96 protein-coding genes and 1 tRNA gene (1 of these 97 running past the window's edge) are annotated in these 115,343 nt (G+C 71.6%); 36 read left to right on the forward strand and 61 right to left on the reverse strand.

The window, feature by feature from the left end:
• Positions 1-624 precede the first annotated feature (624 nt).
• Positions 625-1,650, forward strand: a complete 1,026-nt coding sequence (gene trpS / locus ACIGYR_RS32425) for a tryptophan--tRNA ligase (RefSeq protein ID WP_399606739.1) — start codon at positions 625-627, stop codon at positions 1,648-1,650.
• A gap of 72 nt (positions 1,651-1,722) precedes the next feature.
• Here trpS and proC read toward each other — a convergent pair whose 3' ends face one another.
• The 6 genes from proC to ACIGYR_RS32455 all read right to left on the reverse strand — a co-directional run bounded on the left by proC (position 1,723) and on the right by ACIGYR_RS32455 (position 6,058).
• Complete coding sequence (proC, locus tag ACIGYR_RS32430; protein ID WP_391847764.1) at positions 1,723-2,535, reverse strand: pyrroline-5-carboxylate reductase; 813 nt, start codon at positions 2,533-2,535, stop codon at positions 1,723-1,725.
• A gap of 91 nt (positions 2,536-2,626) precedes the next feature.
• Complete coding sequence (locus ACIGYR_RS32435) at positions 2,627-3,415, reverse strand: ABC transporter permease (RefSeq protein ID WP_399606754.1); 789 nt, start codon at positions 3,413-3,415, stop codon at positions 2,627-2,629.
• 41 nt (positions 3,416-3,456) lie between these two features.
• On the reverse strand, positions 3,457-4,284 hold the full coding sequence (locus tag ACIGYR_RS32440; protein ID WP_399606737.1) for an ABC transporter ATP-binding protein: 828 nt from the start codon (positions 4,282-4,284) through the stop codon (positions 3,457-3,459).
• Between the two features lie 62 nt (positions 4,285-4,346).
• The gene (locus ACIGYR_RS32445; RefSeq protein ID WP_399606735.1) at positions 4,347-4,706 is read right to left on the reverse strand and encodes a hypothetical protein; all 360 of its coding nucleotides are present in this window, start codon (positions 4,704-4,706) and stop codon (positions 4,347-4,349) included.
• Positions 4,707-4,796: 90 nt separating this feature from the next.
• Positions 4,797-5,339 (reverse strand): EamA/RhaT family transporter, encoded by a 543-nt coding sequence (locus ACIGYR_RS32450; RefSeq protein ID WP_391847762.1) that lies wholly within the window; start codon positions 5,337-5,339, stop codon positions 4,797-4,799.
• Positions 5,340-5,725: 386 nt separating this feature from the next.
• A complete protein-coding gene (locus ACIGYR_RS32455; protein WP_391847761.1) occupies positions 5,726-6,058 on the reverse strand; it encodes an SH3 domain-containing protein in 333 nt (110 codons plus the stop codon).
• Between the two features lie 163 nt (positions 6,059-6,221).
• On the opposite strand from ACIGYR_RS32455, the gene ACIGYR_RS32460 reads away from it, so the two are divergent.
• A complete protein-coding gene (locus ACIGYR_RS32460) occupies positions 6,222-8,363 on the forward strand; it encodes a serine/threonine-protein kinase (RefSeq protein WP_399606731.1) in 2,142 nt (713 codons plus the stop codon).
• A gap of 64 nt (positions 8,364-8,427) precedes the next feature.
• Here ACIGYR_RS32460 and ilvD read toward each other — a convergent pair whose 3' ends face one another.
• The 4 genes from ilvD to ACIGYR_RS32480 form a co-directional block, all read right to left on the reverse strand.
• The gene (gene ilvD / locus ACIGYR_RS32465) at positions 8,428-10,281 is read right to left on the reverse strand and encodes a dihydroxy-acid dehydratase (protein ID WP_391847759.1); all 1,854 of its coding nucleotides are present in this window, start codon (positions 10,279-10,281) and stop codon (positions 8,428-8,430) included.
• A gap of 183 nt (positions 10,282-10,464) precedes the next feature.
• On the reverse strand, positions 10,465-11,070 hold the full coding sequence (locus tag ACIGYR_RS32470; RefSeq protein WP_391847758.1) for a TetR family transcriptional regulator: 606 nt from the start codon (positions 11,068-11,070) through the stop codon (positions 10,465-10,467).
• Positions 11,067-11,888 (reverse strand): sugar phosphate isomerase/epimerase family protein, encoded by an 822-nt coding sequence (locus ACIGYR_RS32475; RefSeq protein WP_391847757.1) that lies wholly within the window; start codon positions 11,886-11,888, stop codon positions 11,067-11,069. The genes ACIGYR_RS32470 and ACIGYR_RS32475 overlap by 4 nt, the downstream gene beginning before the upstream one ends.
• A gap of 120 nt (positions 11,889-12,008) precedes the next feature.
• Positions 12,009-12,941, reverse strand: a complete 933-nt coding sequence (locus ACIGYR_RS32480) for a Ppx/GppA family phosphatase (RefSeq protein WP_391847756.1) — start codon at positions 12,939-12,941, stop codon at positions 12,009-12,011.
• A 71-nt stretch (positions 12,942-13,012) separates the two neighbouring features.
• Between ACIGYR_RS32480 and ACIGYR_RS32485 the strand changes: the two genes are divergently transcribed.
• Complete coding sequence (locus ACIGYR_RS32485) at positions 13,013-13,843, forward strand: hypothetical protein (protein ID WP_391847755.1); 831 nt, start codon at positions 13,013-13,015, stop codon at positions 13,841-13,843.
• A 157-nt stretch (positions 13,844-14,000) separates the two neighbouring features.
• On the opposite strand, the gene ACIGYR_RS32490 is transcribed toward ACIGYR_RS32485, so the two are convergent.
• Entirely contained in the window at positions 14,001-15,848 is a 1,848-nt protein-coding gene (locus tag ACIGYR_RS32490) for a hypothetical protein (protein WP_399606727.1), read from the reverse strand.
• Between the two features lie 218 nt (positions 15,849-16,066).
• Here ACIGYR_RS32490 and radA point away from each other — a divergent pair, with 218 nt between their 5' ends.
• Both radA and disA read left to right on the forward strand, forming a co-directional pair.
• Positions 16,067-17,476 carry a DNA repair protein RadA gene (gene radA / locus ACIGYR_RS32495; RefSeq protein WP_399606724.1) on the forward strand — a complete coding sequence of 470 codons (1,410 nt, stop codon included), beginning with the start codon at positions 16,067-16,069 and terminating at the stop codon, positions 17,474-17,476.
• A gap of 80 nt (positions 17,477-17,556) precedes the next feature.
• Positions 17,557-18,681, forward strand: a complete 1,125-nt coding sequence (gene disA, locus ACIGYR_RS32500; RefSeq protein WP_391847752.1) for a DNA integrity scanning diadenylate cyclase DisA — start codon at positions 17,557-17,559, stop codon at positions 18,679-18,681.
• Positions 18,682-19,005: 324 nt separating this feature from the next.
• Here the strand turns inward: disA and ACIGYR_RS32505 are convergent, their stop codons facing one another.
• Entirely contained in the window at positions 19,006-19,851 is an 846-nt protein-coding gene (locus ACIGYR_RS32505; protein WP_399606721.1) for a hypothetical protein, read from the reverse strand.
• A gap of 181 nt (positions 19,852-20,032) precedes the next feature.
• On the opposite strand from ACIGYR_RS32505, the gene ACIGYR_RS32510 reads away from it, so the two are divergent.
• The 5 genes from ACIGYR_RS32510 (at position 20,033) to cseC (ending at position 24,472) form a co-directional block, all read left to right on the forward strand.
• On the forward strand, positions 20,033-20,908 hold the full coding sequence (locus tag ACIGYR_RS32510; protein ID WP_399606718.1) for an A/G-specific adenine glycosylase: 876 nt from the start codon (positions 20,033-20,035) through the stop codon (positions 20,906-20,908).
• Between the two features lie 274 nt (positions 20,909-21,182).
• The gene (locus ACIGYR_RS32515) at positions 21,183-21,722 is read left to right on the forward strand and encodes a SigE family RNA polymerase sigma factor (protein WP_055703482.1); all 540 of its coding nucleotides are present in this window, start codon (positions 21,183-21,185) and stop codon (positions 21,720-21,722) included.
• Between the two features lie 41 nt (positions 21,723-21,763).
• Positions 21,764-22,369, forward strand: coding sequence for a hypothetical protein (locus ACIGYR_RS32520; protein ID WP_391847749.1), 606 nt, complete (start codon positions 21,764-21,766; stop codon positions 22,367-22,369).
• Between the two features lie 35 nt (positions 22,370-22,404).
• The gene (gene cseB, locus ACIGYR_RS32525) at positions 22,405-23,106 is read left to right on the forward strand and encodes a two-component system response regulator CseB (protein WP_391847748.1); all 702 of its coding nucleotides are present in this window, start codon (positions 22,405-22,407) and stop codon (positions 23,104-23,106) included.
• Between the two features lie 13 nt (positions 23,107-23,119).
• Positions 23,120-24,472: a two-component system sensor histidine kinase CseC gene (gene cseC / locus ACIGYR_RS32530; RefSeq protein ID WP_399606715.1), complete on the forward strand. Its 1,353-nt coding sequence runs from the start codon at positions 23,120-23,122 to the stop codon at positions 24,470-24,472.
• 142 nt (positions 24,473-24,614) lie between these two features.
• On the opposite strand, the gene ACIGYR_RS32535 is transcribed toward cseC, so the two are convergent.
• The 3 genes from ACIGYR_RS32535 to ACIGYR_RS32545 all read right to left on the reverse strand — a co-directional run bounded on the left by ACIGYR_RS32535 (position 24,615) and on the right by ACIGYR_RS32545 (position 27,290).
• Complete coding sequence (locus ACIGYR_RS32535; RefSeq protein WP_399606713.1) at positions 24,615-25,049, reverse strand: VOC family protein; 435 nt, start codon at positions 25,047-25,049, stop codon at positions 24,615-24,617.
• On the reverse strand, positions 25,046-25,522 hold the full coding sequence (locus tag ACIGYR_RS32540) for a helix-turn-helix transcriptional regulator (protein ID WP_399606710.1): 477 nt from the start codon (positions 25,520-25,522) through the stop codon (positions 25,046-25,048). The genes ACIGYR_RS32535 and ACIGYR_RS32540 overlap by 4 nt, the downstream gene beginning before the upstream one ends.
• A gap of 196 nt (positions 25,523-25,718) precedes the next feature.
• Positions 25,719-27,290: an MDR family MFS transporter gene (locus ACIGYR_RS32545; RefSeq protein ID WP_399606708.1), complete on the reverse strand. Its 1,572-nt coding sequence runs from the start codon at positions 27,288-27,290 to the stop codon at positions 25,719-25,721.
• Between the two features lie 126 nt (positions 27,291-27,416).
• Here ACIGYR_RS32545 and ACIGYR_RS32550 point away from each other — a divergent pair, with 126 nt between their 5' ends.
• Entirely contained in the window at positions 27,417-28,016 is a 600-nt protein-coding gene (locus tag ACIGYR_RS32550) for a TetR/AcrR family transcriptional regulator (protein ID WP_399606706.1), read from the forward strand.
• A gap of 1 nt (position 28,017) precedes the next feature.
• Here the strand turns inward: ACIGYR_RS32550 and ACIGYR_RS32555 are convergent, their stop codons facing one another.
• Positions 28,018-28,569: a M23 family metallopeptidase gene (locus tag ACIGYR_RS32555; protein ID WP_391847742.1), complete on the reverse strand. Its 552-nt coding sequence runs from the start codon at positions 28,567-28,569 to the stop codon at positions 28,018-28,020.
• 467 nt (positions 28,570-29,036) lie between these two features.
• Between ACIGYR_RS32555 and ACIGYR_RS32560 the strand changes: the two genes are divergently transcribed.
• Positions 29,037-29,669, forward strand: coding sequence for an HAD family acid phosphatase (locus ACIGYR_RS32560; protein WP_399606704.1), 633 nt, complete (start codon positions 29,037-29,039; stop codon positions 29,667-29,669).
• Positions 29,670-29,972: 303 nt separating this feature from the next.
• Here ACIGYR_RS32560 and ACIGYR_RS32565 read toward each other — a convergent pair whose 3' ends face one another.
• A complete protein-coding gene (locus ACIGYR_RS32565) occupies positions 29,973-32,498 on the reverse strand; it encodes an ATP-dependent Clp protease ATP-binding subunit (protein ID WP_391847740.1) in 2,526 nt (841 codons plus the stop codon).
• A gap of 448 nt (positions 32,499-32,946) precedes the next feature.
• Between ACIGYR_RS32565 and ACIGYR_RS32570 the strand changes: the two genes are divergently transcribed.
• Entirely contained in the window at positions 32,947-33,735 is a 789-nt protein-coding gene (locus ACIGYR_RS32570) for an SCO3374 family protein (RefSeq protein WP_399606700.1), read from the forward strand.
• Here ACIGYR_RS32570 and ACIGYR_RS32575 read toward each other — a convergent pair.
• The 10 genes from ACIGYR_RS32575 to ACIGYR_RS32620 all read right to left on the reverse strand — a co-directional run bounded on the left by ACIGYR_RS32575 (position 33,666) and on the right by ACIGYR_RS32620 (position 42,159).
• Positions 33,666-34,001, reverse strand: coding sequence for an Lsr2 family protein (locus ACIGYR_RS32575; RefSeq protein ID WP_201840919.1), 336 nt, complete (start codon positions 33,999-34,001; stop codon positions 33,666-33,668). The genes ACIGYR_RS32570 and ACIGYR_RS32575 overlap by 70 nt on opposite strands.
• A 203-nt stretch (positions 34,002-34,204) precedes the next feature.
• A complete protein-coding gene (locus ACIGYR_RS32580) occupies positions 34,205-34,738 on the reverse strand; it encodes an amino-acid N-acetyltransferase (RefSeq protein ID WP_061929704.1) in 534 nt (177 codons plus the stop codon).
• Between the two features lie 9 nt (positions 34,739-34,747).
• Positions 34,748-35,194, reverse strand: coding sequence for a BlaI/MecI/CopY family transcriptional regulator (locus ACIGYR_RS32585; protein WP_391847738.1), 447 nt, complete (start codon positions 35,192-35,194; stop codon positions 34,748-34,750).
• A 218-nt stretch (positions 35,195-35,412) separates the two neighbouring features.
• Positions 35,413-35,589: a hypothetical protein gene (locus ACIGYR_RS32590; protein ID WP_391847737.1), complete on the reverse strand. Its 177-nt coding sequence runs from the start codon at positions 35,587-35,589 to the stop codon at positions 35,413-35,415.
• A 134-nt stretch (positions 35,590-35,723) separates the two neighbouring features.
• Complete coding sequence (locus ACIGYR_RS32595) at positions 35,724-36,395, reverse strand: hypothetical protein (RefSeq protein ID WP_399606751.1); 672 nt, start codon at positions 36,393-36,395, stop codon at positions 35,724-35,726.
• Between the two features lie 272 nt (positions 36,396-36,667).
• Complete coding sequence (locus ACIGYR_RS32600; protein ID WP_391847736.1) at positions 36,668-37,465, reverse strand: type III pantothenate kinase; 798 nt, start codon at positions 37,463-37,465, stop codon at positions 36,668-36,670.
• Positions 37,466-37,470: 5 nt separating this feature from the next.
• Positions 37,471-38,448 (reverse strand): carboxylating nicotinate-nucleotide diphosphorylase, encoded by a 978-nt coding sequence (nadC, locus tag ACIGYR_RS32605; protein ID WP_391847735.1) that lies wholly within the window; start codon positions 38,446-38,448, stop codon positions 37,471-37,473.
• A gap of 5 nt (positions 38,449-38,453) precedes the next feature.
• Positions 38,454-40,199 carry an L-aspartate oxidase gene (locus ACIGYR_RS32610; protein ID WP_391847734.1) on the reverse strand — a complete coding sequence of 582 codons (1,746 nt, stop codon included), beginning with the start codon at positions 40,197-40,199 and terminating at the stop codon, positions 38,454-38,456.
• Positions 40,196-41,188, reverse strand: coding sequence for a pantoate--beta-alanine ligase (panC, locus tag ACIGYR_RS32615; RefSeq protein ID WP_391847733.1), 993 nt, complete (start codon positions 41,186-41,188; stop codon positions 40,196-40,198). The genes ACIGYR_RS32610 and panC overlap by 4 nt, the downstream gene beginning before the upstream one ends.
• Complete coding sequence (locus tag ACIGYR_RS32620) at positions 41,185-42,159, reverse strand: Rossmann-like and DUF2520 domain-containing protein (protein WP_399606693.1); 975 nt, start codon at positions 42,157-42,159, stop codon at positions 41,185-41,187. Before ACIGYR_RS32620 ends, panC begins: the two co-directional genes overlap by 4 nt.
• Positions 42,160-42,353: 194 nt before the next feature.
• Here ACIGYR_RS32620 and ACIGYR_RS32625 point away from each other — a divergent pair, with 194 nt between their 5' ends.
• Positions 42,354-43,538: a threonine aldolase family protein gene (locus tag ACIGYR_RS32625; protein ID WP_399606691.1), complete on the forward strand. Its 1,185-nt coding sequence runs from the start codon at positions 42,354-42,356 to the stop codon at positions 43,536-43,538.
• A 23-nt stretch (positions 43,539-43,561) separates the two neighbouring features.
• Here the strand turns inward: ACIGYR_RS32625 and ACIGYR_RS32630 are convergent, their stop codons facing one another.
• Complete coding sequence (locus ACIGYR_RS32630; protein ID WP_391847730.1) at positions 43,562-43,771, reverse strand: hypothetical protein; 210 nt, start codon at positions 43,769-43,771, stop codon at positions 43,562-43,564.
• A gap of 216 nt (positions 43,772-43,987) precedes the next feature.
• Between ACIGYR_RS32630 and ACIGYR_RS32635 the strand changes: the two genes are divergently transcribed.
• Positions 43,988-45,094, forward strand: coding sequence for a DUF5937 family protein (locus ACIGYR_RS32635; protein ID WP_399606688.1), 1,107 nt, complete (start codon positions 43,988-43,990; stop codon positions 45,092-45,094).
• Between the two features lie 19 nt (positions 45,095-45,113).
• Here the strand turns inward: ACIGYR_RS32635 and ACIGYR_RS32640 are convergent, their stop codons facing one another.
• Together ACIGYR_RS32640 and ACIGYR_RS32645 are read right to left on the reverse strand one after the other, a co-directional pair.
• Complete coding sequence (locus ACIGYR_RS32640; protein ID WP_391847728.1) at positions 45,114-45,785, reverse strand: response regulator; 672 nt, start codon at positions 45,783-45,785, stop codon at positions 45,114-45,116.
• Between the two features lie 105 nt (positions 45,786-45,890).
• Complete coding sequence (locus ACIGYR_RS32645) at positions 45,891-47,096, reverse strand: sensor histidine kinase (RefSeq protein WP_399606685.1); 1,206 nt, start codon at positions 47,094-47,096, stop codon at positions 45,891-45,893.
• Positions 47,097-47,214: 118 nt separating this feature from the next.
• Between ACIGYR_RS32645 and ACIGYR_RS32650 the strand changes: the two genes are divergently transcribed.
• Entirely contained in the window at positions 47,215-48,291 is a 1,077-nt protein-coding gene (locus ACIGYR_RS32650) for an SAM-dependent methyltransferase (protein WP_399606682.1), read from the forward strand.
• Between the two features lie 208 nt (positions 48,292-48,499).
• Here ACIGYR_RS32650 and ACIGYR_RS32655 read toward each other — a convergent pair whose 3' ends face one another.
• Positions 48,500-49,651 (reverse strand): NADH-quinone oxidoreductase subunit D, encoded by a 1,152-nt coding sequence (locus tag ACIGYR_RS32655; RefSeq protein WP_391847725.1) that lies wholly within the window; start codon positions 49,649-49,651, stop codon positions 48,500-48,502.
• Between the two features lie 31 nt (positions 49,652-49,682).
• Between ACIGYR_RS32655 and ACIGYR_RS32660 the strand changes: the two genes are divergently transcribed.
• A complete protein-coding gene (locus ACIGYR_RS32660) occupies positions 49,683-50,186 on the forward strand; it encodes a PH domain-containing protein (protein WP_391847724.1) in 504 nt (167 codons plus the stop codon).
• A 248-nt stretch (positions 50,187-50,434) separates the two neighbouring features.
• A complete protein-coding gene (locus ACIGYR_RS32665) occupies positions 50,435-51,709 on the forward strand; it encodes a PH domain-containing protein (protein WP_399606749.1) in 1,275 nt (424 codons plus the stop codon).
• A gap of 397 nt (positions 51,710-52,106) precedes the next feature.
• On the opposite strand, the gene ACIGYR_RS32670 is transcribed toward ACIGYR_RS32665, so the two are convergent.
• The gene (locus ACIGYR_RS32670) at positions 52,107-53,648 is read right to left on the reverse strand and encodes a coiled-coil domain-containing protein (RefSeq protein ID WP_399606678.1); all 1,542 of its coding nucleotides are present in this window, start codon (positions 53,646-53,648) and stop codon (positions 52,107-52,109) included.
• A 97-nt stretch (positions 53,649-53,745) separates the two neighbouring features.
• Positions 53,746-54,873 (reverse strand): alpha/beta hydrolase, encoded by a 1,128-nt coding sequence (locus ACIGYR_RS32675; protein ID WP_391847722.1) that lies wholly within the window; start codon positions 54,871-54,873, stop codon positions 53,746-53,748.
• Between the two features lie 228 nt (positions 54,874-55,101).
• Here ACIGYR_RS32675 and ACIGYR_RS32680 point away from each other — a divergent pair, with 228 nt between their 5' ends.
• From ACIGYR_RS32680 to ACIGYR_RS32705, 6 genes are all read left to right on the forward strand, one after another.
• Positions 55,102-56,916 carry a phosphatidylglycerol lysyltransferase domain-containing protein gene (locus tag ACIGYR_RS32680; RefSeq protein WP_399606675.1) on the forward strand — a complete coding sequence of 605 codons (1,815 nt, stop codon included), beginning with the start codon at positions 55,102-55,104 and terminating at the stop codon, positions 56,914-56,916.
• A gap of 123 nt (positions 56,917-57,039) precedes the next feature.
• Entirely contained in the window at positions 57,040-57,954 is a 915-nt protein-coding gene (folP, locus tag ACIGYR_RS32685; RefSeq protein ID WP_399606673.1) for a dihydropteroate synthase, read from the forward strand.
• Positions 57,951-58,487, forward strand: a complete 537-nt coding sequence (locus ACIGYR_RS32690; RefSeq protein WP_399606671.1) for a nuclear transport factor 2 family protein — start codon at positions 57,951-57,953, stop codon at positions 58,485-58,487. Before folP ends, ACIGYR_RS32690 begins: the two co-directional genes overlap by 4 nt.
• A 313-nt stretch (positions 58,488-58,800) precedes the next feature.
• The gene (gene folB / locus ACIGYR_RS32695; RefSeq protein ID WP_391847718.1) at positions 58,801-59,160 is read left to right on the forward strand and encodes a dihydroneopterin aldolase; all 360 of its coding nucleotides are present in this window, start codon (positions 58,801-58,803) and stop codon (positions 59,158-59,160) included.
• On the forward strand, positions 59,157-59,768 hold the full coding sequence (folK, locus tag ACIGYR_RS32700) for a 2-amino-4-hydroxy-6-hydroxymethyldihydropteridine diphosphokinase (RefSeq protein ID WP_399606668.1): 612 nt from the start codon (positions 59,157-59,159) through the stop codon (positions 59,766-59,768). Before folB ends, folK begins: the two co-directional genes overlap by 4 nt.
• 105 nt (positions 59,769-59,873) lie before the next feature.
• Positions 59,874-60,362, forward strand: coding sequence for a DUF3180 domain-containing protein (locus ACIGYR_RS32705; RefSeq protein ID WP_399606665.1), 489 nt, complete (start codon positions 59,874-59,876; stop codon positions 60,360-60,362).
• A gap of 108 nt (positions 60,363-60,470) precedes the next feature.
• Here the strand turns inward: ACIGYR_RS32705 and folE are convergent, their stop codons facing one another.
• The 6 genes from folE to dacB all read right to left on the reverse strand — a co-directional run bounded on the left by folE (position 60,471) and on the right by dacB (position 68,089).
• On the reverse strand, positions 60,471-61,076 hold the full coding sequence (gene folE / locus ACIGYR_RS32710; RefSeq protein WP_391847715.1) for a GTP cyclohydrolase I FolE: 606 nt from the start codon (positions 61,074-61,076) through the stop codon (positions 60,471-60,473).
• Positions 61,077-61,188: 112 nt separating this feature from the next.
• Positions 61,189-63,228: an ATP-dependent zinc metalloprotease FtsH gene (ftsH, locus tag ACIGYR_RS32715; RefSeq protein WP_391847771.1), complete on the reverse strand. Its 2,040-nt coding sequence runs from the start codon at positions 63,226-63,228 to the stop codon at positions 61,189-61,191.
• A 195-nt stretch (positions 63,229-63,423) separates the two neighbouring features.
• Complete coding sequence (gene hpt / locus ACIGYR_RS32720) at positions 63,424-63,984, reverse strand: hypoxanthine phosphoribosyltransferase (protein ID WP_399606661.1); 561 nt, start codon at positions 63,982-63,984, stop codon at positions 63,424-63,426.
• 87 nt (positions 63,985-64,071) lie between these two features.
• Positions 64,072-65,115 (reverse strand): tRNA lysidine(34) synthetase TilS, encoded by a 1,044-nt coding sequence (tilS, locus tag ACIGYR_RS32725; protein ID WP_399606658.1) that lies wholly within the window; start codon positions 65,113-65,115, stop codon positions 64,072-64,074.
• Positions 65,116-65,307: 192 nt separating this feature from the next.
• Positions 65,308-66,441 carry a zinc-dependent metalloprotease gene (locus ACIGYR_RS32730; RefSeq protein ID WP_399606657.1) on the reverse strand — a complete coding sequence of 378 codons (1,134 nt, stop codon included), beginning with the start codon at positions 66,439-66,441 and terminating at the stop codon, positions 65,308-65,310.
• Positions 66,442-66,532: 91 nt separating this feature from the next.
• Positions 66,533-68,089, reverse strand: coding sequence for a D-alanyl-D-alanine carboxypeptidase/D-alanyl-D-alanine-endopeptidase (gene dacB / locus ACIGYR_RS32735; RefSeq protein ID WP_399606654.1), 1,557 nt, complete (start codon positions 68,087-68,089; stop codon positions 66,533-66,535).
• Between the two features lie 133 nt (positions 68,090-68,222).
• Here dacB and ACIGYR_RS32740 point away from each other — a divergent pair, with 133 nt between their 5' ends.
• Entirely contained in the window at positions 68,223-68,714 is a 492-nt protein-coding gene (locus tag ACIGYR_RS32740; RefSeq protein ID WP_046730908.1) for an inorganic diphosphatase, read from the forward strand.
• Between the two features lie 145 nt (positions 68,715-68,859).
• Entirely contained in the window at positions 68,860-70,515 is a 1,656-nt protein-coding gene (locus ACIGYR_RS32745; protein WP_391847710.1) for a threonine/serine exporter ThrE family protein, read from the forward strand.
• 24 nt (positions 70,516-70,539) lie between these two features.
• Here the strand turns inward: ACIGYR_RS32745 and ACIGYR_RS32750 are convergent, their stop codons facing one another.
• The gene (locus ACIGYR_RS32750) at positions 70,540-71,550 is read right to left on the reverse strand and encodes a DedA family protein (RefSeq protein WP_399606650.1); all 1,011 of its coding nucleotides are present in this window, start codon (positions 71,548-71,550) and stop codon (positions 70,540-70,542) included.
• A gap of 184 nt (positions 71,551-71,734) precedes the next feature.
• Positions 71,735-72,499: a MerR family transcriptional regulator gene (locus ACIGYR_RS32755; protein WP_399606648.1), complete on the reverse strand. Its 765-nt coding sequence runs from the start codon at positions 72,497-72,499 to the stop codon at positions 71,735-71,737.
• Between the two features lie 112 nt (positions 72,500-72,611).
• Here ACIGYR_RS32755 and ACIGYR_RS32760 point away from each other — a divergent pair, with 112 nt between their 5' ends.
• Together ACIGYR_RS32760 and ACIGYR_RS32765 are read left to right on the forward strand one after the other, a co-directional pair.
• On the forward strand, positions 72,612-73,898 hold the full coding sequence (locus ACIGYR_RS32760; protein ID WP_399606645.1) for an ion channel protein: 1,287 nt from the start codon (positions 72,612-72,614) through the stop codon (positions 73,896-73,898).
• Positions 73,899-73,923: 25 nt separating this feature from the next.
• On the forward strand, positions 73,924-75,330 hold the full coding sequence (locus ACIGYR_RS32765) for a glutamate decarboxylase (RefSeq protein ID WP_399606643.1): 1,407 nt from the start codon (positions 73,924-73,926) through the stop codon (positions 75,328-75,330).
• Between the two features lie 74 nt (positions 75,331-75,404).
• On the opposite strand, the gene ACIGYR_RS32770 is transcribed toward ACIGYR_RS32765, so the two are convergent.
• The 4 genes from ACIGYR_RS32770 to ACIGYR_RS32785 form a co-directional block, all read right to left on the reverse strand.
• The gene (locus ACIGYR_RS32770; protein WP_391847706.1) at positions 75,405-76,046 is read right to left on the reverse strand and encodes a PadR family transcriptional regulator; all 642 of its coding nucleotides are present in this window, start codon (positions 76,044-76,046) and stop codon (positions 75,405-75,407) included.
• A 24-nt stretch (positions 76,047-76,070) separates the two neighbouring features.
• A complete protein-coding gene (locus ACIGYR_RS32775; protein ID WP_399606641.1) occupies positions 76,071-76,619 on the reverse strand; it encodes a DinB family protein in 549 nt (182 codons plus the stop codon).
• Positions 76,620-76,845: 226 nt separating this feature from the next.
• Positions 76,846-78,306, reverse strand: coding sequence for an aldehyde dehydrogenase family protein (locus ACIGYR_RS32780; protein ID WP_391847704.1), 1,461 nt, complete (start codon positions 78,304-78,306; stop codon positions 76,846-76,848).
• A gap of 95 nt (positions 78,307-78,401) precedes the next feature.
• Positions 78,402-79,226 (reverse strand): helix-turn-helix domain-containing protein, encoded by an 825-nt coding sequence (locus ACIGYR_RS32785; protein ID WP_399606745.1) that lies wholly within the window; start codon positions 79,224-79,226, stop codon positions 78,402-78,404.
• 365 nt (positions 79,227-79,591) lie between these two features.
• Between ACIGYR_RS32785 and ACIGYR_RS32790 the strand changes: the two genes are divergently transcribed.
• Positions 79,592-80,068, forward strand: coding sequence for an ATP-binding protein (locus ACIGYR_RS32790; RefSeq protein WP_391847703.1), 477 nt, complete (start codon positions 79,592-79,594; stop codon positions 80,066-80,068).
• Between the two features lie 119 nt (positions 80,069-80,187).
• Here ACIGYR_RS32790 and ACIGYR_RS32795 read toward each other — a convergent pair whose 3' ends face one another.
• Positions 80,188-80,457 carry a DUF397 domain-containing protein gene (locus tag ACIGYR_RS32795; protein ID WP_030651389.1) on the reverse strand — a complete coding sequence of 90 codons (270 nt, stop codon included), beginning with the start codon at positions 80,455-80,457 and terminating at the stop codon, positions 80,188-80,190.
• Between the two features lie 534 nt (positions 80,458-80,991).
• Here ACIGYR_RS32795 and ACIGYR_RS32800 point away from each other — a divergent pair.
• Together ACIGYR_RS32800 and ACIGYR_RS32805 are read left to right on the forward strand one after the other, a co-directional pair.
• A complete protein-coding gene (locus ACIGYR_RS32800) occupies positions 80,992-81,483 on the forward strand; it encodes a hypothetical protein (protein ID WP_399606638.1) in 492 nt (163 codons plus the stop codon).
• A 277-nt stretch (positions 81,484-81,760) separates the two neighbouring features.
• Positions 81,761-82,276, forward strand: a complete 516-nt coding sequence (locus ACIGYR_RS32805; protein WP_399606636.1) for a DUF4232 domain-containing protein — start codon at positions 81,761-81,763, stop codon at positions 82,274-82,276.
• A 3-nt stretch (positions 82,277-82,279) separates the two neighbouring features.
• On the opposite strand, the gene ACIGYR_RS32810 is transcribed toward ACIGYR_RS32805, so the two are convergent.
• The gene (locus tag ACIGYR_RS32810; protein WP_399606633.1) at positions 82,280-83,389 is read right to left on the reverse strand and encodes a DUF2786 domain-containing protein; all 1,110 of its coding nucleotides are present in this window, start codon (positions 83,387-83,389) and stop codon (positions 82,280-82,282) included.
• A 202-nt stretch (positions 83,390-83,591) separates the two neighbouring features.
• On the opposite strand from ACIGYR_RS32810, the gene ACIGYR_RS32815 reads away from it, so the two are divergent.
• The 3 genes from ACIGYR_RS32815 (at position 83,592) to ACIGYR_RS32825 (ending at position 86,775) form a co-directional block, all read left to right on the forward strand.
• Positions 83,592-84,218, forward strand: coding sequence for a LysE family translocator (locus ACIGYR_RS32815; RefSeq protein WP_399606631.1), 627 nt, complete (start codon positions 83,592-83,594; stop codon positions 84,216-84,218).
• A gap of 73 nt (positions 84,219-84,291) precedes the next feature.
• Positions 84,292-85,038 carry a Clp protease N-terminal domain-containing protein gene (locus ACIGYR_RS32820; RefSeq protein ID WP_399606629.1) on the forward strand — a complete coding sequence of 249 codons (747 nt, stop codon included), beginning with the start codon at positions 84,292-84,294 and terminating at the stop codon, positions 85,036-85,038.
• Positions 85,039-85,086: 48 nt separating this feature from the next.
• On the forward strand, positions 85,087-86,775 hold the full coding sequence (locus ACIGYR_RS32825; protein WP_399606625.1) for a bifunctional 3'-5' exonuclease/DNA polymerase: 1,689 nt from the start codon (positions 85,087-85,089) through the stop codon (positions 86,773-86,775).
• Positions 86,776-86,918: 143 nt separating this feature from the next.
• On the opposite strand, the gene ACIGYR_RS32830 is transcribed toward ACIGYR_RS32825, so the two are convergent.
• The 3 genes from ACIGYR_RS32830 to ACIGYR_RS32840 all read right to left on the reverse strand — a co-directional run bounded on the left by ACIGYR_RS32830 (position 86,919) and on the right by ACIGYR_RS32840 (position 92,382).
• On the reverse strand, positions 86,919-90,521 hold the full coding sequence (locus ACIGYR_RS32830) for a BTAD domain-containing putative transcriptional regulator (protein WP_399606743.1): 3,603 nt from the start codon (positions 90,519-90,521) through the stop codon (positions 86,919-86,921).
• A 543-nt stretch (positions 90,522-91,064) separates the two neighbouring features.
• A complete protein-coding gene (locus ACIGYR_RS32835; RefSeq protein ID WP_399606622.1) occupies positions 91,065-91,958 on the reverse strand; it encodes a glycosyltransferase family 2 protein in 894 nt (297 codons plus the stop codon).
• A 301-nt stretch (positions 91,959-92,259) separates the two neighbouring features.
• Positions 92,260-92,382 (reverse strand): hypothetical protein, encoded by a 123-nt coding sequence (locus ACIGYR_RS32840; RefSeq protein WP_399606619.1) that lies wholly within the window; start codon positions 92,380-92,382, stop codon positions 92,260-92,262.
• A 194-nt stretch (positions 92,383-92,576) separates the two neighbouring features.
• On the opposite strand from ACIGYR_RS32840, the gene ACIGYR_RS32845 reads away from it, so the two are divergent.
• Positions 92,577-95,414: an NACHT domain-containing protein gene (locus ACIGYR_RS32845; protein ID WP_399606617.1), complete on the forward strand. Its 2,838-nt coding sequence runs from the start codon at positions 92,577-92,579 to the stop codon at positions 95,412-95,414.
• A 206-nt stretch (positions 95,415-95,620) separates the two neighbouring features.
• Here ACIGYR_RS32845 and ACIGYR_RS32850 read toward each other — a convergent pair.
• The 11 genes from ACIGYR_RS32850 to bldG form a co-directional block, all read right to left on the reverse strand.
• Positions 95,621-95,694: transfer RNA gene (locus ACIGYR_RS32850), tRNA-Thr, on the reverse strand.
• A 107-nt stretch (positions 95,695-95,801) separates the two neighbouring features.
• Entirely contained in the window at positions 95,802-97,412 is a 1,611-nt protein-coding gene (locus ACIGYR_RS32855) for an alpha/beta hydrolase (protein ID WP_391847692.1), read from the reverse strand.
• Between the two features lie 357 nt (positions 97,413-97,769).
• Positions 97,770-98,975, reverse strand: a complete 1,206-nt coding sequence (locus ACIGYR_RS32860) for a DNA polymerase III subunit delta' (protein WP_399606614.1) — start codon at positions 98,973-98,975, stop codon at positions 97,770-97,772.
• Between the two features lie 322 nt (positions 98,976-99,297).
• Positions 99,298-102,777, reverse strand: a complete 3,480-nt coding sequence (gene tmk / locus ACIGYR_RS32865; RefSeq protein ID WP_399606611.1) for a dTMP kinase — start codon at positions 102,775-102,777, stop codon at positions 99,298-99,300.
• Between the two features lie 124 nt (positions 102,778-102,901).
• Entirely contained in the window at positions 102,902-105,757 is a 2,856-nt protein-coding gene (gene topA / locus ACIGYR_RS32870; protein WP_391847689.1) for a type I DNA topoisomerase, read from the reverse strand.
• Between the two features lie 257 nt (positions 105,758-106,014).
• Positions 106,015-106,212, reverse strand: coding sequence for a hypothetical protein (locus ACIGYR_RS32875; RefSeq protein ID WP_399606608.1), 198 nt, complete (start codon positions 106,210-106,212; stop codon positions 106,015-106,017).
• Positions 106,213-106,540: 328 nt separating this feature from the next.
• Positions 106,541-108,070 carry a methyltransferase gene (locus ACIGYR_RS32880; RefSeq protein WP_399606606.1) on the reverse strand — a complete coding sequence of 510 codons (1,530 nt, stop codon included), beginning with the start codon at positions 108,068-108,070 and terminating at the stop codon, positions 106,541-106,543.
• A gap of 53 nt (positions 108,071-108,123) precedes the next feature.
• Entirely contained in the window at positions 108,124-108,753 is a 630-nt protein-coding gene (locus ACIGYR_RS32885) for a small secreted protein (RefSeq protein ID WP_399606603.1), read from the reverse strand.
• A gap of 195 nt (positions 108,754-108,948) precedes the next feature.
• Complete coding sequence (locus ACIGYR_RS32890; protein ID WP_391847685.1) at positions 108,949-111,354, reverse strand: sodium-translocating pyrophosphatase; 2,406 nt, start codon at positions 111,352-111,354, stop codon at positions 108,949-108,951.
• 321 nt (positions 111,355-111,675) lie between these two features.
• On the reverse strand, positions 111,676-112,110 hold the full coding sequence (locus ACIGYR_RS32895; protein ID WP_399606600.1) for an ATP-binding protein: 435 nt from the start codon (positions 112,108-112,110) through the stop codon (positions 111,676-111,678).
• A 349-nt stretch (positions 112,111-112,459) separates the two neighbouring features.
• Positions 112,460-112,801 (reverse strand): anti-sigma factor antagonist BldG, encoded by a 342-nt coding sequence (gene bldG, locus ACIGYR_RS32900; RefSeq protein WP_009189842.1) that lies wholly within the window; start codon positions 112,799-112,801, stop codon positions 112,460-112,462.
• An 80-nt stretch (positions 112,802-112,881) separates the two neighbouring features.
• Here bldG and ACIGYR_RS32905 point away from each other — a divergent pair, with 80 nt between their 5' ends.
• Positions 112,882-115,343, forward strand: partial view of a DEAD/DEAH box helicase gene (locus ACIGYR_RS32905; protein ID WP_399606597.1) — the 5' portion only. The gene runs 202 nt beyond the window's last position; 2,462 of the gene's 2,664 nt are visible here — the first part of the coding sequence; it begins with the start codon at positions 112,882-112,884; the stop codon falls past the right edge of the window.

Raw genomic sequence — 115,343 nt, forward strand, 5'->3', positions numbered from 1 at the left:
CTCACCCTCTCGGGCTTTCCTCCGGGCTTCCCTTCGGTGTTTCCGACTCTATCAGATCTTTTCTCGATCCGATTTCCTCGGTGCTTTCCAGGTTCTCGCTCTCGCGTTTCCCTTTCCGGCGGTTCCGACTCTATCAGATCCTTTCGGCGTCTGACTCCCAGTCAGGGGGCTTGTCTTCCCGGCCCTTGGGCCGTTCCGACGAGTGAGACTTTAGCGGATTCCTGACTCCCGAGCTAATCGGGGGCCTGCGTCCTTTCGAACGCGGATTCCACATTTCGCAAATACGCGCGCCAATGCAGTCGGCGCCGAGGCGTCGAAAGAGTGGGTGGTGCTTGCGGAATGGCTGTCCGGGGACCGACCGAGGTCGGCGCTCACGTCGGACAACTCGGAGAACAGTACGGATCGGCGCGGGGCGTGTCAACTCACCCCCCAGGGGCACTCCGGAGGCGTACTGTGGAGGACGTGATGACGCGTACGTGCACCCAGTTCTGGTGGGCCGCCTGACGGCGGCCGACTCACGTATGCACCCAACGGCCGCCGCTTCGGCGGCCGTTCTTGTATCTCCCTCCGACTGAAGGGGGCCGGCCGCAGGGGCGGCGGTCCCGATCAGAAGGTGGAGTGGGGATGACTCGGGTCTTCAGTGGGATCCAGCCGACCGGGCACCTGACCCTGGGCAACTACCTGGGAGCCATGCGGCGCTGGGCCGAGGTGGACCAGCACCGGGCGGATGCGCTGTTCTGTGTGGTGGACCTGCACGCGCTGACCGTGGACCACGATCCGGCGCGGGTGCGCAGGCTCAGTCGGCAGACGGCGACGTTGTTGCTGGCGGCCGGGCTCGACCCGGAGGTGTGCACCGTGTTCCTCCAGAGCCATGTCGACGAGCACTCGCGTCTGTCGTACCTGCTGGAGTGCGTGGCGACCGACGGCGAGATGCGGCGGATGATCCAGTACAAGGAGAAAGCCGCCAAGGAGCGGGAGCGCGGTGGGAGCGTGCGGCTGTCGCTGCTGACGTACCCGGTCCTGATGGCGGCCGACATCCTGGCGTACGGCACGGACGAGGTGCCGGTCGGGGAGGACCAGGCGCAGCACGTGGAGCTGACCCGTGATCTGGCGGTGCGGTTCAACCAGCGGTACGGGCACACGTTCGTGGTGCCCAGGACCACGCTTCCGCGGGTGGCGGCGCGGGTCATGAACCTGCAGGACCCGACGCGGAAGATGGGGAAGTCGGACGACTCGGGGGCGGGGGTCGTCTATCTGCTGGACGAGCCGGACGCGGTGCGCAAGAAGGTGATGCGGGCGATCACCGACAGCGGCCGGGATGTCGTGTACGACCGGGAGGGCCGGCCCGGGGTGACGAACCTGCTGGACATTCTCGCTGCGTGCACGGGCGGGAACCCTGAGTCACTGGCGGACGTTTACGACTCGTACGGCTCTTTGAAGAAGGACACCGCGGAGGCGGTGGTTGAGGTGCTGCGACCGCTCCAGGCCAGGCACCGGGAGCTGTGCGCTGACCCGGCGTATGTGGAGGGGGTGCTGCGGGATGGGGCGCAGAAGGCGCGGGGACTGGCCCGGCCGACGGTGGATACGGCCTACAGGGCGATCGGGCTGCTGCCGCCCGTGGCGGAGCCTTCGCTGAGCGCCGCTCGGTAGTCGGCCGGTAGAGCTCCGCGGGCGGCGCGGCGGGTGGGCCGTCGCCCGCAGGGTGGTGTGGGTCGGCCGGGATCAGTCCTTCTTGCCGGAGGCGAGTTCGCGGCTGCGGTCGCGGGCGGCTTCGAGGGCGGCGATGAGGGCGGCCCGTACGCCGTGGTTCTCCAGTTCGCGGATGGCGTTGATGGTGGTGCCGGCCGGGGAGGTCACGTTCTCCCGGAGCTTCACGGGGTGCTCGCCGCTGTCGCGGAGCATCACGGCGGCGCCGATCGCGGACTGGACGATGAGGTCGTGGGCCTTGTCGCGGGGCAGGCCGAGCAGGATGCCGGCGTCGGTCATGGCTTCGACCAGGTAGAAGAAGTACGCCGGGCCGGAGCCGGACAGCGCGGTGCAGGCGTCCTGCTGGCTCTCGGGGACGCGGAGGGTCTTGCCGACGCCACCGAAGATCTCCTCGGCGTGCGCGAGGTGCTGCTCGGTGGCGTGGCTGCCGGCGGAGATGACCGACATGGCCTCGTCGACGAGGGCCGGCGTGTTGGTCATGACTCGGACGACGGGGGTGCCTGCGGCCAGGCGCTCCTCGAAGAAGGAGGTGGGGATACCGGCCGCTCCGCTGATGACCAGGCGGTCGGCGGGAACGTGCGGGGCGAGTTCGTCCAGGAGGGTGCCCATGTCCTGCGGCTTGACCGTGAGGATCAGGATGTCGGCGGTCTTGGCGGCCTCGGTGTTGGGCACCGGCGTGACTCCGTAGCGGCTGCGGAGCTCTTCGGCGCGTTCGGGGCGGCGGGCGGTGACCAGGAGGTCGGCGGGGGCCCAGCCGGCCCGGATCATTCCGCTGAGCAGGGCTTCGCCGATCTTGCCGGTGCCGAGGACTGCGACTTTCTGGCTCATGTGGATCAGTTTCGCACCGGGGTGGGGTGTGCGGAGTGGTTGTCCGGTGGGCGGAACGGGGCTGGGCGGCTGGATTCCGCCGGGCCCCGGGCTAGGCGGTGCGCCGCCGTAGCGTCACTGCCCCGAGGCCCAGCACCAGGAGCGCGCACCCCGCCACGATCAGGACGTCCCGGACGAAGGTCGCCGTCATGTCCGTGTGGTGGAGGACCTCGTTCATGCCGTCGACGGCGTACGACATGGGCAGGGCGTCGGAGATGCCCTTCAGGACGGGGTGCATGTCGGAGCGCGGGGTGAACAGGCCGCAGAGGAGGAGCTGGGGAAAGATCACCGCGGGCATGAACTGGACCGCCTGGAACTCCGAGGCCGCGAAGGCCGAGACGAAGAGGCCGAGGGCCGTGCCGAGCAGGGCGTCGAGGAGGGCGACGAGGAGGAGCAGCCAGGGGGAGCCGGTGACGTCCAGGCCGAGGAGCCAGACCGCGAGTCCGGTGGCGAGGGCGGACTGGACGATGGCGAGGCTGCCGAAGGCGAGGGCGTAGCCGGCGATGAGGTCGGCCTTGCCGAGGGGCATGGAGAGGAGGCGTTCGAGGGTCCCGGAGGTGCGTTCGCGCAGGGTGGCGATGGAGGTGACCAGGAACATCGTGATCAGCGGGAAGACGCCGAGCAGCGAGGCGCCGATGTTGTCGAAGGTGCGGGGGCTGGCGTCGAAGACATAGCGCAGCAGGATCAGCATCACGCACGGGATGAGGATCAGCAGCGCGATGGTGCGCGGGTCGTGGCGCAGCTGGCGCAAAACCCGGGCGGCGGTGGCGGCGGTGCGGTAGGCGTTGAGCGCGCTGGGGTCCGAGGGGGTGGGCGGGGTCGTCGCGGTCACCGGGCTCATGGGGTCCGGGCTCGTCGGGTTCGGGCTCATGGGGTTCGGGCTCATCGGGTGCTCTCCTTCGTGCGGTCCGCGTCGGCCGCCTCGTCGACCAGGCGCAGGAAGGCGGCTTCGACGGTGTCGGTGCCGGTGCGGGTGCGCAGGGCGTCCGGGGTGTCTCCGCCGGCCTCGGGCCGGGAGGTGCCCCCGGCGAGGAACTCGCCCTCGCGCATGAGGAGGAGGCGGTCGCAGCGCTCGGCCTCGTCCATGACGTGGGAGGAGACGAGGAGGGTGGTGCCGCGGGTGGCGGCGAGGTCGTGGAAGAGGTTCCACAGGTCCCGGCGGAGGACGGGGTCGAGGCCGACGGTCGGTTCGTCCAGGACCAGGAGTTCGGGGGTGCCGAGGAGGGCGACGGCGAGGGAGACGCGGCCCCGCTGGCCGCCGGAGAGGTTGCCGGCGAGGGTGTCGGCGTGGCTGGTGAGGTCGACGTCGGCGATGGCCTGGGTGACGTACTGGTGGCGGCGTTCGGCGGTGGCGCGGCCGGGGTCGAGGATCGCGGCGAAGTAGTCGAGGTTCTGCCGGACGGTGAGGTCGTCGTAGACGGAGGGGGCCTGGGTGACGTAGCCGATGCGGCTGCGCAGGGTGGGGTGGCCGGCTGGTCGGCCGAGGACGTTCAGGGTGCCGGTGACCTTGGCCTGGGTGCCGACGATCGAGCGCATGAGAGTGGATTTGCCGCAGCCGGAGGGACCGAGCAGGCCGGTGATCCGGCCGCGGGGGACGGTGAAGCGGAGGTGGCGCAGGACCGTGCGGGGTCCGCGGACGACGGTGAGGTCGTCGGCGTCGACGGCGGGGGTGAGGGGCTGGGACGGAGGGCCCGGCAGATTATTCATCACGTGATGAATAATCTGCCGGGAGGGATCGGGACGTCAAGGGGTCGGAAGGCGGAAGCGTCGGATCAGGGCTTGCGGGCGACGCTCAGGAGGACGTCGTACCTCTCCTGCACGAGGCCGTCCGGGAAGACCGGCAGGAGGCGTGCGCGCTCCTCTTGCAGGAAGGCGGTCCTGCGCTGGTCCGGGGTGATGAGGAAGGCCGAGTGGCTGCCGATGCCGGCGAGGTGGGTGTCGGCGGTTCGCGGCGTACTGGGCGGCGGAGTTGCAGGACCCGGCTCGGGCGGCGTGGGAGGACCCGGCTCGGGCGGCGTGGGAGGACCCGGCTCGGGCGGCGTGGAAGGACCCGGCTCGGGCGGCGTGAAAGGACCCGGCTCGGGCGGCGTGAAGGCGCGCGGGTCGGGCGGCGACGGCTGGGAGGCGGTCATGGGCTCACGCCTACGGCACGCCGCGCTCGCAGGGCGGGCCGCTTCCGCTCCGGTGCGGGCCGCTGGATCCCGTGGCCCCCTGTCGGCGTCCTAGCGGCGGCGCTTCTTCTTCGAAGGATTGCCGGTGCGGCGGGTGGCCCGGCGTTCGTGGGCCTCGCGCGCCTTCTCGTGCTCCGCGCGGTGCAGCTTCTCGCCCGGCGCCTCGGTGAGGGAGCGGAAGAAGTAGGCGAGGAGGGAGCCGACGAAGCCGATGGCGAGCAGGCCGCGCAGGGATGCCTGGCGCTGCGGGTCGTGGCGCTTGCCGAAACCCTCCCAGGTGTTGCGGAAGGCGAGCGCGCTGCAGATCGCGAACATGGCGACGATGAGCACGGTCACGAAGGAGCCGGTGCCGGCGATCCGGATGCCGTCGAAGGCGAAGCGGAGCACCAGGCAGGAGCCGGCGGCAGCGGCGAGGGAGCCGACAGCGACACCGGCGCGGCGGGCCGCGTAGCCGTTGTCGTGGTGCACCCAGGACGTGCCGAAGAAGCGCAGGGGCTCGGGGCGGGGGCCGCCGCCCGGGACCGCGCCGTCGCCTTCGGCCGCGCCGTCGGTGGAACCCGCCGAGGTGTCCGGGGTGCCGGTTTCGTCGCTCACGGGACGATTATGGCTCCGGGTGCGAGCGTGCTCCCGAGCGGGGCGGATCCCCGGGCCCGGCACCCCGGCGGGAACAGGCGCCCCACGGCCGGGGAGCGGCCGGCCCGGGAACGCCTCCCCCGCGGACAGCTCCAGCCGCGTTCCGGACAGTTGCGTTCCGGACGGTTCCGGGCCCAAACCGCCACCCGATCCCTGTGGAACCCGAGGCCGGACGGGCTCCCGACCCAGACGGACGCCCGGCCCAGGCGGACGCCGCCCAGACGAACGCCCGACCCAGACGGACACCCGACCCAGACGGACACCCGACCCAGACGGACACCCGTTCCAGTCAGCCCCCTGCCCCGGTCAGCCCCCCGACCGGTCGGTTCTCCGCGTGGTGGGGTCGGTCAGCCGCAGCGGGCCGCGATGTAGCCGTCGCTGCCCGTGTGGACGAACGCGTCCGAGACGTACTCGCCGTTGTCGACGAGGTCCCAGATGTTCGTCGTGCCGTAGGGGCCGGACACCGTCGTGCCGGGCGTCTGGCAGTAGATCGGAACCCGGACGCCCTCCGGCAGGACGCGGACCAGGTTGTACCCGGTACCGGGGCCGCTGCGGACGTTCAGCCGGACGCCTGGGGCGACGGCATAGGTGCGTACGGCGGCAGCCTGCGCCGTCACGCCGTCGGCGCTGTCGGCGCCGTTGTCGATGGCCTCGGCCTCTTGTGCACGGTCAACGGACATGAACGTGGTCCTCCCCCGTCGGTTCCCTGGAACTGGTCGCAATGCGGCGCGAAACGCGTCCGCGCGACTCGACGCAGACGCTAGCAAGCCGCCTCTGTCTCGTACGAGTCATCGACTAGGCTCCGTGCGTCGCGCGCACGGACGAACAGCACGGGGGTGGTCCATGGCGCCACAGCGCAAGACCGGAGCGGGCGCGGAAGCGGAACTTCCTGAACATGCCGGTCACTACCGGCTGGAGTCCTGTCTGGGATCCGGCGGCATGGGGGTCGTACACCTCGCCCGGAGCACCTCGGGGATGAAGGTCGCGGTGAAGGTCGTGCACGCCGAGTTCGCCCGGGATCCCGAGTTCAGGGGCCGCTTCCGGCAGGAGGTGGCCGCTGCGCGGAGGGTCAGCGGCGCCTTCACGGCGTCCGTCGTGGACGCCGACCCGGAAGCCGAACGACCCTGGATGGCCACTCTGTTCATCCCCGGGCCGACCCTCTCCGAGCAGGTGAAGCGGAAGGGCCCCATGGCTCCCGAGCAGCTGCGCCGGCTGATGGCCGGGCTCGCCGAGGCGCTGCGTGACATCCACCGGGTCGGTGTGGTGCACCGGGATCTGAAGCCCAGCAACGTGCTGCTCGCCGAGGACGGGCCGAAGGTCATCGACTTCGGCATCTCCCGGCCGAAAGACAGCGAACTGCGCACCGAGACGGGCAAGTTGATCGGTACGCCGCCGTTCATGGCGCCCGAGCAGTTCCGGCGGCCCCGTGAGGTGGGTCCGGCCGCCGACGTCTTCGCGCTGGGCTCGGTCATGGTGCACGCGGCCACCGGGCGCGGGCCGTTCGACTCCGACAGCCCGTATGTCGTCGCCTACCAGGTGGTCCATGACGAGCCGGACCTGACCGGCGTGCCGGAGGGGATCGCGCCGCTGGTGCGGCGGTGCCTCGCCAAGGAGCCCGCGGACCGGCCCACCCCGGACGAGCTGATGCGGGACCTGCGCTCGGTGGCGGCCTCGTACGACACCCAGGCGTTCATACCGGCGCAGCGCAGGAGCGAGGAGGGGCCCGCGCCGGCGGTTCCGGGCGGTGCCGAGCGGGCCGGGCGGGCCTGGCGGTGGCCCGGGCGGATCCCGCGCCGCGGACGGGTGGGGCCGGCAGCCGCGGCTGTCGGGCTGGCGCTGACCGGCGCCCTCGTCTCGGCCGCGCTGGGCGGGCTGCCGGGGCTGTCCGGGTGGTTCGGTGAGGACGCCCCCGAGAAGGAGAGCGCGCCGGCCCTGACGGCGGCTTCCGGCAGCTGGACGGCCCACCCTGCGGTCGGCGGCTCGGGCATGCCGCAATGCGCGTACGACGCCGGGAAGTTGCTCTGCGCGCGGCCGGGAGTCGTCTTCGCGCTGTCCGCGCCCGATGGCAGGCTGCTGTGGCGGCGCTCGGTCGGCACCCGGTCCACGAGCGGGCCGCCGGTCGTCTCCGGCGGACTGGTGCAGCCGTACACGGACGGTGGCCCGCGGCTCGCGGGGCTCGACCCGGCCACGGGCGAGGACGTGTGGCAGCGCCGGCTGCCGACGGGCACGACGGTGCGGTACGCCGGCGGTACGGCCCTGCTCGCGCGTGCCGACGGCACGGTCACCGGCGTGGACGGAGCGACGGGTGCCACGCGGTGGCGGCGGGCGTTGCCCGGCCAGGGCATGCCGTCGTTCGTGACGTTCCCGGGTGCGGCGGAGGGGACCGTGTACGCGACGCGTACGTCGGCCGACGGGGCGAGCACCCAGGTGAGCGCGGTGGATCCGCGGACCGGTCGGGTGCGGTGGGACGTCCGGCTGCGGGGCTGGCTCAAGCCGTTCGCCGCCCAGGGCGACGGTTCGGTGTTCTTCCTGGCCGTCGACAGCGGCTACGGCGCGGAGGAGATCGTCCGCTACACCCCGGGGCCGGGGGCCACGCGGCGCGTCGCGCTGCCCGCCGTACTGGACGGCGCGCACGCCACCGTGCGGGGGGACGTCGTCTATGTGCTGGCCACCGGTGGTTCCTTGGACGCCGTGGACGTGGCGTCGGGCAGGCGTCTGTGGCATCTGGAGACGTCGGTGAGCCGCGGTTCGCTGCCCGTCGTGCGGGGCGAGCGGGTGTACTTCACCGCGAGCGACGGCCGGCTGCTCGCGGTCGACGCCCGCGGGGGGCGGCTGATCGGGCAGACTCCCGCGCGCCTGGGCGCCAATTCGGCCCAGGTCATGAGCACACCGCCCGCCCCGGTGCCGGTGGGCGACCGCGTCTGCGCCACCGCGCCGGACGGCACCGTCTTCGCCGTGGACGGCCGCTCGCCGGCGGCCTGGTGAGCCACGGGCCCGCGGGACGGCGCAGGGGCCGCCTCCACCGGGAGGCGGCCCCAGCTACGACCGGTCAGCCCAGCCGGGACACGTCACGCACGGCGCCCTTGTCCGCGCTCGTCGCCATCGCCGCGTAGGCGCGGAGGGCGGCCGAGACCTTGCGCTCGCGGTCCTTGGGGGCGTAGACGCCGTTCAGGGCCTGCTTGCGGCGGGCCAGCTCGGCGTCGTCGACCAGCAGCTCGATCGAGCGGCCCGGGATGTCGATGCGGATGCGGTCGCCGTCCTGGACCAGGGCGATCGTGCCGCCGGAGGCCGCCTCGGGGGAGGCGTGGCCGATGGACAGACCCGAAGTGCCGCCGGAGAAGCGTCCGTCGGTGATCAGGGCGCAGGTCTTGCCGAGGCCGCGGCCCTTCAGGTACGAGGTCGGGTACAGCATCTCCTGCATGCCGGGGCCGCCCTTGGGGCCCTCGTAGCGGATGACGACGACGTCGCCGTCCTTGACCTCCTGGGTGAGGATGCGCCGGACGGCCTCCTCCTGGGACTCGCAGACGACCGCCGGGCCCTCGAAGGTCCAGATCGACTCGTCCACGCCGGCCGTCTTCACCACGCAGCCGTCGACGGCGAGGTTGCCCCGCAGGACCGCCAGACCGCCGTCCTTGGAGTACGCGTGCTCGGCGGAGCGGATGCAGCCACCCTCGGCGTCCTCGTCCAGGGCCTCCCAGCGCTCGGACTGGGAGAACGCCTCGGCGGAGCGGACGCAGCCGGGTCCCGCGTGCCACAGCTCGACGGCCTCCGGGGAGGGGGAGCCGCCGCGGACGTCCCAGGTCTTCAGCCAGTCCGCCAGCGAGGGGCTGTGCACGGCGTGCACGTCCTCGTTGAGCAGGCCGGCCCGGTGCAGCTCGCCGAGCAGGGCCGGGATGCCGCCGGCGCGGTGCACGTCCTCCATGTAGTACGTGCGGTCCTTGGCGACGTTCGGGGCCACCTTGGCCAGGCAGGGCACGCGTCGCGAGACGGCGTCGATCTGGTCCAGGCCGAACGGGACGCCCGCCTCCTGGGCGGCGGCCAGCAGGTGCAGGATCGTGTTGGTGGAGCCGCCCATCGCGATGTCCAGGGCCATGGCGTTCTCGAACGCCTGGAAGGTGGCGACGTTGAGCGGCAGGACCGTGTCGTCGTCCTGCTCGTAGTAGCGGCGGGTGATGTCCATGACCGTGCGGGCCGCGTCCACGTAGAGCTGCTTGCGCGCGGTGTGGGTGGCGAGGACCGAGCCGTTGCCGGGCAGGGACAGGCCGATGGCCTCGGTCAGGCAGTTCATCGAGTTGGCGGTGAACATGCCGGAACAGCTGCCGCAGGTCGGGCAGGCGTTCTCCTCGATACGGAGGATGTCCTCGTCGGAGATCTTGTCGTTCACGGCGTCGGAGATCGCGTCGACCAGGTCGAGCGTGCGGACCGTGCCGTCGACCAGGGTGGCGCGGCCGGCCTCCATGGGTCCGCCGGAGACGAACACCGTCGGGATGTTCAGGCGCAGGGCCGCCATCAGCATGCCCGGGGTGATCTTGTCGCAGTTGGAGATGCAGACCAGGGCGTCGGCGCAGTGGGCCTCGACCATGTACTCGACCGAGTCCGCGATCAGGTCACGGGAGGGCAGGGAGTACAGCATGCCGCCGTGACCCATGGCGATGCCGTCGTCGACCGCGATGGTGTTGAACTCGCGCGGGATGCCGCCGGCCTCCTTGATCGCCTCGCTGACGATCCGGCCGACCGGCTGGAGGTGGGTGTGGCCCGGCACGAACTCGGTGAAGGAGTTCGCGACGGCGATGATCGGCTTCCGGCCGATGTCCGCACCGGGTACACCGGAGGCGCGCATAAGGGCGCGGGCGCCCGCCATGTTGCGGCCGTGGGTGACTGTGCGGGACCTCAGCTCGGGCATCGTCGCTCGCTCCTTCTAGACCAGCTGCCAGAGAGTTCTGACTGTACGGTCGAGCGTACGCCGGTGCTCCAAGGGCTGGACAGAGTTGTCCGAAATGCGGGACAAGCGTTTCACGAATCGGCGCTGTCAGGGCCGCGCCAGGCCGGCAGGGCCGCGTCAGACCGCCAAGGCCGTGTCAGGCGGTCAGGGCTGCGTCAGATGGGCCTGCACCACCGGCGACACCCGCGCGATGATCTGCTCCAGGTCCGCCGAGGCCAGCGGCTCCAGCTTGATCACGTAGCGCATCATCGCCGTACCCACGATCTGCGCGGCCGCCAGCTCGGCGCGCAGCTCCGCGTCCGGCAGGTCCAGCTGGGCGGCGACACGGCGCAGCAGCTGGGAGGCGACCAGCCGGCGGAAGACGGCGGCGGCCGTCTCGTTGTTCACGGCGGACCGGAGGATCGCCAGGAGGGGCGCACGGGTCGTGGGGTTGTCCCAGACGCCGAGGACGAATCGGGTGAGCCGCTCCCCCACGCCGTCGACCGGGCCGTCGGCCACCGCGTTCGGGGCGTTCAGGGCCGGGGCGAAGGCGACCTCGATGGCCGCCGCGAAGACCTGCTCCTTGGTGCCGAAGTAGTGGTGGACGAGCGCGGAGTCCACGCCGGCGGACTTGGCGATGCCGCGTACGGACGTCTTCTCGTACCCGCGCGCGGAGAACTCCTCGCGGGCGGCGGTGAGGATGCGGTCGCGGGTGTCGCCGGACTCGGTGCGCGGGGGACGGCCGCGGCGGCGGGGGGCGGTCTCGCTCATCGCCGGGGCACCCGTACCGCCGAGGCCAGGTGCTTGCGCGTGAACGCCAGCGCCTCGGCGAGATCGGCCTCACGCTCGGCGCCGGACATCGCCCGCCGGGTGTTGACCTCGATCACGACATGGCCGTCGAAGCCCGTGTGCCCCAGGCGCTCCAGCAGCTCGGCACAGGGCTGGGTGCCGCGGCCGGGCACCAGGTGCTCGTCCTTGGCCGAGCCCCGGCCGTCGGCGAGGTGCACGTGCCCGAGCCGGTCCCCCATGCGGTCGACCATGTCCAGGGCCTCGGCACGGGCCGTCGCCGTATGGCTGAGATCGATCGTGAAGTGCCGGTAGTCGTCGTTGGTGACGTCCCAGTCGGGGGCGTAGGCCAGCATCTCGCGGTCGCGGTAGCGCCAGGGGTACATGTTCTCGACGGCGAACCGCACGTCCGTCTCGTTCGCCATCCGCCAGATGCCGTCGACGAAGTCCCGGGCGTACTGCCGCTGCCAGCGGAACGGCGGGTGCACGACGACGGTGGAGGCCCCGAGCTTCTCCGCCGCCGCCTGGGCCCGCTGGAGCTTCGTCCAGGGGTCGGTGGACCAGACCCGCTGAGTGATCAGCAGGCAGGGGGCGTGGACGGCCAGGATCGGAATGCCGTGGTAGTCCGAGAGGCGGCGCAGCGCCTCGATGTCCTGACTGACCGGGTCGGTCCACACCATGACCTCGACGCCGTCGTAACCGAGGCGCGCGGCGATCTCGAAGGCCGTCGCCGTCGACTCCGGGTACACGGAGGCGGTCGACAGCGCGATGCGCACGTCAGTTGGTTCAGCCACGTCCGTCACCTTACGGCGTTGGGTGGTGCCGGTGTTGGGTGCCTGTTCGCCGTTGTGAGCTTTGCCATGCGCGCGGCTGCCGGTGCGTCGCGGTGGGTCGCGCCGTCGCCCACGCCCCTGTCGGGGGGGCTAATCGCTTCCCATGTGATCGAGACGCCGGAGGATCACGCCCTCCCGCAGGGCCCACGGGCAGACCTCCAGGCTCTCGACGCGGAAGAGGTCCATCGCGCCCTCGGCCACCAGCGCCCCCGCCAGCAACTGACCGGCCCTGCCCTCGGAGACTCCGGGGAGTTCCGCGCACTGGTCCGCCGTCATGCCCGCCAGCCGCGGCACCCATGCCTCCAGGGACGCGCGCTTGAGTTCACGCTGGACGTAGAGGCCCTCGGCGCTGCGGGCGGCGCCGGCGATGCGGGCGAGCTGCTTGAAGGTCTTGGAGGTGGCGACCACGTGGTCGGGGGTGCCGGAGCGGCTGAATTCAAGGACCGTGCGGGCGATCTCCGTGCGGACGTGCCGGCGCAGGGCGCGGACGTCCTCCGGGGCGGGCGGGTCGCCGGGCAGCCAGCCGGCGGTGAGGCGGCCGGCGCCCAGGGGCAGGGACACGGCGGTGTCCGGCTCCTCGTCCATGCCGTAGGCGATCTCCAGGGAGCCCCCGCCGATGTCCAGGACCAGCAGCTTGCCGGCGGACCAGCCGAACCAGCGGCGCACGGCGAGGAAGGTGAGCCGGGCCTCCTCCGCGCCGCTGAGGACCTGGAGGCGTACCCCGGTCTCGTCGGCCACGCGGGTGAGGACGTCGTCGGCGTTGGTGGCCTCGCGGACCGCCGAGGTCGCGAACGGCAGCAGGTCCTCGACGCCCTTGTCCTCGGCGGCCTGGAGCGCGTCCCGTACGACGGCGATCAGCTTGTCGATGCCGTCGTCGCCGATGGCACCACTGTCGTCGAGGAGTTGGGCGAGCCGAAGATCGGCCTTGTGCGAATGCGCGGGCAGCGGGCGCGCGCCGGGGTGAGCGTCCACCACCAGCAGATGCACCGTGTTCGAACCCACGTCCAGGACACCGAGTCTCATGTACGAAACGCTACTGCCAGAACGTTCGTCCTCGGTCCCCGGAGCGGCGCTGGGCCACTTACCCTGGACGAGTGCCAAAGACGAAAAAGGCGAAGGTCGACAAGGCGGACAAAGCTCACAAGGCCGCCAAACCATCCAAGAAGGCGAAGATGAGCGACGAGAAGGGGCTCGACTTCGCCCGCGCCTGGGTGGAGTTCCCTGATCCGGCGGACGACGAGCAGGTCTTCCGTTGCGATCTGACATGGCTGACCTCTCGCTGGAACTGCATCTTCGGCAGTGGCTGCCAGGGCATTCAGGCGGGCCGCGCGGACGACGGCTGCTGTTCGCTGGGCGCGCACTTCTCGGACGAGGACGACGAGAAGCGGGTCGCCGAGCATGTGGCCCGGCTCACGCCGGAGATCTGGCAGCACCACGACGAGGGCACGGCCGGCGGGTGGGTCTCCGAGGACGAGGACGGGTCCCGGCAGACCCGGCCCTTCCAGGGCTCGTGCATCTTCCAGAACCGGCCCGGGTTCGCGGGTGGGGCGGGTTGCTCGCTGCACATCCTGGCGCTGCGGGAGGGCCGGGAGCCGCTGGAGACCAAGCCGGACGTGTGCTGGCAGCTGCCGATCCGGCGGACGTACGACTGGATCGACCGGCCGGACGACACCCGCGTGCTACAGGTGTCCATCGGTGAGTACGACCGCCGGGGCTGGGGGCCGGGCGGCCACGACCTGCACTGGTGGTGCACCTCGGCGACGTCGGCGCACGGAGCCGGTGAACCGGTGTACGTCTCCTACCGCCCCGAGCTGATCGAACTGATGGGCAAGGCCGGCTACGACCGCCTGGTCGAGCTGTGCGAACAGCGACTGGCGTCACAGCTGCCGATGCTGGCCCCCCACCCGGCCGACCCGACGCCGTAACCACCCCTCGGCCTCTCGGCCTCTCGGCCTCTCGGCCCCTCGGCCTCCGGGCCTCCTGGGGCCCCGCTCCCTGCTCCCTTCGCACCCTGCTTCCCTCGGCCTCCCGGCCTTGGGGGGTTCCACTCCGACGGCCCCGCCACCTCCCGGCCCCGGCCCCCTAGCCGCCCGACGGGCCAGGAGTGTCGGTGTCCGTCGGGGCCGGCGTCGGGGTCGGCGTCGGGGGTGGGGTGTCGGAGGGTGGTGGGGTCGTCGGGGTGGGTGTCGGGTCCGTGGGCGGCGGGGACTGGGTGACGGGCGGCTCGGTGGGGGGTGTGCCGGGCGGGGTCGGAGTGCTGGGGTCGGCGGACGGGGGGCGGGTCGGCGGGCGGCTCGGTGCCGTGCCGTACCCGTCGATGGAGACCACCGCGCCCGCCGGAGCCACCGCCACCCGCGCCTGCCAGTGGCCGGACGGCTCGCGCAGATGGTCGACGTACACCTTGATCGTCAACGTCTGGCCGGGGCCGAGCGTTCCCGAGGACTGGCTGAAGTAGAGCCAGGCCGCCGACGTGGACACCGACCAGCGGACCTCGGACGCACCGGAGGCCGTGAGGGTGATCAGGGTCGTGTCACCGTCGTTGGCCGCGCCGACGGCCAGCTGTCCCGGGCCCTTCTCGCCCGCTCCGCCGACGCTGACGACCTCCACGGAGACGTCCGCCTTGCCGTCCTTGCCGACGCGGGGGCCCGGCTTCACGCTGGCGTTCCCCGCGTTCTCGTAGCCTCCGGCCGTGTCGCCGCCGAGTGCGTCGGGACCCTGCGCCTCACGCGCGGTCGCGGAGGGGCCCTCGCCCTCCCCGGCCGGCCCGCCCCGGTAGGCGGCCCAGAGGGCGAGCACGGGTGCCGCGACGACCGTGGCGACGACCGTCGTCGTGACGGCACGCGCGCGCAGGCGGTCTCGGCGGGCCGCGCGGTCCTTGGGGTCCATCGGGAAGCCGCGCCGGTCGAAGCGGGGGACGGCCGCGCCCCGCACGCGCGTGTGGTGCGCCAGCGTCATGTGCAGAGCCCCGCGCGGGGCCTCCAGGACGGGCAGTTCGGCAGGGGTGACCGTGGCGCCGGGCCAGCGGCCGGCGACGGCGCGCTCGGCGGTGCGGCGGCAGCGCGGGCAGTCGTCGACGTGCCGGACCAGTTCGCGGCGCAGGGCCGTGCTGAGGACCATCCGGCTGTCGCCGGTGAGATGGGCCACGCTCGGGCAGCCGCCCGTCTCGACGACGGCGAGGGCCGCGCGGGTGCGCTCGACCTCACAGGCGGCGGATGCGAGCAGCTCGCGCGCGGCGGCGGGCTCCATGCCGAGGACGGCGGCGACCTCGTGGGGGGCGAGGTGGTGGCGGACGGCCAGTTCCAGGGCCTCGCGCTGTTCGGGGGTGGTGCCGGCGGCCTCGGGCCAGGCCAGCAGGGCGAGTTCACGGCGCCGCCGCTCCTGGACGTCCTGGGCGAGGGGCGCGTCCGCGATCCCGTCCCCTCCGCCCGCGCCTCCACCCGGGCTCCCGCCCGAGGCACCGACCGCGCCTCCACCCAGGTCCCCGCCCGCGCCTGCGGACGCCCTCCCGGTGCCCGCCCGTGTGCCTTTCGCGGTGTCCCGGCCGGCCGGGGTACGGCCCGCCGCGTGGGTGGCCTGACGTTTCTGCTTGGCCTCGGCCAGCTTGCGCAGGCATGCCCAGCGGGCCAGTGCGTACAGCCAGGCCCTGCGGTCGCCGGCGGCCTCGGGGCCCCGTTGGCCGCGTCGCTCGGCCAGGGCCAGGACGTCGCCGAGGGCGGCGGTGGCCGCGTCGTGGTCGCACAGCACCGACATGCAGTAGGTGAAGAGGCCGTCCAGGTACGGCTCGTAGCGCGCCGGCGTGCGCTGGGCGAGGGTGCGTGCGGCGGCGCGGTCGCGTGCCTCTCGCGACTCGCGTCGTGCGTCCCGCGGCTCGCGGTGCGCCCGGTGCGCTCCGTTCGTGCGGGGGGTCGTCTCCGGACTGCTGCTCATCACCCGTGCGACCGTAGGCGGCTGCGGAGTGCCCCTTCTGGAACCTTGAGCACTTTTAATCCGTACGGGTGAAACGATCCCTCATAAGGGGACAGGAACCCTTTATTCCGCGGCCGGATCACGGTGGGTGGTGGCCGATAACGGGCCACTCGTACGTGCTCCCCGGCCGGTCGAGCACGGTCCCCGGCCCCGTTGTCAGTGCCGCGGGCTACGGTTTCCGCATGGCTGCCCGTACCAAGACCACCAAGGACCGACCGTCCTACCGCTGCACCGAGTGCGGCTGGCAGACGGCCAAGTGGCTCGGCCGCTGCCCCGAGTGCCAGGCGTGGGGAACGGTCGAGGAGTACGGCGCGCCCGCGGTCCGGACGACGGCACCGGGTCGTGTGTCCGCCGCCGCGCTGCCCATCGGCCAGGTCGACGGCCGGCAGGCCACCGCCCGCTCGACCGGCGTGCCCGAGCTGGACCGGGTGCTCGGCGGTGGCCTCGTACCGGGCGCGGTCGTCCTGCTCGCGGGCGAGCCGGGCGTCGGCAAGTCGACGCTGCTGCTGGACGTGGCCGCCAAGTCGGCGAGCGCGGAGCACCGCACCCTCTATGTGACCGGTGAGGAGTCGGCGAGCCAGGTGCGGCTGCGCGCCGACCGCATCGGCGCTCTCGACGACCACCTGTACCTGGCCGCCGAGACCGACCTGTCCGCCGTCCTCGGACACCTGGACGAGGTCAAGCCGTCCCTGCTGATCCTCGACTCGGTGCAGACGGTCGCCTCCCCGGAGATCGACGGCGCGCCCGGCGGCATGGCCCAGGTCCGGGAGGTCGCCGGCGCTCTGATCCGCGTCTCCAAGGAACGCGGCATGTCCACGCTGCTGGTGGGCCATGTCACCAAGGACGGCGCCATCGCCGGCCCCCGTCTCCTCGAACACCTGGTGGACGTCGTCCTGAGCTTCGAGGGCGACCGGCACGCGCGCCTGCGCCTGGTGCGCGGCGTGAAGAACCGCTACGGGGCGACGGACGAGGTCGGCTGCTTCGAGCTGCACGACGAGGGCATCACGGGTCTCGCCGATCCCAGCGGCCTGTTCCTGACCCGTCGGGCCGAGCCGGTCCCGGGCACCTGCCTGACCGTCACCCTGGAGGGCCGCCGCCCGCTGGTGGCCGAGGTGCAGGCGCTGACCGTCGACTCCCAGATCCCCTCCCCGCGGCGCACGACGTCGGGTCTGGAGACGTCGCGTGTCTCGATGATGCTGGCGGTGCTGGAGCAGCGCGGCCGGATCAGCGCGCTCGGCAAGCGGGACATCTACTCCGCGACGGTCGGTGGCGTGAAGCTGTCGGAGCCGGCCGCCGACCTCGCCGTCGCGCTCGCGCTGGCCTCCGCCGCGAGCGACACCCCGCTGCCGAAGAACCTGGTGGCGATCGGCGAGGTGGGGCTCGCGGGCGAGGTGAGACGGGTCACGGGCGTGCAGCGCAGGCTCGCCGAGGCGCACCGGCTGGGCTTCACGCACGCGCTCGTACCGACCGATCCGGGCAAGGTGCCGGCCGGCATGAAGGTCCTGGAAGTCGCCGACATGGGGGAGGCGCTCCGGGTTCTGCCACGCTCCCGTCGCCGAGAGGCCCCACGGGAGGCGGAGGAGCGCCGGTAGACTTTGCCCAGGTCTCGCCCGTCCGTACGAACCGAGTGCGGGAACGGGAGCGCGGCAGAACCTGCGACCGGAGGAGTGCAGTGGCAGCCAACGACCGGGCAGCAGCTCCCGGAAAGTCCGGTGGGAGTGCCGGTTCCGATGGCCTGATGCGCGCCTCGCTCAGCGCCGTGGCACCCGGCACGGCCTTGCGTGACGGTCTGGAACGCGTCCTACGCGGCAACACCGGCGGGCTCATCGTCCTCGGCTCCGACAAGACGGTCGAGGTGATGTGCACGGGCGGCTTCGTGCTGGACGTGGAGTTCACCGCGACCCGGTTGCGGGAGCTGTGCAAGCTGGACGGCGGCATCGTGCTCTCGTCGGACCTGTCGAAGATCCTGCGCGCGGGCGTCCAGCTGGTCCCGGACCCGACGATCCCCACGGAGGAGACCGGGACCCGGCACCGTACAGCGGACCGTGTGAGCAAGCAGGTCGGCTTCCCGGTCGTCTCGGTCTCCCAGTCGATGCGCCTGATCGCCCTGTACGTGGACGGTCAGCGCCGCGTCCTGGAGGACTCCGCGGCGATCCTCTCCCGCGCGAACCAGGCGCTGGCGACCCTGGAGCGTTACAAGCTGCGGCTGGACGAGGTCGCGGGCACGCTGTCGGCGCTGGAGATCGAGGACCTGGTGACGGTCCGGGACGTGTCGGCGGTCGCGCAGCGGCTGGAGATGGTCCGCCGTATCGCCACCGAAATCGCCGAATACGTGGTCGAACTGGGCACGGACGGCCGGCTTCTCGCGCTCCAGCTGGAGGAGTTGATCGCCGGGGTCGAGCCCGACCGCGAGCTGGTCGTCCGGGACTACGTCCCCGAGCCGACGGCGAAGCGTTCACGCACGGTCGAGGAGGCACTGTCCGAGCTGGACGCGCTCTCCCACGCCGAGCTGCTCGAAATGGGCACGGTGGCGCGTGCGCTGGGCTACACCGGTTCCCCCGAGACGCTGGACTCCGCGGTGTCCCCGCGGGGCTTCCGGCTGCTGGCCAAGGTTCCGCGCCTTCCGGGCGCCATCATCGACCGGCTGGTGGAGCATTTCGGTGGTCTGCAGAAGTTGCTGGCCGCGAGTGTGGACGACCTGCAGACCGTCGACGGCGTGGGCGAGGCCCGGGCGCGGAGCGTACGGGAGGGGCTGTCGCGCCTGGCCGAGTCCTCCATCCTGGAGCGGTACGTCTGAGTGAGGGCCGGGCGCCTGATGACCCGGGACGCGTCGCGGGTTCGCGGCTGCGGGTCCGTGGGGCCTGGTCGCGCAGTTCAGACTCGGGAGGCGTCGCGGGTTCGCGGCTGCGAGTCCGTGGGGCCTCGTCGCGCAGTTCCCCGCGCCCCTCGGGGCGCGTCGTACGCGCCCAGCCGCAGGTGGTTGTGCCTCGTCCAGCGCAGGTGGTTGTGCCGCCAGGGGCAGCAGGTGGTTGTGCCGCCAGAGGCGGCGCGGGTGGACGCGGCGGCACCCCGTCGGCGCGGGCAAGTGGTCCAACCCCTGCCCGGGCCCAGCCGTCGGTATTCAGTCGGCCGACAGCACGAACGAAGCCTGCTGCTTCCCGTACCCCGGCGCCTTGGCCTCCAGCAGGTACGTGCCTGGCTTGGCCGAACCCCCGGGGGGCGTCGCACACTGCGGGGCGCTCGGCTTGCGGTCCCACTTCACGGTGTACGTGATGCTCTCGCCCGCGGGCACCCGGAACACCAGGCTTCCCGCGCTCCTGGGGCAGTCGGCGGACGACCAGTACGCGTCGTCCCCGTCCGCCGGCGTGATCGTCAACACCGTGCTCTTCGGCCCGAGATCGACCCCGCAGTCGGCCGACGAGCTGTTCTTCGCGGTCAGTTCGAAGGTCGGCGTCTGGTCCGGCGAGTAGGAGTTGTGCTCGCTGCGCAGGCTCAACGCCACCGCTCCCGAAGTGCAGTCGGGCAGCGTGGAGGACGCGGGGAGCGCATCGCCCGCACCGACGTCGCCGCCACCGGCGGCCGTACCCGAGCCGCCACCGGAGCCGGAAGAGCCACCGGAGCCGGAAGAACCGGCGGAGCCGTCGGTGGCGCCCTCCGCGTCGCCGCCGGAGCCGGAACCGCTGCCGCCGGAGCCGGACCCGCCGCCGGTGTCCCCGCCGCCCGACTCGTCGCGCCCGCCGGGATGTTGGCTGATCGCGGAGCCGGACGGGGTCGGTCCCGGCGTGATGGTGTGCGTGGGATTCTTGCCGTCGGAGCCGTCGGCGTTCTTCTTTCCGCCCCCGCCGCCGGCGGTGACGATCCATGTGATCACCAGTGCCAACAGGGCGAACACGGACAGCAGTACGACCCTCCGACGCCAGTAGATGGTGGAGGGAAGCGGCCCGACCGGATTGCGCAGAGATCCCACGGCGCAAACTGTACGAGAGATCTGAGCGCTTGCTCGCGCCACCCGCCGCGCCGGCGTCAACTTTTCCGGATCATCATCCCGGCAACTTCCGCAGGCGGCACGGTTCTTCACGCTTCGCCACCCTCGGTGACCGCGCCGTCACCCATTCTGCCCGCCAACCCATGGCAGGATCGGAAAGGCCATGACTGAGATGCTCCACGCCCCCGTGATCGCCTGGTTCGACGCCCACGCCCGCGACCTCCCCTGGCGCCGCCCGGAGGCGGGCCCGTGGGGCGTGATGGTCAGCGAGTTCATGCTCCAGCAGACCCCCGTGAACCGGGTGCTGCCCGTCTATGAGGAGTGGCTGTCCCGCTGGCCGCGCCCCGCCGACCTCGCGAAGGAGCCACCGGGCGAGGCGGTGCGCGCCTGGGGCCGGCTGGGCTACCCGCGTCGCGCCCTGCGCCTGCACGGCGCCGCGGTCGCCATAACGGAACGGCACGGCGGGGACGTGCCGACGGATCACGGGCAACTGCTGGCACTGCCCGGCATCGGCGAGTACACGGCCGCCGCGGTGGCCTCGTTCGCCTACGGGCAACGGCACGCCGTGCTGGACACCAATGTCCGCCGGGTTCTCGCCCGGGCCGTGACGGGTGTGCAGTACCCCCCGAACGCGACCACGGCCGCCGAGCGGCGCCTGGCGCGGGAGCTGCTGCCGCAGGACGAGGGGACCGCCGCGCGGTGGGCCGCCGCCTCCATGGAACTGGGCGCGCTGGTGTGCACGGCGAGGAACGAGGGGTGCCAGCGGTGCCCGATCGCCGCGCAGTGCGCCTGGCGGCTCGCGGGCAAGCCGGAGCACGCGGGACCCCCGCGGCGCGGGCAGACGTACGCCGGTACGGACCGGCAGGTGCGCGGCAAGCTGCTGGCCGTGTTGCGGGAGGCACGCACCCCGGTGTCGCAGGGAATGCTGGACCGGGTGTGGCACGAGCCGGTGCAGCGGGCCCGCGCGCTGGACGGGTTGGTGGCGGACGGTCTGGTGGAGCCGCTGTCCGGCGGCCTGTACCGGCTGCCGCTGGGCTGACACACAGCCAGGTCACAGTCCCCAGGCGTCCGTTACGAAGGACTCGGCGGGGCACATCATCCCGAACCGGGGCATAAATCCTCTCCGCCTTACCCCTTTCCCGCTTCTGTTACACAACCGACGGATAGCCGACTGCCAGCCGCAGGCTGGTCCGCACAGCCCCGTGACAACCACTCCGTAGCTTCTTCTTCGTGCCCGGCGGACCACCGGGCGCGGAAGCAGCGGGACTTCCGGCAGGCGCCGGAGGGACAACGGGGAACGGAGGCGGTTGATCATGGCCCAGGGCGAGGTGCTCGAATTCGAGGAGTACGTCCGGACTCGGCAGGACGCGCTGCTGCGCAGCGCCCGCCGGCTGGTGCCCGACCCGGTCGACGCCCAGGACCTGCTGCAGACCGCGCTGGTACGGACGTACGGCCGCTGGGAGGGCATCGCCGACAAGCGGCTCGCCGACGCCTATCTGCGCCGAGTCATGATCAACACGCGGACCGAGTGGTGGCGGGCACGCAAGCTGGAGGAGGTGCCGACCGAGCAGCTGCCGGACGCCTCCGTGGAGGACTCCACCGAGCAGCACGCCGACCGGGCCCTGCTGATGGACGTCATGAAGGTGCTGGCACCGAAGCAGCGCAGTGTCGTGGTGCTGCGACACTGGGAGCAGATGTCCACAGAGGAGACGGCCGCGGCCCTCGGCATGTCGGCCGGTACGGTCAAGAGCACGCTGCACCGGGCGCTCGCCCGGCTCCGTGAGGAGCTGGAAGCCCGCGATCTGGACGCACGCGCGCTGGAGCGTGAGGAGCGGGAGCGTTGCGCGGCCTGACCGGGGCCGGACCCGACCGGGTCCGAGGGAGTACACAGGCGGTGATCGCGGTGGGGGCCGCGCTCGCCGCCCTCGCCCTTTTCGTCGCCGCGTGCGGCAGCGGGGGCACGGGCGCCCGGGACGAGGGCCCGGCGCACGGCTCGGCGGTGGCGGGATCCGTCACCTCCCCCTCCCCCTCCCCCAGTGCCTCCCAGAGGTACCGCCGGGTGGACGCCGTGGCGCTGCTCAAGAGCGACCCCCAGGTGTCCGGGGCGGTCAAGCGGGAGCTGAAGCCGTGCGACGGCGACAAGTACCAGGTCGACGTCTCCTACGGCGACCTGACCGACGCCCCGGTGGACGACGTCGTCATCAACGTGATGACCTGTGCCGACTGGGTCGGCATCGCCTCGTACGTGTACCGGGACGAGGGCGGCGCGTTCAAGAACGTCTTCAAGAGCGAGGAGTCCCCGGTCTACGCCGAGATCGACCGAGGCACGCTGTCGGTGTTCCGGCAGTACTACGAGCAGGGCGACCCGATCTCCAGCCCGTCCGGTGACGTCGTGACCCCCTACACATGGAAGGCGGGACGGTTCGCCCCGGGGAAGCCCACCCGCAACGAGTACAGCAACGCCGCCGACGGGGGCGCGCAGCCCGCACCGGACAACTGACCCACACGCACACCATGAGGACTGAGAGCACCGGGATGGCAGACCAGACCCACGTCCTGTTCGTCGAGGACGACGACGTCATCCGCGAGGCCACCCAGCTCGCCCTGGAGCGGGACGGCTTCGCGGTCACCGCGATGCCCGACGGCCTGTCGGGCCTGGAGGCGTTCCGGGCGAACCGCCCCGACATCGCGCTGCTGGACGTCATGGTGCCGGGTCTGGACGGGGTCAGCCTGTGCCGTCGGATCCGGGACGAGTCGACCGTGCCGGTGATCATGCTGTCGGCGCGCGCCGACTCCATCGACGTCGTCCTCGGCCTGGAGGCGGGCGCGGACGACTATGTGACCAAGCCGTTCGACGGTGCCGTGCTGGTCGCCCGGATCCGCGCGGTGCTGCGCCGTTTCGGGCACGCCGGCGGTGCCGCGCAGACGGAGGCGCCCGCGTCCGCGGTCGCCGGCACGCTGACCTTCGGAGAGCTGGAGATCGACACCGACGGTATGGAGGTGCGCCGGGGCGGGCAGCCGGTGGCGCTCACCCCGACCGAGATGCGGCTGCTGCTGGAGTTCTCGTCCGCGCCCGGCACCGTCCTCTCCCGTGACAAGTTGCTGGAGCGTGTGTGGGACTACGGCTGGGGCGGTGACACGCGGGTCGTGGACGTGCATGTGCAGCGGCTGCGGCAGAAGATCGGCCAGGACCGGATCGAGACGGTCCGCGGCTTCGGCTACAAGCTGAAGGCCTGAGCGGAGCGGCGGCATGCGGGGGATTCTTCGGCACCCGGTCCGGCGCGTGGAGCGGGTGGGCCTGCGCACCGGGCTGAGGTGGAAGCTCAGTGCGGCGATCGCGCTGGTGGCCGGTCTGGTGGCGATCGTGCTGAGCCTGGTCGTGCACAACGCGGCCCGGGTCTCGATGCTGGACAACGCACGCGAGCTGGCCAACGACCGCCTGCTGCTGGCCCAGCGCAACTACGAGCTGAACCGGGGGCCCGTCTTCCCGTACGTCAAGGTCGACGATCCGCAGTTGCCGGACGGGCTGCGCGAGAGCGTCGAGCGGGGCCGCCGGGTCAGTGACGTCTCCCAGCACGGCCGGCAGCCGGACATCTGGGCGGCCGTACCGGTGAAGGACGGGCGCGTGTTGTCCGTGCACATCCATCTGCCGGACCGCAGCGTCGACATGCTGAAGGACCTGGACCAGGCCCTGGTCATCGGTTCGGTCGCGGTGGTGCTCGGCGGCAGCGCGCTGGGCGTGCTGATCGGCGGCCAGCTGTCCCGCCGGCTGCGCAAGGCGGCAGCCGCCGCGAACCAGGTGGCCAAGGGCGAGACCGACGTCCGGGTGCGGGCGGCCATCGGCGGGGTCGTACGGGACGAGACCGACGATCTCGCGCGGGCGGTGGACGCCATGGCGGACGCGCTGCGGCAGCGCCTGGAGGCCGAGCGGCGGGTCACCGCCGACATCGCGCACGAGCTGCGCACCCCGGTGACGGGTCTGCTGACGGCCGCCGAGCTGCTGCCGCCCGGCCGGCTCACGGAACTGGTCCTGGACCGGGCGAAGGCGATGCGCACGCTGGTCGAGGACGTCCTGGAGGTGGCCCGGCTCGACAGCGCCTCGGAGCGGGCGGAGTTGCAGGACATCATGCTCGGCGAGTTCGTCGCGCGCCGGGCGGCGGCCAAGGATCCGGACATCGCCGTACGGGTGGTGCACGAGTCGGAGGTGACCACCGATCCGCGGCGGCTGGAGCGGGTGCTGTTCAACCTGCTGGCCAACGCCGCGCGGCACGGCAGGCCGCCGATCGAGGTCACCGTGGAGGGCCGGGTCATCCGGGTCCGCGACCACGGTCCCGGCTTCCCCGAGGAGCTGCTCGCCGAGGGGCCGAGCAGGTTCCGCACCGGCAGCAAGGACCGCGCCGGGAAGGGCCACGGGCTGGGGCTGACCATCGCGGCCGGCCAGGCCCGCGTACTCGGCGCCCGGCTGACGTTCCGCAACGTACGGCCCGCGGGGGCGCCGGCCCACATTCCCGCGGAGGGCGCGGTGGCCGTCCTGTGGCTGCCGGAGCACGCCCCGACCAGCACCGGCAGCTATCCGATGCTGCCGCCGTCGGGCGGCAACTAGAGCCGGTGGTCCGGCGGCACGACAGGCTCCCCTTGGTCCCGCAGTACGACGGGCTCCGCTTGGTCGGGCGGTAGCCCGGGGCCCACTTGGACCCGCGGTACCACCGGCTCCCCTTGGTCCCGCAGTACGACGGGCTCCGCGGTCACCCGAAGTCCTTGGAGAAGTCCAGTTCCGCGCTGCGCTCGGTCAGCGAGTACCAGTTGCCGTTGTCGTCCCGGAAGATCGCCTCGATGCCGTAGGGCCGCTCCTTCGGCTCCTGGAGGAACTCCACCCCGCGCGCCCGGAACGTCTCGTAGTCGCCCCGGCAGTCGTCCGTGTGGAACGCGCCGGCCCCCAGCACCCCTTTGGCGACGAGCTTCTTCAGCGCCTCGGCGGACTCGGGGTCCAGGCCGGGGCCGTCCAGGCTCATCAGCGCCAGTTCCACGCCGGGCTGGTCCTTGGCGCCGACGGTGACCCAGCGCATGTCGCCCATGGCGAGGTCGCTGCGCACCTCGAAGTCCAGCTTCTCGGTGAAGAACGCCTTCGTCCGCTGCTGGTCGTTGGTCCATACGGTGGTGATGCCCAGGCCCTTGATCATGGCTGCGTGCTCCTGTCGTGCGGCTGCTGTTCCTGCTCGTCACCGTAGGCAGGGCCGGGCTCGGCGCGCTTCTTCGATGTTGCGGTGTTGAAACCGCCGGCCCAGAGCATGGCGTAGCAGCCGGGTATGAGGGCGGCGCCGTGGCCCACGTGCTCGGTGCGGTACGCGCTCGGGGTGAGGCCGGTCCGGGCCTTGAAACGGGCGGAGAAGGTGCCGAGGCTGCTGAAGCCGACCAGGGTGCAGATCTCGGTCACCGTGAGATTGGCGCTGCGCAGCATCTCCTCGGCGCGCTCGATCCGCCGGTGGGTCAGATACTGGCCGGGCGTCTCGCCGTACGCCTCCTTGAAGGCGCGCAGGAAGTGATAGCGCGAGTACCCGGCATGTGCCGCCACCGCGTCCAGGTCGAGTCCCGGGTCGGCCCAGTCCCGGTCCATGGCGTCCTTGGCCAGACGCAGGCGCCGGATCTTGTCCATGGGCCGATGGTGCCACGGGCCTGTGACATCGACTCGGGCACCGACTTCGGCATCGCCCCTGAAACGGCTCCGGCATCGGCGCCGACCGGCGCGAACGGCTCAGTGCCGGGTGTTCGACCGGCGTCCTCGGGGCGGGGAAAAGGCCGAAGGCCCCGGGGCGGACACCTACCGGGGCCTTCGCGAGCTCGGGGAAGGATCAGACGGCCTCGACCACAGCCGTCGGCGCCGTGTCGGAGCCGTCGGCCGAGGGCTTCTGCGGCCCGCCCTTCAGCGGCACCTCCTTGACGAACAGCGCCGCGATCAGGACCGGCACCGCGATCACGGCGCCGAGCAGGAACGCGGAGTGCGTGCCCGCGGACACCGCGTGCTGGTACGCCTCCCGGGCCGCGGCCGGCAGCTTCGCCAGGCTCGCCGCGTCCAGCTGCGCCGACTTCTCGGTGACGCCCTTGCCCAGCGCGCCGGCCCGCTCGGCCATGACGTCCTGGACCCGGTGGTTGAACAGGGCGCCCATGATGGCCACGCCGAAGGAGGAGCCGAGCGTGCGGAACAGGGTGGTGGACGAGGAGGCCACGCCCATGTCCTTCATCTGCACGCTGTTCTGCGCGACCAGCATGGTGATCTGCATCAGGCAGCCCATGCCGGCACCGACCACGACCATGTAGAGGCCGGAGGTGAGGCGGGTGGTGTCCGTGTCCATGAGGGACAGCAGGTACAGCCCGATCACCATCAGCACGCCGCCCACGATGGGGAAGATCTTGTACCGCCCGCTGCTGGTGGTGATCCGCCCGGCGATGATGGAGGTCACGAGCATCGCGCCGAGCATCGGCAGGAGCAGCAGACCGGAGTTGGTCGCGGAGGCGCCCTGCACCGCCTGCTGGTACAGCGGCAGGAACAGCGTGGCGCCGAACATCACGAAGCCGGTGATGAAGCCGATGAGCGACATCAGGGTGAAGTTGCGGCTCTTGAAGATGTGCAGCGGCAGGACCGGCTCGGAGACCCGGGTCTGCCAGAAGACGAACCCGATCAGCGCGGCCACACCGATGCCGATCAGCTCCATGATCCGCGCGGAGGTCCAGGCGTACTCGGTACCGCCCCAGGTGGTGACCAGCACGATCGAGGTGATGCCGACGGTCAGCAGTACGACACCGAGGTAGTCGATGCCCGCCTTGGACCGCTTCCTCGGCAGGTGCAGCACGGCCGTGACCAGCGCGAGGGCGACCGCGCCGAGCGGCAGGTTGATGTAGAAGGCCCAGCGCCAGCCCCAGTTGTCGGTGATGGTGCCGCCGACCAGCGGGCCGCCGATCATGGCGAGTGCCATGACACCGGCCATCAAGCCCTGGTACTTGCCCCGCTCCCGGGGCGGGATCAGGTCACCGATGATCGCCATGACGCCGACCATCAGACCGCCGGCACCAAGACCCTGCACGGCCCGGAACCCGATCAGCTGGCCCATGTCCTGGGCCATGCCGCTCAGTGCCGAACCGATCAGGAAGATCACGATAGAGCTGAGGAAGGCACCCTTACGCCCGAACATGTCACCGAGCTTGCCCCACACGGGGGTGGAGGCCGCGGTGGCCAGGGTGTAGCCGGTGACGACCCAGGAGAGGTGCTCCAGACCGCCCAGTTCGCCCACGATCGTCGGCATCGCCGTGCCCACGATCATGTTGTCGAGCATCGCGAGCATCATCGCGATCATGAGTGCGAGCAGCACCACTCGCACACTCCTGGGCTGTTTGCCCTGCTTGCCTTCTTCGACCGTGTCCGCCATCGTCTTCCCATTTCCCCCTGCGACATACTTACTTGCCGCCCGGCTAGTGCTCACTAGACTAGGAAAGTAGACGCGCTACTAGCCGGGCGTCAAGTAAGTTTCCGCCGGAGCGCGAGGAGTACGAGGATGGGCGTCACCATGGACGGCACCAAGCAGCAGCGCCGCGGCAACACGCGCCAGCGCATCCAGGACGTCGCGCTCGAACTCTTCGCGGAGCAGGGCTACGAGAAGACCTCCCTGCGGGAGATCGCCGAGCGACTCGACGTCACCAAAGCAGCCCTGTACTACCACTTCAAGACGAAGGAAGAGATCATCGTCAGCCTCTTCGAGGACCTGACGAAGCCGATCGAGGAACTGATCGAGTGGGGCAGGCAGCAGCCGCACACCCTGGAGACGAAGCAGGAGATCCTCCGCCGTTACAGCGTGGCGCTCGCGGGCGCGGAACCGCTCTTCCGCTTCATGCAGGAGAACCAGGCGACGGTGCGTGAACTGCGCATCGGCGACACCTTCAAGGACCGGATGCGCGGCCTGCGGGACATCCTCATCAATCCCGAGGCGCAGCTCGTGGACCAGGTGCGCTCGGTCAGCGCGATGTTCACGCTGCACGCCGGAATGTTCGTGATGCAGGACCTGGAAGGCGACCCCGAGAAGAAGCGCGCAGCCGTTCTCGAGGTCGCCTTGGACCTGGTCAAGCAGGCGCACGAGCACGCCCGCGACACGGCCTAGGTCAGACCGTCACGCCCTTGGCGCGCAGGAACGCGACCGGGTTGACGGCGGAGCCGTAGTTCGGGGTGGTACGGATCTCGAAGTGCAGGTGCGGCCCGGTGGAGTTGCCGGTGGAGCCGGACAGGGCTATGTGCTGGCCGGTCCGCACGATCTGACCGATCCTGACGTCGATCCGGGACAGGTGCGCGTACTGCGAGTAGGTGCCGTTGCCGTGCTTGATGACGATGGCGTTGCCGTACGCCGGGCCGTCACCCGCACCGTTCGGGCCGGCCTTGACGACGGTGCCGCCGTGCGCGGCGATGACCTCGGTGCCGGTCGGCACGGCGAAGTCCTGACCGCTGTGCTTGGCGACCCAGTGGCTGCCGGCCTGCATGAAGCTGGCGGACAGCGTGTACTTCTTCACCGGGTCGACCCAGGAGGCGGCGGACGGCGCCGCGGCGCTCGCGACCCCGGTCCCCAGCACGGCCGTGGCGCCGATTCCGGCAGCCAGGACGGCCACGCGGTTGCGCTGCGAGGACGTACGGGTGGAGCGGGACGTGAAGCGTCGGAACATCGTGACCTCGTGAACTCGGAGACAAGTCGGCCACCCGGCGCACAGACCTTCGTCCGGAGCGGCCATCCCTTGGTAACCGAGCACGGCATCAAGCCCAAAACGGCCCAACTACGGCACCAAGTAGTAGATGACCGCGAAACCAACGGCATTCTTGACAGTCGCGCCCCGCACCCGACAAGCCTCTGACGACGTCATTCTCCCCCATGACCCTCCAGGCCCTAGGTCCACATTTCGCCCGATTTGCCCGCCTGACTGATCCCACTATCAGGGCTAGTACCGGACATTTCGCCTGTGCCGCTTATCACCGGCGGGTCGAACCGGCGGCCAAAGAAATGTGACGCAGCCCTCTAGGCGCCTACCCTCCAGTAACCCTACGGTTCCCCTCGCGCCACTCTCGCCACAGATCATGCCCCTGACATTCAGGCCGCGTACGGACATGACGTACGGACGTGAGAGGACCCTCACCGATGACCACACGCCCCTGGGCGCGCCGCATCTCCGCGAGCGCCGTATCCGTGGCCGCCCTGGCCGCGCTGGCCGCCCCCGCCCAGGCGGCGGAGGCGGCAGGTAGCACGACCACCGCGGTGGCCGCCGGCACGGCCGCGAAGGTCGACCACGCCACCTGGCAGAAGGACTGCCAGGCGGTCATGGACCAGGCCCTGCCGTACCTGAAGAACCGCATCGCCGCCGCCGGGCCCGGCGAGAAGCAGGCGATCGTCTTCGACATCGACAACACCACGCTGGAGACCGACTTCGGCTTCAGCTACCCGCAACCGGCCAACAGGCCCGTACAGGACGTCGCCCGCTACGCCCAGGACCACGGCGTCTCCCTCTTCTTCGTCACCGCCCGCCCCGGCATCCTGTACTGGCCCACCGAGTACAACCTCGAGCACGACGGCTACGAGGTCTCCGGCCTCCACGTCCGCGGCCTGTTCGACCTCTTCAAGGACGTCGCCGCCTACAAGACCGCCCAGCGCGTCGACATCGAGAACGACGGCTACACGATCATCGCGAACATCGGCAACAGCGCCACCGACCTGTCGGGCGGTCACGCCGAGAAGACGTACAAACTCCCGGACTACGACGGACAGTTGTCGTAACGCTCCCGGCGCCGACGGGTTCTCTCACCGCGGTCGGCCGCCCGCTCGGGGCAGCCCGGCCGGACGGCTGGGAGTACCGGGCCTCGCGCAGCGGGTGCGCGGCGACCAGGGCTGCGAGCTGGGGTACGAGGACGGCCCTGACGGTGGGCCTCGTGGCCGGGCGCGGCCGTGTACGGGGCGACGGACACCGAGGTACGCGCCCCGTGCACCCGCCCTGCGCCTTCCGAGACGGCACCCGGGGACAACGGAAGGGGCCGGTGCCCCAAAGGCACCGGCCCCTTCCTTCGGCCGTCGGCAGGGCGCTTACGCGTCCTTGCTCAGGTTCGGCCCGGCACCGCCGGCCGCCTGCTCGATCGGCGGGACGTCCGGCAGCGCCGACTTCTCCTCACCCCGGAAGGTGAAGGTCTGGGCGTCGCCCTCGCCCTCGGTGTCCACGACCACGATGTGACCGGGACGCAGCTCGCCGAAGAGGATCTTCTCCGAGAGCGTGTCCTCGACCTCGCGCTGGATCGTGCGGCGCAGCGGACGCGCGCCCAGCACCGGGTCGTAACCCTTCTTGGCCAGCAGCTCCTTGGCGGACTGGGAGAGCTCGATGCCCATGTCCCGGTCCTTCAGGCGCTCGTCCACCTTGCCGACCATCAGGTCGACGATCCGCAGGATGTCCGCCTGCGTCAGCTGCGGGAAGACGACGACGTCGTCGACGCGGTTGAGGAACTCGGGGCGGAAGTGCTGCTTGAGCTCGTCCGACACCTTGTTCTTCATGCGCTCGTAGTTGGTCTTCGTGTCACCCGCGGCGGCGAAGCCGAGGTTGAAGCCCTTCGAGATGTCCCGCGTGCCGAGGTTGGTCGTCATGATGATGACCGTGTTCTTGAAGTCCACGACCCGGCCCTGGGAGTCGGTCAGGCGACCGTCCTCCAGGATCTGCAGCAGCGAGTTGAAGATGTCCGGGTGGGCCTTCTCCACCTCGTCGAAGAGGACGACGGAGAACGGCTTGCGGCGGACCTTCTCGGTCAGCTGGCCGCCCTCTTCGTAGCCCACGTAGCCGGGGGGCGAACCGAAGAGACGCGACACCGTGTGCTTCTCGCTGAACTCCGACATGTCGAGGGAGATCAGCGCGTCCTCGTCACCGAAGAGGAACTCGGCGAGCGCCTTGGACAGCTCGGTCTTACCGACACCGGACGGGCCGGCGAAGATGAACGAGCCACCGGGACGCTTCGGGTCCTTCAGACCGGCACGCGTACGACGGATCGCCTTCGACAGCGCCTTGACGGCGTCGACCTGGCCGATGACCCGCTTGTGGAGCTCGTCCTCCATGCGGAGCAGGCGGCTGGACTCCTCCTCGGTCAGCTTGAAGACCGGGATGCCGGTGGCCGTGGCGAGGACCTCGGCGATCAGCTCGCCGTCGACCTCGGCGACGACGTCCATGTCGCCGGCCTTCCACTCCTTCTCCCGCTTGGCCTTGGCGGCCAGGAGCTGCTTCTCCTTGTCGCGCAGGGAGGCGGCCTTCTCGAAGTCCTGCGAGTCGATCGCGGACTCCTTGTCCCGGCGGACGCCGGCGATCTTCTCGTCGAACTCGCGCAGGTCCGGCGGCGCGGTCATCCGGCGGATACGCATCCGGGAGCCGGCCTCGTCGATCAGGTCGATCGCCTTGTCGGGCAGGAAGCGGTCGGAGATGTAACGGTCGGCCAGGGTGGCGGCCTGGACCAGTGCCTCGTCCGTGATGGAGACCCGGTGGTGCGCCTCGTACCGGTCGCGCAGGCCCTTGAGGATCTCGATCGTGTGCGGCAGGGACGGCTCGGCGACCTGGATGGGCTGGAAGCGGCGCTCGAGGGCCGCGTCCTTCTCCAGGTGCTTGCGGTACTCGTCCAGCGTGGTCGCACCGATGGTCTGCAGCTCACCGCGGGCCAGCATCGGCTTCAGGATGGAAGCGGCGTCGATGGCGCCCTCGGCGGCACCCGCACCGACCAGCGTGTGCAGCTCGTCGATGAACAGGATGATGTCGCCGCGGGTGCGGATCTCCTTGAGCACCTTCTTCAGGCGCTCCTCGAAGTCACCGCGGTAGCGGGAGCCGGCGACCAGGGCGCCGAGGTCCAGCGTGTAGAGGTGCTTGTCCTTCAGCGTCTCGGGCACCTCGCCCTTGACGATGGCCTGGGCGAGACCCTCGACGACGGCGGTCTTGCCGACGCCGGGCTCACCGATCAGCACCGGGTTGTTCTTCGTACGGCGGGACAGCACCTGCATGACCCGCTCGATCTCCTTCTCGCGCCCGATGACCGGGTCGAGCTTGGACTCACGAGCGGCCTGGGTGAGGTTCCGGCCGAACTGGTCCAGGACGAGAGAGGTCGAGGGGGTGCCCTCGGCCGGGCCGCCGGCGGTGGCGGTCTCCTTGCCCTGGTAACCCGAGAGCAGCTGGATGACCTGCTGCCGCACCCGGTTGAGGTCTGCGCCCAGCTTGACCAGGACCTGGGCGGCGACGCCCTCGCCCTCACGGATCAGGCCGAGCAGGATGTGCTCCGTGCCGATGTAGTTGTGGCCCAGCTGAAGGGCCTCGCGGAGCGACAGCTCCAGGACCTTCTTGGCACGGGGTGTGAAGGGGATGTGCCCGGACGGGGCCTGCTGACCCTGCCCGATGATCTCCTCCACCTGCTGGCGGACCGCCTCAAGCGAAATGCCGAGGCTCTCCAGGGCCTTAGCGGCGACACCTTCGCCCTCGTGGATGAGACCCAGGAGGATGTGCTCGGTGCCGATGTAGTTGTGGTTGAGCATCCGGGCTTCTTCCTGAGCCAGGACGACAACCCGCCGCGCGCGGTCGGTGAACCTCTCGAACATCGTTAATCGCTCCTCAGAGCGGTCAGGCAGTGGGGGGAACTTCCCCTCCCTGTCCTTCCGCAGCTTAGTCCCGCAAGCGGGGACCGCTCATTCCAACTGCCGACACCGTCGATGGCCTCCTGACCCCGAACGCCGACATATGCTCCAACCCGATGGTGCGAGACGATGTTCCCGCAGGCCAGGCAGTTACCCCACTCGCCAGTACGCCGATGGCGAACGTGAGACGGCCCGTACTGCGTGTCGCCCCCTCCCACTAGGCATGTCTTACCCGCGGGGACGGAGACTCCATGCCGCGCGCACCGGTTCGCTCCGCTACGGGCGAACAACCTTGCGCCTCCCCGGACCCCCACGCGCCCCCTCTTCCGGCACTCTGCGCAGCTGATGGCGCACCCAGCGTAACCCGAACGCCACTGCGGCGGTTGGACTCGGCATGGTCGGCTCAGTCCCCATGACCTCCACGGTCCCCCTCCCCCGTCGTCCCATCGACCCGGACGCCCGGGCCCGGCACTGGTACGAGAACGGTCTGGGCTGGCCGACAGTGCCCGGCCGGCCGCTGCGGCTGCTCACGGGAGTGCGGTTCGACGTGCTCGACGTACCGGCCGAGGCGGGCGCGAAAGCGCTCCGGCATCTCGCACCGGGCTCTCCGGTCATCCTTCGGGGTGACCGGATGGAGCTGCTGGTGGCCCCGGGGAGCGCGGAGGAGCTGCCCGGACTGCTCGACTGGCTGGAGTGGGGAACGGTGCCCCTGGACCTGCGGGTCCTCGGGCAGAACGGCACGCTGGAGGCGCCGCCACCGCCCGCAGGGACCACTACCGCACGGCTCACATCCGTACAGCACGCACCCGCACGGCTCGCACCCGCACAGATCGAATCCGTACGGCTCGAATCCGTACGGTCTGATTCCCCGGGGGCCCGCTCAGCGCGCGTCGAACCCGCGCGGGCCGCTTCCGTTCAGGGGGCCGTGGCCGGTGTGTGGCTGCGGCCCCCCGGGCCGGGAGGCGAGGTCGTGAATTCGCTGCCGGCCGTACCGGCCATGCCGGCCGGGTCGGGCGTGGGGCGCGAGGGGACCGCCCCCGATCTCGTACGACTGGTGGACACGGTGGCAGCGCAGTGCCACCGGGCCCGGCTGTGGAGCAACCGCGCCGGCAATCCCGCCGACCGGCGGAATCAGCCGTTGGCCTTCTCGTATGCCTCACGAATCGACGCGGGAACACGGCCGCGGTCATTGACCTCGTAACCGTTCTCCTTCGCCCAGGCGCGGATCGCCGCGGTGTCCTGGTTGCCGCCGGAAGCGGCACGCGCCTTTCCACGCCCACCCGAGGCACGGCCGCCGGTACGACGCCCGCCCTTCACATAGGGATCAAGAAGGCTGCGCAGCTTGTCCGCATTGACGGTCGTGAGATCGATCTCGTACGTCTTGCCGTCCAGCGCGAACGTCACGGTCTCGTCCGCCTCGCCGCCGTCGAGGTCGTCGACAAGAAGGACCTGAACCTTCTGTGCCACCGTATTTCCTTTCATCGATAACGTTGAGGGCCAGGGGTGTGCGGCGTCCGCCGTTTCGCCGCCCCTGTTATATGCAGTACTGCAGTACGTCGGAAAGCAAACCGCTTTTGCCGGAAAAACACAAACCCTCGGGAGTGACTCAGCGGACCGCCCGCGTCCGGAAACATGCGCGTTTCGGACATAGGGAACCTGGGCAATGACGATCACAGATGCAGAAGCATCCGACTGTTGCCCAAGGTGTTCGGCTTCACTCGTTCGAGACCGAGGAACTCGGCGACGCCCTCGTCATAGGAACGCAACAGCTCCGCGTACACATCGGTGTCGACCGGCGTCTCCCCGATCTCCACGAAGCCGTGCTTCCCGAAGAAGTCCACTTCGAAGGTCAGGCAGAAAACGCGTCGAACGCCGAGCCAGCGTGCGGTCTCGAGCAACTTCTCCAGCAACTGATGACCGACGCCGGCGCCCTTGAGGCCGGGCTTCACCGCCAGAGTGCGGACTTCCGCCAGGTCCTCCCACATGACGTGCAGCGCGCCGCAGCCGACCACCTCGGCGTTGTCGTCGCGTTCCGCGACCCAGAACTCCTGGATGTCCTCGTAAAGCGTGACCGTGGCTTTGTCGAGCAGGATGCGGTCGCGGACGTAGGCGTCGAGGAGGTGGCGCACGGCCGGGACATCGCTGGTCCGGGCCCGCCGGACGGTGATGGCTTTTGCGGAGACTTCGGGACGCTCTGCTGACATGAGCGGACGCTATCGCCCGTCCGCGCCCCGCGCCGAGCCGGGGTTCTCCTCTTGCCGGGCTTCGGGAGCTTCTGGTTGCCGCGCCACGGGGGCTTCCTGTTGCCGGGCCACAGGAGCTTCCCGGGTTTCTTCCGGACCCTGGACGATGCGTACGGCGTCCCTGAGGGCCTGGCGCTGTTCGTCGCTCATCATGCCGAAGAAGGCGACGAGAGCGGCGGCCGGGTTGTCGCTCTGTGACCAGGCGTCGTTCATCAGGGCGGCGGCGTACGCGGCTCGTGTCGACACGGCCTCATATCGATAGGCCCGGCCTTCCGCCTCACGGCGCACCCAGCCCTTCTGATGGAGATTGTCCAAAACGGTCATCACGGTGGTGTACGCGATGGAGCGTTCCTGCTGGAGGTCTTCCAGGACTTCTCGAACGGTCACCGGGCGGTTCCACTTCCACACCCGCGTCATGACCGCGTCTTCGAGTTCTCCCAATGGGCGAGGCACAGCTCAGAACAATAGTGGGAGATCCCGGCAATGGCGTGCCGGACGTGCGCTAGAGCTGCAAACGCGAACAAAAAGGGCGTACGACTCGGAAAGCGGCGGGCTGCGGTGAGTCGTACCGCCGGGCCGGTCCTGGGCTCGGGGGCCCGACGGCCGGGGCTCGCCGGGACGGGGAGCGGGTCGGCTCAGGCGTCGACGGCGGGGGCCTGGCGCGTGCCCTCCACGCGCGCGAGTGCGGCGTCGACGGCCGCGTCCTCCTTGGCCTTGGCGGCCCCGCCCTGGGTCTTCACGATCACCCTGACCAGACCGATGAAGAACACGGCCATGACGACCGGGGGCACGAGCGCGGAGACGTAGTCCATGTCTCCAGAGTATCCACGGAGGAAGGGGCGAAAGGGTCGGGGTACACGAACCACCCACACCAGCCACCGTCACGCGGACGGCGAGTCCCCCCACCGGAGCCCCCGGTGGGGAGGTCAGGCCGGCTGGAGGGGGGTCAGCCCGCGGCCAGTTGCCGCGACTCCGTCGGACCCGTCGGCGGCGTCGGCTTGCGGCGCGGAAAGACCTCACCCGGCGTCGGAATGGGCCGCTTCGGCGAGACCGGCTCCGACTCCGCCGGCCTCGGCGTGGGCCGCTCCACCGGGCCCGGCGCGGGCTTCGGCGCGGGCTTCGGCGGCTCCTCGGCCTGTCCGTCGCCCTGCCGGACCCCGGGCTCCCCCGCACCGCCCGCACCGCCCGCAAGGGCCGACAGACGCGTCCGCGCGGGCGGCACGGCGGGCGCGGGCACCTTGCGCGCCCCCTGTGCGAATCGTGCCCGCACGTCCTGCTCGGCCAGCGCCTGACAGCGGTCCAGCAGCGCCGCCGCAGCGGGATTCCCGCGCAGTGCCCGCAGCGCGGCGAGATCGTCCGGCGTCGGCCGGTGCCCGGTTCCGAGCGCCTCCTCCAGAACGGCGAGGTAACCGGCGGTGGTGCCCGGCAGGGCGGCCCGGTACCTGCCCAGGTCGGCCACCAGGAAGGCGCGCAGTCTGGCCCCCTCGTGCATCGCCTCGTCGAGCGACTCGGAGAGCCGGAAGCAGTCCTGCACGTCCTCGGCGGAAGCGTGGCCGGGGTGGAGGGCGAGGGCGAGGGCGCGGCGGAGCACACGCAGCTCCTCCGCGCCGAACGCCATGCCGCCGCGGGATCCGTATGGCGTGGGCATGCGGGCGACGCTATCGCTAATCGGACAAAAGTGACGGATCAGAATGTTTGTGTCGCTGCGTGTCGCTCCGGGGTTCCCTCATCAGGGGGCACCGGTGAGGGGGCTGGGGGTCCCCCATCAGGCGTTACCGGTAAGGCGGCCAGGGCTTCCCCATCGGGCGTCACCGGTAAGGCGGCCAGGGGGCCGGCCCCTCGTCAAGGGGCACCGGTGAGGCCGGCGCCCGGGCGGGCGCCGGCCGTCCCTCACAGCCGGGACACGTTCCGCTCGTACACCAGGCGCAGCCCGATCAGCGTCAGCCACGGCTGGTGCTCGTCGATCACCGCGGACTCGCCCAGCACCACCGGAGCGAGGCCGCCCGTGGCGATCACCGTGACGTCGTCCGGGTCGTCGGCCAGCTCCCGGGCCATCCGGCTCACCACTCCGTCGACCTGCCCGGCGAAGCCGTACACGACGCCCGACTGCATGGCCTCGACCGTGTTCTTGCCGATCACGTTCCTGGGCCTGGCGACCTCGATCTTCCGCAGCTGCGCGGCCCTGATCCCGAGGGCCTCCACCGAGATCTCGATACCCGGGGCGATGACCCCGCCGACGTACTCCCCGCGCGCGGAGACCGCGTCGAAGGTGGTCGCCGTGCCGAAGTCGACGACGATCGCCGGACCGCCGTACAGCTCGTTCGCCGCGACCGCGTTGATGATGCGGTCGGCGCCGACCTCCTTGGGGTTGTCGAACTGGATCGGCACGCCCGTCTTCACGCCCGGCTCCACCAGCACCGCCGGCACGTCGCCGTAGTAGCGCCGGGTGACCTCGCGCAGCTCGTGCAGCACCGACGGCACGGTCGCGCAGATGGCGATGCCGTCGATGCCGTCGCCCAGTTCGTCGCCGAGCAGCGGGTGCATGCCCATCAGGCCGTGGAGCAGCACCGCCAGCTCGTCCGCCGTGCGGCGCGGGTCTGTGGAGATGCGCCAGTGCTCGACGATGTCCTCGCCGTCGAACAGGCCGAGGACGGTGTGCGTGTTGCCGACGTCGATCGTGAGGAGCATGGCCGTTACTCCGCCTCGCGCAGGTCCAGGCCGATGTCCAGGATCGGCGAGGAGTGGGTGAGCGCGCCGACGGCCAGGAAGTCCACGCCGGTGTCGGCGTACGCGCGCGCGTTGGCCAGCGTCAGCCGCCCGGACGCCTCCAGCAGGGCGCGACCGCCGACGATGCCGACGGCCTCCTCGCAGTCGCCGGGCGTGAAGTTGTCCAGCAGGATCAGGTCGGCGCCCGCGTCCACGACCTCGCGCAGCTGGTGCAGGGTGTCGACCTCGACCTCGATCGGCACGTCCGGGAACGCCTCCCGTACGGCCTTGAACGCCTGCGCGACACCGCCGGCGGCCACCACGTGGTTGTCCTTCACCAGAGCCGCGTCGGACAGCGACATGCGGTGGTTGACGCCCCCGCCGGCGCGGACCGCGAACTTCTCCAGCGAGCGCAGGCCGGGAGTCGTCTTGCGGGTGTCGCGGACCTTCGCCTTGGTGCCGTCCAGCGCGTCCGCCCACGCGCGCGTGGCGGTCGCGATGCCGGACAGCCGGCACAGGATGTTCAGCGCGCTGCGCTCGGCGGTGAGCAGGTCGCGCGTGCGCGTGGTGACCGACAGCAGTTTCTGCCCGGCCTCGATCCGGTCGCCGTCCTCGACGTGCCGCTCGACCTCGAACTCGTCGGTGCAGACGACGGAGAGCACGGCCTCGGCGACCCGCAGGCCGGCCACGACGCCGGCCTCGCGCGCGGTGAAGTCGCCGGTCGCGACGGCGTCCTCCGGGATGGTCGCGACGGTCGTCACGTCCACGCCACCGTCCAGGTCCTCCTGGATGGCGACGTTGGCGATGTCCTCGACCTCGACGGGGTCGAGTCCGGCGGCGGCCAGCAGCTCGGCGAGCGCGGGGTCGAGCCCGCACTCCAGGTACTCCTCGTCACCCTCCGCGCCGCAGGCGCAGCCGTCGCCACAGCCGCCGGTGGGGGCGAGAGGAAGGTCGTCGGTGCTCACGTTCGTCACTGCTCCTGGGCGCTGGGGTGGTACCGGGTAGGGGGGAAGTCTGCGGTGTCCGTGGTGCGTACGGCCAGCGACCGGTCCGGATTGAGCCGTACGACGATGTGGCGCCGCCAGGTGTCGTCGTCGCGCTCGGCGCGGTCCTCGCGCCAGTGGCAGCCGCGGGTCTCCTCGCGCAGCCGGGCGGCGGCGACCAGGACGCGGGCCACGCACAGGAGGTTGGTGGCCTCCCAGGTGTCGACACCGGGCTCGGCGGTCTTGCCGTTCTCGTCCAGGGCGTCACGGGCGTCGGTGTGCAGCCGCTGGAGCTGTGCGGCGGCCCTGGCGAGGGACTCCTCCGAGCGCAGCACGCCGGCGCCCTCGGTCATGATCCGCTGGATGGCGAAGCGGGTCTCGGGGGCCAGCAGCGGGTGCGCGGGCGTCTCGGGGTACGGGGCCGGTGCGGGCACGCGCGCGGGGAGGCCGTCCTCGGCGTGGGCCGCGACGATGTCGGCGGCGATCCGCTCGGCGTAGACGAGGCCCTCCAGGAGGGAGTTGGAGGCGAGCCGGTTGGCGCCGTGCACACCGGTGCAGGCGACCTCGCCGCACGCGTACAGGCCCGGGACCGTCGTACGTCCCCGCGCGTCGGTGCGCACGCCGCCGGAGGCGTAGTGCGCGGCCGGAGCGACCGGGATGGGCTCGGTGACCGGGTCGATGCCGTTGGCGCGGCAGGCGGCCAGGATGGTCGGGAAGCGGTGCTCCCACATGTCGGCGCCGAAGTGCCGGGCGTCGAGGTACATGTGCTCGGCGCCCTGCTCCAGCATCCGCCGCAGGATGCCCTTGGCGACGATGTCGCGGGGCGCCAGCTCGGCCAGTTCGTGCTGGCCCACCATGAAGCGCACGCCGTCCCCGTCGACCAGGTACGCGCCCTCACCGCGCACCGCCTCGGAGACGAGCGGCTGCTGGCCCTCGACGTCCGTGCCGAGGAACAGCACGGTCGGGTGGAACTGCACGAACTCCAGATCGCTGACCTCGGCGCCCGCGCGCAGCGCCAGCGCCACGCCGTCGCCGGTCGACACGGAGGGGTTGGTGGTCGCCGAGTACACCTGGCCCATGCCGCCGGTCGCGAGCACCACGGCGGGGGCGTGCACGGCGCCCACGCCGTCGTGCTGGCCCTCGCCCATCACGTGCAGTGTGACACCGGCCGTACGGCCGTCGGCGTCGGTCAGCAGGTCCAGCACGAGCGCGTTCTCGATGGTGCGCAGCCCGCGCGCGCGGGTGCCGGACGGCATCGCTTCGCTGACCGCCTCCACGAGCGCCCGGGAGACCTCCGCGCCGGTCGCGTCGCCGCCCGCGTGCGCGATCCGGCGCCGGTGGTGGCCGCCCTCGCGGGTGAGGTGGATGTCGCCCTCGTCGTCGGTGTCGAAGTGGGCGCCGGTGGAGATCAGCCGTCGTACGGCGTCGGGGCCTTCGGTGACGAGGATCCGCACGGCCTCCTCGTCACACAGGCCCGCGCCGGCCACCAGGGTGTCCGCGAGGTGCTGGTCGGGCGTGTCGCCCTCGCCGAGGGCCGCGGCGATGCCGCCCTGCGCCCAGCGCGTGGAGCCGTCGTCCAGGCGGGCCTTGGTGACGACCACCGTCGTCAGCCCCGCGGCCTCGCAGCGCAGTGCCGCGGTCAGGCCGGCCACTCCGGAGCCGACGACGACCACGTCCGCCGAGATGTTCCACCCGGGCGCGGGTGCGTGCAGTCGTATGCCTGTGCTGGTCACGAGGCGGCTCCGAAGGTGAGAGGAAGATTGTCGATCAGCCGGGTCGAGCCGACCCGGGCGGCGACGGCGAGGACGGCCTCGCCGGTGAAGTCGGCGCCGATCTCGGTGAAGTCGGCGGGGTCGACCAGCGCGAGGTAGTCCAGGCGGAGCGGTGGGTCGTAGCGGCCGGCCTCGTCCAGGGCCTGGCGTGCCGCGGCGCGCACGGCCGCCGGGCCGCCGGGCGCGGCGGTGGCGACCGCGTGGGCGTCGGCCGCCGCGCGGGACTCCCCTATGGCGCTCAGGGCCTCGGCACGCGCGTGCGTGGAGGGCACTTCCCGGGCCCGCGCGCGCAGCGCCTCCTGCGCCGCGTGCCGGTCCCGGCCGGCGAACAGCGCGCGGGACAGCGCGAGCGCGGTCCGCCGCTCGTCCGCGGAGAGGTAGCGGTTGCGGCTGGACAGGGCGAGCCCGTCCTCCTCGCGCACGGTGGGTACGGCGACGATCTCGACGCCGAAGTTCAGGTCCCGCACCATGCGCCGGATGAGGGCCAGCTGCTGGGCGTCCTTCTGCCCGAACAGGGCGGCGTCGGGGCGGGTGAGGTGCAGCAGCTTGGCGACGACGGTGAGCATGCCGTCGAAGTGGCCGGGCCGCGAGGCACCCTCCAGGCGCTCGCCCATGGGTCCCGCGGAGATGCGCACCTGAGGCCGGCCGCCCGGGTACACCTCGTCCACGGAGGGCGCGAAGACGGCGTCCGCGCCCGCCTGCTCGGCGAGCTTCAGATCGGCGTCCAGGGTGCGCGGGTAGCGGTCGAGGTCCTCCCCCGCGCCGAACTGGAGCGGGTTGACGAAGACGGTGACGACGACCTCGCCGTCCGGGCCGGCGATCTCGCGCGCGGAGCGGATGAGGGTCGCGTGGCCCTCGTGCAGCGCGCCCATGGTCATCACGACGGCGCGGCGGCCTTCGCGCACGCGCGCGTGCAGCTCTTCGGCGGTGCTCAGCAGGGCGGTGGTCATCGGTCGTTCCCCTCGGTGCCGTTCGTGCCCTCGGTGCCGTTCGTGCCCCCGGTTCCGTCGCCTGCGTGGCCTCCGTCGGCGAGTACCCCGAGGAGGTCCTCGGCGAGTTCCGGCTTCAGCAGGCCGTGGGCGAGCGCGCGGTCGGCGGTCGCGCGGGCCATCGCCAGATAGCCCGCCACGGTCTGCGGGGCGTGCTCGCGCAACTCGGCGACGTGCGCGGCGACCGTGCCCGCGTCCCCGCGCGCGACCGGCCCGGTCAGGGCGGCGTCCCCGGAGCGCAGCGCGTTGTCCAGGGCGGCGCCGAGCAGGGGGCCGAGCATCCGGTCGGGCGCCCCCACGCCCGCCGTGCGCAGCAGTTCCATGGACTGGGCGACCAGGGTCACCAGGTGGTTGGCGCCGAGGGCGAGGGCCGCGTGGTACAGCGGGCGGTTCCGCTCGCTGATCCACTCCGGCTCGCCGCCCATCTCGATCACCAGGGCCTCGGCGGCCAGCCGGAGCTCCTCCGGCGCGGTGACGCCGAAGGAGCAGCCCGCGAGGCGCTGGACGTCCACGGGTGTGCCGGTGAAGGTCATCGCCGGGTGCAGGGCCAGCGGCAGCGCGCCCGCGCGCAGGGCGGGGTCGAGCACCCGCGCGCCGTACCGGCCGGAGGTGTGCACGAGCAGCTGTCCGGGCCGTACCGCGCCGGTCTCGGCGAGGCCGGCGACCAGGCCGGGCAGGGCGTCGTCGGGGACCGTGAGCAGTACCAGGTCGGCGCGCTGGAGGACCTCGGCGGGCGGCACCAGCGGGACGCCCGGGAGCATGGTTTCGGCGCGCCTGCGGGAGGCGTCGGAGACGCCGGAGACGGCCACCGGGCGGTGCCCGGCGAGCTGGAGGGACGCGGCGAGCGCGGGGCCCACCCGACCGGCGCCGACGACGCCGACGGTGAGCCGCGCGGGGCGGTCCTTGAGGTCTGGCTGGTGGACTGTACTCACGCGACAGTGGCCTTCCCGTTCCAGTCCGCTCTGGGTACCGGACGATTTCTCGTCATGTTAACGCTATCTCGGTCCGGCGCCGACCGGTTGTCCACAGGCTGTGGGTTTCGCCACGCCGCACAACGCCTTCCGCGGCGGGCCGTCGCGCCGAAATCCCGGTGCCCGCGACGGCCCGTCACGGCATGATCCACGGCATGACCGACACAGCCGGACAAGGCACGGAGCAGAGCACCGGGCAACCGACACCGGAACAGGCGCGGGAGCGGCGCGCCGCCGCACACCGTCGGGCGCGGCGCACGCTGTCCCGCGCGGGCTGGGGAAGCTCGATCCGCGATCGCCTCGCGCACCTGGTGGACGCGGCGCCCGAGGTCTACGACCTGGACGAGCCGGCCGACGTCTACGGCAACCGGATCGTGGCCGCTCTGGAGGAGCGGGTCGCCTCGCTGCTCGGCACGGAGGCCGCCGCGTTCTTCCCGACCGGCACCATGGCCCAGCAGGTGGCCCTGCGCTGCTGGGCGGCCCGGACCGGCGACCCGACGGTGGCCCTGCACCCGCTGTCCCATCCGGAGGTGCACGAGCGGCACGCGTTCAGCCAGGTCAGTGGCCTGCGTCCGGTCAGGGTCGGCCACGGGACCCGGCTGCCCACGGCGGCCGAGATACGCGACTTCGACGAGCCTTTCGGGGCGCTGATGCTGGAACTGCCCCTCCGGGACGCCGGTTTCGTGCTGCCCACCTGGGAGGAGCTGACCGAGGTCGTCGACGCGGCGCGGGAGCGCGACGCGGTGGTGCACTTCGACGGCGCGCGCCTGTGGGAGTGCACCGAGCACTTCGAGCGCTCCCTGGCGGAGATCGCGGGCCTGGCCGACAGCGTCTACGTGTCGCTCTACAAGTCGGTCGGCGGCTTCGGCGGCGCCGCGCTGGCCGGCCCGAAGACGCTGGTGGAGGAGGCGAAGACCTGGCGGCACCGGTACGGCGGCATGATCTTCCAGCAGTTCCCGACCGCCCTGTCCGCGCTCATCGGCCTGGACCGTGAGCTGCCCCGGCTGCCGGAGTACGTGCGGCACGCGCGCGTGGTGGCCGAGGCGCTGCGCGAGGGCTTCGCGGCGGCCGGGGTGCCCTGGGCCCGCGTCCACCCCGAGGTGCCCCACACCCACGAGTTCCAGGTCTGGCTGCCGTACGCGCCCGAAGTGGTGGCCGACGCGGCCGTACGCCAGGCCGAGGAGACCTCGGTGATGCTCTTCGCGGACGCCTGGGACGCCAAAGGCCCCGGACTGGCGTGCACGGAGGTCGTCGTCCGTTCCGCCGGCCTGGAGTGGACGGCGGACGACGTACGCGCGGCCGTACGGGACTTCGTGGAGCGCCTGCCGGAGCGGGCGTAGCCGAGCGCGCCCGGCCGCACGGCTCAGCCGAGTACGCGGGGGCGCAACCAGCGTGCGAGGGCGTGCCGTAGGCGCCCGTGCGCCGGGCGCTCGGCGATGACGGCGCGGAAACGGCGGTAGTCGCGCATGTCGCGGACCAGTGCCGTGTCGTGGCGGCCCGGCGCGGGCGGCTCCGGCTCGCCGTGCTGACGGGCGCGGTAACTGTCGAGGAGGTACTGCTGGGTGATGCTCATGGCGGATGGCCTTCTGGGGACGTTGAGTGATCGCCGGCCGATCGCTGATCGACTGATCGCTGACTGATCGCTGTCACCGACCGCTCGGTGACCGGGTCGGGCTCCGCGGCTGCCCCGGTGCTCCAGACTGCGCCGCTCCGGACGGGAAGTCGCGTCGATTGACGCCCCCCGTCAATCGAGAACCCGGATGTCGGTGGCGGCGGGCACCATGGGGACATGAGCGTGCGCATCGACATCGCGGGGCTGCGTCCGGACCGGATCGCCGTCGTCACCTCGCCCCTGGCCGAGCTGGGCATGGCGCTGCACGCGCTGTCGGAGCCGGGGCACCACCCCGGCCTGCAGGGCTGGGTGGCCGGGGTGAACGCCCGGCTGGACTCGCATCTCGCCGACCGGATGTGCGAGGCGGACTTCCTGTGGCGCTCGACCTTCTCGGACCTGTTCCTGCCGTTCGCGGGCGTCGCGGGCCGGAGCACGCTGCCCGGTGCCACCCTCGCCGAGGATCTCGACCTGCTGGACAAGCTGACGGACGAACAGTTCGTGGACGCCGCGATGGAGTTCACCTGCGCGCTGCCGTACTGCTCGCGCGGCTCCTCCACGCTCTCCGACCCCGAGGTGCGCCGCCGGGCGCTGGAACTGGCCGCCTCGCGCGGGCCCCGGCAGGTGCGGTTCACCGAGCGGCTGCTGGCCGATCCGCCGAGGATCCGGGACTGGCTGCGGCAGTTCGTACGGGACTGCGACGAGGCGTTCTTCGCGGATACCTGGTCGAGGCTGCGGCACCAGCTCGCGGCGGACGCCCGCCATAAGACGGACCTCCTGCTGCGCCGGGGTCTGGCCGAGGCGCTGGAGGCGGTGTCGCCCACCGTGACGCTCGACGAGGAAGCCGCCACGATCACGGTCGACAAGCTGGGCAGCGGCCGCTCGGCGACGGCGGACGGCGGCCTCCTGCTCGTTCCGACGAGCCTGGGCTGGCCGCACCTGAGCGTCCTGCACCGGTACGGCTGGCAGCCGGTGCTGCACTACCCGGTCGGCTCACCCGAACTGGCGGCCCCGCCCTCGGTGGAACAGCTCGCGCTGCGGATGACCGCCCTGTCCCATCCCGTGCGCATGCGGCTCTGCCGCCATCTGGCGCGCAGCGCCTACACCACCGGCGAACTGGCCCGGGTGCACGGGATGACGGCCCCCGAGATATCCCGGCACCTGGGCTTCCTGAAGAAGGCGGGCCTGGTCACCACCCGCCGACGCGGCCGGTACGTGCTGCACCAGCTGGACGTCACCGTCGTCGCCCGGCTGGGCAGCGACTTCCTGGAGGGCATACTCCGGTAGCGGGCCCCGTCGCCTGCGGTCAGCCGTGGCCGCCCGCGCGCACCAGCCCCGTCTCGTACGCCAGCACGACCACCTGCACCCGGTCGCGGAGGCCGAGCTTGGTCAGGATGCGGCCCACATGGGTCTTCACGGTCGCCTCGCTCAGCACCAGCCGGGCCGCGATCTCGCCGTTGGACAGGCCCTGCGCGACCAGCACCATGACCTCGCGCTCCCGCTCGGTGAGCCGTTCCAGTTCCTTGTGCTGGGGCTCCTTGCCCGCGGAGGGCAGCATCGGCGCGAAGCGGTCCAGCAGGCGCCGGGTGGTGGAGGGCGCCACGACCGCGTCACCGCTGTGCACGGCACGGATCGCGGCCAGCAGGTCACCGGGCGGCACGTCCTTGAGCATGAAGCCGGAGGCACCCGCCTTCAGCCCGGAGAAGGCGTACTCGTCCAGGTCGAACGTGGTGAGGATGAGCACCTTCGGCGCGTCCGGCTCCGCGCAGATCCGCCGGGTGGTCTCCACACCGTCCAGCTTCGGCATGCGGACGTCCATCAGGATGACGTCGACGGCGGTGGACCGCAGCGCCTGGAGGGCCTCCACGCCGTCGCCCGCCTCCGCGACGACCTCCATGTCCGGCTGAGCGGTGAGCACCATCTGGAATCCGGTGCGCAGCAGCGCCTGGTCGTCGACGAGCATCACGCGGATCGTCATCGGGTCCTCTTCTGTGTCTTCGGTTGCCGCCCCTGCCGTCGTACGCCGTCTACGGCCGCCGTCGTCAGGGGAGGTGCGGGGGTCGATCGTGGGCATGCGGCCGGGTCAGTGCGCCGTTTTGAGCGGGAGCAGGGCGCTGATGCGGAATCCTCCGCCCGGACGCGGTCCGGCGTCCAGGGTGCCGCCGACCATGCCGACCCGCTCGCGCATGCCGATCAGGCCGTGGCCCTGCCCGTCGACACCGCCCTCCTCGTACAGCTCGTGCGGGGCGCCCTTGCCGTCGTCCTCGACCAGCAGGCCGAGACCGTCGTCGAAGTAGACCAGCCGGACGCTCGCGCCCGCGTTGGGCCCGCCGTGCTTGCGGGTGTTGGTGAGCGCCTCCTGCACGATCCGGTACGCGGTCAGCTCCACTCCGCTGGGCAGCGGGCGCGGGGTGCCCTCCACCTTGAAGTCGACCGGCAAGCCGGAGCTGCGGCACTGCTCGACGAGGTCGTCGATCTGCTCCACGTCGGGCTGCGGGACGTACTCCCCGCCCTCCTGGTGCTCACCGGTGCGCAGCACGCCCAGCAGGCGGCGCATCTCGGCCAGGGCCTGCCGGCCGGTGGAGGAGATCGTCTCCAGGGCCACCTTCGCCTGGGCGGGTGCGGTGTCCATGACGTAGGCGGCACCGTCGGCCTGCACCACCATCACCGACACGTTGTGCGCGACCACGTCGTGCAGCTCGCGCGCGATGCGGGCGCGTTCGGCGGCCACCGCGACCTTCGACTGAGCCTCGCGCTCCTTCTCCAGGCGGGCCGCGCGCTCCTCCAGCTGGGCGAAGTAGGCGCGCCGGGTGCGCATGGAGTCGCCGAGCACCCAGGCGAGGGCGAAGGGCACCGTCTGGAAGACCGCTATGGCGATCTCCCCGGCGAAGCTGCTGTGATCGGTCGGCCAGCGGATCTGGGCCACGGTCGCCGCGCAGAGACTGACGCCGAGCGCGAGCCGCGAGGACCAGCGCGCGCCTATCGCCGCGACCGTGTAGGTGATCACCAGCATGGCGAAGTCGGCGGTGGTCGTCTCGACGTCCAGGACCAGCTGGGCCAGTCCGGTCCCGAGGGCGAGCAGCAGCATCGGCTCGGGAAAACGGCGGCGCAGCGCCACGACGACGCACAGGGTGACGGAAACGGCCATCCCCGCGGCGACCGACCCGTGGTGACCTCGCACCCCGTCGAACGTGACCACGCTCAGCCCGGACATCCCGAACAGGACGACGGCCCAGAAGGCGTCGACCCACGTCGGGTGGCGGCGGAGGAAGTCGTAGAGGCGCTGCACGTAACCCAGAGTAGGGAAACCGGATAGGTGCAGGGGTCAACCGGAGGGCCGATCCGCGCCCGGCGCGCGTACTCCGCAAGGTGGAGGCGGTGATCATCTGTGTGCCTAGTCTGTCCCGGTGACGGATGAGACGACGGCGGGGGGACCCCGCGGGAATTCCGGCCCGCGCGGCTGGCGCGCGGCGGCCGAGACGGCGCTGTACGGGCCCGGTGGCTTCTACCGGCGCCCGGAGGGGCCGGCCGGTCACTTCCGCACCTCCGTGCACGCCTCACCGCTGTTCGCCCGGGCCGTGGCCCGGCTGCTGTGCCGGATCGACGCGGCGCTCGGGCGGCCCGCGGTGCTGGACTTCGTCGACATGGGCGCCGGGCGGGGCGAGCTGGTCACCGGAGTGCTCGCCGCCCTGCCGGCCGACGTGGCCGCACGCGTGCGTGCGTACGCCGTCGAGATCGCCGACCGCCCGGCGGGCCTGGACGAACGGATCACCTGGCTGAGCGGACTCCCGGACGCGGTCACCGGGCTGCTGTTCGCCAACGAGTGGCTGGACAACGTCCCCGTGGACGTCGTGGAGGCCGACTCCGCGGGCGTGCCCCGGCTGGTACTCGTCACGGAGAACGGTTCCGAGCGGCTCGGGGAGCCCGTGACGGGCGCGGAGGCCGACTGGCTCGCGCGCTGGTGGCCGCTGCCGGCCGAGGAGGGGCTGCGGGCGGAGATCGGACTGCCCCGGGACCGGGCCTGGGCGTCGGCCGTGGACCGGGTGGCACGGGGGCTCGCGGTGGCCGTGGACTACGCGCACACCGTGGAGACGCGCCCCCCGTTCGGAACGCTCACCGGCTTCCGGGAGGGGCGCGAGACGGCCCCCGTGCCGGACGGCTCGTGCGACATCACGGCACACGTGGCCCTGGACGCGTGCGCGGCGGCACCGGGTGCGGGCCAAACGGCGCGCGAGCTTTCCGGCGCAAGCCTGCTCACGCAACGCGCTGCCCTGCGCGCCTTGGACATCACCGGCGCACGCCCCCCGATCGCACTGGCCTCCACGGACCCCTCCGCCTACGTGCGCGCCCTCGCGAGCGCCGGGGAGGCCGCGGAACTCACCGCACCGGGCGGCCTCGGCGACTTCGGCTGGCTGCTCCAGCCCGTCGGCATCCCCGACCCTCTGAAGCCGGACCCGAGCCCCCAGGACCCGCCCGGCGGGTGAGCCCCGCCGACCCACGTCCGCCGGCCCACTCGGATCCGGCCCCCACACCGTCGGCCCTTCCGGATGCGACCCACCCGGGGACGGCCCCACCAGGAGACGGCCCCCACACCGCCGGCCCACCCGGGGACGGCCCCACCAGGAGACGGCCCCCACACCGCCGGCCCACCCGGAGACGGCCCACCCGGCGACGGCCTCCCCCGGAGGCGGCCTACTTGTCGATGTCGCCGACCACGAAGAACAGCGACCCCAGGATCGCCACCATGTCCGCCACCAGCGTGCCCGGCAGCAGCTCGGTCAGCGCCTGGATGTTGTTGTACGACGCCGAACGCAGCTTCAGCCGGTACGGGGTCTTCTCGCCCTTGCTGACCAGGTAGTAGCCGTTGATGCCGAGCGGATTCTCGGTCCACGCGTACGTGTGCCCCTCGGGCGCCTTCAGCACCTTGGGCAGCCGCTGGTTGATCGGACCGGGCGGCAGCTCCGCCATGCGGTCCAGGCAGGCGTCGGCGAGGTCCAGGGCGTTGTGGGTCTGCTCCAGCAGCACTTCGAACCGGGCGAGACAGTCGCCCTCGCCGCGGGTCACGACCTTCAGGACGTCCTGGAGGTCGCCGTAGGCCAGGTACGGCTCGTCGCGGCGCAGGTCGAAGTCGACGCCGGAGGCGCGCGCGATGGGTCCGCTCACGCCGTAGGCGTGCACCGCCTCCGGAGCGAGCGCACCGACCCCGCGCGTGCGCCCCCGGAAGATCTCGTTGCCGAGCACCAGGTCGTCGAAGACGTCCATGCGCGAACGCACGGCGGCGACGGCATCACGCGCGCGTGCCGTCCAGCCGGCCGGCAGGTCCTCCTTGAGGCCGCCGACGCGGTTGAACATGTAGTGCATGCGCCCGCCGGAGACCTCCTCCATGACGTTCTGCAGCACCTCGCGCTCCCGGAACGCGTAGAACACCGGCGTGATCCCGCCCAGCTCCAGCGGGTACGAGCCGAGGAACATCAGGTGGTTCAGCACCCGGTTCAGCTCCGCCAGCAGGGTGCGCGTCCACACCGCCCGCTCGGGGACCTCCATGCCGAGCATCCGCTCCACGGCGAGGACCACGCCCAGCTCGTTGGAGAACGCGGACAGCCAGTCGTGCCGGTTGGCGAGCACGATGATCTGCCGGTAGTCGCGTGCCTCGAAGAGCTTCTCGGCGCCCCGGTGCATGTAACCGATCACCGGCTCCGCGCGCAGGATGCGCTCACCGTCCAGCACGAGCCTGAGCCGCAGGACGCCGTGCGTGGACGGGTGCTGGGGCCCGATGTTGAGCACCATGTCGGTGCTCTCCGCCGCGCCGCCGATACCGACCGTGGTCTCCGTCGTGGGAGTCATGGCCCCAGTTTCCCCTACGTACGCTGGCCTCATGGAAACGGGGAGCCTGGAAGGGACCGGAGCACCGGCGGACCAGCCGGTGTGGCGGGGCGTGCAGCCCGGTCTGCTGCGCGTGCGCCGGCTGCTGCTGACGGTGTGGACAGGGGTGCTCACGGTGGCCGCCGGGCTGCTGCCAGGGCTTCTCGCGGGGCCCGCCTGGGCGGCCTGCGCACTGCTGCCGCCGGCGTTCGCCGCCTGGTGCTGGCGGCTGCTGGGGCGCAACTGGCGCTCCTGGCGGTACGCCGAGCGCGCCGACGACCTGCTGATCAGCCGCGGCGTCCTGTGGCGCGAGGAGACGGTGGTGCCGTACGGGCGGATGCAGCTGGTGGAGGTGACCTCCGGGCCCGTGGAGCGGCGGTTCGGGCTGGCCACCGTACAGCTGCACACGGCCGCCGCCGCGACCGACGCGACGATCCCCGGCCTGGACCCGGCCGAGGCGGAACGTCTGCGCGACCGGCTCACGGAGCTGGGCGAGGCACGATCGGCGGGCCTGTGACACCCCCGACCCGCCCGGACGGCACGGACGGCACGGACGGCACGGACGGCACGGACCGGGCAGACGGTATAGCCAGCGCAGACGGCACGCACCGCTCGGCCGGCACGGACAGCGCGAACCGCTCGGCCGGCACGGACAGTGCGAACCGCTCGGCCGGCACGGACGGCACGGACGGCACCGACCGCCCGGCCGACGCGGCCGGCACGGACGGCGGCACACCGGAGCGCCCGCCCGTCACCGAGCGCCGGCTGCACCCGGTCACGCCCTTCCGCCGGGCGTGGGCGCCGCTCGCCGTGCTGGCCGGATGGGCGGCGCACGACCCGGGCGGCGCACAGGAGCAGCTCGCCCGGCTGACCCACGCCATGCTCCTGCTGGGCCTCGCCGTACTGGTACCGGCGGCCGGCCTCTACGGCTTCCTGTCGTGGTGGTTCACGCATTACGCGGTCACCGACACCGAACTGCGCATACGCACCGGTCTGCTGTTCCGGCGCACCGCGCACATCCGGCTGGAGCGCGTGCAGGCCGTGGACGTCTCCCGTCCGCTCCTCGCGCGCCTGGCGGGCGTCGCCAAGCTGCGGATCGATGTCGTGGGCACCGACGACAAGGACGAACTGGCCTTCCTCAGCGAGCGGGAGGCGCGCGCCCTGCGCGCGGAACTGCTCGCGCGCGCGGCGGGTTTCGCGCCCGAGACCGCGAAGGAAGTCGGAGAGGCGCCGGCGCACGCGCTGTTGCGCGTGCCCCCGCGCGAGCTGGCACGCTCCCTGGTGCTGACGGGCGCCACCTGGGGCTCGCTGTGCGCCGCGCTGATCGTCCCCACCGTGCTCTGGCTCGTCACCCAGAACGTGTGGACGGTCCTCGCCAGCGCCCTGCCCCTGCTCGGCACGGCCGGCGCGAGCAGCGTGGGCCGGTTCGTCACCGAGTTCGACTGGACGGTGAGCGAGTCCCCGGACGGCCTGCACATCGACCACGGGCTGCTCGACCGTACCCACGAGACGGTGCCGCCCGGCCGGGTGCAGACCGTGCGCATCGTGGAACCGCTGCTGTGGCGGTTGCCCGGCTGGGTACGGGTGGAACTGGATGTGGCCGGATCCGCCAACTCGGTGCTGGTACCGGTCGCCCCGCGCGTGGTGGCCGAGTCGGTCGTCGCGCGCGTGCTGCCCGGCATGACGGCGCCGCGGGAGCTGTCACGGGCGCCGCGCCGGGCCAGGTGGTGCGTGCCGGTGCGATGGCGCGGCCACCGGCTCGCGGTCACCGGCACGGTGTTCGCCGCCCGCAGCGGCCTGCTGTGCCGCCGGCTCTCGCTGGTCCCGCACGCCAAGGTGCAGAGCGTACGGCTCACCCAGGGCCCCTGGGAACGCTGCTGGGGACTCGCCGACGTCCACGTGGACACCGGTGCCGACAAGACGGTGACGGCCCGGCTGCGGGACGCGGAGGAGGCCGCGCGGCTCCTCGGTGAGCAGGCGGAGAGGTCCCGCACGGGCCGCAGGGACGCCCTCCCGGACCGCTGGATGACGTCCGGCTGACCGCCCCGCGGACCCGCGCCCACATCCCGACGGGCCTTGCCTCCACACCTCCGCGCCCACATGCTCACGGGCCACGCCCACATCCCCACGGGCCTACGCCCGCATCCCCGCGGCCTGCCTCCACCACCCCGGGGCCTGCCTACCCCTCTCCACGGGCCCACGCCCGCATCCCCGCGGCCTGCCTCCACCACCCCGGGGCCTGCCTACCCCTCTCCACGGGCCTACGCCCGCATCCCCGGGGCCTGCCTCCCCTCCCCGGGGCCTGCCTCCGCGTCCCCACGGACCTACGCCCGCGTCCCCGCGGGCCCGCGCCCACCTGTCGTACCGACGGATCGGGCCCGGCTCCCCTCGTGGGAAGGCCGGGCCCGATGCGCCGATGTGTGTCGCTGACGGTGGCTCAGGAAGCCGCGCTGCGCAGCCCCTGGACGTCGATGTGCTCGGTCTCGTCGTGCGCCGTCAGGTCGATGACCTGGCCGACTCCCCGGGACCGCTCGTCGGCGGGCTTGAACCCGGCCTCGGACTCGGCCTTGTGCACGGCGAGGGCCTCGGCACCGACGACGTCGGCGAGGTCCTCGTTCTGCACGGAGTCCAGCGTGGCCTTCGTCGCGCCCTTCTGGGTGCCGAAGAAGTCGAAGCCGCCCTCGACCACCGGGCGCCGCGCCGGCCCGGCCGGTACGACGGCCACCGCGGTCGGCACCGTGAAGTGCCCGGCGGGCGGCCGGCCCACGGCCGGGGCGAGTTCGGCCGCCGGCGGCGCACCGGCGCCGTCCCGCATCGCGCCCTCGGCACCCTCTCCTTCGGCCGCGAACCCGTCCTCAACCACGGCCCCCTCGGCGCCCTCGGCATCCTCGGGGGACGCGGGGGACGCGGGGGACGCGGGGGACTCGGGGGACTCGGGCGTCTCCGACTCGGACGGCTGGGGCGCACCGGCCACGGACCCGCCCGGCTGCACTGACTCGAGCCGGGCGGTCACAGGCTCCGCCGCGGGCTCGTCCCCCTCCGGACCGGCCTCGGACGCCGCGGCGCCCTCGCCCATCGGCTCTCCCCCGGCGCCAACCGCGAGCCCGGACTCACTCACGGGGCCGGACTCGCCCACGGACTCGGACTTGCCGCCGGACTCACTCACAGGGCCGGACTCGCCCACAGACTCGGACTTGCCCCCGGGCTCAACCCCGCCCACGGACTCCGGCTCAACCCCGCCCGCGGACTCGGGCTCGGCCTCGGCCCCGGGCTCGGCTTCGGCCTCGTCCACGGAGCCGGTCGGGGCCTTCCGGTCGAACCGGGACAGAGCCTTCAGGGCCTGCCGGTACAGCGGTGCGCCCTCGGCCGAGAACACCACCGACGCCGCCGGGCCGCCCTCGGAAGTCCCCGAGGCACCGGCGGACTCGGTGGCGTCGGACGCGCCGGAGGCCGTCGCGGGCTCGCCGCTCCGCGCGGGCGGCAGGGCGGGCAGCGACGAGCCGGCGGGGCCCGGTTCGGACGGCGCCGCTTCGATCTCCAGTAGCCGCCGCCCCTCCAGGGCGCTGGCCCGCTCGGTCTCCGCGGTGGCGTACCGGCGGAGCAGGGCGGCGTGCTCGTTGCGCAGACCGGCAAGTTCGGCCCGCTTGGCGCGCAGCCGCTGCTCCAGCTTCGTGCGCAGTTCGCGGGACTCCTCCAGGTCGGTCTCCAGTTCGGCGACCCGTTCCTCGTACCGCCACTCGTCGCCGGCACGCGCACGCGTGAGTTCGGCGACCTGCCGGCCCGCCTGGGTGTCCCAGCGGCGCATCACGACCGCGCCGGCGACCGCCGTCGCCGCGGCGACGGCGGCCAGCGCCCGCAACACCGTGGCCTCGGAGAACACCCAGGGACCCAGCGCGCAGACGGCGGAGACGCCGGCGATCGCCGAGGGAGGCAACAGCCGGTGCAGAGGAGGGGAATGGCGGTGGCGTCCACGTGGCATGGCCAGAAACTTACCGCGCGTAGGCGGATCGTGGGCCCCCGCCCCGTAAAAACACAGCCATCCCTCGGGCTTCACGGGGCGTCAGGGTTTCCACGGCTCAGTGGTCGACGAGCCGCCCGCTCATCCACTGGAGGGTCGGTGGGATCTCGCGCTTCCAGGTGTTGAAGTTGTGCCCGCCGCTTCCGAGGATGATCGATGAGATCCGGGTGCGGTTGGTGGCCTGGACACGGTCGATGAACCTCATCGTGTCCTTGTAGTTCTTCTCTCCCACCTTGCTGCTGGTGACGAGCAGCGAAGTGTCCGGCGCGGCCTCGTGGTCCAGCAGCCACCACAGGTCGGCGCGGTTGCGCAGCTTCTCGTCGTCGTGGAAGAGGTCACCGGTCGTGGGGTCGATCGGCGCCTTGTAGTACGGCGAGAGACCGGCGCCGGCCGTGTACACGTTGGGGTGGTGCATGGCGAGCTTGAGCGCGCAGTAGCCGCCCGTGGAGTCGCCGACGACGCCCCAGCTGCCCGGCTGCTTGCCGGCCCGGTAGTGGGAGAGGACGGCATCCGGCAGGTCCTTGGCAAAGAACGTTTCCGCCTGCGGGCCGCCCGGCACGTCCACGCACTCGGTGTCCCGCGGCGGCGCCACGGTCGGCCGCAGCATCACCAGGATCATCGGCTGCATCCGCCCGTCCTTGGCCAAGCGCTGCGCCGTGCTCGGGTAGTTCAACTTGTCCACCAGCGACTTCGCGGTGCCCGGATAGCCCGTCAGGACGACCGCCACCGGGAACGTACGCGTGCGGTACTGCGGCTGGAAGTACTCCGGCGGCAGATACACATAGGCCGGTGCGCCGATGTGCGTCGTACGGCCGACCAGGTCCACTTTCTGGACCTGCCCGCCCAGCTCCGGCCGCGTGGCACGCACACCCGGAACACTGGAGGTGGAGACCACCTGGAGCGGCCCGCCGGTGCTGCCGTTGACCGAGTGGTCGACGACGATCCCCTGGTCGGTCTCCTTGCCGAACAGGTCGGCCCAGCTGGCGTAGAACCCGAATGCCTGATTGGCGGCGAGCCCGACCGAGGCGAAGAGCGCCACCTGGGTGAACAGCATCAGACCGACCCGTCCGCTGACGGCCCGCCAGCTCTGCCGGGCCAGGCGCGGCCACAGCCACACCGTGCCGATGAACAGCACGGCGGCGATCGCTATCGCCAGCACCAGCACTTTGTTGCTCGTGAGACCCATGGGCTGTTTCCTGCCTGCGCTTTCCGCCCGTGCCGTGCCCACGCATGGTCGCGAGGGTTTGCCCGGGGCTTTCCTTTGCCTTTGACCGGACTTTCCGGTGGGGAGTGAACCTCTCTCCCCAAGACACCGTCCTAGAGGGCGCAATGTCGCCGGATGCCCCGATCGGCACCGGGTTCAAGGTCTCTCGCAGAACTACGGGATACGATGTCTATCAGGATAGATGGGGAAATGTCGGGCGAGGTTCCGGGTCGATCCAGCCGAACGCGGCGCATGCTCCGCGGTCCACGTCCCGATGCCGTTCCCGCTCTGGTCAGCCGGGCAGCCGCGATCGTGGGCCTCCTGGACATTGCCGCGGGCGTGTTCCCGCGTTTCCGCCACAGCCGTATGCACGCCCTGGCCGAGGTGCTGCCGGGCTCCTTCGGGCCCTTCGCGGCGGCACTCTCGCTCAGCGCGGGCGTGCTGTTGCTGTTGCTCGCGCACGGGCTCAAGCGGCGCAAGCGCCGGGCCTGGCGGGCCGCGGTCGCACTGCTCCCCGCGGGCGCCCTGGCGCAGTTCGGGTACCGGCACTCGATCATCGGTGTACTCATCGCGGTCGCGCTGCTCGTTCCCCTGCTGCGCCACCGTGACCAGTTCGCCGCCCTGCCCGATCCCCGCAGCAGGTGGCGCGCGCTCGCGAACTTCGTCCTGATGAGCGCCGGTTCCCTCATGCTCGGCCTGGTCATCGTAAGCGTTCACCCGAACCGGACCATCGGCGACCCCAGCCTGGCCGACCGCTTGACGCACGTCATCTACGGCCTCTTCGGCTTCGAGGGCCCGGTCGACTACCAGGGCAACACGTCCTGGACCGTCGCCTTCTCCCTCGGCGCACTCGGCTGGATCACCGCTGTCACCACCATCTACCTCGCCTTCCGCCCGGAGCACCCGGCCGCCCGCCTCACCGAGGAGGACGAGGTGAAGCTGCGCGCCCTGCTGGAGAAACACGGCAGGCGTGACTCGCTCGGCCACTTCGCGCTGCGCCGCGACAAGGCGGTCGTGTTCTCGCCCAGCGGCAAGGCCGCCGTCACCTACCGCGTCGTCTCCGGGGTGATGCTCGCCAGCGGCGACCCCATCGGTGACGTGGAGGCGTGGCCGGGTGCCATCGAGCGGTTCATGGACGAGGCCAGGGCCCACTCCTGGACGCCCGCCGTCATGGGCTGCTCGGAGACGGGCGGCGAGGTGTGGACCCGCGAGACCGGCCTGGACGCCCTCGAACTCGGCGACGAGGCGGTGGTCGACGTTGCGGATTTCTCGCTCGCCGGACGCGCGATGCGCAACGTGCGCCAGATGGTCAAGCGCATCGAGCGGGCCGGCTACGAAACGCGGGTGCGGCGCATCCGTGACCTCGGCGAGGTCGAACTCCAGCGGATCCGCCAGGCGGCGGAGGACTGGCGCGGCACGGACACCGAGCGCGGCTTCTCCATGGCGCTCGGCCGCATCGGCGACGCCACCGACGGCGACTGCCTGATCGCCACCGCCCACAAGGCGGACGACGAACCGGGCGAGTACGGCGACCTGAAGGCGGTCCTCCACTTCGTGCCCTGGGGCCACGACGGCGTGTCGCTGGACCTGATGCGCCGGGACCGCAGCGCCGACCCGGGCATGAACGAACTGCTGATCGTCGCCGCCCTGCAGGCCGCCCCCAAGTTCGGCATCACCCGCGTCTCGCTGAACTTCGCGATGTTCCGCTCCGCCCTCGCGCGCGGGGAGAAGATCGGCGCCGGTCCGGTGCTGCGTGCCTGGCGCGGACTGCTCGTGTTCCTCTCGCGCTGGTTCCAGATCGAGTCGCTGTACAAGTTCAACGCCAAGTTCCAGCCGCGCTGGGAACCCCGGTTCGTCGTCTACCGTGCCTCCGCCGACCTGCCCCGCATCGGCTTCGCCGCCATGCAGGCGGAGGGTTTCGTCGACCTCGCCCTGCCGCTGCCCCGCTTCCTGCGCCGGCGCCGGGCCGCTGCCGAGCGCCCGTGCGCGCACGCCGGGACCGAACGGGACGTCCGAGCGGCCTGAACCCGCATGCGCCGCGGTACGGCCCGCGGACCGGCCCGGGTGGCGGCCCCACCCCCTCCAGCACCGGGGCTTCGCCCGGGCCGCCGCGCGTTCCCGGCGCCGCCCTGGGCCTACGCTGAACGTATGAACAACATCAGCGGGCGCGGCCGAGTGGCCGGCCTTCCGGCATGGGACCGGTGCGCGGTCATGGGGGTTGTGAACGTGACCCCCGACTCCTTCTCCGACGGCGGCCGCTGGTTCGACACGACCGTCGCCGTCAAGCACGGCCTCGACCTGGTCGCCGAGGGCGCGGACCTGGTCGACGTGGGCGGCGAGTCCACCCGCCCCGGCGCCACGCGCGTGGACGAGGCCGAGGAACTGCGGCGGGTCATCCCCGTGGTGCGCGGCCTCGCCTCCGAGGGTGTCGTCGTCTCCGTCGACACCATGCGGGCCTCCGTCGCCGAACAGTCCCTCGCGGCCGGCGCCGCCCTCGTCAACGACGTCAGCGGCGGCCTCGCCGACCCCGCGATGATCCCCGTGGTCGCCGCCGCGGGGGCCCCCTTCGTCGTCATGCACTGGCGCGGCTTCCTCCAGGGCGGCAACGTCAAGGGCGCCTACGAGGACGTCGTCGCCGAAGTCATGGACGAACTCCACGCGCGCGTGGAGGCCGTGCTGGCCGGCGGCGTCGCCCCCGACCGCATCGTCGTCGACCCGGGCCTCGGCTTCTCCAAGGAAGCCGAGCACGACCTCGTCCTCATCGCCCACCTCGAGCGCCTGCGCGCCCTCGGTCATCCCCTGCTGGTCGCCGCCTCCCGCAAGCGGTTCCTCGGCCGCGTCCTCGCCGGCCCCGAGGGAGCACCCCCGCCGGCCCGCGAGCGCGACGCGGCCACGGCTGCCGTCTCCGCACTCGCCGCGCACGCCGGCGCCTGGGCGGTGCGCGTGCACGAGGTACGCGCCACGGCGGACGCGGTACGGGTGGCACGGGCCCTGGAGGGAGCGCGCACGACGGGCGCCGCACCGGGCACCCACGACGAGCACCGGGCGGAAGGAGACAGGTGAGCGCCCCCCATACCGACGTCGAGCAGGTGGAGGCCGCCAACACCGCCTTCTACGAGGCACTCGAACGCGGCGACTTCGAAGAGGTCTCCTCCCTCTGGCTCACCCCCTCCGACCTGGGCGTGGACGACGAGTACCACGACCCCGCGGACACCGGCGTGATCTCCTGCGTGCACCCCGGCTGGCCCGTGCTCACCGGCCGCGGCGAGGTCCTCAGGTCATACGCCCTGATCATGGCCAACACCGACTACATCCAGTTCTTCCTCACCGACGTGCACGTCTCCGTGACCGGTGACACCGCCCTCGTGAGCTGCACCGAGAACATCCTCAGCGGCGGCCCCGCCCCGGAGGAGGGCGCGGAACTCGGACCGCTGGTGGGCCAGCTCGTCGTCGCCACGAACGTGTTCTGGCGCACGTCCTCCGGCTGGAAGCTCTGGTCCCACCACGCCTCCCCCGTCCTGACCGAGAGCGACGACAACGACGACGGGGACACCGGCGTCAATGGCGTGAACCCGGACGACGGCCCCCTCACCTGAACGGGTGGACACACTCCGGACGCACCGCAGAACCGCACAGAGCGGAAGACCGGGGACCCGGTCCGGTGCACGCCGCCTCGCCGGGAACGGGAAGTGGTTGGAATCACCTACCCCCGGGTATGAGCGGCTACCAGCCCATGACAGTGCCGGGTTCCCCAGGGAAAACGCCCGGTGAACCCTGCGGGCACCGGCCCAGGCGCACGCCCCCACGGCCCGGCTGTGCCGGTGCCCGCAGGTAGATTCGTCTGAGGCCGGTGTGCCGCCCGCACGCGGTACGGGCCGGTCGTTCCCGACGATTGCAGGAGTGATTCGCGTGGATCGTGTCGCGCTGCGCGGCCTCAAGGCCCGCGGGCACCACGGTGTCTTCCCCAAGGAACGCGAGGAGGGCCAGACCTTCATCGTGGACCTCGTCCTCGGCCTGGACACCCGGCCGGCCGCGGCCGACGACGACCTGACGAAGACCGTGCACTACGGCATCGTGGCCGAGGAGGTCGTGGCCGTGGTCGAGGGCGAGCCGGTGAACCTCATCGAGACCCTCGCCGAGCGGATCGCCCAGACCTGCCTGAAGCACGAAGGCGTTCAGGAGGTCGAGGTCTGCGTCCACAAACCGGACGCGCCGATCACCGTCCCCTTCGACGACGTGACCGTCACCATCATCCGGAGCCGAGTATGACCCGACCTTTCCGCCAGGGTCACAGCGACCCGACCGTGCAGCCGGTGCCCGCCTCGGTCGTCGAGCAGGTGGACGCCGCCGACACGACGCTGAGCAACCCCAAATGGGCCGTGATCTCCATCGGCTCCAACCTCGGCAACCGCCTGGAGACCCTCCAGGGGGCCGTCGACGCCCTGGAGGACACCCCGGGCGTCCGCGTGAAGGCCGTCTCACCGGTGTACGAGACCGCTCCGTGGGGCGTGGCGCCCGGCAACCAGCCGTCGTACTTCAACGCGGTCGTGGTCCTCAAGACGACCCTGCCCCCGGCGTCCCTGCTGGAGCGGGCACACGCCGTCGAGGAGGCGTTCCACCGCGTCCGGGACGAGCACTGGGGCCCGCGCACCCTGGACGTCGACATCGTCGCCTACGCCGGCGTCACCTCGGACGACCCGCACCTCACCCTGCCCCACCCGCGCGCCCACGAACGCGCCTTCGTGCTCGCCCCCTGGCACGACGTGGACCCCCAGGCACAGCTCCCCGGCCGCGGCACGGTGGCCGAGCTGCTGGCGGCCGTCACCCGAGAAGGCGTGGCACACCGCCAGGACCTGGAACTCCAGCTGCCCGAGTAGTCGTTAAGGTCTAGACGGGTCAGGACCAGGACGACCACCGTCCGGCACTGGCCACGACCAGGACGACCACCGTCCGGCAGGGGCCGGGGGAGCTGAAGGGACACCGTGAGAGAGCTGCGCATCAGGGTGCTGGCGGGCGTGTTCGTCGTGGCCGGCGTCCTGTCCTGGGCGGGTGCCCGCCTGTGGAACTCGGTCGGGACCCTCCCCAGCGTGCCTCTGGCCGCCCCCATCGTCCTCGCGCTGATCGCGGTGGTGCTGCTCTCCACGGCGCTCTCGCTGCGCGCCCGTCTCAAGGCCCAGCGCGAGCGCCGGCCCGGCGCCAAAGGCGTCGACCCGCTGATGGCCGCCCGGGCGGTCGTCTTCGGCCAGGCCAGCGCCCTGGTCGCGGCCCTCGTCGCCGGCATGTACGGCGGCACGGGCGTCTTTCTGCTGGAGCTGCTGGACATCCCCACCCGCCGGGACCAGGCGATCTACGCCGGTCTCTCGGTCCTGGCCGGCCTCGGCGTGATAGCGGCGGCCCTGTTCCTCGAACGGGTCTGCAAACTCCCCGAGGACGACGACCAGGACCACCCGGGAGCGGAGCCGGTGGCCTGACGTCCACCAGGGCTCACGGGCCGGTCCAGGCGGCCGGTGACCGGGCGATCCCCTCGATCGGCGCTCGACTCCACTGACCGAGGGGGGTACCGCCCACTGACGGTCAGGTCAGTGCGCCAGTATCAGGCTCATTGCCTCGGCGCGGGTCGTGGCGTCCCGCAGCTGGCCCCGGACAGCCGACGTGGTCGTCTTGGCGCCCGGCTTACGGATGCCCCGCACGGACATGCACATGTGCTCGGCCTCGATGACGACGATCGCGCCGCGCGCCTCGAGGATCCGTACGAGGGAGTCCGCGATCTGGGTGGTGAGCCGCTCCTGCACCTGCGGACGGCGGGCGAAGACCTCGACCAGGCGCGCCAGCTTGGACAGGCCGGTGATCTTGCCTGTCTCGGCCGGAATGTAACCCACGTGCGCCACGCCGTGGAACGGCAGCAGATGATGTTCGCACAAAGATACGATTTCGATGTCCTTCACCAGGACCATCTCGTCGTGCCCCAGGTCGAACGTGGTCGTCAGAACGTCCTCGGGTTCCTGCCACAGTCCCGCGAGAAGCTCCCGGTAGGCCCGTGCCACCCGAGCCGGCGTCTCCCTCAGGCCCTCACGGTCCGGGTCCTCGCCGACCGCGATCAGAAGTTCGCGAACAGCGTTCTCGGCGCGCTTCTCATCGAAATCGCCGATGAAGCCGTCGCCGGCCAGCGTCACGGGGTCGGTCATCTGATGCCTCGTTCCTGTACGTCTTACCCGCGGGCATACAAAACTGCCGCGCCCCCCAGGCTAGAACCTGGGGGGCGCGGCGTTCATTCCGGCCCTGGCGGCCGGAACACGGTCAGCTCTCGGGGCGGTCCTCCGGGGTCTGCTCCGTCATCGGGGCGGACTCCGTGGCGGTGGACTTGGTCGTGCTGATCGCGGCTGCCGAGCCGTTCGCGCCGTTGGTCAGTGCCAGCTCCTTGGGGGAGAGGACCGGCGGGCGGGTGGACGGGGTACGGCGGGAGGAGCCGGTCCAGGCGGGCCGCGGCGGGCGCTTGACGATCGGGGCGAAGACCTCCGCGATCTCCTCCTTGCCCAGGGTCTCCTTCTCCAGCAGGTGAAGGACGAGCTGGTCGAGCACGTCGCGGTTCTCGACCAGGATCTCCCAGGCCTCGTTGTGCGCGGTCTCGATGAGCTTCTTGACCTCTTCGTCGACCAGCGCGGCGACCTCTTCCGAGTAGTCGCGCTGGTGAGCCATCTCACGGCCGAGGAAGGGCTCGCTGTTGTCGCCGCCGAACTTGATCGCGCCGAGACGCTCGGTCATGCCGTACTGCGTGACCATCGCGCGGGCCAGGTTGGTGGCCTTCTCGATGTCGTTCGCGGCACCGGTGGTCGGGTCGTGGAAGACCAGTTCCTCGGCCGCCCGGCCGCCCAGCATGTAGGCGAGCTGGTCGAGCATCTCGTTGCGGGTGGTCGAGTACTTGTCCTCGTCCGGCAGGACCATCGTGTAGCCCAGGGCGCGACCGCGGGACAGGATGGTGATCTTGTGCACCGGGTCGGAGTTCGGTGAGGCCGCCGCGACCAGGGCGTGACCGCCCTCGTGGTACGCGGTGATCTTCTTCTCCTTGTCCGACATGATCCGGGTCCGCTTCTGCGGGCCCGCGACCACACGGTCGATCGCCTCGTCCAGCGCCTTGTTGTCGATCAGCTTCTGGTCGCCACGGGCGGTGAGCAGCGCGGCCTCGTTGAGCACGTTGGCGAGGTCGGCACCGGTCATGCCGGGGGTGCGGCGGGCGACGGCGGACAGGTCGACGTCGGGCGCGACCGGCTTGCCCTTCTGGTGAACCTTGAGGATCTCCTTACGGCCCTGGAGGTCCGGCGGGTCGACCGCGATCTGGCGGTCGAAGCGGCCGGGACGCAGCAGCGCCGGGTCGAGGATGTCCGGGCGGTTCGTGGCAGCGATCAGGATCACACCGCCCTTGACGTCGAAGCCGTCCATCTCCACGAGCAGCTGGTTCAGGGTCTGCTCGCGCTCGTCGTGACCGCCGCCGAGGCCGGCGCCGCGGTGGCGGCCGACCGCGTCGATCTCGTCGACGAAGACGATCGCCGGGGCGTTCGCCTTGGCCTGCTCGAACAGGTCACGGACGCGGGAGGCACCGACGCCGACGAACATCTCGACGAAGTCGGAACCGGAGATCGAGTAGAACGGGACGCCGGCCTCGCCCGCGACGGCGCGCGCGAGCAGGGTCTTGCCGGTACCCGGGCGGCCGTAGAGCAGCACACCCTTGGGGATCTTGGCGCCGACGGCCTGGAACTTGGCCGGTTCCTGGAGGAACTCCTTGATCTCCTGGAGTTCCTCGACGGCCTCGTCGCAGCCGGCGACGTCGGAGAAGGTCGTCTTGGGCGTGTCCTTGGTGATGAGCTTCGCCTTGGACTTGCCGAAGTTCATGACCCGGGAACCGCCACCCTGCATCTGATTCATCAGGAACAGGAAGACGACGACGATCAGGACGAAGGGCAGCAGGGAGAGCAGGACGCCGACGAACGGGTTCTGCTTGGACGGCGAGACCGTGTAGCCGTCCGGGATCTGCTTGTCCTGGTACTTGTTCTGCAGGTTGCCGGCGAGCTGGGAGCCCTGGTCGCCGATGTAGCTCGCCTGGATCTTCGAGCTGCCCTCGACCTTTACGCCGTCCTTGAGCGTGACCTTGATGCTCTGCTCGTCACCGGTGGTGAGCTTGGCCGACTCGACCTTGTTGTCGTTGATCGCCGCCACGACTTGGCCGGTGTCCACCGTCTTGTAGCCGCCGGACGAGCCGACGACCTGCATCAACACGACCACGGCAAGGACGGCCAGCACGATCCACATGACCGGCCCACGGAAGTATCGCTTCACGTCCATCCATACGGAGCGGTGCCGCCCCGTCCCTCCTGCCATAGTGAGTTTGATAAGACAGTTCTTCTGACGGTACCCCAGCATTGTTGCGCGAAGCCGCACGGAGCCGTTTCGACGGCTGGGAAACCCGCCTCTGCATGCTTCAACGGCGCGGAACCCGCTGGGGTTCCCGATCGTCCTGCCGGGCTTGGGCCGACTGGCTCAGCCGCCGTAGACGTGAGGCGCGAGCGTACCGACGAACGGCAGGTTGCGGTACTTCTCGGCGTAGTCGAGGCCGTAGCCGACGACGAACTCGTTCGGGATGTCGAAGCCGACCCACTCGACGTCGATGGCGACCTTGGCGGCGTCCGGCTTGCGCAGCAGGGTGCACACCTTCAGGGTGGCCGGTTCGCGGGAGCCGAGGTTGTTGATCAGCCAGGACAGGGTCAGCCCGGAGTCGATGATGTCCTCGACGATCAGGACGTGCTTGCCCTTGATGTCGGTGTCGAGGTCCTTGAGGATGCGGACGACACCGGAGGACTGGGTGCCCGCGCCGTAGGAGGACACGGCCATCCAGTCCATGGTGACGGGGGTGGACAGCGCCCGGGCGAGGTCGGCCATGACCATCACCGCGCCCTTGAGGACGCCGACGATCAGCAGGTCCTTGCCCGCGTACTCCGCGTCGATCTTCGCGGCCAGATCGACCAGCTTCGCGTCGATCTCTTCCTTGGTGATGAGCACCTGCTGGAGGTCGGCACCCATGTCTTTCGCGTCCACCCGCATCACTTTCGGTCGTCCCGCACTTACGGCCGCATCCACGGCCTCCGCCGCCCGGCCCGCCGGAGGGTCACTCCGGGAGAGGTCGGAAATTCAGCCTTGCCGAATCACCAGTCTGCCACCCTGCCGCTGGGCGACGACTTTGCCCGGGAGATTGATGGCTCCCTGGCCGCGCCAGCCGGTGATCAGGCGGTCGACTTCCTCGATGTGGCGGGCGAACAGCGCACCTGCGGGGGCACCGGCCTCGATGGCCGCGCGGCGCAGGATCCGGCGGCGTACGGCGGGCGGGAGGGCGTACAGCTTCGCGCACTCCAGCAGGCCGGCCGCGTCCCGCACGGAGGGTTCCGCCTGGCTGGCCCAGGCGTCCAGGGCGTCGGCGTCGTCGCGGGAGAGCTGGGCGGTGCGGGCGAGTGCCTCCACGACGCCCTTGCCGAGGGCCTTCTCCAGGGCGGGCAGGCCCTCATGGCGGAGCCGGGAGCGGGTGTAGGCCGGGTCCGCGTTGTGCGGATCGTCCCAGACCTGGAGGGACTGGACCATGCATGCCTTGCGGGCGGTCTGCCGGTCCAGCTGCAGGAAGGGGCGCCGGTAACGGCCGCCGGCCCCCGAGACCGCGGCCATCCCGGACAGGGAGCGGGTGCCGGAGCCGCGGGCGAGGCCCAGCAGGACGGTTTCGGCCTGGTCGTCGCGAGTGTGGCCGAGCAGGATCGCGGTGGCGCCGTGGTGTTCGGCGGCGGCGTCCAGGGCGGCGTAGCGTGCGTCGCGTGCCGCGGCCTCGGGCCCTCCTTCGCGGCCGACGGTCACGGCGATGGACTCGACGGGAGCGAGGCCGAGTTCACGCAGCCGCAGGACGACCTCGTCGGCGCGGAGATCGGAGCCGGGCTGGAGGCCGTGGTCGACGGTGACCCCGCCGGCGCGGACACCGAGCCTGGGGGCCTCGAAGGCGAGGGCGGAGGCGAGGGCCATGGAGTCGGCGCCGCCGGAGCACGCGACGAGGACGAGCGGGGAGGGGGGCCGCTCGGACGCCGGGCCCGGGTGCCGGCCCGCGAGCGCGCGGGAGGTCTGATGGTCGTTCAGGATGTCGTGTAGGACGCGGCGGACCGCCAGGCGTATCGCCGCGACCGCAGGATGGGGACCCATGTCCGGTTCCCTTCATGAAGTTTTCGGGGGGTGAGCCCGCGTACGGTCACTCAGAGTGTGTAGATGGTGACAGAAGCGGGCCGTTCCCCGAGCATTGCACGCCTACGCATGGCTCACGCTCCCTCGGACGGGTGATTGGAGGGGCGTTCGCCTGCCGTCGGCCGGATTCGTTTCACGACGCCCTCGTGTCGTTCACGAATCGGCCTTGCGGTGCACCCGTGCGACCCAGTCCGCCGGTTTGGCGATCTCCGCCTTGGTGGGCAGGGTGTTGGGCGAGGTCCACACGCGGTTGAAGCCGTCGACGCCGACCTGGTCCACGACGGCCCGGACGAACCGTTCGCCGTCCCGGTACTGCCTCAGTTTGGCGTCCAGACCCAGCAGCTTGCGCAGGGCGAGGTCCAGGCGGGAGGCGCCCTTGGCGCGGCGCTGCTGGAACTTCTCGCGGATCTCCGCGACGCTCGGTACGACGCTGGGGCCGACGCCGTCCATGACGTAGTCGGCGTGGCCCTCCAGGAGGGACATCACGGCGGTGAGCCGGCCGAGGATCTCGCGTTGGGCGGGGGTCTGGACCAGCTCCACGAAGGAGCGTCCGCCGTCCTCCTCCTCGCCTTCGGGACGGCCGCCGGCCAGGGACTGGGCCGCTTCCCGGATGCGTTCGAGGAAGGTCATCGGGTCGACGTCGGTCTCCGCCAAGAACGACTGGATTTCGCCCTCCAAGTGGTCCCGCAGCCAGGGCACGGCGGTGAACTGGGTGCGGTGGGTCTCCTCGTGCAGACACACCCACAGGCGGAAGTCGTGCGGCTCGACGTCGAGTTCGCGCTCCACGTGGACGATGTTGGGTGCGACGAGCAGCAGCCGGCCGGCGCCGTTCTCACCGGCCGGGAGGTCGCGTCCGGCGGGGGCGAAGGTCTCGTACTGACCGAGGACGCGGGAGGACAGGAACGACAGCAGCATGCCGAGTTCGACGCCGGTGACCTTGCCGCCGACGGCGCCGAGGACGGCGCTGCCCGGGTTGTTGCCGCGGCGCTCCTGCATCTTCTCCAACAGTGGCCTGAGGATCTCGCGGAAGCCTGCGACGTTGGCGCGGACCCAGCCGGGGCGGTCGACGACGAGGACGGGGGTGTCGTGGGTCTCCTCGGTGCCCATACGAGTGAAGCCCCGGACGTGTTCCTCCGAGGCTTTCGCGTGCCGTCGCAGCTCCGCGACGACGGCCCTGGCCTCGTCGCGGCTGACGTCGGGGCCGGGTCGTACGAGCCGTGTCGCGGTTGCCACCGCGAGGTTCCAGTCGACCATCCCGGGAGATGCGGTGCCACCGAAGCTCGTCATGTTGTCAACCGTACGTGAGCGGTGCGGGTTGGGGCAGGCCGTGCGCGGCCGGGGTCGGGACAGGCCGTGGGCGGCCGGCGGTGGCGGCGTCTCACCGGCAGCCGCAGCCCGCCAGTGCCGTCGCGGCCGTGTCCAGGGCCGACTGGGCCTGCAGGGCGTCTGTCGTGTCCGAGGCCAGGAAGGCGAAGGCCAGGAGGTGGCCGTCGGTGTCCACGACCGTGCCGGCGAGGGTGTTCACGCCGGTCAGGGTGCCGGTCTTGGCGCGTACGACGCCGGCCGCGCCGTCGGTGTAGCGGCTGCTCAGGGTGCCCGTGAAGCCGGCCACGGGCAGGCCGGTGAGGACGGGCCGCAGGCCGGGGCGGTCCGGGTCGGCCGCCTTGACCAGGAGGCCGGTGAGGAGGTCGGCGGTGAGCCGGTCGTCGCGGTCGAGGCCGCTGCCGTCGTGGAAGGAGGCGCCCGAGAGCGGCAGGCCGAACTTGCGCAGCTGCGTGGCGATCGCCCTGGCGCCGCCGGCGAAGCTCGCGCTCTCGCCGCCGGCGAGGGCCGTGTGGCGGGCCAGGGCCTCGGCGATGTCGTTGTCGCTGTTGGTCAGCATCCGCTCGACCAGGGCCGCCAGCGGGGGCGAGGTGACGGTGGCGAGGGTCTCCGCGCGCGTGCTGGCCTTGGAGGGGCCGGGGGACGTGGTCGTGATGCCGGCGCCCTTCAGGAAGCCCGCGAACTTGGCCGCCGTGTCCGCCGCCGGGTCGCTCACGCGGGCCGCCGGACCGCTGGTGGAGCCGTCGGTGCGCCCCTCGTCGGCGCCCAGGGCACTGACCGGGGCGAGGTTGTCGTTGGGGCCGATGGGGTGCAGGGCGGCCCCGCTGTAGAGGGTGGTGTCGTAGGAGAGGGTGATCTCGCGGATGCCGCGCTCGCCCAGGGCTTTCGCGGTGTCCGCCGCCAGCGCCCGCAGGCTCGCCCAGCCGCCGGGCCGGGTGCCTGCGGTGAGGGTGGGGTCACCGCCGCCGACCAGGACGAGCTCGCGGGTGTCGGGTTCGAGGGCGGTGCGGGTGGTGAGGCGGTGGTCGGGGCCGAGGGCGGACAGGGCGGCGACGGCGGTGGCGATCTTGGTGGTGGAGGCGGGGGTGAGGGCCTCGCCGGCGTCGGAGCCGTACAGACGTTCGCCGGTCGTGACGTCGACGACGGCCGCGGAGCGGCGGCCGCCCAGCGCGGGGGCGTCCAGCAGGGGCCTGAGGACGTCCGAGAACGTCTTTCCGTCCGGGGCCGCCTTCTTGGTGTCCACGGTGGTCGTGGCGTCACCCAGGCCCGCCAGGACGGGTGCGGCGCTCGGGGCGGGCAGCGGTGCGCCCGCGGCCGTACCGGCGCCGCCGTGATCTGCGCCACCTGACCGCTCCAGAGCGGCGGCCCGGTCCCGCTCGGCCGTACGCTGACCGTTGGCGTCCCAGGGACCGGCGACGGTCACCACGCCGACGGCCAGTGCCAGGCCGGCGGTGACGGCGCCCGCGGTGTACTGCCAGGACCTGACGGTGCGCGACAGGGGGAGACGGGGGAGGTGCGCAGGGCCGACTCGCACGGCCTTGGTCAGCCGCACGATCCGCGGCCGGGCGGCCGTCACGGCGCCCGCCAGACGCGGTCGGACGGCGTTCACCATCCGCGCCACCTGCGGTCTCGCCGCTCGCCAAGGCCCGAGCTCTGGCACGACCACCAGCCCCTTTCGCGATCACACACCTGCGTGAGGGACACTTAACCACCAGAACTATGTGTTGATCATGGAGGAGCCACCGGTGGAGTTCGACGTCACGATCGAGATCCCGAAGGGTTCGCGGAACAAGTACGAGGTGGACCACGAGACCGGTCGGATCCGCCTGGACCGTCGCCTCTTCACCTCGACCGCCTACCCGACCGACTACGGCTTCGTCGAGAACACCCTCGGCGAAGACGGCGACCCGCTGGACGCGCTGGTCATCCTTGACGAGCCGACCTTCCCGGGCTGCCTGATCAAGTGCCGCGCGATCGGCATGTTCCGTATGACGGACGAGGCGGGCGGCGACGACAAGCTGCTGTGCGTGCCGGCCACCGACCCGCGTGTGGAGCACCTGCGCGACATCCACCACGTGTCGGAGTTCGACCGCCTGGAGATCCAGCACTTCTTCGAGGTGTACAAGGACCTGGAGCCCGGCAAGTCGGTCGAGGGTGCCAACTGGGTGGGCCGTACGGACGCCGAGGTGGAGATCGAGCGGTCGTACAAGCGCTTCAAGGAGCAGGGCGGCCACTGAGCCCCTCTCCCGCGAACGGGCCGCACGCGTACGCGTGCGGCCCGTTCGCACGTATGCGTTCGCATAGACACACGGATACGGCTCCTCCGGGTACGTGTGCGCATACTGAGGCGTACGGAAGGCGTAGGGCAGGGAGCGGTGCGAGGTGACGGAGGCGGAGGAGCGCAAGCCCCGGTCGGACGAGGCGCGATACGACCCGGAGATCACGTCCGAGTTCGCCATTCCCGCGGGACTGGACGTCCTGAAGAACACCGCTGAGTCGGAGACGACGTCCGAGTTCGCGGTGCCGGAGGGGCTGGAGGCGCCGCAGTCGCCGGGTGCCGAGCCGGAGGGCTCGGCGTTCAGCACACCGCGTACCTACAGCGCCAAGGACGCGCCGGGCGCGTTCACGCCGGCCACCGGGGTGCCGCTGGTCAGCCTGGTCAAGGACGCCCCCTGGCAGGACCGGATGCGCACGATGCTGCGCATGCCGGTGACCGAGCGGCCGGCCCCGGAGGCGGTGCAGCGCGAGGAGGAGGAAGGCCCGGCCGTCCCGCGCGTGCTCGACCTGACCCTGCGTATCGGCGAGCTGCTGCTGGCCGGCGGCGAGGGCGCGGAGGACGTGGAGGCCGCGATGTTCGCGGTGTGCCGGTCCTACGGCCTGGACCGGTGCGAGCCGAACGTCACCTTCACGCTGCTGTCGATCTCGCACCAGCCGTCCCTGGTGGAGGATCCGGTGACGGCCTCCCGGACGGTACGACGGCGGGGCACCGACTACACGCGTCTCGCTGCGGTGTTCCGGCTCGTGGACGACCTCACCGACCCCGAGACCCATGTCTCCCTGGAGGAGGCGTACCGGCGCCTGGCGGAGATCCGCCGCAACCGGCACCCCTACCCCGGCTGGGCGCTGACCCTGGCGAACGGGCTGCTGGCCGGTGCGGCCTCCGTGCTGGTCGGCGGTGATCTGATCGTGTTCTTCGCGGCGGCCGTCGGCGCGATGCTGGGCGACCGGCTGGCGTGGTTGTGCGCGGGTCGCGGGCTGCCGGAGTTCTACCAGTTCACCGTGGCCGCGATGCCGCCCGCGGCGATCGGGGTGGCGTTCGCGCTGGCACACGTCGACGTGAAGGCGTCCGCTGTCGTCACCGGTGGCCTGTTCGCGCTGCTGCCCGGGCGGGCGCTGGTCGCGGGGGTGCAGGACGGGCTGACGGGCTTCTACATCACCGCCTCCGCCCGTCTGCTGGAGGTCATGTACTTCTTCGTCGGCATCGTCGCGGGCGTGCTGGTCGTCCTCTACTTCGGCGTCAAGGTCGGCGGCAAGCTGAACCCGGACGCGGCGCTCATCATCAACGAGCGGCCGGTGGTGCAGATCGCCGCGTCGATGCTGCTGTCGCTGACCTTCGCGGTGCTGCTCCAGCAGGAACGGTCGACCGTGCTGTGGGTCACTCTCAACGGAGGCGTGGCGTGGACGGTGTACGGCGCGATGCACTACGTCGCCGACATCTCGCCGGTGGCGTCCACGGCCGTGGCGGCGGGGCTGGTGGGCCTTTTCGGGCAGTTGCTGTCGCGCTACCGGTTCGCGTCGGCGCTGCCCTACACGACGGCGGCGATCGGGCCGCTGCTGCCCGGGTCGGCGACGTACTTCGGGCTGCTGAGCATGGCGCAGAACGAGGTGGACAAGGGGCTGGTGTCGCTGGCGAACGCGGCGTCGCTGGCCATGGCCATCGCCATCGGGGTCAATCTCGGGTCGGAGACCTTCCGGCTGTTCCTGCGGGTGCGCTCCCCCGGGAAGCGCCGGGCCGCGAAACGGACCCGCGGTTTCTAGGCGGCGGAGCCCCCGCGCCCCGGGCTACTGCCGGGGGTAGTCGTACGGGTACTGGTTCTGGTCGTACTGGTTCTGGTCGTACTGGTCCTGGCCGTACTGGTCCTGGCCGTATTGCTGCTGACCGTGCTGCTGCCGGCCGTAGTCCTGACCCTGCTGACCGTGCTGCTGCCGGCCGTAGTGCTGCTCGTCGTACCCCTGCTGGCCGTACTGCTGCTGCGGGTGCTGCTGGTCGTAGCCCTGGTTCCAGTGCTGCTCCTGCTGCCGGGGCTGCTGGTAGGGCTGCTCGTACTGGTCGCCGTACGGCTGGTCCGGCTCGATGCGGCGCAGCTGGGTCGTCGCGGCGTCCATGACCGGCTGCTGCTGGTACTGGGGAGCCTGCTGCCGCGGGGTCTGCGCAGCGGCCCGGGCGGCCTTCTTCTCCTTGCCGCGGGCCCGCAGGAACTCGATCGCGATCGGGATCACGGAGACGAGGACGATCAGGATGAGGATCGCCTCGATGTTGGTCTTGACGAAGGCGATGTTGCCGAGCCAGGAGCCGAGCAGGGTGACACCCGCGCCCCACAGGGCACCGCCGATGACGTTGAAGATCAGGAACGAGCGGTACTTCATGCCGCTGACGCCCGCGATGATCGGCGTGAACGTGCGCACGATCGGCACGAACCGGGCCAGGACCAGGGACTTCGGGCCGTACTTCTCGAAGAACTCGTGTGCCTTGGTGACGTTCTCCTGCTTGAACAGGCGTGAATCGGGCCGGTTGAACAGAGAGGGGCCGACCTTCTTGCCGAACATGTAGCCCGCCTGGTCGCCGAGGACCGCGGCGAGACAGATCAGGGCGATCGCCCCCCACAGCGGGAAGTCCAGCTGTTTCGACGTGATCAGCAGGCCGCAGGTGAACAGCAGTGAGTCACCCGGCAGGAAGAAGCCGATGAGCAGGCCGGACTCGGCGAAGACGATGAGCAGCAGGCCCCAGATGCTGTAGGTGTCGAGCAGGTAGTTGGGATCCAGCCAGCTCGGGCCGAGGGCGAGTGTCATCACGGGTCCGGGCTCCTGAAGGGTGAAGGCGGCTACGGCGCCCATGGAGGGCCGCACAAAGCTATCAACGTGATGTGGCCGCCCCAGGTTCCACCGGTGACTCCAGGATGCCCTGTGGGATCACCGGGGGAATGCTGTGACTCGAGCGGGCCCGGGAGCGAACCCCGCGCGCTCCCGGGCCAGGACGTCACGGCGTGGCGTGCCGGGCCGTGTTCGCCACGATCGCGTCCCGCATGTACACGGCCAGACCGGGCCGGACGGCCTCGTACGTGGCGGTGAAGCGCTCGTCGGCGACGTACATCTCACCGAGGCAGGCGTGCATCTCGTGCCCGCAGTCATAGTACGCGCGCGTGATGAACCGGCGGTGCTCCTCGGCGACGTCCATGGCCGCCTCCGAGACGGCGGGCACGCCGTCGCCGAGCAGGGCGGCCATCCGGTGGTGGATCGCGTCCATCTCCCCGTTGATCCGCTTCCAGTCCTCCTTCGTGTACGAGGCGGTACGGCGCTGCGACTGCCGGTACGCCTCGGTGTCGCCCCAGCGTTCCTCGACCTCGTCCGCGTAGCGGTCCGGGTCGAAGTCGCCGAAGACCTCGAACTTCTCCTCCGGCGTCAGGTTGATGCCCATCGTGCGTGCCTCCATGGCGTGCTCCACGGCCGCGGCCATCTTCTGCAGCTTCTCGATCCGGGCGGTCAGCAGTTCGTGCTGGCGGCGCAGGTGCGCGCGCGGGTCCGCGTCCGGGTCGTCGAGCAGGGCCGCGACCTCGTCGAGCGGAAAGCCGAGTTCCCGGTAGAACAGGATCTGCTGGAGCCGGTCGAGGTCGGTGTCGTTGTAACGCCGGTGTCCGGCGTACGTGCGCTCGCTGGGCACGAGCAGGCCGATCTCGTCGTAGTGGTGCAGGGTACGCACCGTGATCCCGGCGAACCCCGCGACCCGTCCCACGGAGTAGCTCACTTTTCCGCTCCCTCGGTCGGTACGCCTCCACGCTGACGCCTCACGTCACGTGAGGTGCAAGCCCGCTCCCTTTCGGGATGTTGTGTGACTTTCGTCCGTTTATGGTGAGCCCGTGGCTCAGGAGACGACGCAGCAGGCGCCCCCGAGCGCCTCGACGGCCCCGGCGCGGGCGCTGCTGCCGTTCATCCTGCCCGCGGTCGTCGTGGGCGTGACCGCCAGCCTGATCTTCGTCGGGGTGAGCACGGCGGCGGAGCAGCTCCAGCACGTGCTGTGGGGGCCCCTGCCGGACGCGCTCGGCGTGGGCCGCTACTCCGTGCTGTGGATGTTCGTGATGCTCGTGGCGACCGGGATCGCCGTCGGGCTGGTGGTCTGGAAGGTCCCCGGCCATGCCGGGCCCGACCCGGCCACCATCGGGCTGAACGCCCCGGTGCTGCCGGCGGCCGTGCTGCCGGGGCTGGTGCTGGCGACCGGGCTGATGCTGGCCGGCGGCCCGAGCCTGGGCCCGGAGAACCCGATCATCGCCGTGAACGTGGGCCTCGCGGCCTGGCTGGGCGGGCGTCTTCTGCCCAGGACACCGGACAGTCTGTGGCCGGTGCTGGCCGAGGCGGGGACGATCGGCGCGCTGTTCGGCACACCGGTGGCGGCGGCGTTGGTCATCTCCGAGGCACTGGCCGGGCAGCCGATGCGCGGGCGGCTGTGGGACAACATCTTCGCGCCGCTGACCGCCGGCGCCTGCGGGGCCATCACCACCACCCTGGTGGCCCATCCGACCTTCGACCTCGGGCTGCCGGCCCTGGGCCACCCGCACTGGCGGGACGTGGTGGCGGCGCTCGTGATCGCCTCGGTGGCCGCGCTGCTCGGCATGTGCGCCGTCTACGCCTTCCCGTACGTCCACGCGGGCTTCGGGCGGCTGCGGCACCCGATGCTGATGCTTCCGGCGGGCGGGGCCGTACTGGGGGCCCTGGCGGCCCTCGGCGGTCATCTGACGTTGTTCAAGGGCCTGTCGGAGGTCGGGAAGCTGGCCCAGGACCCGGAGGGCTGGTCGGCGGGGCACTTCGCCACGATGACGGTGGTGAAGCTGGCCGCGCTGGTCGTCGCAGCGTCCTGCGGCTTCCGGGGCGGCCGGATCTTCCCCGCGGTCTTCGTCGGCACCGCCCTGGGCCTGTGCGCCCATGCGCTCGTGCCGGCCGTGAACCCCTCCCTCGGCGTCGCCACGGGTGTGCTGGGCATGCTCCTGGCGATCACCCGGCAAGGCTGGGTGAGCCTCTTCACCGCCGCCGTCCTCGTCGCCTCACCCAGCATCATCGCCGTGCTGTGCATCGCCTCGCTGCCGGCCTGGCTGCTGGTGACGGGCCGCCCGCAGATGCAGCTCCGCGAGGACGGCACCCCGGTCCGCTGACTCCCATCCCCCTGGAGGCACTCCTATGGCTCTGCACAAAGGTCCCGCGCAGCACGAGACGCGGACGGTGTCGGTCAACCCGTTCTTCGGGGAGGCCAACCCGGTCGGCGGCATGACCGAGGACCCGCCCACGCACCGGCTCCCGGACGCCCCGCTGCCCCCGTCCACGGCGTACCAGCTGGTGCACGACGAGCTGATGCTGGACGGCAACGCCCGGCTGAACCTGGCCACCTTCGTCACCACCTGGATGGAGCCGCAGGCCGGGGTGCTGATGGCCGAGTGCCGGGACAAGAACATGATCGACAAGGACGAGTACCCGCGCACCGCCGAGCTGGAACGGCGCTGCGTGGCGATGCTCGCCGATCTGTGGAACGCGCCGGACCCGTCGGCCGCGGTGGGCTGTTCGACCACCGGATCGAGCGAGGCGTGCATGCTCGCCGGGATGGCACTGAAGCGGCGTTGGGCGAAGCGGAACGCCGACCGGTACCCGGGGGCGCGCCCCAATCTGATCATGGGCATCAACGTCCAGGTGTGCTGGGAGAAGTTCTGCAACTTCTGGGAGGTGGAGGCCCGGCTGGTCCCGATGGAGGGCGACCGCTTCCACCTGGACCCGCAGGCCGCCGTCGCACTGTGCGACGAGAACACCATCGGGGTGGTCGGCATCCTCGGTTCGACCTTTGACGGCTCCTACGAGCCGATCGCCGAGCTGTGCGCGGCCCTGGACGGCCTGCAGGAGGTCACCGGCCTGGACGTCCCGGTGCATGTGGACGCTGCCTCGGGCGGCATGGTGGCGCCCTTCCTCGACGAGGACCTGGTGTGGGACTTCCGTCTTCCGCGGGTGGCCTCGATCAACACCTCGGGGCACAAGTACGGGCTGGTCTACCCGGGCGTCGGCTGGGCCCTATGGCGGGACAACGAGGCCCTGCCCGAGGAGCTGGTCTTCCGGGTCAACTACCTGGGCGGAGACATGCCGACCTTCGCCCTCAACTTCTCCCGGCCCGGCGCCCAGGTGGTGGCGCAGTACTACACGTTCCTGCGGCTGGGCCGGGAGGGCTTCCGGGCGGTGCAGCAGTGCACACGGGACGTGGCGACCTCGCTCGCCGGGAAGATCGAGGCCCTCGGCGACTTCCGGCTGCTCACGCGCGGGCAACAGCTGCCCGTGTTCGCGCTGGCCACGGCAGAGGGCGTCACGTCGTACGACGTCTTCGACGTGTCCCGGCGGCTGCGCGAGAGCGGCTGGCTGGTGCCCGCCTACACCTTCCCGGCCAACCGTGAGGACCTCTCCGTGCTGCGGATCGTGTGCCGCAACGGCTTCTCGCACGACCTGGCCGACCTGTTCGTGGCCGACCTGACCCGGCTGCTGCCCGAGCTGCGCCGGCAGCAGCACCCGCTGACCCGGGACAAGGACGCGGCCACCGGCTTCCACCACTAGGCCCGGTTCGCGCCACCACCACCGGCCGGCGTGCGCCCTGGCGGCACCGGCCCCGGCGGCCTGGCCGGGCGTCGTCAGCGGTCGTCCTCCGGGTGCCGCTCCCCCGTCGCGTACGGGTTCTCCTGCCCCTCGGCGAGCACGCCGACGAAGGGCTCGCCCTCACCCGCGAAGGTGTACGCGCCCGCCTCCAGGCGGGCTATCAGGTCCCGGGTCCAGGACTCGTGGGAGTCGGCCGTGTGGATCCACAGGTGCATGATCTCGCCGATGTGGCCGAGCTGAGCGGGGCCGCCGTCGGGGATGTAGTGCTCGGTGACGGAGGCCCGCCAGCGCTCGATCCGGCGCATCCGCTCCCGGAGCAGCTCCAGGACCTCGGCCCGGGGCAGCTCGACCAGGAAACCGATGGCGGCCGACTGGACGTCCGTCTTCTGGTCGTAGGAGACCAGGAACTCGCGCAGCAGCCGGAAGAACTCCTCCTCGCCGCGGTCCGTGATCTCGTACTCGGTGCGCGGCGGGCCGCCCGCCGTGGACGGCGCGATCTCGTGCGCGTGCAGCAGCCCTTGCTTGGCCATCTGCTTCAACGCGTGGTAGATCGAGCCCGGCTTGGCGTTGGACCACTCGTGCGCGCCCCAGTACTCCAGATCGCTCCGGACCTGGTAGCCGTGGGCCCGCCCGTGCTGGCGGACCGCGCCGAGCACGAGGAGACGGATCGCTGACATGGGGTCCAGGTTAGGACCCCGCGATCATCCCCAGGAGCCGCCCTGCTCCAGCGCCACCAGCTCGAACGCCGTCTTCCCGTCCAGCGACTCGCGGATGATGTCGGCGTGGCCGGCGTGCCGGGCCAGCTCGCGGATCAGGTGCAGACCCAGCCAGCGCAGTGAGACACGGCCCTCCGGCGGGAACCAGGGGTCGGGGGGCAGCGGGAAGGTGTCGTCCAGGCTGGGCGCGGAGCGGATGAACTTCTCCGTCTCGGCGGCCACCTGCTCCCAGTACGCCAGCTGCGAGGCGACCGTCTCGTCACCGACCAGTCGAAAGGTCTCGTGCCAGTTGGACTCGTCGCGGTGGACCGCCGGCGGCTCCTGCCGGGCGCGGGCGATCCAGCTCTGCTCCACCTCGGCGACGTGCTTGAGCAGGCCGCCCAGGGACAGCTCGCTGACGCTGGGACGGGTCCGGGCCTGCTCCTCGGTCAGCCCGAGCAGCGACCGGCGGATCCCGCCGCGCTGCTCCTCGATGAACGCGAGCAGCGCCCCCCGCTCGTCGCCCTTCGCCTCTGCCGGAACATGCGTGACCATGGCGTGCCGCCTTTCGTCGGGCCGCTCACCGGGGCCGTTTCCCCGGTACAGAAGACGCTACGGGCCATTGAGGTCAGTTCCTGTCCTCAATGGCCCCGGTGCGCCGAAGGGGCGGCCCCGGTATGCCGGAAGGGCGGCCGGCCCCGGTACACCGAAGCGGCGGCCCGGCACGCGGAAGAGGTGGCCCGGCACGCGGAAGAGGTGGCCCGGCACGCCGGAAGGGTGCCTAGAACGGGAATCCGCTGCGGCCGTGCTGGACCGAGATCCACTTGACCGTGGTGAACGCCTCCAGCGTCGTCTCGCCGTTGAGGCGGCCGAGGCCGGAGTGCTTCTCGCCGCCGAAGGGCACGATCGGCTCGTCGTGGACGGTGCCGTCGTTCACGTGGAACATGCCGGTGTCGATCCGCTTGGCGAAGGCCACGCCCCGCTCGATGTCTCCGGTGTGGACGGCGCCGCTGAGGCCGTACGGGGTGCTGTTGACGATCCGGACCGCCTCCTCCTCGCCGTCGAACGGGACGAGGAAGACCACTGGTCCGAACACCTCTTGCTGGAGCAGCGCGGAGTCGGCGGGGACGCCGGTCAGTACGCTGGGCGAGACCAGGTTGTCGGTCGTGGTGCCCCGCACCAGAGCGGTGGCCCCCTCGGCGATCGCCTGCTCGACGGTGCCGGAGATCGCGTTGGCCTGTGCGGAGTTGATCATCGGGCCGATCACGGTCTGCGGGTCGCGCGGGTCGCCGACCTTGAGGGTGCGGACCTTGGCGACGAACTTCTCGGTGAACTCCGCTGCGACGGAAGCGTCCACGAGGACCCGGTTGGCGGCCATGCAGACCTGGCCCTGGTGCACGAACCGGCTGAAGACCGCCGCGTCCACCGCGTAGTCGAGGTCGGCGTCGTCCAGCACCACCAGCGCGCTGTTGCCGCCCAGTTCGAGGATCGAGCGCTTGAAGTGCTGGGCGCACACGGTGGCGACGTGCCGGCCGACCTTGTCGGAGCCGGTGAAGGAGATGACCTTGGGGACGGGGTGCTCGAGGAACGCGTCCCCGATCTCGGCGATGTCGGTGACGACGACGTTGAGCAGGCCGCCGGGCAGCCCGGCCTCCTCGAAGATCTTCGCGAGCAGGGTGCCACCGGCGATGGGCGTGTTCTGGTGCGGCTTGAGCACCACGGCGTTGCCGAGGGCGAGGGCCGGGGCGACCGACTTCAGGGAGAGCAGGAAGGGGAAGTTGAAGGGGCTGATCACGCCCACGACGCCGACCGGCACCCGGTAGACGCGGTTCTCCTTGCCGTCGACCGGGGAGGGCAGGATCTTGCCCTCCGGCCGCAGCGCGAGATGGATCGACTCGCGCAGGAACTCCTTGGCGAGGTGCAGTTCGAAACCGGCCTTCACGCGCGTGCCGCCGAGTTCCGCGATGATCAGGTCGGCTATCTCCTGCTCGTGGTCCTCTATCCACCGCAGCGCCCGCTCGAAGACCGTGCGCCGGGTGTAGGGGTTGGTCTCGGCCCACTTCTTCTGGGCGCGGGCGGCGGCCTGGTACGCCTGGTCCACCTCGTCGACCGTGGCCACCGTGATCGAGGCCAGTTTCTCGTCGTCGTAGGGGTTGAAGTCGATGACGTCCCAGGAGCCCGTGCCCGGGCGCCACTCGCCGTCGATGTACTGCTGGGCCAGGTCGGTGAAGCAGGACGCCATGTGATCCCTCAATCGCTAGCGGACACCAGATCTACGCCACGTCTGATCGGACGTCATCGTACTTGCGAGAGAAGGGAGTTGAGCAGGGAGCCGGGTCAGGAGAGCTGTAGGAGACCGCGGAGCACGTCCCGGCTCTCGTCCGGGCCGGGGCTGTCCTGCTGCAGCTCCTTGAGGGCCTGTTCGTACTGGGCGACGTCCTCGCGCTTGTCCAGGTAGAGGGCGCTGGTCAGCTGTTCCAGGTAGACCACGTCGGACAGGTCGGCGTCGGGGAAGCTGAGGATGGTGAAGGCGCCGCTCTCACCGGAGTGCCCGCCGAAGCTGAACGGCATGACCTGGAGCCGCACGTTGGGGCGCTCGGAGATGTCGATCAGGTGCTGGAGCTGGCCGCGCATCACCTCGCGGTCCCCGTAGGGACGGCGCAGGGCGGCCTCGTCCAGGACGATGTGGAACTCGGGGGCGTTGTCGGAGAGCAGGTATTTCTGCCGCTCCAGCCGCAGGGCCACCCGGCGTTCGACGTCGGCGACGCTCGCGCCCTTCATGCCGCGCCGGACCACCGCGCGGGCGTACTCCTCGGTCTGCAGCAGGCCGTGCACGAACTGCACCTCGTAGACGCGGATCAGCGAGGCGGCGCCTTCCAGGCCCACATAGGTGGGGAACCAGCTGGGCAGGACGTCGGTGTAACTGTGCCACCAGCCCGCCACGTTGGCCTCACGGGCGAGGGAGAGCAGCGACTCGCGTTCCGCCTCGTCGTTGATGCCGTAGAGCGTCAGCAGGTCTTCCACGTCTCTGGTCTTGAAGCTCACCCGGCCCAGCTCCATGCGGCTGATCTTCGACTCGGAGGCGCGGATCGAGTAGCCCGCCGCCTCGCGCGTGATCCCCCGCGATTCCCGCAGTCGCCTGAGTTGCGAGCCGAGCAGCATCCGCCGCACCACCGATCCGGGCTCTCCCGCGCTCACGTTCGCCAGCCTCCCCAACCGTCTTCAGGGGCCGAAGTCTGCCACTAAAACACTTCGAGCAGTACTCGTCCGGTTACGGAAACGGAAAGAGCTCGGCCGTTTCTGCCGGGTCCCGACCGGTAAGAGGTCCGGACCTCTGGCAAGTCCGACAGGAAGATGGCAGAAAAAATGGCCAAGAAGTGGTACGGGAAGTGCCATTTCGGTCGCGTGCACGTGCATCTGCCCTTGCATCTGCTCTGTGGTTCCGAAACCATGGGTCCGCGCCACCGCTGCATCGCAACGACCGCGAATTCCCGGGAGTGCCTCGCATGGGGACGAATGGATCGACCATGCTCAAGCCGTTACGGCAGGGCCTTCCGCCGTTGGATCCCGCAGCCGTGTCCGATGCCGCCTCCTGTGCCCTCCCCGCCCGCTACGAGGCGGTGCGCGAGGCCCGGCGCTTCACCCGGGACACCCTGGACAAGTGGGACGTCGGCGACCGCTTCGACGACATATGCCTGGTCGTCTCCGAACTCGTCACCAACGCCCTGCGCCACGCGGTGCCGTCCGACCCGTGCCGTACCGACGAGCACCACCCGTCCGTGCGGCTGCACCTGATGCGCTGGACCGAGCGGCTGGTGTGCGCGGTGCGCGACCCGAGCCACGAGACCCCGGTCCCGCGGGACTCGGACGACTTCTCCGCCGAGTCGGGCCGCGGTCTGTTCCTGGTCGACTCCTTCGCGGACAGCTGGGGCTGGCACCCGCTGGCGGGCGCCCTGGACGGCAAGGTGGTATGGGCGCTGTTCCGGCTCCGGCCGGCCGGCTGATCCGGCACCGCACGGACGGACGCCCTCTATCTACGCGCGTACACCCGTCGCGGCCGCCCGCGGTACGGCCAAAGCCCGCCCGACATCGTTGCCACCGTCCGCGACGGTGGCCCCGGCGGTCAGCTCGCGATCAGGTGGTCGAACTCGCCGTCCTTCACACCGAGGAGCATCGCCTCTATCTCCGCGCGCGTGTAGACGAGCGCCGGCCCGTCCGGGAAGCGCGAATTGCGTACGGCGACCTCACCGCCCGGCAGTCGCGCGAACTCCACGCAGGAGCCCTGCGAGTTGCTGTGCCTGCTCTTCTGCCAGGCCACTCCGTCCAGCTGCGTGGCAGCCATGCCGTTGTACACGTCGTACCCCCCGTACACGCCGTCAACGTCGCGGTCCACAGGTCGCTCCCCGGTGTGCACTGGCTGGTGAGGCCATAGATGCTGTAGTCAACTGAACCGGATCATAGCCCGCTTCACGTGCAGGTGCAGGAGCAAATGCACGTGCACGAGGGGTGTTCCCACAGTTACAGCTTTGACGTGCGCTTTACCCGAGTCGCTCCGGCGCCTGCCCCGGAGCAGGCAGGACCTGTCCCCGCCGGCCCCCGGCCGGCCCGCTCCCATGATCCTTTGCGCCATCGTCTGAGCCGGGCCGTCCGGGTCGAACCCCTCTTCCTAGGAAGAGACGCGTACCGCGCCCTTCCTGTTCCAGGGGTTCAGGAGATGGTCCAGTCCGTGGGATTGGCCGGATCGTCGTCCGTCCACCGGAGGGACGGCATCCGCTCGATGTCGTAGTGAGTACCCGTACCTCTACGACGCCGGAGAAGCCGATGTTTCCGTAGGAGGCAGCCCTCCTGGTGATGACCCTACTGCTGGTAGCTTGCGCTGCGGGCGTCCGGCTCGGGCGGCCGGCCGCTACCGCTTGGGGGCTTTCCGGTGACGTGTGCGACAGCGAGAGTACGGAGCGCGGCCCTGGCCGCGGGACTGGTGGGCGCGCTGGCGCTGACGGCGTGCAGCGGCGGCGGCTCCGGGGAGGAGAACGGCTCCTCGTCCACGCCGAACACGTCCACGGCACCGTCGGCGAACACCGCCTCCCCTTCCGTGACCGGCGCCTCCGCCGAGATCCAGGGCAGCTGGATCACCACCGCCGGCGGCACGATCGTCGCCCTGGTGATCAACGGGAAGCAGGCCGGGGTCTTCGCGACCGGTGGGACCGTGTGCAACGGGACCGCGGGGGCCGAGAACGGCAGGCAGACGCTCCACCTGACCTGCGCCGGCGATGGCGAAGGTCGGACCACCGGCAGGGTCGACTCGGTCGACGGCACGACGCTGAAGGTGACCTGGTCAGGCAAGACCGGGCAGGAGACGTACACCAAGGCGGAGGGCGGGAAGCTGCCGTCGGGCTTGCCGACAGCGCTGAAGCAGTGAGTACGGAGCGGCGAAGGTAGCGGTACGGGCGGTCATTCGGGCAGGGGCGCGCGGGTGGTCGTTCCGGAGGGATGCGGGATGGTCGCTCCGGAAGAGCGCGCGGGTGGTCGCTCCGGAGGGATGCGGGGATGGTCGTTCCGGAGGGGCGCGCGGGTGGTCATGCGCCGGGGGCGCGCGGATGGTCCCCGGAAGGTTGTTCCGGAGGGGCGCGCGAGCGGGGTTCGGGTGCAGGCGCCATGATGCAAGGGCACCGTCACCACCTGGACAGGGACTGCTCATGCGCGCCATTCCGCTCACCGTCACCGCCCTCGCCGCCGCCCTGCTGCTGACCGCCTGCGACGACGGTGGCGGCAAGAACGGTGACAGCGACAGCTCGGCCTGCGAGATCGGCGGGGTCTCCGTGCAGATCGGGTCGGCGAGCGTGGCACCTGCCGCCGGGGACAGCGGCGAGATCCCGGTCAGCATCACCAACCAGAGCGCCCCCTGCACCCTGGACCACTTCCCGGCCGTCACGCTGAGCACCGGCGACGCCGAGAAGACCGTGCCCGCGCTCAAGGACGCGAAGGCCCAGAAGCTGAAGCTCGCCAAGGGCGACTCCGCGACCTTCTCCATCAGCTACGTACGGGGCAAGGACGGCGACGAGAACGCCCTGACCGCGAAGGACGTGAGGATCAGCCTGCCCGGCTCCGACACCGGCCAGAGCTTCCCGTGGAAGTACGGCCCGGTCGCGGGCAAGGCCGACGGGAGCGGGCCGGACGCTTCCGTGAGCGCCTTCCAGCAGGTCGGCGACTGACGCTCACTCCAGTCGCGGGCGGGTCCTCACCTGTGCCCGGTCCGCCGCGCGTGCGCCCTCGGTCCAGCCCGCCGCGTCGCTGACGCCGCGCAGCCGGGTCGTGGTGGTCTCCGGGAACATGCGCTCCAGCCGGCCGGTGACGGCTATCGCGCGCGTGGCCAGCACCGGCAGCAGATCCTGGGTCACCTGGGTCTCGGCGGCAGCCGCGAGCCGGTCACCGACGCGGTGGGCGTAGGCCGCGAGGAACGACTGCCGGAAGGTCTTGGTCCGCTTGCGCCCGCCGGCCCGCTGGGCGGCCTCCGCCTTGGCCATCGCGTGCGTGGCCTGCACCAGCAGCGAGGTGTAGAGCAGCTCGACCGCCTCCAGGTCCGCCTCGAAGCCGACGACCGTGGAGAAGCCGAGCGGTTCGTTCCACACCGCACGGCAGTGGTTCGCCGTGGCCACCGCGTCCAGCAGGACCGCCTTGGCCTGTTCGTACGGCGGCTCGACCCCGATGCGGCAGGCGCCGGGCGCGTCCGGCGCGGGCGCCTCGGCGGCGAGCAGCGCCTCGTCGACGCTGTGCCTGGCCATCAGCTCCTGCGCTTTGGCGCTGAGCGCCTCCGCCTCCTCCGGATAGCCGGTCGCCTCGGCCTTGGCGAGCAGCGCGCGGATGCGGGTGAGCATGCGGGAGGCAGCCGGGCCGGGGGCACGGCGGGTCTCCTCCTCCAGGGGCTCCAGTGCGGGCAGGCGCAGCAGCAGGCGGTACAGCTCCAGGACGGTCGTGGCGTGCGAGAAGCGGTCGGCGGTGCGCTCGGGCGCGGCGGGCAGCGCCGCCAGCTGACCGGCCCAGCGCCGCCCGCGCGGGCGGTCCCGCCCGGCCTGCGCCCGGATCAGAGCGGCGGCCAGGCGGACGTGTTCGTCCTCCAGCTCACGCGCCACCAGCCGTACGACATCGGCGGGCTGCCAGCCGCGCTGCCAGGCCGTCGCCGCGAAGTCCTCGCCGCGGCGCGCCAGTTCGGCGTCGGCGGCCGGATCGGCGGCGAGCAGGGAGGCTCCCGTGTCGAGGCCCGTGTCGGTGTCGTCGTAGAGGGCGGCGCGGAAGGCCCGCTCGACGGTGCTGGCGGTACTGGTCACACCGCCGATCGTGCCACGCACCACCGACAGGCGGCGCCAGCCGTCCACAGCCTGTGGACGGCTGGCGCGGTCAGGGCGACGGGGAGGCGGGGAGGGCGGCGTCGGCGGGTCCCGCAGGCGGGCGGCGCGGCCGGGAGGACGCCGACGTCTCACTCCCCGGAATTCCGCCCTGCGCGCGCGGACGGGCCCCAAGCATGGCCGCATGATGGACACCTCTCTCTACGCGGCGTTCCTGATCGCCGCGTTCGCACTCTGCGTCACCCCAGGGCCCGACATGATGTTCATCGTGGCGGTGGGCGGCCGGGGCGGCCCGCTGACCGGGGTGACGGCCGCCGCGGGTGTGGCGTGCGCGATGTTCGTGCACGCGGTCGCCGCGGCGCTCGGTCTGTCCGCACTGTTCCTGGCCCTGCCCGCGCTCTACCACGTGCTGCGCTGGGCGGGCGCGGCCTATCTGCTGTTCCTCGCCGTCAGGGCGTTCCGCGGCGACGGCGAGCCGGCCGGGACCGGGCCGGCGCCGGGGAAGGGGCGCCGACGGGCCTTCTGGCGCGGCGCCGTCACCAATCTCCTCAACCCCAAGGTGATCCTCTTCAACGTCTCCTTCCTGCCGCAGTTCGTGAACCCGGACCTGGGGCACGTACGGGAGGAGTTCCTCGTGCTGGGCTGCACGATCACGGTGATGGGCCTCCTGGTGGACGGCTCGGTCGGACTGCTCTCCGGCAAGCTCGCCTCGCTGCTGCGGCGCAGCAGGCGGGTGGCGCGGGGCCTGGACTACTTCAGCGGGACGGTGTTCGCCGGGCTCGCGGTCCGGCTGGCCGCCACGCCCAAGTAGGGCCGGAACCCACGCCAGGAGGGGTGTCAACCAATGGTTGACACCCCTAAGGTGGCAACCTACGGTTGACACCATGGCGAGCAACCCGAACCTCACGGCATCCGTCCGCCTCGACGACCTCATCGACGCCATCAAGAAGGTCCACCCCGAACCCCTCGACCAGCTCCAGGACGCGGTGATCGCCGCCGATCACCTCGGTGACGTCGCCGACCACCTGATCGGGCACTTCGTCGACCAGGCCCGCCGCTCGGGCGCGTCCTGGACCGACATCGGCCGGAGCATGGGCGTGACCCGGCAGGCGGCGCAGAAGCGTTTCGTACCCAAGGAATCCGCCGACCTCGATCCCAGCCAGGGCTTCAGCCGCTACACCCCGCGCGCGCGTAACGTGGTCATGGCCGCGCACAACGAGGCCGTGGCCGCCCGCAACACCGAGGGCCGCCCCGAGCACCTGGTCCTCGGCCTGCTGGCCGAGCCCGAGGGCCTGGCCGCGAAGGCGATCACCGCGCAGGGCGTCCTCCTGGACGCCGTACGTCAGGCGGCGACCGCCGCGCTGCCGCCGGCCGCGGACGACGTCCCCGGCCTCGTCCCCTACGGCCCCGAGGCCAAGAAGGTCCTGGAGCTCACCTTCCGCGAGGCCCTCCGGCTCGGCCACAACTACATCGGCACCGAGCACCTCCTGCTGGCCCTGCTGGAGCACGAGAACGGCCAGGGCGTCCTCAGCGGCCTCGGCATCACCAAGGCGGCCACCGAGGAGCGGCTCACCGCGATGCTGGCGCTGCTGCGGGAAGGGAAGCCCGACGCAGACGGCTCGCGGGAATAGAACCGCAGGTCAGCGTGATTGTCAGACCTCCCTGCCACACTCGCACTCATGACCGACCGGTGGGCTCTCGCACCGGCCGAGGACGGAGGCGTGTACGTCGCCCCCCTCGGCCCGGACGGGCTGCCCGCCGGACCGGTGCGGCGGGAGAGCGAACTCGCCGCGGCGGTGCGGAGCCGCCCGGAGGTGACACGCTGGGTGTGGCGGTCTACCCCCGAGGTCTACCCGCGTCTGCTCGCCACGGGGGTGCGAGTGGAGCGGTGCTACGACGTCGAGGACGCCGAGACACTCCTGCTGGGCCACGAGGGCCGGTACGGCGAGCCACACTCGGCCGCCGCCGCCCTGGCCCGCCTCCGCGGCGGCCCCGTCCCGCCCGACCCGCCGCAGCGCGCGGCCGAACCGGGCGCCCAGTCCCCGCTGTTCGAGCCCGCCGGCACCCGCCTGCCCCTGCCCGACCTGCTCGCGGTCTACGCCGACCAGCTGCGACGGCACGAGAAGACCGCCCATCCCGACCGGATGCGGCTGCTGACCGCGGCCGAGTCGGCCGGGATGCTGGTGGCCGCCGAGCTGAACCACGCCGGTCTGCCCTGGAGCGCCGAGGTGCACCGCGAGCTGCTGCACACCCTGCTCGGCGAGCGGTACGCGGGCGGCGGCGAACCGCGCCGCCTCGCCGAGCTGGCCGACGAGGTGTCCGCCGCCTTCGGTCGCCGGGTGCGTCCGGACCTGCCCGCCGACGTGATCAGGGCCTTCGCGCAGGCAGGGATCAAGGTGAAGTCCACCCGGCGCTGGGAGATCCGGTCCGTCGACCACCCTGCCGTCGCGCCCCTGCTGGAGTACAAGAAGCTGTACCGCATCTGGGTGGCCCACGGCTGGTCCTGGCTGCAGGACTGGGTGCGCGACGGCCGCTTCCGCCCCGAGTTCATCGCCGGTGGCACGGTCACCGGGCGCTGGGTGACGAACGGCGGGGGCGGCCTGCAGATCCCCAAGGTGATCCGCCGGGCCGTGGTCGCCGACCCCGGCTGGCGGCTGGTGGTGGCCGACGCCGACCAGATGGAACCGCGCGTGCTGGCCGCGATCTCCCGCGACCCCGGCCTGATGGAGGTGGCCGGCCGCGAGAGCGACCTCTACCAGTCCGTCTCCGAACGCGCCTTCTCCGGCGACCGGGACCAGGCCAAGATCGCCGTGCTCGGCGCGGTCTACGGCCAGACCTCCGGCGACGGTCTGAAGAACCTCGCCGCGCTCCGCCGCCGCTTCCCCAAGGCGGTCGCCTATGTCGACGAGGCGGCCCGCGCGGGCGAGGAGGGCCGGCTGGTGCGCACCTGGCTGGGCCGCACCTGCCCGCCGGCCGCCGGGTCGGGTGAGGACGCGGCGGAGGAGGCCGGCATCCCGGTCGGCGAGGAGGAACCGGAGGGGCAGGCCGGCTGGGTCCCCGGTTACGCCTCCACGAACTCCCGTGCGCGGGGCCGCTTCGCACGGAACTTCGTCGTGCAGGGCAGCGCCGCCGACTGGGCTCTGCTGCTCCTCGCCGCGCTGCGCCGGGCCTGTGCGGAGCTGAGGGCCGAACTGGTCTTCTTCCAGCACGACGAGGTGATCGTGCACTGTCCCGCCGAGGAGGCCGACGCCGTCGTCCAGGCCATCCGCGAGTCCGCCGCCCTCGCCGGCCGGCTGACCTTCGGCGAGACACCGGTGCGGTTCCCGTTCACGACGGCGGTGGTGCAGTGCTACGCCGACGCCAAGTGAGCCGCCCCGCATGACCTGGTGAGCCTTCGAGAAACTCCCGCGCTTACACCGGACCGCCGATCAGCCCGCCGAAAGCTCCCGCGCTTACACCAGACCGCCGATCAACCCGCCGAAAGCTCAGCCAACCCCACCCGACCCACCGGTCAGCCCGCCAGAAGCTCTCGCAGCTCCACCAGCACGGCCTGCTCGTCCGTGCCGTCCAGTGCCGCTCGTGCCGTGCGCCAGGCGTCGTACGCTTCCGCCCGCCGCCCCTGCTCGCGCAGGAGGAACCCGTGCTGGTGCAGGGCCAGCCCGCCCATGTAGCGGTCGGCGCGGGCGTCGGCCCGGCGCAGCAGCTCGGCGCACTCGCCGGCCGCCCGCTCGGACTCCCCCAGCTGCCGCAGCGCGCGGACCAGGCCGAGCCGGGTCTGGGACTCGCCGTGCCAGTCGCTGTGGCCGCCGAGGATGCGCAGACTCTCCTCGAAGTGCCGGGCGGCCTCGTCCGGTTCGCCGAGCGTGAGATGGGCGTAGCCGATGTTGCAGTGCGCCGAGTGCCGCACGATGACCGCGCCGATCGCGTCCCCGATCGCCAGCGAGTGCCGGTGCTGCTCGATGGCGGCGCGCGGATCGGTGTGTTCGTACAGGTTGCCCAGGTGGCTGCGGGTGACGGCCTCACCGTAGGGGTCGTTCAGCAACCGCGAGTAGGCCAGGCTCTGCCGCAGCGCCTCCCCCGACTCCTCGAACCGCCCGAGCCCTTGCAGCAGCAGCCCGCGGTTGTTCAAGCAGCGGCGGATCCGGGAGGCCGTGCCCAGCCGCGCCCAGATCTCCAGGGCCTGGTCGGTGAGGAGGAGGGCGTCGTTCTGTCGGCCCGTCAGGAAATGCAGTCCGGCGAGATCGCCCAGCGCGTACGCCTCGGCCGCCGGGTCCCCGAGCCGCCGTGCCACACCGAGCGCGGCCCGTCCCAGCACCTCCATCTCGGCGACCCGGCCGCTGCGCTGCACATAGGGAAAGAGCAGCCGGGCGAGCACCGACAGGTGGGCGGCCGTACGCGGATCGTCGGTGTCCGCGTTCCGCGCCACCAGGGCGACGACGTTCTCCAGCTCGACCTCACCCCAGGCGAATGCTTCTTCGGCCGACCCGAAGAACCCCAGCGCGGCCAATTCCGCCGTGTGCGCGGCCGGCTGCGCGGCGGTCGGCCGCCGCCGGTCGTCCTCGTCGAGCCCGGGCCCGACGACCGCGGTCAACACCCGCTCGGCCACGGCGGCGTACCAGCGGAGGGCGAGGAGGTCGGTGGTGGTGGGGGCGTCGGTGCCGTCGGGAGCCCCGGTGGCGGCCCCGGGTGCGGGTGTGGCGGCGGTCCGCGTGTCGGCGGTGTCCGCCAGTTCGCGGGCGAAGTCGCGGACCAGGTCGTGCGGTGCGTAGCGGCCGTACGCCGTCTCCTCCAGCAGGGCGACGTCGACCAGGCGGTCCAGCGCGGCCTCGGCCCGCCGCTCGTCGGTGCCGGTGAGCCGGGCGATGAGCGGGGCGCCGTAGGTCGGCAGGTCGAGCGCGCCGATGCGGCGCAGCGCGCGGGCCGCGTCCCGGTCGGCCTCGCGCTCGGCGGCGGCGAGCGCGTCATGGGCCACGGCCAGGGACCGGCGCACACTCAGGTCGTCGTACTCAAGGTGGTGCAACCGTCCGCCGGTGGCGGCCAGTTGCCCGGCAAGGACGTCCGGGGTGAGGGCCCGGCGGGCGGCGAGCCGGGCGGCGACGACGCGCAGCGCCAGCGGAAGCCGGCCGGTCAGCTCGACCAGGGCGTGGGCGGCGTCCAGGCCCGGGCGTCCGCTCACCGCGCGGAGCAGCGCCGCACTGTCCTCGCCGGTCAGCGGGGAGAGCGGGAAGCGGCGGGCGCCGTCGAGCGCGGTGAGCGGCGAGCGGCTTGTGACGATCACCGCGCAGCCGGGCCCGGCCGGCAGCAGGGGTCGCACCTGGGCCGCGTTCGCCGCGTCGTCCAGCAACAGCAGGATGCGGGCCGGCGCGAGCAGTGAACGGAGCAACGCGGAAGCCGCATCGGGGTGTTCGGGGATGTTCCGGGGCTCGACGCCGAGGTCGCGCAGCAGCGCGGTGAGCGCCCGCGTGGCGGCGAGCGGGGTCATGCCGGGGGTGGCGCCGTGGAGGTTGACGTAGAGCTGACCGTCGGTAAAACGCTCCCGCAGCTCATGGGCGACGTGCAGGGCCAGAGCGCTTTTGCCGACGCCGGCCATGCCGCTGATCACCACGACGGCGGGGGCCGGCGCGGACGGCTCGGTCAGTGCCCGGCCCAGCTCGCGGCACACGTCGCCGCGGCCGGTGAAATGGGCGGGCGGAGCCGGCAGCTGGGCCGGGCGCGGGGTCTGCCGCGCGGCCGGGACGGCGCCGTTCTGCGGGGAGTCAGCTGTCTCAGAGGCCCGGGGGCTCGTAGAAGTCGCAGAGGCCCCGGGGGACGCTGAGGCCCCGGCGGACGCAGAGATGCCAGGGGACGTGGAGGCCCCGGCGGACGCAGAGCTCCCAGGGGACGTGGAGGCCCCAGGGGACGTGGAGGTCCCGGAGTCCACGGGAACCGGCGGGACCGAGGCACCCCTGACCCCGTCGGCGGGCAACTCGCCTTGCCGCGGCTGACCGTCCCGGCCGGCCGGCTGCCGATCGCCGGGGGCCTCGGGCCGCCACTGCCGATCGCCGGCGGCCTCGGGCCTCCGCTGCCGGTCTCCTCGGGCCTCGGGCCGTCGCTGTCCGTCGTCGCTCCCCCGCAGCACCTCGACGTGCGCCTCGCGCACCGCCGCGCCGGGTTCAATGCCGAGTTCCTCCACCAGGCGGGTACGCAGATCACGGTGGACGGCGAGGGCCTCGGCCTGGCGCCCGGTCCGGTGCAGGGCAAGCATCAGCTGACGGTGGTACGCCTCGCGCAGCGGATGCTCGGCGACCAGGGCCGCGAGTTCGGGTACGAGGGCGGCCAAGCGGGCTCCGCCGAGAGCGAGTTCGGCGTCGTAGCGCCACTCCAGCAGAAACAGCCTGGCCTGCTCCAGGCGCCGCACGAGGGCGTAGCCGCCGATGTCGGCGGGGAGCCCGCTGAGCGGGGTGCCACGCCACAGCGCCAGCGCGGCGGCGCAGGCCCGCACGACACCCGTCCAGTCGCGTCGCGCGTGCGCGGAACGCGCCTCGGCGACCCGGGCGTCGAAGACGTACACGTCCAGCTCGCCGGGGTCGACCCGCAGCACATAGCCCGGCGGTACGGCCCTGAGCCGCTCGGGGTCGTCGAGGAGTCGGCGCAGCCTGGTGACGTGGTTGTGCAGGGATGCCTGCGCGGACATGGGCGGCGCGCCACCCCACAGCGCGTCCTTCAGCGACTCGACCGACACGACCCGGCCGGGCTCCAGCAGCAGCGCGGCGAGCAGTGCGCGGACCTTGGGACTGCCGATGGCGTGGACGTGGTTGTCCAGCGCGTCGGCGCCGGCCTTCTCGGCGGGACGAGCGGGAGTGGTGTCGCCGTTGACGCCGGAAGAGGTGCCGCCATTGACGCCCGGAGAGGTGCCGTTGACGCCCGGAGAGGTGTCACTGACGGGCTTGGGAGCCGTGTCGCCTGGGGACTTGGGAGCCGTGTCGCTGAAAGACCCGGGAGCCATGTCGCCGGAGGACCCGGAAGGGGTGTCGCCAAAGGACCCGGAAGAGGTGTCGTACGAGATCCCGTACGGGGGTCGGTCGTAGAGGACCGGCGGTCCCAGCAGTCCGAAGCGCAGCGCGCACCGCCGCATCACGCCGCTTCACAGCCTTCCGACGCGGTCGGGGTCGACCGCACTCCGCAGCGGGCCTGTGCCCGCCGTTGCTTGGCGGAATCCCGCCCTGTCCACAGCGGTTTCCCGCCACCTTCCGTCTGCCTGTACGGCATCGGAATCCGCCCCTCCCACGGGCCGTTGCCGTTATCGCCGGACGACTTCCAGCCACCCGGTTCGCGGCCCGCCGACGAACCGTTGGCCACATGTTAGCGATCCGTTGGCGAATCCTGATGTGATCATTCCATCGGATCTGGCCCGACGGCGCGCGCGTATGTCGCGTAACTCGGGGGAGTGTCGCCGTAGGCCGGATCCGGGGACGACAAGGGCCCCGGTCGGCGGAGGTGAACGACCGGGGCCCCCGTCCCGTTTTCGTGTCCCGGCTGCTCACCAGGACCTGACCGCGCCCTACCGCGGCCGACCTCGGCCGCCCGCCCGGATCGATCGTGAGCATGCCCGGCCCTGGCCACGCACCCGAACTCCGGCCGCACCCGAACTCCGGCCGCACCCGGTCCGTTTCCCCGCTCAGATCACCGGCGGACGCCCCAGGCGGGTAAGCCGCCACACCGTCCGCCAGCGCATGGGCCGCCGTTCACCGGCCGGCTGCCGCAGCCCCTCCGCGAACCCGCCGAACCACGCCTTGAGTCCCGGCAGGGAGCGGGTCCGGGCGAGGGTGAGGAGCGTCCACACCCCGAGGTGCACCGGGACGAGCGGCAGCGGCAGGCGGCGGCGGACGAGCCAGACGCGGTTGCGGGCGTTGACCCGGTAGTAGATGGCGTGCCGGGCCGGTGAGGTCCGGGGGTGCTGGAGGAGCAGCTCGGGGGCGTACAGGATCTTCCAGCCGGCGTCGGCGGCCCGCCAGGCGAGGTCGGTCTCCTCGTGCGCGAAGAAGAACTCGGCGGGCCAGTCCCCGGTCTCGGCCAGCATCGCCATCCGCAGGGCGTGCCCCCCGCCGAGGAATCCGGTGACGTAACCGCCGCGCAGCGGATCGGACTTGCCCACCCGGGGCACGTGCCGCTGCTGGGTCTCGCCGTGCTCGTCGGCGATACGGAAGCCGACGATGCCGAGGCGGGGGTCGGCGGCGTACAGGTCGCGGACCCGGCGCAGCACGTCGGGGTCGACGAGCAGCCCGTCGTCGTCCAGCTCCACGACGACGTCCACGTCCCCGAGGGCCCGCAGCCGGGAGAGGGCGACGTTCCGGCCGCCGGGACAGCCGAGGTTCTCCTCGACGTCGATGGTGGTGACCTCGCCGGGCAGGGAGAGCCGGCGGGCGAACTCGGGCAGCCGGCAGCCGTTGCCGACGATCACGATGCGGGCGGGGGCGAGGTCCTGCTTGGCCACGGATTCCAGCAGGGCGTCGACCTCGGCGGGCCGGTTGCCCATCGTCACCACGGCGACGGCGATCCTCGGCTCCACCACGTTCCTCACCCCATCCGGCCGACGGCGGCAGCGCTACCCGACCGCGCACTGCCCGCCGTTCACCAAGATGTTGCCTCAGGGCCCCGGGTTCACCGGACGCCGATTCACTTTGCCGCGTCTTTGATCCGGTTTTATGGTCGTGTTTCCCTGTCCTCGCCGTCGACGGACCCCCCGCGACCCGCGCACGGCGCCGCCACCGAGCCGAAGGAACGACGAAACCCCAGGCCGGATGCCGCTGACCTGGGGTTCCAGTGGAGCCGCGATGCCGGCCGCCCGCCGGGCCGTTGCCCCGTGCTGCCGGTTACGACGCGCCGTCCTCCGAGGTCGCCTTCCGTCGGCGCGCATCCCGCACCGCGGTGTGGACCCGGAGGGTGACGTCGATCAGCAGGGCCAGGGCCGTAAGGGCGTCGGTCAGGGCACTCAAGCTTTCCACGGTTGTCGTTCCGTCCTCTCTTCCACCTGCCGCGGCGGTCGCTGCGATCGCCGTGTGTCCCATTGGCGCCGAACGGGCCTCGGGATCCCAGCGGGGTGGAAAAGTGGGTGCCGGTGGGGACGACGTGAGACGGGCGTGGACGGGCGTGCCCGGGCCGACGCGCGCGAGGAGGAGGGCGGCGAAGCATGGCGGAGGAGTCTCGGGGCGGACTGCTGCCGGAGGCGGAGTTCGCGGCATGGCTCGTCGGGCTGAAGGTCCGCAGCGGCGATCCCACCCTGGAGGAGCTGTCGAGGCTGACCGGCCAGGTGCCGCGTGGGCATCAGGTGCCGAAGTCGACGTTGGGAAAGGCGTTGCAGGGCCGCAGTCTCCCGTCGCTCGACGTGGCGGTGGCAGTCGCCCAGGCTTGTGTTCTGCACGCGGGCGGGACCACCAGTGCCCTGTCCGCGACCCGGCTGGAGTGCGCGGACCGCTGGATTCGGGCGAAGTCCGCCCAGCAGGTGGCGAAGATCAGCCGTAATACGCCGGAGAAACCTCGAGGGGATTCCGATCTGGCTGCGCTTCAGCAGCGCTCCGAGGCGGAGGAAGCGTTCCTCGCCAAGTACTACCGGTGCATGACGGCCTCGTTGGACCGGATGGAGCTCTTCGGTGTCACCCTGCGCCAGCAGGACTTCAGCTATCGCATGAGTACCTCGTACATCAGTCTCAACGCGGTGCGGCACGTCTCGGCGTCGCAGAACCAGCCCCAGGCTCGGACTCCGGCGTCGCAGAACCAGCCCCAGGCTCGGACTCCGGCACCGGCCTCCTACGACGGCAGTGACAGCGGGCCCCTGCGGGTGGAGTACGCCATCGCACGCTCCCGGCGCGTTCTGATCCGGGGAGACGCAGGGTCGGGCAAGACGACCCTGTTGAAGTGGATCGCCGTCGGTGCCATGCACAGCACGCTGCCGACCCCCATGGAGATGTGGAACCGGGCTGTGCCCTTCTTCGTCCCCCTGCGGCATTTCGCCAGGGAACTGCCCACGCCGGAGCAGTTCCTGGACTACGCGGCCCGGACCTTGGCCGCCGCCGCGCCGCGGGACTTCGTGCGGAACTCTCTCGAATCGGGCCATGCCATCCTGCTGATCGACGGCGTGGACGAGCTGCCCAGCGGGCGGCGGGGGGAAGTCCGGGACTGGTTGCGCGAACTCACGCACAGCTACGAGAAGTGCCGTTACGTGATCACGTCTCGGCAGGCCGCCATCGACAGTGGGTGGCTCGCCGACACCGGTTTCCTGTCGCTGGAACTCACTCCGATGAGCCTGTCGGACCAGAACCTCTTCATCTCGCACTGGCACACCACCATGCAGTCGGCCGTGAGCGACGAGCAGGAACGGGACCGGCTGCGGGAACACGAGAAGGCCCTCGTGCGGAGCATGGCCGAGCGCCGTGAGTTACGCCGGCTCGGAAGCAACCCACTTCTCTGCGCATTGTTGTGCGCACTGCACTGGGACCGGGAGATGCACCTCCCCAACGACCGGCTGAAGCTCTTCGAGGCAGCCTTGGAGATGCTGCTGGTACGACGTGATCAGCAGCGGAACATCGCCGGGGACGCCGTCCGCCTCAGCACCGGGGTCCAGGAGCTGATCCTCAGGAAGCTCGCCTACTGGATGATCCGCAACGACCTCACCGAGGTCTCACTGGAGCAGCTGACGGAACGGGTGGGGAGCTATCTGAGGGAGACCCTGGACGACACGCTCGACCCGGCTGCCGTTGCTCAGCACCTTCTCGTCCGCACCGGCCTGCTGCGGGCTCCCGCTGTCGGCCGCGTCGACTTCGTGCACCGTACGTTCCAGGAGTACCTGGCCGCGGAGCAGCTGCTCAACGACGACGACCTCAACTTCCTGATCAAGCACGCGCACGAGGACCAGTGGCAGGACGTCGTCGTCATGACCTCCGGACGGGCACGCGACTCGGAACGCAACCATCTCGTCAAGGCCCTGCTGAAGCGGGCCCGCAGGGACAAGACCCATCGCGTGCGGCTGATCGTGCTCGCCGTGGACTGCGCGGGCAACGCGCCCTCGCTCGCCGCCGAGCTGCGGCGGGAGACGCAGACGCGGGCACGGGAGCTGATCCCTCCCCAGGACAGGAAGCAGGCGGAGGCGCTGGCCTGTCTTGGTGAGGTGGCGCTGGACCAGATGCCCACGCCGGCGTCCGGACTGGGGGTGCATGAGGTGGAGGCGATCCTGCACACCTGCCGTCTCGTCGGCGGCGCGGCCGCCCTACGGGTCCTGGCCCGTTACGCCAGACACTTCGACCTGGCCATCGAGCGCCAACTGATCGAGATGTGGAACGATTTCGACCGCGGGGAGTACGCCCGCGTCGTGCTGTCCGCTCTGTCCGAGATCAGCTGGCTCACCGCGGACGCGGAATTGCTTCCGTACCTGTCGTGTCTCACCAACCTCGTCCGGCTCCGGATCGACGGCCCGGTGCCTAGTTACGAGCCGGTCAGGCAGATGGACAGCCTGCGTGAGCTGACGCTCGTCGACCCGACGCCGGAACTGAGCGGACTGACCGTTCCTTCGACGCTGCGGGCGCTCTCCATCATCGGCCGGGTCGAACGCCGCTCGTTCCAGCAGCTCCTCCTGCCCTCCGTCGAAACGCTGCACGCGGAGGTCCGATGCGGCTCTCCCGGCCTCACGGCATGGCAGTTGGTGGCGGCAATGCCCGAGGAGACTCGCCGGTCCATCACCGCGGTGACCACGGCCGGCCCGGTGTCCGAGATCGAGGTGGAGCACCTGAGCACGAAGTTTCCCGCTCTGAGGGAACTGTCGGCCCGACCGGACTACGTCACAGGAATCGATCAGATCGCGTCCCTCCTGCAACGCCTGAAGAGCCGGACCGGGGTCACCACGTTCCGGCTCGAGGTCTCCGACACCGAGAACCTGGGCAACCAGATAACGGAATCCCTCTTTCTGCACTGGCAGACCACGACCGGCGTCGACGGTTCCGGAAGACTCCAGGCCACGTTCACGCGACGCCCGTGACCGTCACAACGCCCGCGCTCCGACTTCCTTGGTCCCAAGGCGGACGAGATCTCGTGGATCACAGACATGGCGTTGCTGTGCACGGGGCGCGCCGGTCCGACAGACAGCTGTCCCCGACCGATGACTCCCAGCCCCCGGTAACACAAAAGCAGCCCCCGGTAACGCAAAAGGCCAGGTCACGAGTAAGGTGACCTGGCCTTTGTCAGAGCCGCTTTCGGGATTCGAACCCGAGACCTACGCATTACGAGTGCGTTGCTCTGGCCATCTGAGCTAAAGCGGCGCGCTGCCCGCACTATGGTGCGATCAGCAACGTCGGTAAGTCTACACAGTTTCCCGGGGTGCTTCGTACCCGCCCCGGAGAGGGTGGCTCCGGGGCGGGTGGCAGGGCTATGAGCAGCGCTTTCCGGCGGCCGGTGGGGTGCCCCGCAGGAGGTAGGTGTCGATCGCCGTGTCGATGCAGGCACTGCCACGGCCGTACGCCGTGTGACCGTCACCGTCGTAGGTCAGCAGGCGGGCCGAGGAGAGCTGGCCGGCCAGGGACCGGGCCCAGCGGTACGGTGTCGCCGGGTCCCGGACCGTGCCGACCACCACGATCGGCGCCGCCCCCTTCGCCTCGATGCGGTGCGGCTCACCCGTGGCCCGCACCGGCCAGTACGCGCAGTTCAGCGAGGCCCAGGCCAGGCCCGTCCCGAAGACCGGGGACGCCTTCTCGAACGCGGGCAGGGCCTTCTCGACGTCCTCGGGCCCACTGAAAGCCGGCGGCAGGTCCAGGCAGTTCACGGCGGCGTTGGCCATCATCAGATTGCTGAAGTGGCCGCTCACGTCCCGCTCGTAGTAGCTGTCGGAGAGCGCCAGCAGCCCGGCGCCGTCCTGCTCCTTCATCGCCGAGGCCAGCGCCTCGCGCAGCTGCCCCCAGGATCCCTCGTCGTACATCGCCGCGATCACCCCGTTGGTGGCCAGCGCCTCCCCGAGCTTGCGGCCGTCCGCGTCGCCTGCCGGGATGGGGTGGGCGTCCAGCCGGCGGAAGAACGCCCGCAGGTGATCGCCGACCTGCTGGGGCGTCGTGCCCTTCCCGCCGAGCGGGCAGTCGGTGTGCCGTACGCAGTCCTTCGCGAACGCCTGGAACGCCGTCTCGAACCCTGCCGTCTGGTCCAGGTTCAGCCTGAGGGCGTCCACGGACGGGTCCATCGCACCGTCCAGCACCATCCGGCCGACCCGCTCGGGGAACAGGCCGGCGTACGTCGTCCCGAGGAACGTGCCGTACGACGCCCCGACGTAGTTCAGTTTCCGGTCCCCGAGCACCGCCCGCAGGATGTCCATGTCCCGTGCCGCCTCCACGGTGGAGACGTGCCGCAGCAGCCGCGCCGAGTGGGCCCCACAGCTCTCCGCGAACTTGCGGTACTCCGCGACCAGCGCTTTCCGCTCCCGCTGGTCGTCGGGGGTCTGGTCCGTCTGCGCGTACGCGTCCATCTGCCGTCCGTCGAGGCATTCGACGGGCTCGCTGCGGGCGACGCCCCGCGGGTCCACCGCCACCATGTCGTAGCGGGCGCGGACCTGTTCCGGGTAGCCCAGGCCCGCGTACTGCTGGAGGTAGTCGACCGCCGAACCGCCCGGGCCACCCGGGTTGACCAGCAGCGAGCCGAGCGGCTTGCCCTTGCCGGTGGCCTTCTTGCGGGCGACGGCCAGTCGGACGGTGCCCGCGTCGGGGTCGGCGTAGTCCAGCGGGGCCCGCATCGTCGCGCACTGGAATCCGGCGGCACCGCAGTCGCGCCAGCGCAGCCGCTGGTCGTAGTACGGCGTCAGCGCCGACGGCGTCGAACGCGGCAGCGCGGCGAGCGCCGCCTCCACCGTCCCGCCGGCCGATGAGGTCGAGTTTCCCGAGGAGCACGCGGACACGAACAGTGCGGTGGCCGTGAGGAGGGTGGCCGTGAGACGGGCCGTCGTCCGGGTGCGGAGGCCCCGGGTCCGGCCGGAGCGGGGAGATGGCCTGGTGTGCATCAGGCGAGAGTAACGCCGTGCGACGGATCGGGTGCGGTGCGTGGACATGGGGTGCCTCCTACGGGGGACGCGGCGACGCCCTTGTCCCAGTGTCAGCCCGTCGCCCTCCGGGGCCCGCTCGTATCTCGATCCGTCGTCCTCACGGATCACGGCTCGAAGCCCGGCCCGTCGCCTTCAAGGGTCTGCTTGGCGCCCAGTCCGTTGCCCTCATGGGCCGTTCGGATCTCAGGCCGTCGCTCTCACCGGTCCGCTCGGACGTCGCGCCTGGTGTCCTTGGGGCTCAGGCCGCCTGCGCGGGTCGTTCCGTGCTCGGGTCCCGGCCCTCGCCTGCGGCTCAGAGCGTCGAGGGCACCGTTCTCATCCCGCCCGCAGTGCCATCGTCATCGCCTCCACCGCCAGGAGCGGCGCCACATTGCGGTCCAGGGCCTCGCGGCACGCGGAGATCGCCTCGATGCGGCGGAGTGTGGACTCGGGGGTGCTGCCACGGGCCAGCCGGTCCAGGGCGTCCGCCGCGTCGGCGTTGGCGATCGCCGCGCGCGTGCCGAACTGGAGGGCGAGGACGTCGCGGTAGAAGGCGGTGAGGTCACCGAGGGCGATGTCCAGGCTGTCGCGCTGTGTGCGGGTTCTGCGGCGCTTCTGCATGTCCTCCAGGTCCTTCATCACCCCCGCCGTGCCGCGCGGCAGCCGACCGCCCTGGGCCGCGCCGAGCGCCGCCTTCAGCTCCTCCGTCTCCTTGCCGTCCATCTCCTCGGCGAGCTGCTTGGCGTCCTCCGCGGCCGCGTCGACCAGCTCCTGGGCGGCCTTGAGGCAGGCGCCGACCTCGTCCAGCCGCAGCGGCAGCTTCAGCACGGCGGCACGGCGCTCGCGGGCCGCCGGGTCGGTGGCCAGACGGCGGGCCCGGTCGACATGGCCCTGGGTGGCGCGGGCGACGGACGCGGCGACCTCGGGCTCGATGCCGTCGCGCCGCACGAGCATGTCGGCGACCGCTTCGACGGACGGCGTGCGCAGGTTCAGGTGGCGGCAGCGCGAGCGGATGGTCGGCAGGACGTCCTCCACGGAGGGGGCGCACAGCAGCCACACCGTGCGCGGGGCGGGCTCCTCGACGGCCTTGAGGACCGCGTTGGCCGACTTCTCGTTCAGCCGCTCGGCGTCCTCGACCAGGATGATCTGCCAGCGGCCGGTCGCGGGGGACGTGAAGGACTTGCGGACCGTGTCGCGCATGTCCTTGACCAGGATCTCGGAGCCGACCGCGGCGACCGTGGTGACGTCCGCGTGGGTGCCGAGCAGCGCGGTGTGGCAGCCGTCGCAGAAGCCGCAGCCGGGGGAGCCGCCGAGCGCGCGGTCCGGGCTCACGCACTGCAGGGCCGCGGCGAAGGCCCGCGCCGCCTGGTTCCGGCCCGCGCCGGGCGGCCCCGTGAACAGCCAGGCGTGGGTCATCTTCGACGCCTCGGGCATCGGCTCGTCCGCCCTGGCGGCCGTGACGAGGGCGTCGGCGTCCCGCGCGGCGGCATCGAGCACCGCGCTCACCTTCTCCTGCCCGACGAGGTCGTCCCACACGGTCATGGGTCACGCCGCCCTTCCGTCACACTGCGCGTACTGCCTGCCCTCCATTGTGCGGGTGGGCGCTGACAACGAGGGCCACCGGCGATCAGGGCCGCCGCCGGCACAGGCCCGTCGACAACGGGCGCGCATCGACGACGCGGCCCACCGGCCATGGGGGCTCACCGTGAACGGAGCGCCCCGGGCCGGAAGCCTGTACCGGTCTTTGGCGGCCCACCAGCCATAGGCCGCCCGGCGCCGGCGGGCGCGCACAGACGGAGGCGCCCACGGGCAACGGCTCTGCCGTTGCCCGTGGGCGCCTGCCGTCCGGAGAACCGGCTGCCGGTCAGCCGCGTCGGCCGCGGTCCTTGCGGCCCTGCTGTCCCTCGCCGCCGCCCTGGTCGCCGTACTCCGACTCGTCGTAGGAGCCCAGCAGTTCGTCGGCCAGCGTCGGCAGGTCGTCCAGCGGGGTCTCCTCGGCCCAGTCGGAGCGCGGCCGGCGGCGGGGCGTGCCGTCGGCATCGAGCTGGGGCAACTCCCGTGTGCGCGGCTCGGAGCCGTCGGGGCTCGCGGCGGGCCGCTCGTCCCGGAAGTAGCCGGGCGGCACCCGGTCCGCCGGCCCGCCGGTCCGTACCGGCGGCAGCACGGCGGTCTCGTCCGCCGCGCCCGGAGTCACCCGCGGCGCCTCGGCCCTACCGTCGGCGGACACCGGCGGCAGCACCGCGGTCTCGTCCGCCGCGCCCGCAGGCACCTGTGGCAGCACCGCCGTCTCCTCCGCCGACCCGGGGGCCACCGGCGGCTGCGGCAGTTCGGTGGTCACCTCGGAGTCCGCGGGGCTCCTCCGGGCCCCGGAGGCGGAACCGCCGCGCTTCTCGCGCACCGGCCGCAGCACCGTCGTCTCCTCCATGCCCTGCGCGTGCGTGGCCGGCCCCTCCGCGCGGTGTCCCGCCACGCTCGGTGCCTGCCCGTCCGCGCGGTGTCCCGTGGCGCCCGCAGCCTGCGTGTCCGGCGTCACCATCGGCGTCGGGACGGACTCCTCGGCACCCCGGGCCGTACCCGGGGACACGACCGGTGTGGGGACGGTGGTGGCGTCGGGGACCACGCCAGGTGCCGGCGGCCGGGGCGTGCTGGGCCTGCGGGCCGCCGCGTCGGCCGCCGCCGCGGCCTCGGCGGCCTGCCGGCGGGCCTCCTCGGCACGCAGCAGCGCCTCTTCCGCCTTGCGCTGCGCCTCCAGGCGCCGGGCCTCTTCCTCGGCGCGCAACCGGGCCTGCCGGGCCTCTTCCTCGGCGCGCAGCCGGGCCTGCCGGGCTTCCTCCTCGGCGCGCAGCCGGGCCTCCTCCTCGGCCTGCCTGCGGCGCCGCTCCTCCTCGGCCTTGCGGCGGGCCTCCTCCTCGGCGCGCGCCTTCTCCTCGGCGAGCAGCCGCTGCCGCTCCTCCTCCGCGCGCCTGGCCGCTTCCTCGGCCCGCTGCCGGGCCTCCTCAGCCTGCCGTTCGGCCTCGCGCCGCTGCGCCTCCTCCAGCTCGCGCCGCTTGCGCTCCTCCTCTTCGGCGCGCAGGCGAGCGAGCTGCTCCTGGCGCTCGCGCTCCAGGCGCTCCTCCTCCGCCTTGCGGGCGGCCTCTTCCTCGGCCTTGCGGCGGGCCTCCTCCTCGGCCTTGCGCCGGGCCTCCTCCTGAGCCTTGATCTCGGCCTCGGACAGCGGCAGCACGGTGTCCAGCCGGTGCCGGATCACGGTGGTGACGGCCTCGGGCTCCTGCCCCGCGTCCACGACCAGGTAACGGCCGGGGTCGGAGGCGGCCAGCGTGAGGAAGCCGGACCGCACGCGCGCGTGGAACTCCGCCGGCTCCGACTCCAGCCGGTCCGGTGCCTCGGTGAACCGCTCGCGGGCGGTCTCCGGGGGGACGTCCAGCAGCACGGTGAGGTGCGGGACCAGGCCGTCGGTGGCCCAGCGGTTGATGCGGGCGATCTCGGTCGGGGACAGGTCGCGGCCGGCGCCCTGGTAGGCGACGGAGGAGTCGATGTAGCGGTCGGAGATCACCACGGCGCCGCGCTCCAGGGCGGGGCGTACGACCGTGTCGACGTGCTCGGCGCGGTCGGCGGCGTACAGCAGCGCCTCCGCGCGGTGCGACAGGCCCGCCGAGGACACGTCCAGCAGGATCGAGCGCAGCCGCTTGCCGACCGGGGTGGCCCCCGGCTCGCGGGTGAGCACGACCTCGTGGCCCTTGGCGCGGATCCACTCGGCGAGGGCCTCGGCCTGGGTGGACTTGCCGGCGCCGTCACCGCCCTCCAGGGCGATGAAGAAGCCGTTCGTCGCCGGGACCGTGACCGGGTCGTCGCCGCCGAGCAGCGCGTCCTTGAGGTCCTGGCGCAGCGGCACACCGGAGCGGTCGTCGACCTTGGCGAGCACCAACGCGGCCACCGGCAGCAGCAGCGCGCCGACCAGCATCAGCGTGAAGGCCGCGCCGCCGTGCGCGAAGACGAACTTGCCGTTCTCCAGCCGGTGCGGGCCGATCAGCGCCGCGACCAGGGGCGCGATCAGGGCGCCGAGCGCTACGAAGACGCGGACCACGGCATGCAGGTGCTCGGTGGTGCGCGCCCGGCGGTATTCCTCGGTCTCCTGGTCGAGCAGGGTGTGCCCGGTGTTGGCGGCGACACCCGCGGCGGCACCGGCCAGCGTGACGATCAGCAGGACCGTGGTGACGTCCGGGACCAGCCCGGCGGCCAGCAGCGCGATGCCGGCGCTGGCGATCGCCAGCGCGAGCAGGCGGCGGCGGGAGAGCGAGGGCAGCAGCCCCGGGGCGGTGCGGATGCCGACGGCGACTCCGCCGGTCAGGCCCAGCACCAGCAGGCCGTACAGCACCGGGCCGCCGCCCAGGTCCTTGGCGTGCAGCACGCACACCGCGACGGCCGCCGCGATCGCCCCGGCGACTCCGGCGCAGGCCGGGACCAGCAGCGGGACGGCGCCCGTACGGCCCTTGTCGACGCCGGCGCCGGTGCGCGGGCGGCGCAGGCCCTCCAGCGGGGACCGCGGGCGCGGGGTGCGGGTGTCGGGCAGTTCCAGGAACGTCAGCACGGACAGGGAGGCGGCGAACAGGCCCGCCGCCACATACGACGCGAGGGCCGCCTGGTGCTGGTCGAACCAGTCCATGCCGGTACCCAGCAGGTTGTTCAGCAGGGCGGCGACGACCAGGGCGGCCGCGGCCAGCGGGACCGCGAGGAAGCTGGTGCGCAGCGTGAGGCGGCGCAGGGCGTCCATGTGGTCCGGCAGCGGCCGCACGGTCGCGCCCTCCGGCGGCGGACCCGGCAGCAGGGCGGGGGCGGCGCTCTCCCGGCACACGCTCCACAGCCGCTCGGCGACGCCGGTGACGAAGGCGGTGACCAGCAGGACGGCGAGCGCGTCGTCCGGGGTCCAGTCGATCCACAGGGGCGCGACGATCAGCAGCGCGGCGCGCAGGCCGTCGGCACCGACCATGGTCCAGCGGCGGTCGAGCGGACCCTCCTGGGCGGTGAGCGAGGTCAGCGGGCCGAGGAGGACGGCGCCGAAGAGCAGCGTGGCGAGGATGCGCGCGCCGAAGACCGTCGCCACTGCGAACGCCACGCCGCGGTAGCCACCGCCGAAAGCCCCCTCGGTTATCGCCGCCTGGAGGACCAGGACGACGAGTACGAGAAGGGAGAGGGCGTTGCCGACACCCCCCACCAGCTGCGCGCTCCACAAGCGCCTCAGCTGCGGTCGGCGCAGCAGAGAGCGCACGGCGCGCTCGCGGGAGTCCGCCACCAGGGCGTCGTCCGGTGCTGTGGGGTGGGCCGTTGGCTGCTCGGCTCGCGTCATGCGTTCAGCCTATCCGCAGCGAGTGACACCACACCTCGCCCGTCTGGCATGCGCACGCCCCGACACCAAAGTGATGCCGGGGCGTTCGTTTTGCGAAGCCCGGGGGCTGCGAACCGACGGGAGGTCAGTCCTCCGTGCCGGAAGCCGCCGTCTTCGAAGCCGTCGCCTTCTTCGCGGTGGTCTTCTTGGCGGTCGTCTTCTTCGCTGCGGCCGTGGTCTTCTTCGCGGCCGTCTTCTTGGCGGCGGTCTTCTTCGCCGGGGCGGTCTTCTTCGCCGTCGCCTTCTTCGCGGTCTTCTTGGCCGGGCCCTTCGCGCGCTTCTCGGCGAGCAGCTCGAAACCACGCTCAGGAGTGATGGTCTCGACGCTGTCGCCGGAGCGGAGCGTGGCGTTGGTCTCGCCGTCGGTCACGTACGGGCCGAAGCGGCCGTCCTTGACCACGACCGGCTGGCCGGAGACCGGGTCCTCGCCCAGTTCCTTCAGCGGCGGCTTGGCGGCGGCCCGACCGCGCTGCTTGGGCTGGGCGTAGATCGCCTGCGCCTCCTCCAGCGTGATCGTGAAGAGCTGGTCCTCGGTCTGCAGCGAACGCGAGTCCGTGCCCTTCTTCAGATACGGGCCGTAGCGGCCGTTCTGCGCGGTGATCTCCTGGCCCTCGGCGTCGGTGCCGACGACGCGCGGCAGCGACATCAGCTTCAGCGCGTCGTCGAGCGTCACCGTGTCGAGCGACATCGACTTGAACAAGGAGGCCGTGCGCGGCTTGACCGCGTTCTTACCGGTCTTCGGGGTGCCCTCGGGGAGCACCTCGGTGACGTACGGGCCGTAGCGGCCGTCCTTGGCGACGATCGCGTGGCCGGTGGCCGGGTCGGTGCCCAGCTCGAAGTCACCGCTGGGCTTGGCCAGCAGTTCCTCGGCCAGTTCGACGCTCAGCTCGTCCGGCGCCAGGTCGTCCGGGATGTCGGCGCGCTGGTGCTGTTCGGTGTCCTTCTCGCCACGCTCGATGTACGGGCCGTAGCGGCCGACACGGAGCACGATGTCGTTGCCCACCGGGAAGGAGGACACCTCGCGCGCGTCGATCGCGCCCAGGTCGGTCACCAGCTCCTTGAGGCCGCCGAGGTGGTCCCCGTCGCCGTTGCCGGCGTCGGCCGCGCCACTCGTGGCCCCCGCGACGAAGCCGCTGTTCGGCACCGTCTCGCCGAAGTAGAAGCGCTTCAGCCACGGCACGGCCTGCGCCTCGCCGGCGGCGATGCGGTCGAGGTCGTCCTCCATCCTGGCGGTGAAGTCGTAGTCGACGAGCCGCCCGAAGTGCTTCTCCAGGAGGTTCACCACGGCGAAGGACAGGAAGGACGGCACCAGGGCCGTGCCCTTCTTGAACACATAACCGCGGTCCAGGATCGTGCCGATGATCGACGCGTACGTCGACGGGCGGCCGATCTCGCGCTCTTCCAGCTCCTTGACCAGGGACGCCTCGGTGTAGCGAGCCGGGGGCTTGGTGGCGTGGCCGTCGACCGTGATCTCCTCGGCGGACAGCGCATCGCCCTCGGCGACCTGCGGCAGCCGGCGCTCGCGGTCGTCCAGCTCGGCGTTCGGGTCGTCGGCGCCCTCGACGTATGCCTTCAGGAAGCCGTGGAAGGTGATCGTCTTGCCGGAGGCGCTGAACTCGACGTCCCGGCCGTCGGCGGCGGCGCCGCCGATCTTCACCGTCACGCTGTTGCCGGTGGCGTCCTTCATCTGCGAGGCGACGGTCCGCTTCCAGATCAGCTCGTAGAGCCTGAACTGGTCCCCGGTCAGACCGGTCTCCGCGGGCGTGCGGAAACGATCACCCGAGGGACGGATCGCCTCGTGCGCCTCCTGGGCGTTCTTCACCTTGGCGGCGTAGGTCCGCGGCTGCGGCGGCAGGTAGTCGGCGCCGTACAGCTGCGTGACCTGGGCACGGGCCGCGGCGATCGCCGTGTCGCTCAGCGTCGTGGAGTCCGTACGCATGTACGTGATGTAGCCGTTCTCGTACAGCTTCTGCGCGACCTGCATGGTCGCCTTCGCGCCGAAGCCGAGCTTGCGGCTCGCCTCCTGCTGCAGCGTCGTCGTACGGAACGGGGCGTACGGCGAGCGGCGGTACGGCTTGGACTCGACGGAGCGCACGGAGAAGCGGGTGTTCTCCAGGGCGGCGGCGAGGGAGCGGGCGGTCGCCTCGTCGAGGTGGAGGGTGTTCGCGCTCTTGATCTGTCCCAGGGAGTCGAAGTCGCGGCCCTGCGCGACCCGCCTGCCGTCGACGGTCTGGAGGCGGGCCACCAGCGATGACGGGTCCGACGAGTCCCCCGCGCGGCCGGTCGCGAAGGTGCCCGTCAGGTCCCAGTACTCAGCGGACCGAAAAGCGATGCGCTCGCGTTCCCGCTCCACGACGAGTCGCGTGGCGACGGACTGCACGCGGCCGGCCGACAGCCGGGGCATGACCTTCTTCCACAGCACCGGGGACACCTCGTAGCCGTAGAGACGGTCGAGGATGCGGCGGGTCTCCTGGGCGTCGACCAGCTTCTGGTTGAGCTGGCGCGGGTTGGCGACGGCCTCACGGATCGCGTCCTTGGTGATCTCGTGGAACACCATCCGCTTGACGGGGATCTTCGGCTTCAGGACCTCCTGGAGGTGCCAGGCGATCGCCTCGCCCTCCCGGTCCTCATCGGTGGCGAGGAACAGCTCGTCGGAGTCCTTCAGCAGGTCCTTGAGCTTCTTGACCTGGGCCTTCTTGTCGGCGTTGACCACATAGATCGGCTGGAAGTCGTGTTCGACGTCCACACCGAGGCGGCGGACCTCGCCGGTGTACTTCTCCGGCACCTCCGCGGCGCCGTTGGGAAGGTCGCGGATGTGCCCGACGCTCGCCTCGACGGTGTAGCCGGGGCCGAGGTAGCCCTTGATCGTCTTCGCCTTGGCAGGCGACTCGACGATGACGAGTCGGCGACCGCCTTGTGCGGTCTCGCTGGTCGGGGACAACTTCGCTCTTCTCTCCGGTCGACGCTGGGGGCCTCCCCAGGCTTCGTCCCGGGGTCGCGGCGTACTACTGGCTCGTGTGACGCTGCGGAGTGTGACGCTACATCCCGCCCCCGTGTCAAACGGGAAAAGCCCACAACGGCCACTCGAACGGTAACCCGACTACCGGCATTCCTGCCGCCCGGACTGTCCGTCCCGCCCCGTACTCCTGTCCGGAGCGTGACGCTCCCCTTACGCCCCGGACATGGCGTCCACCGGCCTCAGAGCCGGGTCAGGCAGTACAGACCGAGGGTCAGCGCGACCATTCCGGCGACGCTCGCGGCGGTGACCGATGCGACCCGACTCACACCGAGGGCGACCGGTTCCCGGCGCCTGAGACGGGTCCCGGTCCAGGCCAGCAGACCGGCCCCGAACAGGGCGAACACCACTCCCGCGAAGATCGCCGGTCCGCTCTCCATCGCCTGCCCGCCCCTTCCCTGCCGTCGGCTCCGCCCAGCGCCGGGAGGGTGCCACGCGCGGGAGACGGACGGGCGACATCGGGATGAACGGAAGGTCGACACATAATCGAACTTACACTCGAACTGGCAGTTCCGGATTCGTGAGCCATATTTTTCCGGCCGTTTTCCGGAAACGGGCCCGCACCGGTCCCGGCGGAGGTCTACGAGGCCAGCAGGGCGCCCGGCGCACGGCGGCTACCCGGCACGGCGCCCTCGACCCGACACCGCGCCCGGGCAGCCACCCGCTCAGCGTGCCCGGCGCGCGCCCGCACAGCTTCAGCGCACCGGCTCAGCGCACCGGCTCCAGGAAGCCCTGCTCCACCAGCAGCCGGATCTGCGCGGGGGTGCGGTCGCGGAGCAGCACCGGGTCCTCGCCGACGAGCTGCGCGATGGCGTCCAGGATGCGGCCCGCGCTCAGCGTGCCGTCGCACACGCCCGCGAACCCGGCACCGACGGTGTCCACCTTCGTCGCCCGGCGCATCCCGCGGTGCTGGCGCAGCACCACGTGCTCGGGGTCCTCGGCGCCGGGCAGCCCGACCTGTTCCTGGACCACTTCGCCGACGAGCTTGAAGTGGCTGTCCAGCAGCGCCGCGTCGTCGTGCTCCCGGAGGTAGCCGAGACGGTCGAAGTGCGCCCGGATCGTCTCACCGAGCGGCTGCTCCACCGGGTGCGGCCACTCCTCCACGGTGACGACGGGCTCGGCGGACCCGGTCCTGCGCAGGGTGATCCAGCCGAAGCCGACCGCCTTGACCTTGCGTGCCTCGAACTCGTCGAGCCAGGCGTCGTACCGCGCCTGGTACTCCGCCGGGTCACCGCGGTGGTCACCGGCGTCCCTCAGCCACAGCTCGGCGTACTGCGTGACGTCCTGCACCTCGCGCTGCACGATCCAGGCATCGCACCCGCGCGGCACCCATGACCTGAGTCTGTCCTGCCAGTCCTCCCCCGCGACGTGCTGCCAGTTCGCGAGGAACTGCGCGAACCCGCCCTCGTTCAGCCGTTCCCCCGCCTGCTGAACGAGCGAGCGGCACAGATCGTCCCCGCCCATGCCGCCGTCCCGGTACGTCAGCCGGCTGCCCGGGGAGATCACGAACGGCGGGTTGGACACGATCAGGTCGAACGTCTCGTCGTCCCGGACCGGCTCGAACAGCGAACCCTCGCGCAGGTCGGCGGCGGGCGCCCCGGAGAGCGCCAGTGTGAGCGCCGTGATGTGCAGCGCGCGGGGGTTGAGATCGGTCGCCGTCACGCGGGTGGCGTGCTGGGCGGCGTGCAGCGCCTGGATGCCCGAGCCGGTGCCCAGGTCCAGGGCGGAGGCGACGGGGGTGCGGACGGTGATGCCGGCGAGGGTCGTGGAGGCGCCGCCGACGCCCAGGACGACACCCGCGTCGCGCTGTCCGATGCCGCCGGCACCGCCGACCGCGCAGCCGAGGTCGGAGACGATGAACCAGTCCTCGCCGCCGGGGCCGCCGTACGGCCGTACGTCCACGGTCGCGGCCACCTCGTCGCCGCCCACGCGCGTGAGCCAGCCGGCCGCCAGCGCCTCCTCGACCGGCAGAACGGACGCCACGCGCGCGTGGGGCACCGGTTGCTGGAGCAGGAAGAGCCGCACGAGCGTCTCCAGCGGCGTGTCGCCACGGGTGGCCCGCAGGGCGGGCACGGTCTCGCTGCGGGCCAGCGCCGCGTACGCGGCGGCGCCGAGCAGGTCGAGCAGCCCGTCGGCGGTGAAGGAGGCGGCCAGCAGCGCGTCCCTCAGGCGCGCGGCGGTGTCGGGCCGGTCGGAAGCGGGCAGGGGAGCGAGTCCGGAGTCAGTCACGCCCCCCATTGTGGCCCGGGGCGGCTGCCCGGGGCCGTTCGCGCGCGAGCCGTCCGCCGACGTCAGCCGGCGGTCGTCTGCCCCGTGGGCTGTGCCGTCGTGGATGCGGCGACCTTGCAGCTGGGCGCCTCGGCCATCGCTTCCTTGACCTTGCCCTGCTCGAGCCGCTTCAGCGCCTGCGTGCCGTTGTCGCCCTGCTTGCCGACCTCCTTGGTCTGGCTGGCGACCTCCTTGAGGCCCTTGGCGAACTTGCCTTGATCCTTGGTGTCGAGCCCGTCGACCTTCTTCTTCAGGTCCGCGTACGACGTGGAAAGGCCGGCGAGGTTCTTGGCGGCGTCCTGCTGCAGCTTGGCGCCACCGTCGATCCCGGGGGGCGCTCCGGCGCCGCTGAGAGCGTCCGCGAGTGCCTTGTATCCGTCGGCCAGGTCCTGGAAGGCCTCCACGTACGTCTTCTGGGCGCTCTTGGGCGGCAGGTTGCTGTCCGTGGCGATGGCCGCGATCGAGGCGTTGGCCGTCCTGATCTTCGTGTTCTGCGCGGGTACCGCGTCGCACACCGTCTTGGCCCAGGACACCAGCTTGGGGTCGGGCCCCTCGTCACTGCTGCTGCTGCATCCCGACAGCGTCACCACCAGTACCGCACCGCTGGACAGTGCGGCCGCGAGCTTCTTGTTCACCGGATCGGTCCCTTCCATGGCTCTCGGCCCCCGGAATCTACACGGCGGACGGACCGCTACCCCGCGCCGGACAAGGGATCAGTCAGCTTTTGTGACTTTTTGCACCACGGGAGAGAAGGCTCACGGCATGGGCGACCACACACACGGAAGCGGGCGGCCGGCACGTCAGCACGCGCCGTCCGCCCGCCCGTTGACCAGGCCCTTCGTCCTGTCCTACGAAACCACTGCCGCGTCGGGCGAGTTGGCGACCCGCCCGGTGCTCTCCTCGTCCCCGACGGCGATGCCGCGCCGCTTGGAGACGTACACGGCGACCACGATCACCAGAAGCGCGAGGATCGCGATACCGATCCGTACGCCGAGGTTCTTGTCGTCACCGTAGGAAAACTTGATCACCGCCGGTGCGATGAGCAGCGAGACCAGGTTCATGACCTTCAGCAGCGGGTTGATGGCGGGTCCGGCGGTGTCCTTGAAGGGGTCACCGACCGTGTCGCCGATCACCGTGGCGGCGTGGGCCTCGCTGCCCTTGCCGCCGTGGTGGCCGTCCTCCACCAGCTTCTTGGCGTTGTCCCAGGCGCCACCCGAGTTGGCCAGGAACACCGCCATCAGCGTGCCCGCGCCGATGGCTCCGGCGAGGTAGGAGCCGAGCGCGCCCACGCCGAGCGTGAACCCGATGAAGATCGGCGCCATGACGGCGAGCAGACCGGGCGTGGCGAGCTCGCGCAGGGCGTCCTTGGTGCAGATGTCGACGACACGGCCGTACTCGGGCTTCTCGGTGTAGTCCATGATCCCGGGGTGCTCGCGGAACTGCCGCCGCACCTCGAACACCACGGAACCCGCCGACCGCGACACCGCGCTGATGGCCAGTCCGGAGAAGAGGAAGACGACCGCGGCACCCGCGATGAGGCCGACGAGGTTGTTGGGCTGCGAGATGTCCATGGAAAGGGTGAGCGGCGATCCCGGCCCGCTCAGCTTCGTCCCGACGTCCCGCACGTTGGTGGTGATCGCGTCGCGGTACGACCCGAACAGCGCCGACGCGGCGAGGACCGCGGTGGCGATGGCGATGCCCTTGGTGATGGCCTTGGTGGTGTTGCCGACGGCGTCCAGGTTGGTGAGCACCTGCGCGCCGGCGCCCTCGACGTCGCCGGACATCTCGGCGATGCCCTGCGCGTTGTCGGAGACCGGCCCGAAAGTGTCCATGGCGACGATCACGCCGACCGTGGTGAGCAGGCCGGTGCCGGCCAGGGCGACCGCGAACAGCGCCAGCATGATCGACGTGCCGCCGAGCAGGAACGCGCCGTACACGCCGAGCCCGATGAGCAGGGCCGTGTAGACGGCCGACTCCAGACCGACCGAGATGCCGGACAGGACGACGGTGGCCGGACCCGTGAGGGAGGTCTTGCCGATGTCCCGCACCGGGCGGCGGTTCGTCTCGGTGAAGTAGCCGGTCAGCTGCTGGATGACGGCGGCGAGCAGGATGCCGATGGCCACCGCGACCAGCGCGAGGATGCGCGGGTCGCCGTCCTTGCCCTTGATCGCGGCGTCGGTGACGCCGTCGAGGTCGGCGTACTTCGACGGCAGGTAGACGAAGACCGCGACCGCGACCAGCGCGAGCGAGATCACCGCGGAGATGAAGAAGCCGCGGTTGATCGCGCTCATGCCACTGCGGTCGGCACGGCGCGGGGCGACCGCGAAGATGCCGATCATGGCCGTGACGACGCCGATGGCGGGCACCAGCAGCGGGAAGGCGAGGCCGGAGTCGCCGAAGGCGGCCTTGCCGAGGATCAGCGCGGCGACCAGGGTCACGGCGTACGACTCGAAGAGGTCGGCCGCCATCCCCGCGCAGTCGCCGACGTTGTCGCCCACGTTGTCGGCGATGGTCGCGGCATTGCGCGGGTCGTCCTCCGGAATGCCCTGCTCGACCTTGCCGACCAGGTCGGCGCCGACGTCGGCGGCCTTGGTGAAGATGCCACCGCCCACTCGCATGAACATCGCGATCAGAGCGGCGCCCAGACCGAAGCCCTCCAGCACCTTCGGCGCGTCGGCCGCGTACACCAGCACCACACAGGAGGCGCCCAGCAGGCCGAGCCCCACCGTGAACATGCCGACGACACCGCCCGTGCGAAATGCGATCTTCATCGCGGTGTGCGAGACGGTGGTGAGATCCTTTTCTGGTTCGCCTTCCGCCGGAGTGGCTTCCCGGGCCGCCGCGGCGACCCGCACGTTGCTGCGTACGGCCAGCCACATGCCGATATAGCCGGTGGCCGCCGAGAACACCGCTCCGATCAGGAAGAACACCGAGCGGCCGGCCCGCTGATTCCAGTCGTCCGCGGGCAGCAGGAAGAGCAGGAAGAACACGACGACGGCGAATACGCCGAGCGTGCGCAACTGCCGGGCGAGATAAGCCTTCGCGCCTTCCTGGACCGCCTCGGCGATCCGTTTCATGCTCTCGGTGCCCTCGCCCGCCGCGAGCACCTGACGTACCAAGATCCCCGCGACCACCAGCGCGGCCACGGCGACCGCCGCGATGGCGGCCACGATGATCCGGTTGTCGTCGGTCAGGACCGCGGCTGCGAGGGATGTGGGGTGACCCAACTGATGAGGGGTAGAAAGCCCCGCCATTCGTCCTCCTTGACGCTTGGGCTGAGCTCAAGATGTGGACGGATTGTAGGTACCCCGGAGTGATCTAAACAGGGGACGGTAAGCGGAATCAGCCTTCTCATGCTCTTCAGCAAATGATCGAGGTAACGTCACGTAGCCCGAAAGAGGTAATGCCTTAAAAGCATTGACGACCGCATTGGCTCTTGATCGAATTATCGGGCTATTGATCGTGAATTTCTTCACGAATTCCCGGAGCTCATCGGAAAACACGACAAGGGCCCTGCTGAGCAGGGCCCTTGGGGGTGTGTACGGCGACGCGAAGGAGGTCGGGTCGCGGACGGGTCAGACGAGTGCCGTGGCCGACGGTGTGGTCGGCCAGGTCATGCGGATCAGGCCGCCGTTCCGTCCGGTGGTGACCTCCACGTCGTCGACGAGGCCGCTGATGACCGCGAGGCCCATCTCGTCCTCCTCGACCTCCGCCGCGCCGTCCGGGGCGTCGTCGGGCGTACCGCCGCCCGGCGTGGCGTGCGGCGCCTCGTCGCCGACCTCGATGGAGAACTGCTTCTCCTCCTCGATCAGCGCCACCTTCACCGGTGCCGTGACGCCACTGTTCCGGTGCAGTCCGACAGCGCGGGAGCACGCCTCGCCCACGGCGAGCCGGACCTCGTCCAGGACGGCCTCGTCCACTCCCGCCCTGCGCGCCACCGCTGCCGCCACCAGCCGGGCGGTCCGGACGTGCTCGGGCAGCGCGCTGAAGCGGAGTTCGACGGTGGCCATGCATCCCCCTCGCGACTACGGGCGTGCGGTCGGGGGCGGGGTCGCCGGGCGCCCGCACCCCCTGTGTATTTCTGTGCCCCGGGCCGCTTCACCGACCCGGAACCGGACCATCCCGACCGGAACGGGGCCGCTCAGCGGCTGGCACCGGCCCGTTCAGCGGCCTGGCACCCGGACCTTTCGCCAGCCAGGTACCGGACCGTTCACCGGCCCGGCGCCGGGCGGCCTTCGGTCCGAAAGGGAGCGGACATCGCTCCGGCACGGACATCGGTCCGGCACGGACACGACTCCGGACGGGACCGGCCGACGTCCTGGCCCCGGCAGGGGCCCGACGCCGGCGACCGGTCCGGGGTCAGTCGGTGGCCGCCACCGCTTCGTCGACCGAGGTGTGGATCGGGAACACCTTGGTGAGACCGGTGATGCGGAAGATCTTGAGAATGCGCTCCTGGTTGCAGACCAGGCGCAGCGAGCCCTCGTGGGCACGAACACGCTTCAGGCCACCGACCAGCACGCCGAGCCCGGTGGAGTCGAGGAAGTCCACGCCCTCCATGTCGACGACGAGGTGGAAATTCCCGTCGTTCACCAGCTCGACCAGCTGCTCGCGCAGCTTGGGCGCGGTATATACGTCGATTTCGCCACCGACCTCGACGACCGTACGATCGCCGACGGTACGGGTCGACAGGGACAGGTCCACGGATCCTCCAGCACCTTGCTATCGAGCGGTCGCCCCTCGGGCTCTCGGCTTACGGCCCTCAGGACGCTTCGCCAGCCGCGATGGCATTCAATCACTTACCGGCAGGCGTGCACGACGCCTTGACTCCATTGTCCGTCACGCCAGTGACACACTCGGTGCCAATGGCCAAGAATCACCGATCCGATCGAACCCCGGCGGACCCGGCGTCCCGCCCGTCTCCGGGCGTGGTCCTGGACCGGCTCGCCTCCGGGCCGAGCCGGGCTGCGCGCATCACTCATACGGAGCACTTGCCCCCGCGCGCGGGTCGCCATGCCGTCTGGCCTGACCGTATTCGGTCAGAGGTGATCGCGGCCGTGCAGGCGTGCGGCATCGAGCATCCCTGGGCGCACCAGGCGCTGGCGGCCGAGCACGCCCTGGACGGTGACTCGGTGGTCGTCGCCACCGGCACCGCCTCCGGCAAGTCACTGGCGTACCTCGTGCCCGTCCTGTCCACCCTCCTGGACGGTTCCGATGCGCCGAACGGCCGCGGTGCCACCGCCCTCTACCTGGCCCCCACCAAGGCGCTCGCGGCGGATCAGTGCCGCTCGGTGAAGGAACTTTCACAACCTCTCGGAAGCGCCGTGCGCCCGGCCGTGTACGACGGTGACACCCCCTTCGAGGAACGCGAGTGGATCCGCCAGTACGGCAACTACGTCCTCACCAACCCGGACATGCTGCACCGCGGGATACTTCCCTCCCACCCGCGCTGGTCCTCCTTCCTGAAGTCGCTCCGCTACGTCGTCATCGACGAGTGCCACACCTATCGGGGCGTCTTCGGCTCGCACGTAGCCCAGGTGCTCCGCCGGCTGCGCCGCCTGTGCGCCCGCTACGGCTCCTCCCCCGTGTTCCTGCTGGCCTCGGCGACCGCCGCCGAGCCCTCGGTCGCCGCCGGCCGGCTGACCGGACTGCCGGTCGTGGAGGTCGCCGACGACGCCTCCCCACGCGGCGAGCTGGTGTTCGCCCTCTGGGAGCCCCCGCTCACCGATCTGCAGGGTGAGAGGGGCGCACCCGTACGGCGTACCGCCACCGCCGAGACCGCCGACCTGCTGACCGACCTGACCGTGCAGGGCGTGCGCTCGGTGGCCTTCGTACGTTCCCGGCGCGGCGCCGAGCTGATCTCCGTCATCACCCAGGAGAAACTCTCCGACATCGACCGCTCCCTGGTCCGGCGTGTCGCGGCCTACCGCGGCGGCTACCTCCCCGAGGAGCGCCGCGCCCTGGAGCGCGCCCTGCACTCCGGTGAACTCCTCGGCCTCGCCGCCACGACGGCCCTGGAGCTGGGCGTGGACGTCTCCGGACTGGACGCGGTGGTCATCGCCGGCTACCCGGGCACCCGCGCGTCCCTGTGGCAGCAGGCGGGCCGCGCGGGACGCGCCGGCCAGGGCGCCCTCGCGGTCCTCGTGGCCCGCGACGACCCGCTGGACACCTTCCTCGTCCATCATCCCGAGGCCCTGTTCGACCAACCGGTGGAATCGACGGTCCTCGACCCCGACAACCCGTACGTCCTCGCCCCGCACCTGTGCGCCGCCGCCGCGGAGCTGCCGCTGGCCGAGGAGGACCTGGTCCTCTTCGGCCCCGCCTGCGCGGATGTGCTGCCTCAGCTGGAGGCGGCCAAGCTGCTCCGCCGCCGCACGAGGGCATGGCACTGGACCCGCCGGGAGCGGGCCGCCGACCTCACCGACATCCGCGGCGCGGGCGGCCGTCCGGTGCAGGTCGTCGAGGAGGGCACCGGTCGCCTGCTCGGCACGGTCGACGCGGGCGCCGCGCACTCCGCCGTCCACGAGGGCGCCGTCCATCTGCACCAGGGCCGCACCTACCTGGTGCGCTCCCTGGACCTGGAGGACTCGGTCGCCCTGGTCGAGCAGGCCGACCCGCCGTACTCGACCGTCGCCCGTGACACCACGTCGATCTCCATCCTGGAGACGGACACCGAGGTCCCGTGGGGCGCCGGCCGGCTCTGCTACGGCTCGGTCGAGGTCACCAACCAGGTGGTCTCCTACCTCCGCAGGCGCCTCATCACCGGCGAGGTGCTGGGCGAGACGAAACTCGACCTGCCTCCTCGTACGCTGCGCACCCGCGCGGTGTGGTGGACGGTCACCGAGGACCAGCTGGACGAGGCCCGCGTCATTCCGGAGATCCTCGGCGGCTCCCTGCACGCCGCCGAGCACGCCTCCATCGGCATGCTGCCCCTCTTCGCGACCTGCGACCGCTGGGACATCGGCGGCGTGTCCGTCCCCCTGCACCCCGACACCCTCCTGCCCACGGTCTTCGTCTACGACGGCCACCCCGGCGGCGCGGGCTTCGCCGAGCGCGCCTTCCACACGGCCCGCGCCTGGCTCTCGGCCACCCGCGAGGCCATCGCGTCCTGCGAGTGCGAGTCCGGCTGCCCCTCCTGCATCCAGTCCCCCAAGTGCGGCAACGGCAACGACCCGCTGCACAAGAGAGGTGCGGTACGGCTGCTGACGGTGCTGTTGCGGGGGGCGCCGGAGGAAAAGCCGACGGA

The sequence above is a fragment of the Streptomyces sp. NPDC053076 genome, assembly GCF_044546845.1.
GTDB lineage: Bacteria > Actinomycetota > Actinomycetes > Streptomycetales > Streptomycetaceae > Streptomyces.

Excerpts from the sequence above, each read along its gene's own strand:
- trpS (WP_399606739.1), top strand. The coding sequence starts at position 625 with ATGACTCGGGTCTTCAGTGGGATCCAGCCGACCGGGCACCTGACCCTG.
- proC (WP_391847764.1), bottom strand. The coding sequence starts at position 2,535 with ATGAGCCAGAAAGTCGCAGTCCTCGGCACCGGCAAGATCGGCGAAGCC.
- ACIGYR_RS32435 (WP_399606754.1), bottom strand. The coding sequence starts at position 3,415 with ATGAGCCCGGTGACCGCGACGACCCCGCCCACCCCCTCGGACCCCAGC.
- ACIGYR_RS32445 (WP_399606735.1), bottom strand. The coding sequence starts at position 4,706 with ATGACCGCCTCCCAGCCGTCGCCGCCCGACCCGCGCGCCTTCACGCCG.
- ACIGYR_RS32455 (WP_391847761.1), bottom strand. The coding sequence starts at position 6,058 with ATGTCCGTTGACCGTGCACAAGAGGCCGAGGCCATCGACAACGGCGCC.
- ACIGYR_RS32460 (WP_399606731.1), top strand. The coding sequence starts at position 6,222 with ATGGCGCCACAGCGCAAGACCGGAGCGGGCGCGGAAGCGGAACTTCCT.
- ilvD (WP_391847759.1), bottom strand. The coding sequence starts at position 10,281 with ATGCCCGAGCTGAGGTCCCGCACAGTCACCCACGGCCGCAACATGGCG.
- ACIGYR_RS32470 (WP_391847758.1), bottom strand. The coding sequence starts at position 11,070 with ATGAGCGAGACCGCCCCCCGCCGCCGCGGCCGTCCCCCGCGCACCGAG.
- ACIGYR_RS32480 (WP_391847756.1), bottom strand. The coding sequence starts at position 12,941 with ATGAGACTCGGTGTCCTGGACGTGGGTTCGAACACGGTGCATCTGCTG.
- radA (WP_399606724.1), top strand. The coding sequence starts at position 16,067 with ATGGCTGCCCGTACCAAGACCACCAAGGACCGACCGTCCTACCGCTGC.
- ACIGYR_RS32510 (WP_399606718.1), top strand. The coding sequence starts at position 20,033 with ATGACTGAGATGCTCCACGCCCCCGTGATCGCCTGGTTCGACGCCCAC.
- ACIGYR_RS32515 (WP_055703482.1), top strand. The coding sequence starts at position 21,183 with ATGGCCCAGGGCGAGGTGCTCGAATTCGAGGAGTACGTCCGGACTCGG.
- cseB (WP_391847748.1), top strand. The coding sequence starts at position 22,405 with ATGGCAGACCAGACCCACGTCCTGTTCGTCGAGGACGACGACGTCATC.
- cseC (WP_399606715.1), top strand. The coding sequence starts at position 23,120 with ATGCGGGGGATTCTTCGGCACCCGGTCCGGCGCGTGGAGCGGGTGGGC.
- ACIGYR_RS32535 (WP_399606713.1), bottom strand. The coding sequence starts at position 25,049 with ATGATCAAGGGCCTGGGCATCACCACCGTATGGACCAACGACCAGCAG.
- ACIGYR_RS32540 (WP_399606710.1), bottom strand. The coding sequence starts at position 25,522 with ATGGACAAGATCCGGCGCCTGCGTCTGGCCAAGGACGCCATGGACCGG.
- ACIGYR_RS32545 (WP_399606708.1), bottom strand. The coding sequence starts at position 27,290 with ATGGCGGACACGGTCGAAGAAGGCAAGCAGGGCAAACAGCCCAGGAGT.
- ACIGYR_RS32550 (WP_399606706.1), top strand. The coding sequence starts at position 27,417 with ATGGGCGTCACCATGGACGGCACCAAGCAGCAGCGCCGCGGCAACACG.
- ACIGYR_RS32555 (WP_391847742.1), bottom strand. The coding sequence starts at position 28,569 with ATGTTCCGACGCTTCACGTCCCGCTCCACCCGTACGTCCTCGCAGCGC.
- ACIGYR_RS32560 (WP_399606704.1), top strand. The coding sequence starts at position 29,037 with ATGACCACACGCCCCTGGGCGCGCCGCATCTCCGCGAGCGCCGTATCC.
- ACIGYR_RS32565 (WP_391847740.1), bottom strand. The coding sequence starts at position 32,498 with ATGTTCGAGAGGTTCACCGACCGCGCGCGGCGGGTTGTCGTCCTGGCT.
- ACIGYR_RS32570 (WP_399606700.1), top strand. The coding sequence starts at position 32,947 with ATGACCTCCACGGTCCCCCTCCCCCGTCGTCCCATCGACCCGGACGCC.
- ACIGYR_RS32580 (WP_061929704.1), bottom strand. The coding sequence starts at position 34,738 with ATGTCAGCAGAGCGTCCCGAAGTCTCCGCAAAAGCCATCACCGTCCGG.
- ACIGYR_RS32585 (WP_391847738.1), bottom strand. The coding sequence starts at position 35,194 with ATGACGCGGGTGTGGAAGTGGAACCGCCCGGTGACCGTTCGAGAAGTC.
- ACIGYR_RS32590 (WP_391847737.1), bottom strand. The coding sequence starts at position 35,589 with ATGGACTACGTCTCCGCGCTCGTGCCCCCGGTCGTCATGGCCGTGTTC.
- ACIGYR_RS32595 (WP_399606751.1), bottom strand. The coding sequence starts at position 36,395 with ATGGCGTTCGGCGCGGAGGAGCTGCGTGTGCTCCGCCGCGCCCTCGCC.
- ACIGYR_RS32600 (WP_391847736.1), bottom strand. The coding sequence starts at position 37,465 with ATGCTCCTCACGATCGACGTCGGCAACACGCACACCGTCCTCGGCCTG.
- panC (WP_391847733.1), bottom strand. The coding sequence starts at position 41,188 with ATGACCACCGCCCTGCTGAGCACCGCCGAAGAGCTGCACGCGCGCGTG.
- ACIGYR_RS32625 (WP_399606691.1), top strand. The coding sequence starts at position 42,354 with ATGACCGACACAGCCGGACAAGGCACGGAGCAGAGCACCGGGCAACCG.
- ACIGYR_RS32630 (WP_391847730.1), bottom strand. The coding sequence starts at position 43,771 with ATGAGCATCACCCAGCAGTACCTCCTCGACAGTTACCGCGCCCGTCAG.
- ACIGYR_RS32635 (WP_399606688.1), top strand. The coding sequence starts at position 43,988 with ATGAGCGTGCGCATCGACATCGCGGGGCTGCGTCCGGACCGGATCGCC.
- ACIGYR_RS32640 (WP_391847728.1), bottom strand. The coding sequence starts at position 45,785 with ATGACGATCCGCGTGATGCTCGTCGACGACCAGGCGCTGCTGCGCACC.
- ACIGYR_RS32655 (WP_391847725.1), bottom strand. The coding sequence starts at position 49,651 with ATGACTCCCACGACGGAGACCACGGTCGGTATCGGCGGCGCGGCGGAG.
- ACIGYR_RS32660 (WP_391847724.1), top strand. The coding sequence starts at position 49,683 with ATGGAAACGGGGAGCCTGGAAGGGACCGGAGCACCGGCGGACCAGCCG.
- ACIGYR_RS32670 (WP_399606678.1), bottom strand. The coding sequence starts at position 53,648 with ATGCCACGTGGACGCCACCGCCATTCCCCTCCTCTGCACCGGCTGTTG.
- ACIGYR_RS32675 (WP_391847722.1), bottom strand. The coding sequence starts at position 54,873 with ATGGGTCTCACGAGCAACAAAGTGCTGGTGCTGGCGATAGCGATCGCC.
- ACIGYR_RS32680 (WP_399606675.1), top strand. The coding sequence starts at position 55,102 with ATGTCGGGCGAGGTTCCGGGTCGATCCAGCCGAACGCGGCGCATGCTC.
- folP (WP_399606673.1), top strand. The coding sequence starts at position 57,040 with ATGAACAACATCAGCGGGCGCGGCCGAGTGGCCGGCCTTCCGGCATGG.
- folK (WP_399606668.1), top strand. The coding sequence starts at position 59,157 with ATGACCCGACCTTTCCGCCAGGGTCACAGCGACCCGACCGTGCAGCCG.
- folE (WP_391847715.1), bottom strand. The coding sequence starts at position 61,076 with ATGACCGACCCCGTGACGCTGGCCGGCGACGGCTTCATCGGCGATTTC.
- ftsH (WP_391847771.1), bottom strand. The coding sequence starts at position 63,228 with ATGGACGTGAAGCGATACTTCCGTGGGCCGGTCATGTGGATCGTGCTG.
- hpt (WP_399606661.1), bottom strand. The coding sequence starts at position 63,984 with ATGCGGGTGGACGCGAAAGACATGGGTGCCGACCTCCAGCAGGTGCTC.
- tilS (WP_399606658.1), bottom strand. The coding sequence starts at position 65,115 with ATGGGTCCCCATCCTGCGGTCGCGGCGATACGCCTGGCGGTCCGCCGC.
- ACIGYR_RS32730 (WP_399606657.1), bottom strand. The coding sequence starts at position 66,441 with ATGACGAGCTTCGGTGGCACCGCATCTCCCGGGATGGTCGACTGGAAC.
- dacB (WP_399606654.1), bottom strand. The coding sequence starts at position 68,089 with ATGGTGAACGCCGTCCGACCGCGTCTGGCGGGCGCCGTGACGGCCGCC.
- ACIGYR_RS32765 (WP_399606643.1), top strand. The coding sequence starts at position 73,924 with ATGGCTCTGCACAAAGGTCCCGCGCAGCACGAGACGCGGACGGTGTCG.
- ACIGYR_RS32770 (WP_391847706.1), bottom strand. The coding sequence starts at position 76,046 with ATGTCAGCGATCCGTCTCCTCGTGCTCGGCGCGGTCCGCCAGCACGGG.
- ACIGYR_RS32775 (WP_399606641.1), bottom strand. The coding sequence starts at position 76,619 with ATGGTCACGCATGTTCCGGCAGAGGCGAAGGGCGACGAGCGGGGGGCG.
- ACIGYR_RS32780 (WP_391847704.1), bottom strand. The coding sequence starts at position 78,306 with ATGGCGTCCTGCTTCACCGACCTGGCCCAGCAGTACATCGACGGCGAG.
- ACIGYR_RS32785 (WP_399606745.1), bottom strand. The coding sequence starts at position 79,226 with ATGCTGCTCGGCTCGCAACTCAGGCGACTGCGGGAATCGCGGGGGATC.
- ACIGYR_RS32790 (WP_391847703.1), top strand. The coding sequence starts at position 79,592 with ATGCTCAAGCCGTTACGGCAGGGCCTTCCGCCGTTGGATCCCGCAGCC.
- ACIGYR_RS32805 (WP_399606636.1), top strand. The coding sequence starts at position 81,761 with ATGCGCGCCATTCCGCTCACCGTCACCGCCCTCGCCGCCGCCCTGCTG.
- ACIGYR_RS32815 (WP_399606631.1), top strand. The coding sequence starts at position 83,592 with ATGATGGACACCTCTCTCTACGCGGCGTTCCTGATCGCCGCGTTCGCA.
- ACIGYR_RS32820 (WP_399606629.1), top strand. The coding sequence starts at position 84,292 with ATGGCGAGCAACCCGAACCTCACGGCATCCGTCCGCCTCGACGACCTC.
- ACIGYR_RS32825 (WP_399606625.1), top strand. The coding sequence starts at position 85,087 with ATGACCGACCGGTGGGCTCTCGCACCGGCCGAGGACGGAGGCGTGTAC.
- ACIGYR_RS32830 (WP_399606743.1), bottom strand. The coding sequence starts at position 90,521 with ATGCGGCGGTGCGCGCTGCGCTTCGGACTGCTGGGACCGCCGGTCCTC.
- ACIGYR_RS32845 (WP_399606617.1), top strand. The coding sequence starts at position 92,577 with ATGGCGGAGGAGTCTCGGGGCGGACTGCTGCCGGAGGCGGAGTTCGCG.
- ACIGYR_RS32855 (WP_391847692.1), bottom strand. The coding sequence starts at position 97,412 with ATGCACACCAGGCCATCTCCCCGCTCCGGCCGGACCCGGGGCCTCCGC.
- ACIGYR_RS32860 (WP_399606614.1), bottom strand. The coding sequence starts at position 98,975 with ATGACCGTGTGGGACGACCTCGTCGGGCAGGAGAAGGTGAGCGCGGTG.
- tmk (WP_399606611.1), bottom strand. The coding sequence starts at position 102,777 with ATGACGCGAGCCGAGCAGCCAACGGCCCACCCCACAGCACCGGACGAC.
- ACIGYR_RS32875 (WP_399606608.1), bottom strand. The coding sequence starts at position 106,212 with ATGGAGAGCGGACCGGCGATCTTCGCGGGAGTGGTGTTCGCCCTGTTC.
- ACIGYR_RS32880 (WP_399606606.1), bottom strand. The coding sequence starts at position 108,070 with ATGGGGGGCGTGACTGACTCCGGACTCGCTCCCCTGCCCGCTTCCGAC.
- ACIGYR_RS32885 (WP_399606603.1), bottom strand. The coding sequence starts at position 108,753 with ATGGAAGGGACCGATCCGGTGAACAAGAAGCTCGCGGCCGCACTGTCC.
- ACIGYR_RS32890 (WP_391847685.1), bottom strand. The coding sequence starts at position 111,354 with ATGGCGGGGCTTTCTACCCCTCATCAGTTGGGTCACCCCACATCCCTC.
- ACIGYR_RS32895 (WP_399606600.1), bottom strand. The coding sequence starts at position 112,110 with ATGGCCACCGTCGAACTCCGCTTCAGCGCGCTGCCCGAGCACGTCCGG.